This window comes from Acinetobacter legionensis (assembly GCF_057165765.1).
Window position 1 is genome coordinate 4094672 of the sequence record NZ_CM169896.1, and the last position, 115343, is coordinate 4210014.

Annotated in this window: 108 protein-coding genes, 2 tRNA genes, 5 pseudogenes and 1 riboswitch (2 of these 116 running past the window's edge); of the genes and pseudogenes, 38 read left to right on the forward strand and 77 right to left on the reverse strand. The window is 38.0% G+C overall.

The window, feature by feature from the left end; genetic code table 11:
- From AC2G3J_RS18740 to AC2G3J_RS18795, 12 genes are all read right to left on the reverse strand, one after another.
- Positions 1-492 carry the 5' portion of an FHA domain-containing protein gene (locus AC2G3J_RS18740; protein ID WP_419360878.1) on the reverse strand. The gene continues 231 nt to the left of window position 1, outside the view, so only the first 492 of its 723 coding nucleotides appear in the window; the start codon lies at positions 490-492; the stop codon falls past the left edge of the window.
- A gap of 186 nt (positions 493-678) precedes the next feature.
- Positions 679-2925 carry a type II secretion system secretin GspD gene (gspD, locus tag AC2G3J_RS18745; RefSeq protein ID WP_336952383.1) on the reverse strand — a complete coding sequence of 749 codons (2247 nt, stop codon included), beginning with the start codon at positions 2923-2925 and terminating at the stop codon, positions 679-681.
- Positions 2926-2966: 41 nt separating this feature from the next.
- Positions 2967-3812: a type II secretion system protein N gene (locus AC2G3J_RS18750; RefSeq protein WP_336952384.1), complete on the reverse strand. Its 846-nt coding sequence runs from the start codon at positions 3810-3812 to the stop codon at positions 2967-2969.
- Complete coding sequence (gene gspN / locus AC2G3J_RS18755) at positions 3812-4555, reverse strand: type II secretion system protein N (RefSeq protein ID WP_419819706.1); 744 nt, start codon at positions 4553-4555, stop codon at positions 3812-3814. The genes AC2G3J_RS18750 and gspN overlap by 1 nt, the downstream gene beginning before the upstream one ends.
- A gap of 163 nt (positions 4556-4718) precedes the next feature.
- Positions 4719-5045 (reverse strand): H-NS histone family protein, encoded by a 327-nt coding sequence (locus AC2G3J_RS18760; RefSeq protein ID WP_336952386.1) that lies wholly within the window; start codon positions 5043-5045, stop codon positions 4719-4721.
- Positions 5046-5270: 225 nt separating this feature from the next.
- A complete protein-coding gene (locus AC2G3J_RS18765) occupies positions 5271-5708 on the reverse strand; it encodes an acyl-CoA thioesterase (protein WP_483770425.1) in 438 nt (145 codons plus the stop codon).
- 9 nt (positions 5709-5717) lie between these two features.
- Positions 5718-6911, reverse strand: a complete 1194-nt coding sequence (locus tag AC2G3J_RS18770) for a YfgM family protein (protein WP_483770426.1) — start codon at positions 6909-6911, stop codon at positions 5718-5720.
- A 4-nt stretch (positions 6912-6915) separates the two neighbouring features.
- Positions 6916-7746, reverse strand: a complete 831-nt coding sequence (locus AC2G3J_RS18775; RefSeq protein WP_483770427.1) for a hypothetical protein — start codon at positions 7744-7746, stop codon at positions 6916-6918.
- Complete coding sequence (locus tag AC2G3J_RS18780; RefSeq protein WP_483770428.1) at positions 7743-8525, reverse strand: uroporphyrinogen-III synthase; 783 nt, start codon at positions 8523-8525, stop codon at positions 7743-7745. The genes AC2G3J_RS18775 and AC2G3J_RS18780 overlap by 4 nt, the downstream gene beginning before the upstream one ends.
- Before the next feature lie 13 nt (positions 8526-8538).
- Positions 8539-9462 carry a hydroxymethylbilane synthase gene (hemC, locus tag AC2G3J_RS18785; RefSeq protein ID WP_336952588.1) on the reverse strand — a complete coding sequence of 308 codons (924 nt, stop codon included), beginning with the start codon at positions 9460-9462 and terminating at the stop codon, positions 8539-8541.
- A 96-nt stretch (positions 9463-9558) separates the two neighbouring features.
- Positions 9559-10296, reverse strand: a complete 738-nt coding sequence (locus tag AC2G3J_RS18790) for a LytR/AlgR family response regulator transcription factor (protein WP_336952391.1) — start codon at positions 10294-10296, stop codon at positions 9559-9561.
- A gap of 49 nt (positions 10297-10345) precedes the next feature.
- A complete protein-coding gene (locus tag AC2G3J_RS18795) occupies positions 10346-11362 on the reverse strand; it encodes a sensor histidine kinase (RefSeq protein WP_483770429.1) in 1017 nt (338 codons plus the stop codon).
- A gap of 134 nt (positions 11363-11496) precedes the next feature.
- On the opposite strand from AC2G3J_RS18795, the gene argH reads away from it, so the two are divergent.
- Entirely contained in the window at positions 11497-12927 is a 1431-nt protein-coding gene (gene argH / locus AC2G3J_RS18800; RefSeq protein WP_419326977.1) for an argininosuccinate lyase, read from the forward strand.
- 11 nt (positions 12928-12938) lie between these two features.
- A complete protein-coding gene (locus AC2G3J_RS18805; RefSeq protein WP_004818487.1) occupies positions 12939-13208 on the forward strand; it encodes an oxidative damage protection protein in 270 nt (89 codons plus the stop codon).
- Between the two features lie 705 nt (positions 13209-13913).
- Here the strand turns inward: AC2G3J_RS18805 and AC2G3J_RS18810 are convergent.
- Positions 13914-14552 (reverse strand): sterol desaturase family protein, encoded by a 639-nt coding sequence (locus tag AC2G3J_RS18810; RefSeq protein WP_336952394.1) that lies wholly within the window; start codon positions 14550-14552, stop codon positions 13914-13916.
- Between the two features lie 219 nt (positions 14553-14771).
- Between AC2G3J_RS18810 and AC2G3J_RS18815 the strand changes: the two genes are divergently transcribed.
- On the forward strand, positions 14772-15779 hold the full coding sequence (locus AC2G3J_RS18815; protein ID WP_419326975.1) for an AraC family transcriptional regulator: 1008 nt from the start codon (positions 14772-14774) through the stop codon (positions 15777-15779).
- A gap of 274 nt (positions 15780-16053) precedes the next feature.
- Entirely contained in the window at positions 16054-16746 is a 693-nt protein-coding gene (aqpZ, locus tag AC2G3J_RS18820; RefSeq protein WP_004718527.1) for an aquaporin Z, read from the forward strand.
- A 108-nt stretch (positions 16747-16854) separates the two neighbouring features.
- Here aqpZ and AC2G3J_RS18825 read toward each other — a convergent pair whose 3' ends face one another.
- From AC2G3J_RS18825 to AC2G3J_RS18835, 3 genes are all read right to left on the reverse strand, one after another.
- Complete coding sequence (locus AC2G3J_RS18825; RefSeq protein ID WP_151802451.1) at positions 16855-17100, reverse strand: hypothetical protein; 246 nt, start codon at positions 17098-17100, stop codon at positions 16855-16857.
- A 79-nt stretch (positions 17101-17179) separates the two neighbouring features.
- The gene (locus AC2G3J_RS18830) at positions 17180-18202 is read right to left on the reverse strand and encodes a DNA/RNA non-specific endonuclease (protein ID WP_483771092.1); all 1023 of its coding nucleotides are present in this window, start codon (positions 18200-18202) and stop codon (positions 17180-17182) included.
- Positions 18203-18798: 596 nt separating this feature from the next.
- Positions 18799-20679, reverse strand: coding sequence for a potassium transporter Kup (locus AC2G3J_RS18835; RefSeq protein WP_004718533.1), 1881 nt, complete (start codon positions 20677-20679; stop codon positions 18799-18801).
- Between the two features lie 121 nt (positions 20680-20800).
- Here AC2G3J_RS18835 and AC2G3J_RS18840 point away from each other — a divergent pair.
- The 5 genes and pseudogenes from AC2G3J_RS18840 to AC2G3J_RS18860 all read left to right on the forward strand — a co-directional run bounded on the left by AC2G3J_RS18840 (position 20801) and on the right by AC2G3J_RS18860 (position 25350).
- Positions 20801-20891: transfer RNA gene (locus tag AC2G3J_RS18840), tRNA-Ser, on the forward strand.
- A 157-nt stretch (positions 20892-21048) separates the two neighbouring features.
- Positions 21049-22214 (forward strand): annotated as a pseudogene (locus AC2G3J_RS18845) (tyrosine-type recombinase/integrase).
- A gap of 218 nt (positions 22215-22432) precedes the next feature.
- On the forward strand, positions 22433-23410 hold the full coding sequence (locus AC2G3J_RS18850; protein ID WP_483770430.1) for an ABC-three component system protein: 978 nt from the start codon (positions 22433-22435) through the stop codon (positions 23408-23410).
- Positions 23403-23666, forward strand: a complete 264-nt coding sequence (locus tag AC2G3J_RS18855) for an ABC-three component system middle component 6 (protein ID WP_483770431.1) — start codon at positions 23403-23405, stop codon at positions 23664-23666. Before AC2G3J_RS18850 ends, AC2G3J_RS18855 begins: the two co-directional genes overlap by 8 nt.
- Positions 23653-25350, forward strand: coding sequence for a DUF2326 domain-containing protein (locus AC2G3J_RS18860; protein WP_483770432.1), 1698 nt, complete (start codon positions 23653-23655; stop codon positions 25348-25350). The genes AC2G3J_RS18855 and AC2G3J_RS18860 overlap by 14 nt, the downstream gene beginning before the upstream one ends.
- Before the next feature lie 86 nt (positions 25351-25436).
- Here the strand turns inward: AC2G3J_RS18860 and AC2G3J_RS18865 are convergent.
- The 9 genes and pseudogenes from AC2G3J_RS18865 to AC2G3J_RS18905 form a co-directional block, all read right to left on the reverse strand.
- Positions 25437-25582: pseudogene (locus tag AC2G3J_RS18865) on the reverse strand (Fic family protein); the annotation flags it as partial.
- Positions 25579-27090, reverse strand: coding sequence for a DUF6035 family protein (locus AC2G3J_RS18870; protein ID WP_483770433.1), 1512 nt, complete (start codon positions 27088-27090; stop codon positions 25579-25581). The gene AC2G3J_RS18870 and the pseudogene AC2G3J_RS18865, both read right to left, overlap by 4 nt.
- A 22-nt stretch (positions 27091-27112) precedes the next feature.
- Positions 27113-28645, reverse strand: a complete 1533-nt coding sequence (locus AC2G3J_RS18875; protein WP_483770434.1) for a hypothetical protein — start codon at positions 28643-28645, stop codon at positions 27113-27115.
- The gene (locus AC2G3J_RS18880; RefSeq protein WP_483770435.1) at positions 28642-29961 is read right to left on the reverse strand and encodes a restriction endonuclease subunit S; all 1320 of its coding nucleotides are present in this window, start codon (positions 29959-29961) and stop codon (positions 28642-28644) included. Before AC2G3J_RS18880 ends, AC2G3J_RS18875 begins: the two co-directional genes overlap by 4 nt.
- Positions 29954-32164, reverse strand: a complete 2211-nt coding sequence (locus AC2G3J_RS18885) for a type I restriction-modification system subunit M (RefSeq protein ID WP_483770436.1) — start codon at positions 32162-32164, stop codon at positions 29954-29956. Before AC2G3J_RS18885 ends, AC2G3J_RS18880 begins: the two co-directional genes overlap by 8 nt.
- Before the next feature lie 171 nt (positions 32165-32335).
- Positions 32336-33247 carry a GIY-YIG nuclease family protein gene (locus AC2G3J_RS18890; RefSeq protein WP_483770437.1) on the reverse strand — a complete coding sequence of 304 codons (912 nt, stop codon included), beginning with the start codon at positions 33245-33247 and terminating at the stop codon, positions 32336-32338.
- 75 nt (positions 33248-33322) lie between these two features.
- Positions 33323-34133: pseudogene (locus AC2G3J_RS18895) on the reverse strand (HNH endonuclease); the annotation flags it as partial.
- Positions 34134-34313: 180 nt separating this feature from the next.
- Positions 34314-34541 (reverse strand): helix-turn-helix transcriptional regulator, encoded by a 228-nt coding sequence (locus AC2G3J_RS18900; protein ID WP_270958282.1) that lies wholly within the window; start codon positions 34539-34541, stop codon positions 34314-34316.
- A gap of 227 nt (positions 34542-34768) precedes the next feature.
- Positions 34769-35567, reverse strand: a pseudogene (locus AC2G3J_RS18905) (recombination directionality factor); the annotation flags it as partial.
- Positions 35568-35890: 323 nt separating this feature from the next.
- Between AC2G3J_RS18905 and AC2G3J_RS18910 the strand changes: the two are divergent.
- The 4 genes from AC2G3J_RS18910 to AC2G3J_RS18925 all read left to right on the forward strand — a co-directional run bounded on the left by AC2G3J_RS18910 (position 35891) and on the right by AC2G3J_RS18925 (position 38411).
- Positions 35891-36553, forward strand: a complete 663-nt coding sequence (locus AC2G3J_RS18910; RefSeq protein WP_483770438.1) for a hypothetical protein — start codon at positions 35891-35893, stop codon at positions 36551-36553.
- 766 nt (positions 36554-37319) lie between these two features.
- The gene (locus AC2G3J_RS18915; RefSeq protein ID WP_419326966.1) at positions 37320-37574 is read left to right on the forward strand and encodes a hypothetical protein; all 255 of its coding nucleotides are present in this window, start codon (positions 37320-37322) and stop codon (positions 37572-37574) included.
- Between the two features lie 132 nt (positions 37575-37706).
- A complete protein-coding gene (locus tag AC2G3J_RS18920; protein ID WP_419326965.1) occupies positions 37707-37931 on the forward strand; it encodes a hypothetical protein in 225 nt (74 codons plus the stop codon).
- Between the two features lie 33 nt (positions 37932-37964).
- Entirely contained in the window at positions 37965-38411 is a 447-nt protein-coding gene (locus AC2G3J_RS18925; protein WP_483770439.1) for a YfjT/YkfB family phage-associated protein, read from the forward strand.
- Positions 38412-38735: 324 nt separating this feature from the next.
- Here AC2G3J_RS18925 and AC2G3J_RS18930 read toward each other — a convergent pair.
- The 3 genes and pseudogenes from AC2G3J_RS18930 to AC2G3J_RS18940 form a co-directional block, all read right to left on the reverse strand.
- A pseudogene (locus tag AC2G3J_RS18930) lies at positions 38736-38929 on the reverse strand (IS5/IS1182 family transposase); the annotation flags it as partial.
- Between the two features lie 122 nt (positions 38930-39051).
- On the reverse strand, positions 39052-39501 hold the full coding sequence (locus tag AC2G3J_RS18935; RefSeq protein ID WP_483770440.1) for a DUF4265 domain-containing protein: 450 nt from the start codon (positions 39499-39501) through the stop codon (positions 39052-39054).
- 541 nt (positions 39502-40042) lie between these two features.
- Entirely contained in the window at positions 40043-40363 is a 321-nt protein-coding gene (locus AC2G3J_RS18940) for a hypothetical protein (protein WP_483770441.1), read from the reverse strand.
- Between the two features lie 282 nt (positions 40364-40645).
- On the opposite strand from AC2G3J_RS18940, the gene AC2G3J_RS18945 reads away from it, so the two are divergent.
- Together AC2G3J_RS18945 and AC2G3J_RS18950 are read left to right on the forward strand one after the other, a co-directional pair.
- Complete coding sequence (locus AC2G3J_RS18945) at positions 40646-40873, forward strand: hypothetical protein (protein ID WP_004718547.1); 228 nt, start codon at positions 40646-40648, stop codon at positions 40871-40873.
- A 637-nt stretch (positions 40874-41510) separates the two neighbouring features.
- Positions 41511-41586: transfer RNA gene (locus AC2G3J_RS18950), tRNA-Thr, on the forward strand.
- Between the two features lie 102 nt (positions 41587-41688).
- Here the strand turns inward: AC2G3J_RS18950 and AC2G3J_RS18955 are convergent.
- The 3 genes from AC2G3J_RS18955 to AC2G3J_RS18965 form a co-directional block, all read right to left on the reverse strand.
- Entirely contained in the window at positions 41689-42507 is an 819-nt protein-coding gene (locus tag AC2G3J_RS18955; RefSeq protein WP_483770442.1) for an SAM-dependent methyltransferase, read from the reverse strand.
- Between the two features lie 60 nt (positions 42508-42567).
- On the reverse strand, positions 42568-43866 hold the full coding sequence (locus AC2G3J_RS18960) for an FAD-dependent oxidoreductase (protein WP_419819745.1): 1299 nt from the start codon (positions 43864-43866) through the stop codon (positions 42568-42570).
- An 812-nt stretch (positions 43867-44678) separates the two neighbouring features.
- Positions 44679-45554 carry a pirin family protein gene (locus AC2G3J_RS18965; protein ID WP_105713878.1) on the reverse strand — a complete coding sequence of 292 codons (876 nt, stop codon included), beginning with the start codon at positions 45552-45554 and terminating at the stop codon, positions 44679-44681.
- Between the two features lie 277 nt (positions 45555-45831).
- On the opposite strand from AC2G3J_RS18965, the gene ycaC reads away from it, so the two are divergent.
- Together ycaC and AC2G3J_RS18975 are read left to right on the forward strand one after the other, a co-directional pair.
- Positions 45832-46458 carry an isochorismate family cysteine hydrolase YcaC gene (gene ycaC / locus AC2G3J_RS18970; RefSeq protein ID WP_004818434.1) on the forward strand — a complete coding sequence of 209 codons (627 nt, stop codon included), beginning with the start codon at positions 45832-45834 and terminating at the stop codon, positions 46456-46458.
- Between the two features lie 118 nt (positions 46459-46576).
- Positions 46577-47500 (forward strand): LysR substrate-binding domain-containing protein, encoded by a 924-nt coding sequence (locus AC2G3J_RS18975; protein ID WP_483770443.1) that lies wholly within the window; start codon positions 46577-46579, stop codon positions 47498-47500.
- A 68-nt stretch (positions 47501-47568) separates the two neighbouring features.
- On the opposite strand, the gene ahpC is transcribed toward AC2G3J_RS18975, so the two are convergent.
- Complete coding sequence (ahpC, locus tag AC2G3J_RS18980) at positions 47569-48132, reverse strand: alkyl hydroperoxide reductase subunit C (RefSeq protein ID WP_004718560.1); 564 nt, start codon at positions 48130-48132, stop codon at positions 47569-47571.
- 220 nt (positions 48133-48352) lie between these two features.
- Between ahpC and AC2G3J_RS18985 the strand changes: the two genes are divergently transcribed.
- Positions 48353-48688 carry a hypothetical protein gene (locus tag AC2G3J_RS18985; protein WP_034611310.1) on the forward strand — a complete coding sequence of 112 codons (336 nt, stop codon included), beginning with the start codon at positions 48353-48355 and terminating at the stop codon, positions 48686-48688.
- A 33-nt stretch (positions 48689-48721) separates the two neighbouring features.
- Here AC2G3J_RS18985 and AC2G3J_RS18990 read toward each other — a convergent pair whose 3' ends face one another.
- Positions 48722-49357 carry a TetR/AcrR family transcriptional regulator gene (locus AC2G3J_RS18990; RefSeq protein WP_483770444.1) on the reverse strand — a complete coding sequence of 212 codons (636 nt, stop codon included), beginning with the start codon at positions 49355-49357 and terminating at the stop codon, positions 48722-48724.
- A 131-nt stretch (positions 49358-49488) separates the two neighbouring features.
- Between AC2G3J_RS18990 and AC2G3J_RS18995 the strand changes: the two genes are divergently transcribed.
- Positions 49489-49953, forward strand: coding sequence for a hotdog fold domain-containing protein (locus AC2G3J_RS18995; protein WP_483770445.1), 465 nt, complete (start codon positions 49489-49491; stop codon positions 49951-49953).
- Between the two features lie 84 nt (positions 49954-50037).
- On the opposite strand, the gene ssb is transcribed toward AC2G3J_RS18995, so the two are convergent.
- The 3 genes from ssb to AC2G3J_RS19010 all read right to left on the reverse strand — a co-directional run bounded on the left by ssb (position 50038) and on the right by AC2G3J_RS19010 (position 53284).
- Complete coding sequence (gene ssb, locus AC2G3J_RS19000) at positions 50038-50646, reverse strand: single-stranded DNA-binding protein (RefSeq protein ID WP_105713882.1); 609 nt, start codon at positions 50644-50646, stop codon at positions 50038-50040.
- 51 nt (positions 50647-50697) lie between these two features.
- On the reverse strand, positions 50698-52062 hold the full coding sequence (locus tag AC2G3J_RS19005) for an MFS transporter (RefSeq protein ID WP_483770446.1): 1365 nt from the start codon (positions 52060-52062) through the stop codon (positions 50698-50700).
- A gap of 139 nt (positions 52063-52201) precedes the next feature.
- Complete coding sequence (locus tag AC2G3J_RS19010) at positions 52202-53284, reverse strand: DUF475 domain-containing protein (RefSeq protein ID WP_171066888.1); 1083 nt, start codon at positions 53282-53284, stop codon at positions 52202-52204.
- A 234-nt stretch (positions 53285-53518) separates the two neighbouring features.
- Between AC2G3J_RS19010 and tenA the strand changes: the two genes are divergently transcribed.
- Complete coding sequence (tenA, locus tag AC2G3J_RS19015; RefSeq protein WP_483770447.1) at positions 53519-54187, forward strand: thiaminase II; 669 nt, start codon at positions 53519-53521, stop codon at positions 54185-54187.
- Between the two features lie 158 nt (positions 54188-54345).
- Here the strand turns inward: tenA and AC2G3J_RS19020 are convergent, their stop codons facing one another.
- The gene (locus tag AC2G3J_RS19020) at positions 54346-56175 is read right to left on the reverse strand and encodes a choice-of-anchor I family protein (RefSeq protein WP_483770448.1); all 1830 of its coding nucleotides are present in this window, start codon (positions 56173-56175) and stop codon (positions 54346-54348) included.
- Positions 56176-56376: 201 nt separating this feature from the next.
- Here AC2G3J_RS19020 and mdtD point away from each other — a divergent pair, with 201 nt between their 5' ends.
- The 3 genes from mdtD (at position 56377) to dinB (ending at position 59784) form a co-directional block, all read left to right on the forward strand.
- The gene (gene mdtD, locus AC2G3J_RS19025) at positions 56377-57768 is read left to right on the forward strand and encodes a multidrug transporter subunit MdtD (protein WP_419309660.1); all 1392 of its coding nucleotides are present in this window, start codon (positions 56377-56379) and stop codon (positions 57766-57768) included.
- Between the two features lie 79 nt (positions 57769-57847).
- Positions 57848-58606, forward strand: coding sequence for a glycoside hydrolase family 25 protein (locus tag AC2G3J_RS19030; protein WP_483770449.1), 759 nt, complete (start codon positions 57848-57850; stop codon positions 58604-58606).
- A 122-nt stretch (positions 58607-58728) separates the two neighbouring features.
- Complete coding sequence (gene dinB / locus AC2G3J_RS19035) at positions 58729-59784, forward strand: DNA polymerase IV (protein WP_419326953.1); 1056 nt, start codon at positions 58729-58731, stop codon at positions 59782-59784.
- A gap of 41 nt (positions 59785-59825) precedes the next feature.
- On the opposite strand, the gene AC2G3J_RS19040 is transcribed toward dinB, so the two are convergent.
- Both AC2G3J_RS19040 and AC2G3J_RS19045 read right to left on the reverse strand, forming a co-directional pair.
- A complete protein-coding gene (locus AC2G3J_RS19040; RefSeq protein ID WP_419326952.1) occupies positions 59826-60425 on the reverse strand; it encodes an alpha/beta fold hydrolase in 600 nt (199 codons plus the stop codon).
- A 26-nt stretch (positions 60426-60451) separates the two neighbouring features.
- Positions 60452-61093, reverse strand: coding sequence for a glutathione S-transferase family protein (locus AC2G3J_RS19045; RefSeq protein ID WP_419326951.1), 642 nt, complete (start codon positions 61091-61093; stop codon positions 60452-60454).
- Positions 61094-61228: 135 nt separating this feature from the next.
- Here AC2G3J_RS19045 and AC2G3J_RS19050 point away from each other — a divergent pair, with 135 nt between their 5' ends.
- Positions 61229-61675 carry a surface-adhesin E family protein gene (locus tag AC2G3J_RS19050; RefSeq protein ID WP_483770450.1) on the forward strand — a complete coding sequence of 149 codons (447 nt, stop codon included), beginning with the start codon at positions 61229-61231 and terminating at the stop codon, positions 61673-61675.
- An 82-nt stretch (positions 61676-61757) separates the two neighbouring features.
- Here the strand turns inward: AC2G3J_RS19050 and AC2G3J_RS19055 are convergent, their stop codons facing one another.
- The 6 genes from AC2G3J_RS19055 to AC2G3J_RS19080 all read right to left on the reverse strand — a co-directional run bounded on the left by AC2G3J_RS19055 (position 61758) and on the right by AC2G3J_RS19080 (position 65486).
- On the reverse strand, positions 61758-62156 hold the full coding sequence (locus AC2G3J_RS19055; RefSeq protein WP_336952428.1) for an OsmC family protein: 399 nt from the start codon (positions 62154-62156) through the stop codon (positions 61758-61760).
- Positions 62157-62303: 147 nt separating this feature from the next.
- Positions 62304-63251, reverse strand: coding sequence for a pirin family protein (locus AC2G3J_RS19060; RefSeq protein ID WP_419360839.1), 948 nt, complete (start codon positions 63249-63251; stop codon positions 62304-62306).
- A 264-nt stretch (positions 63252-63515) separates the two neighbouring features.
- On the reverse strand, positions 63516-63839 hold the full coding sequence (locus AC2G3J_RS19065) for a DUF2798 domain-containing protein (protein WP_483770451.1): 324 nt from the start codon (positions 63837-63839) through the stop codon (positions 63516-63518).
- Positions 63832-64134 (reverse strand): DUF3861 domain-containing protein, encoded by a 303-nt coding sequence (locus tag AC2G3J_RS19070; RefSeq protein WP_419326948.1) that lies wholly within the window; start codon positions 64132-64134, stop codon positions 63832-63834. The genes AC2G3J_RS19065 and AC2G3J_RS19070 overlap by 8 nt, the downstream gene beginning before the upstream one ends.
- Before the next feature lie 381 nt (positions 64135-64515).
- Positions 64516-64905, reverse strand: a complete 390-nt coding sequence (locus AC2G3J_RS19075; protein ID WP_336952434.1) for a Fur family transcriptional regulator — start codon at positions 64903-64905, stop codon at positions 64516-64518.
- 38 nt (positions 64906-64943) lie between these two features.
- Positions 64944-65486: a PadR family transcriptional regulator gene (locus tag AC2G3J_RS19080; RefSeq protein ID WP_483770452.1), complete on the reverse strand. Its 543-nt coding sequence runs from the start codon at positions 65484-65486 to the stop codon at positions 64944-64946.
- 360 nt (positions 65487-65846) lie between these two features.
- On the opposite strand from AC2G3J_RS19080, the gene AC2G3J_RS19085 reads away from it, so the two are divergent.
- Entirely contained in the window at positions 65847-66608 is a 762-nt protein-coding gene (locus AC2G3J_RS19085) for a putative porin (RefSeq protein ID WP_336952438.1), read from the forward strand.
- Positions 66609-66663: 55 nt separating this feature from the next.
- On the opposite strand, the gene recJ is transcribed toward AC2G3J_RS19085, so the two are convergent.
- The 10 genes from recJ to AC2G3J_RS19135 form a co-directional block, all read right to left on the reverse strand.
- On the reverse strand, positions 66664-68367 hold the full coding sequence (gene recJ, locus AC2G3J_RS19090; RefSeq protein ID WP_483770453.1) for a single-stranded-DNA-specific exonuclease RecJ: 1704 nt from the start codon (positions 68365-68367) through the stop codon (positions 66664-66666).
- On the reverse strand, positions 68368-69024 hold the full coding sequence (gene pdxH, locus AC2G3J_RS19095) for a pyridoxamine 5'-phosphate oxidase (RefSeq protein WP_336952442.1): 657 nt from the start codon (positions 69022-69024) through the stop codon (positions 68368-68370).
- A 32-nt stretch (positions 69025-69056) separates the two neighbouring features.
- Positions 69057-70388, reverse strand: coding sequence for a phosphoglucosamine mutase (gene glmM, locus AC2G3J_RS19100; RefSeq protein ID WP_336952444.1), 1332 nt, complete (start codon positions 70386-70388; stop codon positions 69057-69059).
- A gap of 118 nt (positions 70389-70506) precedes the next feature.
- Positions 70507-71973 (reverse strand): IMP dehydrogenase, encoded by a 1467-nt coding sequence (guaB, locus tag AC2G3J_RS19105; RefSeq protein WP_004718605.1) that lies wholly within the window; start codon positions 71971-71973, stop codon positions 70507-70509.
- Positions 71974-72462: 489 nt separating this feature from the next.
- The gene (locus AC2G3J_RS19110; RefSeq protein ID WP_336952445.1) at positions 72463-72828 is read right to left on the reverse strand and encodes a YkgJ family cysteine cluster protein; all 366 of its coding nucleotides are present in this window, start codon (positions 72826-72828) and stop codon (positions 72463-72465) included.
- Between the two features lie 89 nt (positions 72829-72917).
- Entirely contained in the window at positions 72918-73715 is a 798-nt protein-coding gene (locus AC2G3J_RS19115; RefSeq protein ID WP_004718609.1) for an oxygen-binding di-iron domain-containing protein, read from the reverse strand.
- Between the two features lie 213 nt (positions 73716-73928).
- Positions 73929-74507 (reverse strand): TMEM165/GDT1 family protein, encoded by a 579-nt coding sequence (locus tag AC2G3J_RS19120; protein ID WP_336952447.1) that lies wholly within the window; start codon positions 74505-74507, stop codon positions 73929-73931.
- 88 nt (positions 74508-74595) lie between these two features.
- Positions 74596-74753, reverse strand: a riboswitch (yybP-ykoY riboswitch).
- Between the two features lie 548 nt (positions 74754-75301).
- On the reverse strand, positions 75302-77281 hold the full coding sequence (locus AC2G3J_RS19125; RefSeq protein ID WP_483770454.1) for a 2-oxo acid dehydrogenase subunit E2: 1980 nt from the start codon (positions 77279-77281) through the stop codon (positions 75302-75304).
- Complete coding sequence (gene aceE, locus AC2G3J_RS19130; protein WP_004818397.1) at positions 77281-79989, reverse strand: pyruvate dehydrogenase (acetyl-transferring), homodimeric type; 2709 nt, start codon at positions 79987-79989, stop codon at positions 77281-77283. The genes AC2G3J_RS19125 and aceE overlap by 1 nt, the downstream gene beginning before the upstream one ends.
- Positions 79990-80276: 287 nt before the next feature.
- Positions 80277-80954 carry a M23 family metallopeptidase gene (locus AC2G3J_RS19135; protein ID WP_336952453.1) on the reverse strand — a complete coding sequence of 226 codons (678 nt, stop codon included), beginning with the start codon at positions 80952-80954 and terminating at the stop codon, positions 80277-80279.
- A gap of 105 nt (positions 80955-81059) precedes the next feature.
- On the opposite strand from AC2G3J_RS19135, the gene AC2G3J_RS19140 reads away from it, so the two are divergent.
- The gene (locus AC2G3J_RS19140; protein ID WP_336952455.1) at positions 81060-81509 is read left to right on the forward strand and encodes a DUF721 domain-containing protein; all 450 of its coding nucleotides are present in this window, start codon (positions 81060-81062) and stop codon (positions 81507-81509) included.
- Positions 81510-81606: 97 nt separating this feature from the next.
- On the opposite strand, the gene lpxC is transcribed toward AC2G3J_RS19140, so the two are convergent.
- From lpxC to gshB, 8 genes are all read right to left on the reverse strand, one after another.
- Positions 81607-82509 (reverse strand): UDP-3-O-acyl-N-acetylglucosamine deacetylase, encoded by a 903-nt coding sequence (gene lpxC, locus AC2G3J_RS19145; RefSeq protein ID WP_016539103.1) that lies wholly within the window; start codon positions 82507-82509, stop codon positions 81607-81609.
- A gap of 125 nt (positions 82510-82634) precedes the next feature.
- Complete coding sequence (gene ftsZ, locus AC2G3J_RS19150) at positions 82635-83828, reverse strand: cell division protein FtsZ (RefSeq protein ID WP_336952457.1); 1194 nt, start codon at positions 83826-83828, stop codon at positions 82635-82637.
- A 163-nt stretch (positions 83829-83991) separates the two neighbouring features.
- Entirely contained in the window at positions 83992-85254 is a 1263-nt protein-coding gene (gene ftsA, locus AC2G3J_RS19155; RefSeq protein ID WP_483770455.1) for a cell division protein FtsA, read from the reverse strand.
- Positions 85255-85317: 63 nt separating this feature from the next.
- Positions 85318-86172 (reverse strand): cell division protein FtsQ/DivIB, encoded by an 855-nt coding sequence (locus tag AC2G3J_RS19160; RefSeq protein ID WP_336952461.1) that lies wholly within the window; start codon positions 86170-86172, stop codon positions 85318-85320.
- Positions 86173-86176: 4 nt separating this feature from the next.
- Entirely contained in the window at positions 86177-87106 is a 930-nt protein-coding gene (locus tag AC2G3J_RS19165; protein WP_336952463.1) for a D-alanine--D-alanine ligase, read from the reverse strand.
- A gap of 81 nt (positions 87107-87187) precedes the next feature.
- Positions 87188-88636 (reverse strand): UDP-N-acetylmuramate--L-alanine ligase, encoded by a 1449-nt coding sequence (gene murC, locus AC2G3J_RS19170; RefSeq protein ID WP_336952465.1) that lies wholly within the window; start codon positions 88634-88636, stop codon positions 87188-87190.
- 13 nt (positions 88637-88649) lie between these two features.
- On the reverse strand, positions 88650-89747 hold the full coding sequence (murG, locus tag AC2G3J_RS19175) for an undecaprenyldiphospho-muramoylpentapeptide beta-N-acetylglucosaminyltransferase (RefSeq protein ID WP_419326942.1): 1098 nt from the start codon (positions 89745-89747) through the stop codon (positions 88650-88652).
- A 303-nt stretch (positions 89748-90050) separates the two neighbouring features.
- The gene (gene gshB, locus AC2G3J_RS19180; RefSeq protein WP_483770456.1) at positions 90051-90995 is read right to left on the reverse strand and encodes a glutathione synthase; all 945 of its coding nucleotides are present in this window, start codon (positions 90993-90995) and stop codon (positions 90051-90053) included.
- Between the two features lie 110 nt (positions 90996-91105).
- On the opposite strand from gshB, the gene AC2G3J_RS19185 reads away from it, so the two are divergent.
- Genes AC2G3J_RS19185 through AC2G3J_RS19195 form a run of 3 tightly spaced genes read left to right on the forward strand, consistent with a single transcriptional unit; the run spans position 91106 to position 92775 of the window.
- Positions 91106-91306 (forward strand): DUF3565 domain-containing protein, encoded by a 201-nt coding sequence (locus AC2G3J_RS19185; protein ID WP_336952596.1) that lies wholly within the window; start codon positions 91106-91108, stop codon positions 91304-91306.
- Between the two features lie 40 nt (positions 91307-91346).
- Positions 91347-92048: a class I SAM-dependent methyltransferase gene (locus AC2G3J_RS19190; protein ID WP_483770457.1), complete on the forward strand. Its 702-nt coding sequence runs from the start codon at positions 91347-91349 to the stop codon at positions 92046-92048.
- Positions 92049-92064: 16 nt separating this feature from the next.
- The gene (locus tag AC2G3J_RS19195) at positions 92065-92775 is read left to right on the forward strand and encodes a VanW family protein (RefSeq protein WP_483770458.1); all 711 of its coding nucleotides are present in this window, start codon (positions 92065-92067) and stop codon (positions 92773-92775) included.
- A 2-nt stretch (positions 92776-92777) separates the two neighbouring features.
- Here AC2G3J_RS19195 and AC2G3J_RS19200 read toward each other — a convergent pair whose 3' ends face one another.
- Together AC2G3J_RS19200 and pyrE are read right to left on the reverse strand one after the other, a co-directional pair.
- Positions 92778-93311 (reverse strand): hypothetical protein, encoded by a 534-nt coding sequence (locus AC2G3J_RS19200; RefSeq protein WP_336952475.1) that lies wholly within the window; start codon positions 93309-93311, stop codon positions 92778-92780.
- Positions 93312-93386: 75 nt separating this feature from the next.
- Positions 93387-94037, reverse strand: a complete 651-nt coding sequence (gene pyrE / locus AC2G3J_RS19205; protein WP_336952477.1) for an orotate phosphoribosyltransferase — start codon at positions 94035-94037, stop codon at positions 93387-93389.
- A 40-nt stretch (positions 94038-94077) separates the two neighbouring features.
- Between pyrE and AC2G3J_RS19210 the strand changes: the two genes are divergently transcribed.
- Both AC2G3J_RS19210 and AC2G3J_RS19215 read left to right on the forward strand, forming a co-directional pair.
- Positions 94078-94896 (forward strand): exodeoxyribonuclease III, encoded by an 819-nt coding sequence (locus AC2G3J_RS19210; protein ID WP_336952479.1) that lies wholly within the window; start codon positions 94078-94080, stop codon positions 94894-94896.
- A 512-nt stretch (positions 94897-95408) separates the two neighbouring features.
- Complete coding sequence (locus AC2G3J_RS19215) at positions 95409-95765, forward strand: Spx/MgsR family RNA polymerase-binding regulatory protein (protein ID WP_336952480.1); 357 nt, start codon at positions 95409-95411, stop codon at positions 95763-95765.
- A 65-nt stretch (positions 95766-95830) separates the two neighbouring features.
- On the opposite strand, the gene AC2G3J_RS19220 is transcribed toward AC2G3J_RS19215, so the two are convergent.
- A complete protein-coding gene (locus AC2G3J_RS19220; RefSeq protein WP_419819760.1) occupies positions 95831-96262 on the reverse strand; it encodes a DUF2147 domain-containing protein in 432 nt (143 codons plus the stop codon).
- A gap of 153 nt (positions 96263-96415) precedes the next feature.
- On the opposite strand from AC2G3J_RS19220, the gene AC2G3J_RS19225 reads away from it, so the two are divergent.
- The 3 genes from AC2G3J_RS19225 (at position 96416) to AC2G3J_RS19235 (ending at position 99637) form a co-directional block, all read left to right on the forward strand.
- Complete coding sequence (locus AC2G3J_RS19225) at positions 96416-97330, forward strand: alpha/beta hydrolase (RefSeq protein WP_336952484.1); 915 nt, start codon at positions 96416-96418, stop codon at positions 97328-97330.
- Between the two features lie 333 nt (positions 97331-97663).
- Positions 97664-98266, forward strand: coding sequence for a GGDEF domain-containing protein (locus AC2G3J_RS19230; protein WP_419326938.1), 603 nt, complete (start codon positions 97664-97666; stop codon positions 98264-98266).
- Positions 98267-98521: 255 nt separating this feature from the next.
- Positions 98522-99637, forward strand: coding sequence for a GGDEF domain-containing protein (locus tag AC2G3J_RS19235; protein WP_483770459.1), 1116 nt, complete (start codon positions 98522-98524; stop codon positions 99635-99637).
- 15 nt (positions 99638-99652) lie between these two features.
- On the opposite strand, the gene AC2G3J_RS19240 is transcribed toward AC2G3J_RS19235, so the two are convergent.
- From AC2G3J_RS19240 to AC2G3J_RS19255, 4 genes are all read right to left on the reverse strand, one after another.
- Entirely contained in the window at positions 99653-100333 is a 681-nt protein-coding gene (locus tag AC2G3J_RS19240; protein WP_419326936.1) for a glutathione S-transferase family protein, read from the reverse strand.
- A gap of 145 nt (positions 100334-100478) precedes the next feature.
- Complete coding sequence (locus AC2G3J_RS19245) at positions 100479-101246, reverse strand: transporter (RefSeq protein ID WP_336952491.1); 768 nt, start codon at positions 101244-101246, stop codon at positions 100479-100481.
- Between the two features lie 15 nt (positions 101247-101261).
- Entirely contained in the window at positions 101262-101804 is a 543-nt protein-coding gene (locus AC2G3J_RS19250) for an ankyrin repeat domain-containing protein (protein WP_105713903.1), read from the reverse strand.
- Between the two features lie 195 nt (positions 101805-101999).
- Positions 102000-102353 (reverse strand): HPF/RaiA family ribosome-associated protein, encoded by a 354-nt coding sequence (locus AC2G3J_RS19255; protein ID WP_004718651.1) that lies wholly within the window; start codon positions 102351-102353, stop codon positions 102000-102002.
- 503 nt (positions 102354-102856) lie between these two features.
- Here AC2G3J_RS19255 and AC2G3J_RS19260 point away from each other — a divergent pair.
- From AC2G3J_RS19260 to AC2G3J_RS19270, 3 genes are all read left to right on the forward strand, one after another.
- Positions 102857-103579, forward strand: coding sequence for an outer membrane protein OmpK (locus AC2G3J_RS19260; RefSeq protein WP_004718652.1), 723 nt, complete (start codon positions 102857-102859; stop codon positions 103577-103579).
- A 113-nt stretch (positions 103580-103692) separates the two neighbouring features.
- A complete protein-coding gene (locus AC2G3J_RS19265; protein WP_419326934.1) occupies positions 103693-104196 on the forward strand; it encodes a GNAT family N-acetyltransferase in 504 nt (167 codons plus the stop codon).
- A gap of 105 nt (positions 104197-104301) precedes the next feature.
- Positions 104302-105042, forward strand: a complete 741-nt coding sequence (locus AC2G3J_RS19270) for a hypothetical protein (protein ID WP_419326933.1) — start codon at positions 104302-104304, stop codon at positions 105040-105042.
- A gap of 62 nt (positions 105043-105104) precedes the next feature.
- On the opposite strand, the gene urtE is transcribed toward AC2G3J_RS19270, so the two are convergent.
- The 7 genes from urtE to AC2G3J_RS19305 form a co-directional block, all read right to left on the reverse strand.
- On the reverse strand, positions 105105-105803 hold the full coding sequence (gene urtE, locus AC2G3J_RS19275; RefSeq protein WP_056517139.1) for an urea ABC transporter ATP-binding subunit UrtE: 699 nt from the start codon (positions 105801-105803) through the stop codon (positions 105105-105107).
- 10 nt (positions 105804-105813) lie between these two features.
- Positions 105814-106650 carry an urea ABC transporter ATP-binding protein UrtD gene (urtD, locus tag AC2G3J_RS19280; RefSeq protein WP_004718659.1) on the reverse strand — a complete coding sequence of 279 codons (837 nt, stop codon included), beginning with the start codon at positions 106648-106650 and terminating at the stop codon, positions 105814-105816.
- The gene (gene urtC / locus AC2G3J_RS19285; RefSeq protein ID WP_004718664.1) at positions 106650-107720 is read right to left on the reverse strand and encodes an urea ABC transporter permease subunit UrtC; all 1071 of its coding nucleotides are present in this window, start codon (positions 107718-107720) and stop codon (positions 106650-106652) included. The genes urtD and urtC overlap by 1 nt, the downstream gene beginning before the upstream one ends.
- A 4-nt stretch (positions 107721-107724) precedes the next feature.
- Entirely contained in the window at positions 107725-109365 is a 1641-nt protein-coding gene (urtB, locus tag AC2G3J_RS19290; RefSeq protein WP_336952497.1) for an urea ABC transporter permease subunit UrtB, read from the reverse strand.
- A 101-nt stretch (positions 109366-109466) separates the two neighbouring features.
- Positions 109467-110756, reverse strand: a complete 1290-nt coding sequence (urtA, locus tag AC2G3J_RS19295; RefSeq protein ID WP_336952598.1) for an urea ABC transporter substrate-binding protein — start codon at positions 110754-110756, stop codon at positions 109467-109469.
- Positions 110757-111330: 574 nt separating this feature from the next.
- Positions 111331-113211 carry a DNA topoisomerase IV subunit B gene (gene parE / locus AC2G3J_RS19300; protein ID WP_004718669.1) on the reverse strand — a complete coding sequence of 627 codons (1881 nt, stop codon included), beginning with the start codon at positions 113209-113211 and terminating at the stop codon, positions 111331-111333.
- Between the two features lie 16 nt (positions 113212-113227).
- Complete coding sequence (locus AC2G3J_RS19305) at positions 113228-113812, reverse strand: YqiA/YcfP family alpha/beta fold hydrolase (protein ID WP_336952498.1); 585 nt, start codon at positions 113810-113812, stop codon at positions 113228-113230.
- A gap of 243 nt (positions 113813-114055) precedes the next feature.
- Between AC2G3J_RS19305 and AC2G3J_RS19310 the strand changes: the two genes are divergently transcribed.
- Positions 114056-115343, forward strand: the 5' portion of a protein-coding gene (locus tag AC2G3J_RS19310; protein ID WP_419360603.1) for a PGAP1-like alpha/beta domain-containing protein. It continues 44 nt past the right edge of the window; 1288 of the gene's 1332 nt are visible here — the first part of the coding sequence; it begins with the start codon at positions 114056-114058; its stop codon lies off the right edge, out of view.

Sequence of the window (115343 nt, forward strand, 5' to 3'; positions counted from 1 at the left end):
ACTGCTATCTCGTTCTGAAAGCTCAGGCATACCCTGTTCATTCATCTGATCTGCCACTGTACGTTCTACGGGGGTAGCTGGTTTGATTTCAGCAGTCGCCACAGCCTCTGCTGGTTGTTGAACTGGCGTTTCTAGTGAAGCTACAACGGGTTGAACTTCATCCTCATGCGCTGCATGTTCAGTTTGCAGAACAACAGGTTTTACCGGTGCAAGTACATTAAATTTAACACTGGCAAATTGAACAATATCACCATCCATCAACAGTTTATCTTGATCGATACGGATATCATTCACAAATGTACCATTAGATGACTTTAGATCTTGAACCCAAAGCGCATCTTCTTTTAATAAAAATGCAGCATGGCGACGTGAAATTTCCGCAGCTTGTAATAACAGGTCTGCATCTTGATGGCGACCAACCAGCATATCACGATCGATCGTGACTTCCTGCCCTTCTAACTCACCTGTAATTGCTTGTAATTTCCAAGTCATGATTATCTTCCCATTCTAATTCAAGTCTATCTTAGCATGACATTTCTACAGTACTAAATCAGCGCAAAACCAAGTTTTATTTTGTTCATGCCACAACAGAACACACCACAATACTTTAACAAACTATTTTAAATATCAAATAAAGCATGTGATTAGAAGCACTTGTTACGCGAAGCCCACAATGTGCTACTGCTTACGGATATCATTTGGCTCTTCTGCAACGGGTGTAGTCACAGCATTACCTTGTACTGCACTTGTCTTGGCTCCTGTAGGCACCTTTTGATACTGACTTGAAGGTTGTGCTGTCGGTTGCGGTTGTACCAGCTTAGGTTGCGAACTTGGTGTCGAGCTAAACGGCAATCGTTGCTGAAAAACATCATCAACATTGGCAGGGAGCTTAGCAAAATTACCATCTTTATCCATCGCCAATTGCAGGCTATACAGCTGATCATAACGTTGTTGAGATATACGGCGTATATCGGCACCCCCACCCACGATGGTTGGATGGATAAACACAAGTAAATTCCGCTTTATGTTCGACTTTGCATCCGATCTAAATAACCGGCCTAAGCCTGGGATATCACCTAACAATGGCACAGACTGACGACCAAGAACAGTATCATCAGAAATCAAGCCACCTAACACCACGGTTTGCCCATGATCTGCGGTTACAGTAGTTTTGATTGAACGCTTGCTGGTCACTAAATCTTGAGCTTGCCCTTTACTTGACTTAACGCCTGAGACTTCTTGTTCAACTTCTAAACGAATCGAACCGCCCTCACCAATATGCGGAATTACCTTTAACGTCACCCCCACATCCTTACGCTCAATTGAGGTATATGGATTGACGGTGCCACCTGTCCCAGTACTGACTGAGCCAGTAACAAATGGAACATTTTCACCGACGACAATATATGCTTCTTCATTGTCCATGGTAAGAATAGATGGTGTAGACAAGAGGTTGGATTTTGTACGCTCTTTTAAAGCCTGAATCATCGCACCATATAATCTGCGTGAACCGTCTGCACCTTCTTTATAATCCCCAACAATAAGTGAAGTTCCTGCACCGAGTGCACCTAAACTAGAAGCACCACCTGTTAAATAACCTGCAGCCAATTTTGATAAACTCGTACCCAAATTATCAAAATTAATTAAACCCACACCACTACTTAAATCACCCATTGCCCATTGCACACCAAGCTGATCTGCATCATTGCCTTGTATTTCAATAATCGTCGCTTCAATCAAAACTTGTTGACGACGTACATCAAGCTGTTGGATGGCAGCCTCTATTTCGCGCATCAGTTGTGGCTCAGCTTTAACCACCAGCGCATTTTGAGCGCCATCTGCAATAATGCTCACACCATTGGCATTAAAACTGGTGATGTTATTTTGATTATTGTTATTTGAGTTGCTGTTTAAATTAATTGCTGGTGTTGAAATACTACTTCCAGTGCTTGAGCCGGTATTCGATGATGAATTGTTATTATTGTTAAAACTGTTGCTATTGCTGTTGTTAGAACTACTATTAGAAGAATTATTTGAACTAGAATTGACTGCCTGACCAGTCACCAAACCTTGCAAAATCTCAGATAAATTCTTTGCACTAGCATATTTTAATTTAAAGACTTTAAGCCCACCTAAACGATCAGCAGACGGGACATCCAACATTTCAATCATGTTGCGGATACGTTTACGTGTACCTGTATCCCCTTTAATCAAAATACGGTTGGTTCGCGCATCAGCGATAATACGAACCCGAGCCCCAGCAAAATCTTTGGATGCACCTGTCGAACTCATTGCATCCAATTGCTTAATAATTTCTTCAGCTTGACTCTGTTGTAAAGGAACAGCTTCAATATCATTTTGCCCAGTACCATCCAAGTTCCGAACAATGGTTTCAAGTTGATAAATATTTGCTGCACGATCTGACACAATTAACGCATTGGTGCCCTGTATTGCTGCCAAATGCGCAAATTGTGGCATTAATGGACGTAATGCTGGGATCAAATCATTGGGGTTGGTATTTTCCAACCAAATCACACGTGTCACAACCTGATCTCCACGTGCATTATTCCGTGGATCATAAGGTACACCAGAATTTTTGACATTACTGTCTGGTACCAAACGAATGGTATTCCCCGATGGAATAGCCACTACACCATTGACATTCAGCACCCCTAAAAATAGGTCATAAACTTCATTTTTATTTAGAGGTTTATTTGAAATAACCGTGACATTGCCACGTACACGGGGATCGACCGCAAAATTTTTGCCCGTAATATCTGCAACTTCATTGATAAAAGCAGTGAGATCAGCATCGCGTAAGTTAATTTTCCACGTCTGTGCATGTGTTGCTGTACTAACTGCAACCAGCATTGGTGCCGCTGCAACTAAAGCCCAAAGTGGTCGATTGTGATTCAAAAAAGCCATAACTTATTATCTATCCTAATTTTATTTGTAGTCCTAGCCACTTACAAACTTTGCTGAATGGTCATCACCTGATCACCACGCTTAATTTCAATTTTTACTTTGCCATCCCGCTTTGCTTGTTCTAGCAGCTGAACATCACTCTGTCCTTGACCAACTGATTGTCCATTGAGCGAAAGAATGCGATCTCCAGATCTTAATCCCAGTTTATTTCGGAGCGCTGCGGGGGTTTGATCTGTTACTTCATAGCCTTGACCGCCACTTGCGTTAACCCCCATGTTCTTTAGGTATTCGTCCCGATTTTCATTCATCCTATCAATCGCTTGCCCCAAAGCATTTTGGCTTGAGTTTTGTGGTTGCGATGGTGCAGGAGTACTTGCTGGCGGGCTAGTATTTTGATCTGTTGATTGCCCTGGCATAGGCTGATACAAACTATCCAGCCCTGTAAAACGCAACTCTTTACTGTTATTTCCACTTTGACTTAAAACAATATGATCCCAATATACTTCGGATAACTGGTAACTAGTACCCTCGATTGTGTCACCGACCGCATAACGATCTGCTGTTTCTTTAACTTTAATTACTGCGGATGAAAAACGTGCTGGATAACTGACGACTACACCTTGTAAGACCATCGGAATACTGTCATCCGCTGTCGTACTAGATCCAACTTCCTCAAATAATGAAAAGCTTGAAATATTTGGAACTTGAACTTGTTGTGAGCCTAGATTCACTTGCTCGGGTTGCATGACTTGTGGTGGCGCAACCACCCACCAAAAAATCGAGGCCAGTTTCCAACACAATGCTAAAATTAAAAGAAATAAAACAACAGGTGCAAGATGCTCTGTTTTTTTCCAAGAAATATTTTCAAACTGTTCTTTTATATTCATCAGAAACCACCTTGAATGAGCGGTTGTCTTGAACTAATTACAAAACTATCCAAACCTGCCTTTCCATCGTAGGAAGGCACATTGAGCAACATCCGTTGTGTTAACTGCACATCTAACATCATAGTTGGATCTAAACTGATATTGGCCATTTTCTGACTACGTTGATCTTGTATATCAAAAATCAGTTTACCCGCCTCATCTTTAACTTGCGCTTTTAAAGATGGGATATTCATTTGATCTTGACGTTGTCCAAAAGTATACCGAAGCTCACCCCCTCCCCAATGCATTTGTCCGTCAACATCACTAAATCCAGTATCTTTTTTAAAACGCAGGCTTGTATCTGAAATTTGAATTGCATTTGCAGGCCACTGCCAATTTGCAATATTCTTTAAAGTTTCTGGTGCAATCTGACCTTGCATCTGATTAATTATTATTTTTTTACCAATACCATAGCCCACTACCCCATTCAGTTGGGTCTGCCCACTGTGTACTTCAATATTTGCACCCACACGTAATAATATCAGATCCCACGGGCGTGTCCTCCACGAAACGGAACCATGTAAATTACCTTTATGCCAATCTGCTTGTCCTTGCCAAATATTTCCACTCACATTTTGTAAGGTTTGATTGTTCTTATAAAATTTAGAAATCAGCCATGTTGCAGGGACTTGTAAAAGTACAAAAATTAAAAAAGCGACCACTCCAGTAATCCACCACGTGATCTGTTTTGATTTTTTATTCATTCATCTTTACCATCATTCATTTATTCTTCCATGCAAGATGATGCCCTCTTGTTTGTACATTATGCATAATTTTTGCATAACGCCAATTCACTCGTATAAAAAAACCAAGCAGATTTGCTTGGTTCTTTAAGTTTAAGGCCTTTGAATGACACTTAGATGAAGATTAGATCAAGAAATCTTCTAATTTTGCACCTTTTTCAATTTCTGCAACCAACCAGCGTGGCTGTTTACCACGTCCAGTCCAAGTTTCAGAAGTGTCTTTTTTATTGCGATAACGCGGCTCAACCGCTTTACGCGTTGTCTTTTTGCGCTTTTGTGCGCCGTATTCAATAAACTGCTCTAAAGTTAAACCAGCAGATTGCGCAATTTCAATAATTTTATTATAAGCGTCTTCAACGGCTTGATCTTTTTTAGTTTCAATTAAAGCTTCTGCTTCAGCTGTTAGCTTTCTTAACTCTTCTACCGATAAATTACTAATATCAGGCATCATTAACTCTCCACGTAAATTTCTTAATACTTATTTAAAATAACTTCATGGCAATAGTATTTTCATTTATTCCAATAAGCAATACATATATTCCTCAATAAACACATAAAACAACAAAAACATTATTATAATTACACCAAAAGGCTTATTTCTAACAGTAAAATAAACCTGATAAGAAAGAATATATTTTCTTATGTTTTAAATATAATGATGATAATTGAGAAATTTTTATGTTTTTGCAAAATCATTATGCACAGTCGCTTCTAAATCAATTATAACTTTTCGCAACTGTTGAGGAATTAGTGCTTTTTTCATTTCTACTTTATCGACAAAAACAATAACTGCCTCTCCGTCAGCAACAATCTGCTGTTGTTGCTCACTGAATAATAGATAATGCATGCGTATTGCACTATTTCTCATTTCTTCTACCCGCGCACCAATATGTAGCACATCGGGATAAAATACTGGTTTTAAATATTTACATTGACTTGAAGCAACAACAGTTAAAACATCTTGGTCAAATACATTCAAACGATCGAAATATTCGATACGTGCACTTTCAATATAGCGATAATACAGCACATTATTTACATGACCAAAAGCATCCATATCCCCCCATGCAACCTTTTGTTCATAAACGATAGGGAATTTTATCAGTGGATTCATTGTAGATTCTCAAATTTTAAATTGAATATAATTGCTGTCTTTTTCAAAAATTGAATTCAATTGTTGAATTAATTCATCATTTCCATTTAAAGTAGATTTGATTCGTAAATAATTCATTAGAATATCATTTGGATATAATAACAAAAGCTGATCAGCTTCGTATTCACGATGCGTCGCAATATATATATGCCATTTAGCAAAGCAAAAAACAGGAATGTTCATATACTTAGATTCAAGATTTATAATCTGTTGCTCTAAATACTCATAATCTGGATTTTGTCTCAACAACTGTTGTTGAAACCATAAATGAAAGACATCTTGGTCAAATTTTTCATTAAGTATTTGAATCACTAACTGCTGTTGTTGCTGAGCAAGTTCAGGTAATCGAGTAATAATTTTCAACCAAAGCACTTTTGTGTCATAAGGCATTTGATCAAGTTGTGACTCTATCTCTAAAAACTTTTGTTGTAATAGTTCAATATCTTCAAAACTTGCTTGGTCATAACAACCTAAAAGCTGTATTAACCATTGCTGTTTAGTTGCAGTTTCTAATTGCCCAAATTGAGTCGAATGTAAATATTGCCAAGGATATTGTATGGCAAACTGTCCCCATAATTTTTGCACACATAATTTATAACTTTCTGAAAGCTGATTTAGCCATGGCGAAAGTTCATGTCGATTTAAAAATTCTAGATGTGTTAAAGCTTGTTGACTGTCTTCTTGCGCTAAATAAATTTCGATACGTAAAATTTCTGCCAACTCAAAAGCGGACGGAGAGCTATTTTCTAAAGCTTTCAGGGCTTCACTATAGTGAAGTTGTTTGAATAATAGTCGAGATTGAACAATGGGCTTTAATAAACCAGATTGATCAAAAATAGTTTGTATAACTTGCTCCTGCTCATCCTCACCATCCAACAACCACAATACACCAAACTGTTCAAATGGATGCAATGTAGTAAAATTTAGTACTTGTTCTAATTTTCTCTTTTCTCTACGGATATAACGGTTGAGGAAATACCACACCACATGCATCAAAAAACTGATACCAACACCAACAAATGTCAAGAACCATAAATTGGTTTGTATTTGAATATTGTGCCATAACACATAAACATAACCCGCCCCTGCGGTATAACTCAACACACTTAAAACAGCTAGAATAATGAGACTAATAAAGGCATAGATCAGGAAAATATGTTTCATCCATCTACCCCAAGACAGCCAAGCTATTGAGTTTAGGGATCGGGGGTTGCGAGGTCTGCTTAATTTTTAATATTTTTTGCTTAAGCTTCTGACTAGCAGTGTCAGGTAAAATATCCAATTGTTGAATCGTTTGATTCAGCATCTCTTGGTATTCAGCAATTTGCCCTTTCACTAATAACTGCTGAGCAAGCAATAATCTCAATTGAACTTCTTTTAAAATAAATTTACGGTTTGCCAATACTGGAGAATTTGTTTCAACAATCTCAATTTGAAACCATTTTTCCCAAAAATATTGCGACTGATCTTGCTCTGGTTTCAATTGATTATTTCTTAGCTCGGATATTAATGCTTGATCAACTTGTTTAAGTAAAGTCTCTAGTTGATCTCGCTGGGCATTTCGTTCAATCACAAAATGTTGAATGCTTTGTATATCTTGCACAATGGTTTGATGTAAGCTTTGTTTTACCGCATCCGCCAACGCATACTGATCTAAGGACTGATTTAATTGAGTAAGATGCTCAAGCGCGTAAACAAACTGTTGTTGTTGCATCGCAAATTGCACCAAGTCTAACTGTTGTTTAACCACCACACTTGGATGAATACCAGAAATTGAAGTTTTTACAGAGGTGGTTTTATTTGCTACCTCTTGAGTGGGTTCATCTGTTTGTCGTTTTACCGCCACCAGTTGATCATTCAAACTGGCATTCTTTTGTTCACTTTTATGTAGCGTTTGTTGAATATCATTGAGCTGTTGTGAAACATGATAGAAGTTATAACTCAATTTAATGAGCCATCCTAAAGCGATCAACAATAAGACATAAATAAACTTCTTCATAACTTCCTTTGCAACTGCACTATGGTTTGTAGAATGGTTTCTGGCTCTAAATTTAAAATTTTAGTGCTGTTCAAACACGCCTGGGTTGCATTTTTATCATGTCTTAATAATTGATACAAACGCTCACCCAGAACCAAATAATGACAAGCACTCACGATCTCTTGATGATCACGGGTTAAAACAAGCCAATTGTTCCAACTGGCTTCACTGCTAATACAACTCCAATAGGGTGGTTCAAACTGGTCAACCCTAGCCACAAAATCTAAAAATCGCTGATGTGTTTCTGGAGGACATGCTCGGTCATATAAGACAAAGTTTAAAACATCAATATGACGGTCTTGACATTGTTGCATCATAAACTGCCGACCGCCTTCACCACGCCAAAAAGCTATTTTCTTTAGATCTTTTAAGGTATTGAATAGGGGCAAGTTCAACATTCCTTCAGATGTTTCCACCATAGGGACATGACTTTCTACACCGTAGTCTGAAAGTCGTTGCGCAGTTTTTTTGCCCACAGCAATCCACTGAATATGTTTGATCTGTAAAAGAGATAGGCCCGATTGCTGAAGATATTGCATACCCACTTGAACAGCAGTTGGACTGACTACAACAATAATTTGAGTTGATAAAAGTTGTAAATAAAGTTGTTGTAATATGTTGTTATAGGGACGTGGGGTCAATTCCAATAATGGAAGATCAACCACGTCAAAACCTGATTGGCGCAGACATTCATTTAATGGCTGAGCACGATCAATCGGGCGAGTATTAATAAACAACATTAAAGCCTAGAAACTAAGCTTGATAAAGTGCTTTGAGTATTTCCCCAGCACCTTGTTCAAGTAGGTTTTGTGCAAGTTGCACACCTAACTGCTCTGCTTGATCTGGTGTGCCACTGACTTGACTACATAACAATGTTTTGCCGTCCGCACTACCAACCCGACCTTCTAAGGACAACAATTGATCACTTAACGTAGCAAAGCCTGCGATAGGCACTTGGCAACCGCCTTCGAGATAAGCATTAAAAGCTCGTTCAGCACGTACACATGCATTGGTTTCACCATGCATTAAAGGCATGATTAAATCCAAAATTTCTTGATCATCTGAGCGACACTCTAAGCCCAGTGCACCTTGACCCACAGCAGGTAAACTAATCTCTGGTGCAAGTGTGTGACGAATACGATCTGAGAGCGCTAATCGTTTCAAACCAGCACTCGCAAGGATAATTGCATCATATTGACCCGCATCCAGCTTGGATAAGCGTGTTCCAACATTGCCGCGTAAATCAATCACATTTAAATCAGGACGCTGTTTTAAAAGCTGACATTTACGGCGTAAGCTCGATGTGCCAAGTGTTGCGCCTTGTGGTAAATCTTCAAACTTTTCATAATGATTGGAAACAAAAGCATCAAAAGGATCTTCACGCTCACAAATTACTGCAAGCACTAAACCTTCAGGTAATTGCATGGGTACATCTTTCATTGAATGAACGGCTAAATCTGCACGACCATCCATTAAAGCTGCTTCTAATTCTTTGACAAATAACCCTTTCCCCCCTATTTTGGCTAAAGGTGTATCCAAAATTTTGTCACCTTGGGTTACAAACGTCACCAACTCTACTTTTACATGTGCGTGTAATTGCTCTAAACGATCACGAATATGCTCAGCCTGCCACATTGCAAGTGGGCTCTGGCGCGTTGCTATTTTCAAGGTTTTCATCATTTCAGCTTTGCCAAACTTTTAAACACTCTAAACTTACCCTGCAATCTCAAAAATGCAAGCGAATTATCAAAATGATTTAATGTTCGTATCCAACTATAAATTCTGCATTCGTTCTCGTAGCAAAGGTAAGTGTCGACGGCTGACGGCCAAACGTTCTTCTAATTCACGGCATCGTGCTTGGTACTGGCCAGAGGACACCATCTCCAACCCGTCTAAATAATCTAGTGAAATTAGAGCATTACGATGAATACGAATAAATCGGTCTGCAAACTCTGTTTCTAAATCTTTAAGCGTTTCATCAATAAGTACACTGCCATTTTTGTGACGTACAGTGACATATTTTTGATCTGCTAAAAAATAGTAAATATTTTCAACAGGAATGAGCTCCAAACCCCGATAGGTTTTTGCAGCAATTTGCTGCCTTTGCACTTTTTCGTCCATGAGTTCTTTTTTTTCTAAGTTAGTTAATTGAGCTTGGGTCAGTTTAGTAACACCCTCCAAAACCGTTTCCAATTCGTCCTTGGCAATGGGTTTTAATAAATATCCTTGGGCTTGAGATTGAATGGCTTGCAAAGCATGTTCATCAAATGCCGTACAAAATACAATTGCGGGCATAGGATTAAAGTGTGCTAAATGCTGCGCACAGCTTAAACCATCCATTTCTGGCATCTGAATATCGAGCAACACAACATCTGGCTCAAACTGCTGAACCATTTCTAATGCCTGTTTACCATGTTGCGCTGTTGCAATAACTTGATGCCCAAGTTGCGACACCAATCGTGATAAGCGGTCCACTGCAAGCGGTTCATCATCACAAATCAGGATGTCCATTGCTCCTCCTTACCAAAATACATCATATTTATTTTAATGAATTTCCCAATCATCTATTTTTATACTGATATTGAATTACCATTGTAAATAATCCATTCCCTGCATAATTTCGAAAATAAACAGAATCGCCAAAATGTGCTTTTAAACGCTGTTTTACATTTTCTAAAGCAATTCCATGCCCTTCTCGCACTTTTATTCTATCTTGTAAAAATGGGTTGGTAATGACTATGTTGACTTGATTTTGCAATATTTCAACCAGTATCCCGATCTTGGCATCGATAATCTTTTTCTCTACCCCGTGAAAAATACTATTTTCAATTAAAGGCTGTAAGGTTAATAAGGGAATTTTGACCTGATCTAATAACAAAGGTTGTTGGATATTCCATTCTACATTTAAACGATCACCTAAACGAATCTGCTCTATTGCAATGTATTGTTGAGATAATTGTATTTCTTCTTTTAGGCTGACCAACTTTAACTCTTGAAAACTTGCTCTAAACAATTTAGATAAATCTATCAGCATTTGTTCAGCTTTATCAGGATCAATTGCAATTAAACTCACCACACTATTTAAACTATTGAATAAAAAATGGGGATGAATTCGGGCTTGCATGGCCTGAATACGCGCATTGAGTTCACTATTTTGCTGTAATACAGCTTGTTCGCGTATATACAGGTAACGTAAACAAAATGCGCCCAGCAATACCCCATAACTGACATGCAAAATAAGATTATGTGAAATGTCAGTTATGGAAATATTTTGTAAAGAAAAATGCGTTCCCCAATAATGAATAATATTTAAAACCAGCGTTGTGCACAGCACGATCACCTGTAAAAGTATAAAACTGAATATTGAAATAGATAAATAGGTATACTGCGATAGCCTTTTTTCAAATACATCCTGAAAAGCCGCAAAAGCCAATAATACCCAATTAATATATAAAATATATTCTAAAACATGCCAAAGGTTTAAATTGCCCCATGATTGTGCTTCTGCCAGGGCTAATAAAAAAGCCAACACATTACTAGAGATAAACAATTCGAATAAATACTTACGATGGCCCATTTTGCTAAAAAAATAAGACTGATAAAAACCACGCCCAGATTTTATTGACGAATGATTGCGCTTTACTTCGGCAAGTGAGGCTGAATTTGTTATACTGCGTTTAGTTCTACTGCTTTTTTTCCTACTGAGCCGATATGACCACATCTTCTAATTCCTCTAATCCGTCACAAGCCCAAACTTCAGGCATGTGGGGCGGTCGTTTCTCTGAAGCTACTGATGCTTTTGTTGCTGAATTTACTGCATCGGTTCAATTTGACCAACGTTTTTATAAACAAGATATTGCTGGATCTATCGCACATGCGACTATGTTAGCAAAAGTTGGTGTCCTTACAGAACAAGAACGTGATGACATTATCAATGGTTTAAACACAATTAAAACTGAAATTGAAGCAGGTCAATTTGAATGGCGCATTGATTTAGAAGATGTGCACATGAATATCGAATCTCGTTTAACTCAACGTATCGGGATTGCAGGTAAAAAATTGCATACTGGTCGTAGCCGTAATGACCAAGTTGCCACAGACATCCGTTTATATGTTCGTGACGAAATTGATGCGATTTTAACTTTACTGGAAAAATTACAAAAAGGCATCTTGGGCTTAGCAGCGAAGAATACTGACACCATCATGCCTGGCTTTACCCATTTACAGACTGCACAACCTGTGACTTTTGGTCATCATTTGATGGCGTGGTTTGAAATGTTGGTGCGTGACTCTGAGCGTTTAATTGACTGCCGTAAACGTGTCAACCGTATGCCTTTAGGTTCAGCTGCGCTTGCTGGAACAACGTATCCTATTGATCGTGCTTATACTGCGGAATTGTTAAACTTTGAAGCCGTTGCTGAAAATTCTTTAGATGCTGTATCTGATCGTGACTTTGCGATTGAATTCAATGCTGCTGCATCTTTAATCATGATGCATTTATCACGTATGTCAGAAGAAATGATTCTTTGGACTTCTGCACAATTTAAGTTTGTGAATATTCCTGACCGTTTCTGTACTGGCTCATCTATCATGCCACAAAAGAAAAACCCAGATGTTCCTGAACTGATTCGTGGTAAAACTGGCCGTGTCTATGGCGACTTAATGAGCCTGCTCACCCTCATGAAAGGTCAACCTTTGGCCTATAACAAAGATAACCAAGAAGACAAAGAGCCTTTGTTTGATGCCATTGATACAGTGCGTGGTTCATTGATGGCTTTTGCAGATATGATTCCTGCACTTGTACCGAATATTGAAATCATGCGTGAAGCGGCTTTACGAGGTTTCTCTACTGCAACAGACTTGGCTGATTACCTTGTAAAAAATGGCGTTGCTTTCCGTGATGCACATGAAATCGTAGGTAAAGCCGTGGCGCTAGGTGTGCAAGAATCGAAAGATCTTTCTGAGTTAAGCCTTGAGCAATTACAACAATTCTCAGATTTAATTCAAGCAGATGTGTTTGAAAAAGCATTAACCCTTGAAGCATCTGTCAATGCGCGTAATCATATTGGTGGTACTGCGCCGGCACAGGTTGCTACTGCAATTGAACGCGCTTATATCCGTTTAGAAAAACTTTATGCATAAGGAGTTTTGATATGACTCGACAAGTATTTTGCCGTAAATATCAAAAAGAGTTAGAAGGTTTAGACTTTGCACCCTTTCCAGGTCCAAAGGGTCAAGTGTTATTTGACACAGTTTCTAAACAAGCTTGGCAAGAATGGTTAAAACACCAAACCACGTTAATCAATGAAAAACGTTTAAACGTGTTTGAACCAGATGCAAAAAAGTTTTTAGAAGAACAGCGTGAAAAATTTTTGGATAATGATCAATCACTGGAAATGGCGGAAGGCTTAAAGCCTGAGTAATAACCAAAGCCTCACAAGGGAAAAATCCTAAAGTGATGTGCATCTTATGCCCATCTAAAAAATCCCCGTCAGGGGATTTTTTTATTGCTTCATCGTACAAGATGACGCGATCACATGAGCTTATAAATTTAATCGTATGTAACGTGGGCTCGACCTTATTACACCTTTAACTTATTGAAAAAAATAATCTTGGCGGAGTCTTGCTGAGCTTTCATCCAATTTCTGGATCAGCCTGCGGCTCGCCCTACTTTTGTTTCGATATGAGGAGCTAAGCTCCGCAAGGGTAACCATCTTGCGCAGCTACATCGCTGCTCACCGCAAAACTCGTCGACCACCAGCAACGCATTCAATGAACCGCAGAAACAACTCTTTATCAATGAAGTCCTGCCTCAGACAGTTGCGAATGACGTTTCAGAGTATCATATTTCATCAAGAGTTTTATATTGAACTCAGGTTATGTATTGTTGGTATATCTCCATGCATAAAAAAAGGAGTCTTGGAGACTCCTATAAACTTTAAATACTTCAGTGGGTACATGCTGTGCAATCAATATACAGAGATGTTATCGCGTAATATTGACCAAAGATACCGAAAATACTGACCAATCACGACAAATTATAATTTTTACAGCACACATCCCGTTCGTTTAACTCAATTTTTAAACTGATCAGAAAACACAATGTCGCTCACCAAACAACATCTAAACTAAGCCACAGAATCGTTCAGCTTATCTGTATTTTCTTCAACCAATAGTGGTTTTTTCTCTACCCATTTGGCTGGAAAATATTTTTCTATGCTGGATGATAACCAGTTTGCGATTGGCTGAGGCAATTTCACACCTAAAGGATTCTGTTCTTGCAAATCCGCAGAAGAAATCACCCGTGTCCCCATCAGGTAATCAAACCAAGGCTTGGTGACACACCAGTTCGCATCTTGATTCGAGTTCATGTGGTGATCATAATGCCAAGGAATTTTCTTCATCGCCCACTCAGGCTCTAAATGTGCACGGCGATGGATATAATAATAATTACATGCACTATAAATAGATGCCGCAACCATTCCTTTCGAAATTGGGTAGAAAATCAAACTTGCCGCACCAGCGACGACCGCCAAAGAAACGATTTCATTCTTGGTTCGCCAATTTGAAATCCCTTCTACATAGCCATCATCATGAAAATCCTGTTTACGAACTTCACGATGGTGTTCCCAATGTGATTTCATACTGCGTGGCACTGGACTAAAACGTGGTTTTCCTGGGCGATGTTGACCATGTAAAATATAGTTATGCGCAACCCATTCAAAACCATTTGCGACGACCAATCCAACTAAAAAACCTTTTAACATATTTAATCCCTCTTGCTTATTGTGAATATAAAACATGCTGGGAAATAGGTATTGACATCAAAAAGTGTTTTCATTGACAAATTACGACAAATTAAAATAGTATCGACAAATCCACTTGAATCCACTCAGCGGCGCTTGTTTGTCTTATTTAAACTCGATTAAAATAGTATGATGCTTAAACTACAGCTGACGTAGATCACACAATAACAAGATGTGTAAATGATGCAATTAAAGGACTATGCTGGCTCCGTATATGGGGGGCTTGGACAATTACTCTATACTTTTAGTGAAGCTAAAGGTCTAAAGATTTCATCCAAATTACAACAGGTTCAAAATGTTGAACGCTTTGAATATACCGTTTGGCGTGAGATTTTGGATGACATACAAGCGCAAGTACAAAGCCCAGCTTTGGGTCTAGACATCTCTAAACATGTACAACCTAAACATATTGGCATCATTGCCTATATTGCACAATCTTGTGACACGCTCGGGGAGGCACTTACCCGTTATCATGATTTTCATCGATTGATTTATGATGGAAGCCCACTCAAGGTTGAATATTATGATGAACAGCACATCTCAGTCCGCTGGGAAAATCTACCTACGCATTTAACCACTCAAATTACTGATGAAATTGCGATGGCTGTATTGATTCAGTTTTTAAGACAATTTATATCAGATGACATCAGTCTCTATCAGGTTAATTTTATTCATCATCAACCTAAAAATGGAATGGTGTATCAAGCGTTCTTTAAGTGTCCTGTGCTCTTTCAACAAGAAAAGGTCGAACTGATCTTTCCCATTAGCGCACTCGCGATTTCCTTTAAACGCAGTGATCAAACTCTGCAAAAACTACTGATGCAGCAAGCGCAAGCTTTACTTGCAAGCTTACCCAATGCCACCCAACTAGATGAGCGCTTACAACAAAGTATTTTATTGGGATTACAAAAAAATAATTATCAGATTGAAACCATTGCTAAACAACTGAATATGTCGATACGTCAGTTACAGCGTCATCTACAAAGTCAAAACACCACCTACCAACAACGTGTTCAGGATGTCCGTCAATTATTAGCCTTTCAGTATTTACAAGATCCACATTTAGGTCTACATGAAATCGCCCTCCTTCTCAGCTACTCAGAACAAAGTGCCTTCCAACGTGCTTTTAAACAATGGACAGGCTTAACACCACAACAATGGCGGATTCAGCACCGAGAATTTAAGTAATTGTGTATTAAATTTATAGCTAAAAACAGCATATTCCTCCATTCCCACGATTAGCCTCTTAAAGTTAAGATTCTGTAAAATATAATTTTTTAAAATAAAAATCAGAACATTAACCGATATTGATATGAATATTTTTTATTTGTGATTTTATTTTCATATTTTTAGACTATTATCTTTATACAGAAAATAAAAGTTGTACCCACTCCAAGGTTATCAACTATTTTAAAATAGCCACATAACCCATTCCGTTCAAAAAAATAATTTAGGAATCAATATGAATAAATATCTCGCAGAATTTATCGGAACCTTTTGGCTGGTGTTTGGAGGATGTGGTAGCGCAATATTTGCCGCTGCTTTTCCAGAACTGGGCATCGGTTTTGCTGGTGTCGCACTGGCATTCGGTTTAACCGTACTCACAGGCGCTTTTGCTTTAGGGCATATCTCAGGCGGGCATTTTAACCCTGCGGTAAGTGTGGGTTTATGGGTAGGTGGTCGTTTTAATGCTAAAGACTTAGCGCCTTATATTATTGCTCAAGTCATCGGTGGTATTTTGGCCGCATTTGTTTTGTATTTAATCGTACAAGGTCAGGCGGGATTCACGGGAACTGGCGGATTCGCCAGCAATGGTTTTGGTGATTTATCCCCTGGAAAATATTCTTTAGTCTCTGCTTTATTGATTGAAATCGTATTAACCGCCTTTTTCTTAATTGTTATTCTCGGTTCAACAGACAAACGTGCACCTGCTGGCTTTGCCCCGATTGCCATCGGTTTAGCCCTTACTTTGATTCACTTAATTAGTATCCCTGTCACCAATACTTCAGTCAATCCAGCCCGTAGTACCGCTGTGGCTTTATTTGCTGAAACAGCAGCACTGAGTCAATTATGGTTATTCTGGGTAGCACCAATTGTCGGTGCAATCATTGGGGCACTGATTTATAAGGTTGTGGGTAATGAGCCTCAATCCTAAATAAGTTTTCAATGTAAAAAAATCCTGCTTCGGCAGGTTTTTTACACTTATAAACCAATAAATTACAAAGTAGCTGATTCAAAAATGGCTTAAAAATAAATATGGTCTTTAAAGAAATGGATTCTCAATTTCACCTTCGCTTTGACGCGCGAGCTGTTCTGGTAGGTCACTTTGCTTCTCTAAACTTGCCACCACATCATTGAGATAGCTTTGTAAAAGCTTAGCCGCTTTTAAGCCTGCTTGATCTTTGGTGATCTGTAAGTTGCCATAAATACTGACACAGTCAGTTTGATTTTCTAAGGTTAAATCATGAATTGAATGTGATTCTGTGCCATTCTCAAACGGTTTAAACATTTTTAATTTTCTCAATTTTTTTCGATCTTATTCACAGTATAAATAGATTCTCAAAAGATACTGCACCATCTGCGCTGAATTATTTCAAAATTTGTAAAATATATTGCAACAACGCTTCAACCAATTGTTTCACCAAGGCATCTTTGGTTTCAGGATCTACTTTCGGCAATTGCATATCCGATGTAGCTGTTGAACCACTTTTGGGTTGGAACTGCTTTTGCAGTGCAGTGATTTTATCCTGACTGACCTCTTCTGCACATTGGCTTTCCGCATCCCAATGTGAGTACTCTATTTCTTTATTGGCCTTGACCTGCTTTGCGTTCAAAGGCAATTTATACGTATTGCGCTTTTGTTCTTCGGTCAGTTGTGGAAATAAATTCATTCCCAACTGCTCTTCTAAATAGCATACGCTGACCACTTTAACCTGAAGTGAATCATTATTTGGCGCATAGTACGCACCAATGATCCCATGTTTAGGCAAGTAAATCGCTTTGTAGATTGCGGTTGGAACAATCACCCCCTTTCCAATGGTTTTTAGTTTTTTTCCTGAAAAGACTGGGCCAGTAACCACATACACATCTTTCTTTTGCTTGGTCACAATTGCACGAGTTGCTTCTTCTAACTCACGCCAAACTTGTTGGTTATTTTTAGCAGCTTGCGGGACCATATTGGCTAAAGAAAAGCTGTCAAACTGTGATTCTTTATTGGGCATATCGGCATTGGGTGACATATGACCACGGTCATAGCCTGAACCACGATAATCCGATAATAATGCACGATGTGCAGCGTTTACACGTGGCTCTTCGTGGAAATTATCTTCACGTTTAATCTTTTGACTTAAGCGCTGTGGAGATAAATATTCTGCTGTCCATAACGGCGTTTTTGAAATCCCCGAATACATCACATTAAACCCATTAAAACATAAGGGATAACTGTTTTTCTTTAAACTTTCTTTGATTAGAACAGGTGGTTGCTCTCGATAGAACTGATTTAAACACACAGAGTTATTGGTACTACTTTGGGTAAACGGCAGTAACTGAAAAATTTTCTCTTGGCCAAACGCAATCGCAAAACTTCCAGTAGCAACAACACCCAAAACCATTTTAACTACTGAATTTTTCAACAAAGGCTTCCTAAACAAGGTTAAATAAACAATCCACTCAAAACTGATACAAATTAAGTTTTTGAATTTAAATAGCTTAACAAGTCAATAAACTGAAAGATATTGTGTCGACCTTCAACCGAGTAAAGCTTCTACGATTTATGCTTAACTAAACAACATTCCATGTAACAATTTATTGTTTATTTCATAAAAAATGCTAGAAAATCAAATATCTTCCAGATGCTTTATCGCACTTGTGATCATGATTATGTCATGTTGCGCAGTGTTGTTCGACAGCTTTGCGACACAATTTGTCGTATAGGATCGTTTTATGCGGATGTCTCATGATTTGCTGGGGAGAATTGAATGATAAAAGCATTCAAACTGAGCATTCTAAAGGGTTTGATACTGTGTCAGTGTAATATCAGCCCATCTACTTTTGCAGGATCAAGAACACAGAGGATAAGAATTCGTATTTTCAGGATTTAGAGAAAAATCCTTACTAAAGATGAAGTGAATCAATGTAATACATCAGCCCATAAAACCCATGGGCAAAAAAAAGCCAGAATGACTTCTGGCTTTTGATTGATATGAATTTAGATTTCGATCTGGCTGCCCATTTCCACCACACGGTTTGGCGGGATTTGATAGAAATCACTCACCGGACTGGTATTACGTTGCATTGAAATAAACAGTTTTTCACGCCATGGCGCCATTCCATCACCCACGGTATGAATCAAACGATCACGTGAGATGAAGAAGCTGATATGCATCATGTCAAATTCAACTTCAAGCTGCTTATAAGCCAACTCTAGCGCGTTTGGAATATCAGGTTGATCCTTAAAGCCATAGTAAACAAAAACCCGTTGGAAGCGCTTATCTAAGACTTCAACACGGATTCTTTCTTGGTCTGGCACATACGGAACATCACGGGTAATCACTGTCACCATAATATTGCGTTCATGCAGGACTTTATTGTGCTTGATATTGTGCAACATCGCATGTGGGACAATATTTGGGTTACCAGTTAAGAATACCGCTTGACCGGGTACAAACTGAGTTTCATCACTCAAGCTGACACTTTTAATAAACAGATCCAACGGCAAGGCATCTTTTTCCAAACGGTTAAAGACAATTTCTCGCCCGGTTTTCCACGTCATCAGAATAGTAAATACGATTGCACCGATCAGGATCGGAACCCATCCACCTGAAATGATTTTTAATGAAGTTGACCCAATAAAAATACTATCAATCACTAAAAATGGGATCGCGAATAATGCCACTTTCCACTTTGGCCAACGCCAAAAACCATAGGCCAAGATTGAAATCAAAATCGTATCGCATAGCATGGTCATGGTAACCGCTACACCATAAGCATTGGCAAGATTGGCACTGTTTTGGAAAATCACAATCAACAAAAGAATCGAGACATAGAGTATCCAGTTGATAAAGGGCAAATAAATCTGACCTTGTTCCACATCAGAAGTGTGATGCACGGTTAATCTTGGCAAATAGCGTAGCTGAATGGCTTGGTTTGCCATTGAAAACACACCAGTAATCACCGCTTGTGAGGCAATCACCGCTGCCGCTGTAGCTAAGGCAATCATGGGGTATAAGCCCCACTCAGGTACAAGCAAATAGAATGGGTTTTCAATCGCACTTGGATTACGCAGTAATAACGCACCTTGCCCTGCATAATTTAATAGCAGACAAGGCAGCACAATGATAAACCAGCCTAAACGAATCGGCAGTCGTCCAAAATGCCCCATATCTGCATAGAGTGCTTCACCACCCGTCACCGTCAAAATCACCGCACCCATGGTTAAAAAAGCCACAAAGGGTTGGTGAAAAATAAAGTTCAGTGCCCAATGTGGACTGAGCATGCTTAAAACATAAGGAGTTTGGCTAATACTATGAATACCGATTAGACCGATAGAGGCAAACCAAGTTAAGGTGATTGGACCAAAAAACTTCCCCATGGTTCCCGTACCATGTCTTTGTACAAGAAACAGTGCGGTAAGAATGCCGATTGCTAAAGGCATCAACCATTTATTAAACATGGGTGTGGCAATACTCAGCCCTTCAATGGCTGAAAGTACTGAAATTGCTGGGGTAATAATGCCATCACCAAAAAACAGCGATGCACCAATAAATCCCAAGGCAATTAAATAGATTTTGCGATTATCTGCGATACGATTAGAGCGTAAGTTCAGCGCCAGCAAGGACATGATACCACCCTCACCATTGTTATCTGCTCGCATGATAATGGTGACGTATTTAAAGCTGATGGTGAGCATCATGCACCAGAAAATCAGTGACAAGATCCCAAGCACGGTCGCTTCGGTGATGGCAATGTGTGCAGTCAGAAAACATTGGCGTAGGGCGTACAAGGGACTGGTTCCGATGTCTCCAAATACCACCCCTAATGCTGCGAGCGTGATCGCAGGTAACGCGGCTTTTTTTGCAGTACTTTGCATAGATTCGTCTTCAAAAATTTAGACACTATTTTTGCGCAATCATATCACTGTGAAATTTTTTTTGCTCTAAATCAATTGTTGCTTGGCAGAAATCTTTTTTTTGGTTATTATCCCACGCCTTGGTGAAGTGTCCGAGTGGCTTAAGGAGCACGCCTGGAAAGTGTGTATACGTTTATAGCGTATCGAGGGTTCGAATCCCTCTTTCACCGCCAAAATTATTCCAACCTCATCCATTGGAAGCTTAAATGCCTAAACTGTAGTGGTTTAGGCTTTTTTGTTGTCTTTCTAATAATCAGAATCTCGATATGGTTGAGATATAATTCATTACTGCAATTTTTATACCCTCCAAATTTCTACAAATACATTGCAATGCTTATAGATGCCAAGGTTAGAAGAATAAAAGTATTAGAAAAGAAAACTAAATACGCTGATGAAAAAGGCATGTATCTAGAGGTCACTCCTTCTGGAGGAATGCATTGGCGCATGAAGTTTCGTTTAAATGGAAAAGAGAATATCTTCAGGATTGGTACATACCCTGAAACGACACTCGCCCAAGCTCGCAGTGCCAAAGATGAAGCTCGATTGAAATTAAAAGATGGGATTAGTCCCAACGAAGCGAAGAAACAAAAAAATAATTACAAGCAGATGAAAATACGCTTTTTAAAACACTTGCTATGGAATGAATGGAAGATCGTAAAGCCGTCATAAAAGAAACGACTTATTTACGTGATTTATCGGTATTTGAAAAAGATTTATTTCCTATCCTTGGTAACATGCCTATTGAGCATATTAAGGGTAAAGACGTATTAGCTTGTGCCAAAAAAATTGAAGAGCGCGGTGCATTGGAAATGGCGAAACGCTCAATACCTTTAGCTGGGCGTATTTTCCGTTACGCGATTCGTAGAGGGTTAATTGAGAATGATCCAACCCCTCACCTTCAAGAAGCCCTCAAGCCACGTAAAGTGAAGCATATGGCCCGTTTAGATATTTCTGAGTTTCCTCCTTTCCTAGAACGAATGGATCGTTATCACGGTAACATTTTAGTTAAAACTGCCTTACAAGTAATGACTTTAACTTTTGTGAGAACGGCTGAGCTCATTAACATGGAGTGGAATGAGATTGATTTCGAGAATCGTTTATGGAGAATTCCTACTGATAAAATAAAAATGGCTCAACCTCACATTGTTCCATTATCTCGACAGGCAATTGAACTGATTGAAGGACTATGCCCACTGACGGGCAATAAACAATACGTTTTTTATAATCACAGTACCGCTAAGCCAATGAGTAGTAATGCTTTACTCTGTGTAATTCGAACAATGGGTTATAACGGCAAAATGACTGGACATGGTTTTCGTGGACTTGCATCAACGACATTACATGAACAAGGTTATATGCATGATGCAATTGAAATTCAGTTGGCGCATAAGGTTGGTAATGCGGTATCTCAGGCATAAAACCATGCACAGCATTTAGAGTACCGAACAAAGATGATGCAAGAATGGTCAGATTTTATTGATTGTTTGAGGAAATAAACTCTGTCTTTTCCTAAGCATAAGGTAGTTTAATCACAAAGTCGTAGGAACGTATATACTCTATTTAACTATTAATTAACCAAAATATAACTTAATTTAAGAAAAAATTAAAAATCCTTCTAAAATAAATAGAACATAAAGTCCATTCAAAAAATTGCTTCTATTACAATGTTCTTATACTTTATTATTTATTAACTGATACAAGAGCACATAGAAATATGGATGAAGCAACTAAGGACTATTTCTATAGTATTTTTTTCCGCTTAGAAATGTATAGACGCTCAGGAGAAGAGTTTCAGATTTTCTTCTCAGACTTGATGTTTTTAACAGCCCCCCTTTTTATAAAAGTAGCTCCTTTTGGAGGAGATGGTGGTAATGATGGATGTGTTGCCCACAAAGGACACTACTATCAAATTTATGCACCAAAACCTACGACTCCAGCTCACCAAACACATAAAACCGTTTTGCAAAAATCTGTTACTGATTTTGAAAAATTAAATACACATTGGAATGGTCAAACAGGGCTACCCAATATATCAGAATATTATTTTGTCTATAATGATAGGTTCCAAGGTATTCCACCTGATATCATTACCACTTTAGCCACCCTAAAGAGTACTTATAATTTAGACAGTTCTGAATGTATTCATTCAGCTATTATTGAAAATTACTTTGACATACTAACAGAAAAACAAAAACTTAAACTTTTAAATAGAGCGCCAATAAATGAAGTACCTTTTACAGTAGACCCCTCTGCTTTAGGTAAATTACTCCAACATTTATCTAACCAAAATATCAATAGTTTAGGTTTTTTAGAAATTGATGTGCCTATTTGGGATGAAAAAATTAAATTTAACGGAATTAGTCAAAATTTGGACTTGAAGCTAAAGACTAATAGCTTACAAGGTCACAGGGTAAGAGATTACCTGAAAGGTAGTAAAAGTACAGATTCCCAAGATATTGCACAGCAAATTAACAATATTTATAAAGAAAGTAAAATACACCTCCCTGACACTTTAGAGAATTCGGCAGATATGCGATACTTTTGGATAGTTGATAGACTAATTCCAACAGATATCTTCCAAACTGCTTCAATTCCAGTCTTACAAGCATTTAGAAATGCTTCTGAGATAGTTTTAGCTCATTACTTTGACACTTGTGACGTATATGACAATCCTAACCAGCTTCATGCCTAACAAACATATTCTGTTTAGCAACTCCTTATTAGCAGTTGCAGGATTACTACGTTCAAAGTTAGCAGTAAAATCATTGACCATAGATGAATTATGGTTAACTATAAAGCATGATAATTCAATAATTAAACCTGATTTTACAGAAGTCATTTTAGCGATCAATATTTTATATGCAATACAGCAACTTACATTAAATGACTATTCTGAACTTGTGCTAAAACCTATAACTTCTGCGGAGATTGCAAATGAAGTTGATTAGCTTATCTTGCAATCAACCAAGTTTTAAAACTTTAGTATTCAACGAGAATGGTATTTCTATAATCTTAGGCGATGGTGCTAAAGATCTTAATGGTACGAGTAATGGGGTTGGTAAGACTTTATCTTTGAAGCTCATCCACCATTGTCTGGGTGCAAATGCTGATCCTGCTTTTACTGCTGTTTTTCCAGAATGGATTTTTACTTTAAAGTTTAAGCATGAAAATGTTGTTTATGTCATTTCTAGAACGGGTGATGGAAAAAAAATATGGCTTGGTGATCAGTCTATTTCCTTGACAGATTACAGAAACTGGTTAAATGAACAAATCTTTTTTAACTTAAAAAGCAAAATATCTGATCTTGGATTCAGATCATTATTTAAACGTTTTTCAAGGGTGAAAAAGGCTGATTGCGACAGCCCATCTAAAACAGATAAAGAACAGGATTATCCAGCCCTCCTACGGACTATGTTTTTGATGGGAGCAAATCATGAATTAATTATAAACAAACATAATTCAAAAGCTGAATTAGATAAAGCCAACCAAAATATCAAACAGTACAAAGAAGATCCTGTACTTTTAGATTTTTTTCGGGCGGGGACTCAACCAAGAATAAGATTAGAATTCCTAGAACAGGAAATTCCAAGATTACGTAAAGATATTAATCTTTTTAAAGTAGCTGATGATTATCGTGATATTGAAATACAAGCTAATGAACTGACTGAACTCATCAAAAATACTGCCTTTGAACAAGAGTCTATAAAACAACAATTGACTGATATCAGCCAAATGATAATGGAACAGCCTGATATCAGTAAAGATGATCTACTAGAGCTTTATAAAGGCATTGAAATAGTCTTTAAACAAGAAGCTCTTATGCATTTCGACTCAGTAGAGAGATTCCACCAACAACTATCTGTTAATCGTAAAGTTCGCCTTGAAGAAGAAAAAAACCACTTACTTAATAAACTAGAACGTTTAGACTCAGAGAGATTTAATTTTGAAAGTGAGCGTGATCAAAAAATTCAATATTTACATGGAAAAAGAGCACTTGATGATTATGTTGCACTAACCCAAGAATTGTCCAATCTAAACAATGAATTTGAACGTCTCACTGAATATTATGGCGCTATTTCAACTCTTGAAAAAAAGAAGCTTGAAATTAAGCAAAAGCGACTTGAAGATGATAAAAGAGCTACTGCCTACGTAGAAGCTAATCCATTAGAGAGTTTTGATAAAAACTTTAAATTACTTGCAAATCACCTATACCCAAGAACTCCCGCAGGTATAACACTATCAGCAAACACTAGTGACCGTAATCAGATCAGATTTAATTTAGATATCAATATAGAAGGTGATAGCTCAGATGGAATAGGTGATGCAGTTATTTTATGCTTTGATTGGATTATTTTAACTTCTGGTCTAAACCATTCAATTGACATGTTATGGCATGATAATCGCCTCTTTGCAGATATTGATCCAAAGGTTAGGTCGAATTGGCTCAGCTATATAGCATCGGAAGCAGAAAAAAGAGGATTACAGTATATCATTTCAATTAATACTGAAAATTTTGAGGCAATGGAAGATTATCTATCTTCTGAACAATATAATAGTTTAAAATCTAAACAGATAGTTCAACTTAAAGGGGATACTCCAGAAAATAAACTTTTAGGCATTCAATTTGGTTGAGAAAAATTTAATCATTTTAAGCTTTAATGACATTACGTATTTCATGCACTTCTTTAGGTTAGTCAATCACAGATTTTATCAAAACATTGAATGGCGCGGATAGAATTAGCTTTACTAAGTTTCAACAACCCTAAGCTTCTGAAAAAACAGTCAAGCGCCCTATATTTTCACTAATCTGTACAATCAGATGAATGATTTTTGAAGTGATACTATAAGGCGGTTGGTATTTCATTTTTGGCTAACTCCACTAAATTGTGCATTAGAATAAGATGCACTACTTTCCCCCCAAGAAATCAACCGCCCTTCAAACTCTGGCACTAAAAACTCAATAAATTGATTTAAATCGTGCTTGTATATCTTAGTGCTTTCAGGCTGTTGGGTATATTTTTTATAGCGTTCTTGCCATTTACCCGAACTATCTCTCTCATTCAATAAGTTAGGTTTTTCAGTTACTTTCAAAGTAAGCATAAAATGCTTTATGTAAGCTGGATGATGTTCCATCAAGTTATGAGCCACACTAATCATATCGTTAATATTATTACCTACAGCATAGCCAAATTTTGCACTTAAAATTGAGTTAACCACTGTTTTATAGGGAGCATGTAAAAGATATTTAGGAGTACTAATTCCCATTAGCTCAAGCTCCTTACGAATAGAGAACCACTCATAGTTGAATTGATTGTCAGTAAGATAATAAGTTTTTATCCATAGTTTAGTAAACTCAACCAATAATTCAGATTTAGTTTTTGATGGAACTTGTGTTTCAAGATCAACCAGTTCTAGTGATTCGATATATTTTTGAACTTTTAGTTTATCTTTTTGATTCTTACTCTCTTGTAAATAACTATGTCGTAAGCCTAATTTTTGCTTTAACTTTCGATATTCAGCTTCATAATCAAAAAAGTATATTTGCTTTGTAGATTTGTTATGGACTAAATTTTGAAACTCAATGAATTCTTTATTCCATTTATTAACAATCTGATTATTCTGTATTTCAGGCTTTAAATAATGACACTCTAAAGTAAAAGCTTTTGAGTTAATTGATTGTACGACTGTAGAATCATTCACTACAAATGCATTGGCATTATTGTTGTAGTAAATATCTTGCATTGACTGCTTCTTCGCTTTTTCCGATGGTTCAAAATGATTAAAAATCCACAGTAAGCAAGCATTGTTATCTTGATAGAAAATCTTACGATCAATAATCACATTCAAAAAAGTTGTAGAAAGTTGTCCTTCAAAAACAACTAATTGCTTTTTATATAATGAAGATACATCTGGTCTACGCCATTGCTTTAAGTCAATACTTTTGCGAACTTGCTCAATATGAATATCACTAAAAGCCTCATCTGCCTGAAGGCTCTTGTAGATATTCTCTTTTAGCAATTTATGTTGCTGAGTTTCTTTCGCAATTTGATACTTTAAAGCTGTTTTTTCATCATCTAAAAGCTGTTTGATATACTTTACAGGACATTTAAAATTGGGATTATTTTCCAGCTCAGGAATATGTTTAAAAAAGAATGTTGCCGAAGTGTTGATCTGCATATGATCTGTACGTCTAGCAAGGATAATAGGACTTTGACACCATGCACAGGTGAAATAAGGATTATTGTTATCCCGTTTATATTGTTCACTTATTTTACTACGCCATAGGTTAAGTTCCATTTCCGACTGTTGAAAGAATACATCAACATCAATCCACATATTTTGATCTACATCAACTATATGCACTAACTTCATGTATTCTTCCTCTATTAAGAAACTAAGTTAATTTATAATAAGTTTTTAAAGCCATGACTAATGTATCTCGAAGGTCACTAGCTCTTTTAAATCTTATCTGATTCTTCGTTGTCAAATTAAACTTCACAGGTACTTCATCAAATGGTGGAGCTTCACTTTTGATAAGTATGAAATTCTCATCGGGTAATCCTTTCCCTTGGTTGAGTCCCATCAGATATCCAACTTCATGATATACATTACCATTCTGTAATGATAAATCGGCAATTAACAACCCACTACTCTCTATCAAAGAAAGTACCATCTGATTGATGTCATGTGAAAAGCCTTGCGAGTGTTGGTCAATTCTAATTTGTTTAAGTGTAATATCCATATTGTAATCCCTGTTAATTACATCAACCGCTTCACAAATCATCTTATAGTGTTCATCTTGAGCACCTGAAAAATCCATTGATACAAATATTTGCTTACTTCTAGTTTCTCGAATTTTTTTATAAATTTTTATTAGTGAAGATGAGTGAATTTGATCCAAATCAAAAATATGATTTTGTTTCATCCAGTTGATAAAGATTGATAATTTCATTTGTGAAAGTTGAATAAACACACAAGCCACGACAATATCTACGGATATATTCGTCAGTCTTTCATTGCCTAAAATCTGATTTACTTCTCTTAGAGATTGTCTAATTTTATTTATTTCTTCATCCGACTCTACAATCACATTTTGCGTCAGCGCTATATCAATAATTTTTTTAGAAAATGTTAATGGGAAATTGAGAAAATCTTGACCTAAATTCGGATAAACATCCTGTAAATTAGCTATCGATGCAATATCTAGTTTACGAACAGCATAAGTTGCCCAATCAAATTTTTCCTTTAATTCATCATCAGTAAAACTATCATTACTTACTTGTGTAATAATTGCTTTTAAGTTTTGTTCCATTGTCAGAGGAACAGCTTTGGCATTAATGTTATTAAAAATTACACGCTCAGCTTTTTTGTTTTCCCTTTGGGTTATACCATCTTGCTCATGAATAACTGAGCTTAATACGATACAAAATGGCGCATTTCTATCTGAAACTGATGAATTATTAAGATTCTCAACCGCAGATAATCTATGGTTCCCATCAATACGATTAAAAGGTCTTATTCCTTGAGAAATTAAAGTGTCATCAATTGACAGCTCAACAAGTTGTACTTCCGTCTTATTTCTTATATCTGTTGTGCTTTTAAAAGGAACAGATTTAAGTTTTAAATGCGCACTATCAACATTTGATATAAATGCTTTTTTCGTACCACTAAATAATTGCTGGAAAGGCGGAACCTCTCCTTCATTTTTAATATTTTGTTTAACTTCCAAGCTCAAAATAATTTCTGAGAAGAATAAGTATTCATCATTTTGAAGATAGTGTTGTAACTCTTTCTCACGTTCTTGAATATATGCGCGCTGATAGCTTTCATCAGATTGAGATAGACGAGCTAATTCTCCTAGTGGTGCAAAACCTCGAATACATAATTGACCACCTAATGAGTACTCTAAAATTCCCCGAATAATCATATTTCTTCTCCTAGAATAATTTTTTCAATTTCTTGCTTTGCATTTTCCAAAACTTGATTCGCTTCATCTTCTAACTTTTTAGCTTCATTGCGAATTTGTTGAATATGATAAATTATTTCTTCTTGGATACTAAGAGGTGGAATTGCTATTTTTAATTTTGCTAAATCATTTGGATAAACATGTGGTTGCCCTGCACCTTTTTGTAAATAATAAATTTCTTTCTGTTTTAACTTTAGTAGCTCAGCTAAATATAATGGTAAAACTAGATTATTTTTAATTTTTATTACACTGCAATCTGATGCAAATATAGGATAATTATGATACCAAACATAACCTGAATAAGCTCCTGATGCACTGACCGTAATGGTTTCACCTTGATAATTATATTGATTATGCGTGTAAGGGCTTGTTTTACCACCTGCGATCACAGGATAATTACCACTAACAACATCGGAAGAGGTAATGCTTTGACCTTTTTGAATAGATGCTATTTCAAATAATTTTCTATTGGAATATTTTCCATTTTCAATTTTAAACTTTTCTCTCAATATTGATATCGGATTCCATTCATCACCAAGCAGATCGGAAAAGTTTTTGATAAAAATTCTATTTGAGAATGAATAATTTTCTTCAGGTAATTTAATGTCCAATTTATCTAATAAATAAGCATCAATTGAGGATAGTTTTTCTTTAGCCTGTTGTCTCTTAAATTTCTCTAAATTTTGAGAAATATTCCATAGGTCAATGATTTTAAGTTGTAATTCTCTAATTGGAACAACAATAGGTATCGATGATAGCTGTTGATAATTGATATTTTTTTGTGCAGCTTGTGGAGCTAAGTCTTCAATATATTGACGAATTAGAGAAATATAGATATTGATATACTCTAATTCAAGAAAATCATTTTTTGAGGTTAAACCAATTAAACTATCTGGAAAACATGCTGGATAGTTCAGGATAGCTGTATACCCAATATTTGCAGCAATAGTCAAAACAACAACTGGCTCAGAAAACAATCGACTAGTCTTCAAACCTTTATCATTTAAAGTTTGAGAGTAAGAAATATCTGTACCAAATTTAGCCCGAACAACATCCCCAGTTTGAATAAAAGGGTACTTTCCATCATAAAAGCTAGGATCATTTCTAGGTCTATGACCAAAACGTCCACGCTGCATATTTATAACATCTTTAAGTTTGTAAACAGGTAATGATGTTTTATTAACTAGATCTAAATTACTTTTTTCATAATAGAATATCGGATCTAATCGATCCTCAATGTCTGAATAATTTAATTGAAATGAAAGCTTATTAAGCATTTTCAATCTCCAAAATAAATTTAGCTAATTCAATAGAGATCAAATCTAATTCATTAATTTGCGTTGGCTTGCCTGTTGCGTCATAACCAATATCTTCCGCAATCGCCATAAAGATTGGATAATCTGGTAATTCATTTTGCTTGATTTGCAAATATAAGTCTTCTAACTTTTCTTTAAGCTCATTAATTTTTTCACGATATTCAGCATCAACTTCCACTTTCCATGCTTTATATTCCTCGGTCTTTTTCAATTCCATTAATGTCATATCTTTATCATCATACGGATTGTCAAAACCTTCCATTTTCTTAATGATTAAGGCTTTTTCTTTATCCCAATCTTTCAACTGGTTTTCATAAGCATTCTGAGTTTTCAAATTATTTTGAATATTTAACTTACGCTGTCTTAAGTCTTCTGTATGTACCTCTAAATATTTCTTCAAAAACAGTACAGAACTCTTTACACCTGCGCCTGTAGCAGAGAATGCGGTCTGTGGCATAGAAATCACAGCTACAATACGATACCAATCTTCAATTTGATCTCGAACATACTGCAAACTACTGTTAGTTAAGATTCCATCAGGAATAACAACCGCCAAATAGCCACCTTCATTTAAGAAGTTATAAGCCTGCTCAATAAATAAAACTTCTGTACTTTGCGAATCACGATTTTTTACACCAGAATTTTTTATATCCAACCAACCTGGTTCATTGTTACCTAAATTATAAGTTTTTAAATATGCTTGCTCCGTCAGCTTGACTGCTGAACCAAAAGGAGGATTGGTAATTATGAAATCAAATGTTCCGTATTTAAAGCCCTTATTTTTTGTATTTTCTTCAATGGTTTTTTCATTCAATAGACCATCTGAGGAAATGACATTCGTATGACCATCATCATGAATAATCATGTTCATTTTTGCAGTACGGGCAATCTGTTCGTTAATCTCAATCCCATAAAGATTTTTTTCTGCAAAGTCATGCCAATATTCATGCCAAGCTCGATAATCATCTTTATCTGTTTCAAACTCAGGAAATTCATCGTTGGCATGATTACGTACTTTATCTAAAGCATGCAATAAAAAGCCACCACTACCACATGATGTATCAAGTACGCGTGAGGTATTTTTAATTGGCAATACATCAACAATAAACTTCACTATAGGACGCGGAGTGAAATACTGCCCAAACTCACCACGGAAGAATGAGCCCATGAATGTTTCAAAAGCACGACCTTTACTATCAAGATCTGTCTCACTTAAATTGATTTCTTGTAAGTAATTTACAATCGTGCGAATACGTTCATTGGATAAGCGGATATCATCTTTAAAGACTTCTTTATCAAAATCTTTGCCTTTTTGATAGATATGCTTAATACGGTCTGCGAGTGCTTGGTTTGTTTTTCTTACCGAATCTGCTTCATCTTTACCCGGAACAGTAATAACTTGAAAATCGTATACTTCACCTTTCTTTCTACGTTTCTTTTCTGCACCTGATAAATTATAACGTTCGTCCCAAATCTTACAGAAAATCAATTTATCTAACTCATCAAAAGCTTCTGATGGGTTTAATTGACCACCAGCCCACAACGCATCATGTGCTTGTTTAAAACGACGCGTTAGCTCATCTTCTGCAACTTGCTTAATATCTTTAAATTCTTGTGTAATTTTTTTTCCAGTTTTAGGGTCAAGATACTCATGCTTTCCACCACCTTTAACAAAGGTATAAGGTGCTACTGTATCTGAACCAAAATGAGGTAAATCAGTTAATGCCTCTTTAACATTTTTCTCTTTGTTGAAGCGGTAAAATTCACTTAATAAAGTTGAATAAACCCAAATGTATTTAACTGTACCAGAAAGCGCATTTGCATAACTAAAACATTGATTAATAGCTTGATTAAATTCTGCCTGTGTAACTTCTTGTTTTTTAGCTTCAACAATGATGATTGGCTTAGTATGTGAAGAATCTTCATAGACAATGATGTCAGCTTCACGTTTATCTGACCCAAGTGTTACAGTTACAAATTGTTTAATATTTTCAACTGGATAACCAAATTCTAAAACTAAACGAATAAATGCTTCTACTTGAACTTTTTCTTCTGGATTATTAAAATTTCTTGATTTACCTTGTTTAACATAAGTAATAGTTGAGCCATCTGCACTTAACTCAATTAATTTTGCTTGTAAACCTTGTTGAATCCAATTGCCCATATTTGTATTACTACTATCTAAAGATAAAAAATATGGAAGATTCTAGCAAATATTTACACCTTTCAAAATAAAAGAAAAAATTAGAGCGTATTAACAATTTTTCAAAAGCTATTATGTTAAATTTCTGTGGTAGAACTTAAGAAAATTGGATTGATAATCTGTACATTACATTTATTGTATAATCTGCTTTTTTTCCCAATCTTTATAACTTGTTTGGGGCTGACCTAAGAGCTTCCAAGTAGAAGGCCCAGAGGTTGGTCGGCCAAATAACATTGCTGCTGGGGTCGAAGTACTCGTAAAGGCGACATCTTGAGTAAATTCAATTTTATCATCGACCACTCGAATCATACCCTTATCTATCAAAGATGCACGTTGATTTATAATGAAATTGTGCTGAGATAAGGTTTGTTCTGTCTTACCCATGGAACCCTTTCTAACATAGAAAATTCCGTCTTTTATATAAGCTTGTGCATTTACCTTTTTATCACGGCTTAAAAGAAAAAATTCTGCATCCACGAGTTCCTCTACAATAACGAGTTGAGTATTGAGCTGACTTGAAATTGTTACTACTGGTGTAAGTAAGTTGACCCCTAACGCAGGTAAAACAAAACTTAAATTATCTAAAAAGGTATCCATATCAGAAATATCAGCATCTGATAATTTTCCCGCATAATTTTTCAATTCTTGTTTATTTTCAAATTGATATAATGTTTTTTCGTTAATAAACTTATAAACCTGATATTCTAAATATGCACAATGCGTTTTAGTTAATGTAGTATCCTTACATTGAACCAAAATGACAGTGTCCCAAAACTCCTTGTTATAGTCATGGTGTTGCATTCTCTGAATTCCATTGACTGTTTCCCCAACATAAACATCGTATTTTCCTTCAAGCTCTTGTGATTTACTTATAAGAAAATAAATACCTGAACCATGTGCATCTTCCTTCTCAAGTAATTGTTTTATGCTTGCTCTAGGTGCAGCATACACATAACCAGTCCAGTTCATTAGCTCTGCTCTAACGATACCATTATGCTGTCCATCTACATAGAAAAGACGAATTTGACGACCACGATTTTGCATTTTTCCCTTTCCAAACTAAAATATATCGTACTTAATTTTTATCAACCTTAAGATTATTACTGATATACAGCTTTTTTACATTAAACTCCACAACAAATACCCATTCGCTTTAGCCTGTCCATATGCCCAACTAGCAACACTATGTGATCTTTCAATATTTGTCAGAAAACCCAACTTTGATAACTGCTCAGTAATGAGGTTATCAAAGTTTTGATTGCGTTCCCGCCATTGAAAGAAGAATTCTTCTGACGCTAAAAAATCACTTTTATCTGAATTACACTTTTCATCTGCAAGTACAAAATTATGGCCTGTATCTGCTGGGTACATCGCCCAAGGTATGAAATGATCTACAGCCAACTTATTTTGCTTTATTGGCTTTTGACAGTAAAAACACTTGCATTCTTGCAGGTCGACTAGGAACTCTCCTACTTGACGAAGCTGATTACGGCTTGGTTCAAACATGAATGTTGCCAAATCAGGTAAACCATCCAGAACCAATAAATTACTTTTATTTAACCTGACAAAGTCAACCCATTTTTTTCTGGCATAGCTCCTCAATAATTTCACTAAATTGGTGCAAGCAATACATGACATTTGGCAAAAGTATGAGTTGTTTTCGTGAATCCTCTAAACTATATAAAAACTCAATATTTTGACCTTTCAAATTTTGTAGATAAGTTATAGGCATCCTCTTTACTGTATCGGCCACTTTCTTTTTTAATTTCAGCCAATTCACATGATCTCGTCGTGCCAAAGCAAGAGATTTGTAGTTCTGTTGGGCATTATGAATCAAACTAATAATTCCTGCCTGATTCCCATTATTTTGATGTAACTGAAATGGTTGATTTGCATTAAAATGAAAGGGAAGTGTCTGCTTCCAATATATCAGGCAAGTAACGTATAAACGATTGATATAATTCTCCCATCTCTATATGAAAAGTTGAAGCAATAAATTTGTCTGCATGTTGATTATAATAATCTATTGTTTTCATAACGGGTTTATTAGCAACTACTTGATTGCAGTCTACTAAAAAACAAAAAAATAAGGGAGCTTTCGCTCCCATGCTTAGCGATTTTGTATTTTTTCTTCAATCCATTGATGAATCTCTAAAGCCACCCACCCAATACGTGATTCACTTAAACGTACTGGTTTTGGAAAGCTTGAGTCATAGTACTTTGAATCTACATTGATCATTTCATAGATCTTTGCCCTACTAATACTTGTAAATTGAATTACTTCTTTAATATTGATAATTTGATTCATCTGAAAAGTCTGACCTGTGAACGCATTCATGATGTTTACTCCTAATCACTGATGCGAGCGGTGATTTGCTCAGATAATAGGTCAGTCCAATAAAATTTTACTGAGTCCAATCTCGTCCACCCCCATCTAATTCACAGCCCTTACATTCTGCTGTAAGCCTTTCTGAATATCTTGTACAAAGTCTTGCCCCTGCTGAAGTTTAGGCTTTGCCTTGGTTTTCGACCCAGACTGTACCTGTTCAGAATCAGTAAGCTCATCCGTAAAAAACTCTTCAACAAAATCCAAACCCTCCTCACTATTCACCTCAAACTGTGCATTGGCAAAACCCTGTCTTGCGACTTGATCAAGTGCAGTTTGATTAAACCCAGATGCTTTACTTTGTTGATCAATCTCTTTTGCCATCTGAATAGCTTGTTGCAGATTAACACCATCCCTTAAAGTTAAATCCACGTAGTACACAGGGGTTCGATAGCTTTGAGTTGTGGATTTCCCTCGAAGAGTCAATTGCAATGGTAAACATGACAGCAAGCCATTCGATGTTGCGTGGTAATAGCTCAATCTCGCAGCCAAAGTACGAATACTATTAAAACCTGTAGTTCTAAAGATGAAGGTGCCTAGTTCATCCGACTCATCTAAATTGACATGTAATCTGCCATAGGGCTTTCAGTTCACCCCTTGCGCCAATGGATATAAATCTAGTGATGGACATAAATGTTGTTCAATACCTTGGCTGGTTTGTCTTTGATAAGTCTCACCATTTTCAATACACACAGGTCGTCCTGTCTGATGATCAAATAAATTATATTCAGCTCTAAGATTGAGTTCAGGATCATTAAAGATCATACGTACTGGAATGGTGCGAAGTTTTTAATTAGGTGCTTTAGCTCGGAGCTGTTCATCAAGTGGATGTTTGATCCAGCCATCCTTACCTTGAATTTGACTGGAAATGGTACATTGATCGTCCTTTTTAGGTAGACGTTTACCATTCTTTTCGATGACCTTGCCGATGCTGATCAGTCCTAATACTGGCGATGTAATTGCTAAACCTTTAATCATGGTGGCTTCCTCTTTTGAGTCAAATTAATAAGTCATAAAAAATCCCATGCGCTCAGGCATAGGTTTTTGGTGGTTGGATATTTTGCTTAGGCTAGCCATATTTGGCTTCAAAAATTAACATTATCTTGAGAGAAATCTTGTATCCACTATTTTAGCTAGGATCATCCACCTCGTTCAAAAGCTATGAATAAAGAGTAGAAAACATCTTCTTAGGAGAGCTGGCTTCAGTATTTTTAATTCAAAAAAACGATCATTAATTACATTGAATTTTTAAAAATATGCTAGCCTTATATTTTTTCAAATTAAATAATTTTCATATGATTATGAACTTCATTACAATTATAGGTGTAATTTTCACCGTTTTAGCAGGCTGGATAACTTGGAAAGAATATACTAAAAAACGAGAACTAGAATCATTAGGAGTTCAAATTAGCGCTGAGGAATACTTAAAAAAATGTTATAAAAATAATGAATTTAGTACATGGATTAAAGATAATTTAGCGCAAAAATTCACAAGAATCTTAAAAATGAATCATATTATCAATAATAGGCTTATTGAGTTACACGAAAATAATTTAATTAATTATAATGACTTAATTAGATATTATAGATATGGCCACCCACAAATTCGCTTTATAATATCAGATCATATCTTTTTCATTCGTGATATACAGTTCTTACCTATTGTTAAAACTTCGTATACTACTGAAATATTTTTTTTAAAGTCAATGTACATTTTAGGTCTTATACCTCTTTGTATTTCATTTTATGAATTTTCTCAAATTGCTCTAGAAATTAAGAGTTTTAAATTTTTCGATATTTTTTACTTTTTTATGCTTTTTCTTCAAGGAGCAGTAATCATTTTTGTTTCATTTTATTTTAAACGCATTGTAGAAAATGCAAATTTATTCGTTACTAAACTTCACGAAGCAGAAGTACAGTACCAAAAACTTAAAAGCCCTAAACAAGTAAAAAAGCCCTCTTAAGAGGGTTTACTTTTATTCGTCAAAAAAATAATTGTTTTATAAGCATTCATTGAACTTCGGTTAAACTTAAGTAGGTTCAGTTATATGAAAAAATTAAGTAACCAACCATTGCTGTTAAAAGCATGAATAAAAGATCAATTTAAACAATTACCTGAAGAAGCATTTACTTCAAATATGCCAGATAAAAAATAATCACTTATTCTCATTTCATCAAAATGCCATATCTTGATTGGGCATTTGCAACAAATTTTATCTCCCACTTTTGATTTCACTTATTTTTTTCAATCTTGCTTGATTGACTAAACCCAACCTTAATTTTATCATTCAACTGCTGGCCTACATTGCCAGTCGGTTTTGACAGACCGCTCTACAAAAGGCGCACAACAACACGGTTCTAGTTTTGTGCGTTCTCTTAAGTCACATCTCAATGGTGAGGCTAGGAGGGGCACGCTTGCGTGCGCTGGTTTCCTTTTGTACCAGTCTGTCAACCCGTCTAGTCTTGCCTCCATTATTTGACAGTAATTTGGTAAGACTCTTTCTAAATCAAAAGGAGTCAACCATGACTAAGCATTTTTTACTTTTATTCTTTTCTCTAAAGCCATATTGGGAACCTCCCTGTTTCTGGCAAAAATCATAGATTTCATTTCAGCTTAAATTGATCTAAAGACTTATAGGTACTTTGGACTGCCTACACTTGTCTTTAATTTGATCACTTTGCTGAATTCAGCGATTTCAAAATAATCAAAACAATAAATGGGAGAGAATCATGAAAACTCTAACTTCAATTTTAATCATCAGTTGCTCACTACTGACACTGAGTTGCGCCAGCAAGTCAGAGCGAGAATTTATCAGCGGTTGCCAATCCACAGGTATGGAACGTAGTGCATGCAAATGTGCCTACAAAAAACTCGAAAGCAAATATGGAGAAGAAGGTTTAAAGAACAACCTATACACACTAAGCCAGACTGAATCATTTCAATACGACTTGATGCAAAGTGGCCTGCAATGCATGAGGGAGTAAGCCATGAGAGCTATTGCAGGAATAATTTGTGTGATTGTGATCATCTGTTTTCTCGGCCTACCGTTTATTGGCTTGATGATCTTTTTTGGACTGTTCTACCTACTTCTTAAATTTGCGCTTGGGGGAAAATAAATGAATACATCAATTAAGTCTTGGCTAATCAGAGCTTACTTTATTATCGGGTTGCTGTTTGCCATCTATCAAAACTTTTGGGGCCAACAAAGCTATAAATCATTTGCCTATCACTTAGGGCAAGGTGTTATTTGGCCAGCGGTCATGTTCCCATCCGTGGGTAAATTCATTGGTGGAGTACTTATTCTTTTAATCATCGGTGGCTTAGTCCTTCGGTCTAAATAAATTCCAATCTAAAAATATTTATAGGATTTTCTCATGAAAAAATTCACATTAATGGCATTCATACTATGCATGTATTCCACATCTCAAGCGGCGCCCAATATCTGGCAAGATAATTTTGTACAAGGCTTTAGTTTGTATTCCCTCCAAAATAGTCAAAATCAAAAATTGACCATTTCATGCAACAGTGGCGGTGTTTTAAACGTTGATCACTCAGTGGAACTCTCAACTGGAAGTAAAGCGTATGCAAGCTTTAACAAGCAATCATCTTTCAGCTTTATCATTGATGGAAAAGCACTTGAAGTACCCAATGAAACACGATCCAGACTGAATGGAAATGATTGGGATAAACTTATCGCTCATCTAGGAAAAGCCAAAAAAATTGATGTTTTTATTAACAATAAAAAAATGGCTTCGTTCATATCTACAAAAGCCAATAAAGCTTTTGCTAAAGAACTAGTTGAGACTTGTGCTTCGCTATAATTCTCAAATTTTTAATCGTTGCGCTCATTCTATTATTGCTTATATCCATGATCAAAAAAGAAATAGGCATACCTAGGCTTAAAAACCTAGGTAGCTCCACCTTAGAACGATACTGAGTCATCCATGGCAAAAACCTCAACATTATGAGTCATTACAACTGCTTATTTATTTCTGTATATGAATGGGTTGCTTATTTTCTTCATGATGTGTGAAACATTTTGTTCGTTCTAAATGAGTTTCAACGTGATCTAACTTTATAGAATATCAAAAGAATAATTACATGAAAAATCATCTGCAACTTATCTTCAATGTGATCATTATTATTGCCCTCAGTTTGTCGCCTAGTAATTTAACGCAGTGCATCTTAGTTCCCACTAAACTTCCTAAGTAGTAGCCTGATCATTTTTCTATATCATCCGGCCTAAATGCTTTACTTTATCGAGTAGCACATTACGTTTCATCGAACTTATTTCAGTATTTTTCCATGATTTTCCATTCTTCCTTTGTGGAATAATCGAAACAATATTAACAGCAATATAATGTATTTCAAAATCAATCTAAAATAGGAATAAATAATAAAATCTACCTAAGAATTTCAATAATTTAAAAATCTAATATCCAATTAATTTCTAATTTAAACCTACAACAATTCACTCCTATGTTTTTCTGACAAACAACTCTCTTGATAATCCATTATTTTAGAATTTCCTTCTAAAAAAATTTTTATTTTTTTATAATCTAAATTCTTATTAATGTTTAATGAATAATAACTACCACCAACAAACCCAACCCAGTTTATACTGTACCCCTCGATTTCTTTTAAAATTTTCTGCACAATTATAGGATCATAATTAAAGAAGACGATTCTTATAGTAGAGTTCTCTGATGTCTCTAATAAATCCTCAAAATATAGTTGTTCATCATCTAACTTTTCTACTAAAAGAATATCACCTAAAGCCAAATTAGGTGCATACAAAGGAATATTTTCAATAACATATTTATCCAAACCAATCTTACGACCAAATACAATCTCTTTAGATAAAATATTATCCACATTATAATAAGGAACTATAATTTTTTCTACATCCATCTAATCAGACTCAATTAATTTAAAAATCCATTAAAAATAAAACCGATAAAATAAACATTTTATTCTAGAATATTTATTCTATTAAAATTGAACACCATTTCAAATAATAATTATCAGCAACTTCATTCAGGAACCGACTTGTAAATTATACAAATCGGTTTCTATTTATCTAACACCTCAACTATAAGTTTTGAACAGTACCATGTTGAAAACATAGAACTTGTCATACCGATTGGCGCTACGGATATGCTGGTCGGTTTCTATTTGTATAGCGCCCAACTACTCATCGCAAACAGCTTTTGATAAAAACACTTCACTAAACCTCAGCACAGTAAAACTAATAATAGATCTATATAAAAACTCTTTGTTTCAACCTATAACATTGTTTAATGCTTTTCAGCTTATCTAAACTTGATCGCTTACTTGTACGCTAGCTTGAGCGGTAACTTGATCGCTTAGAATTGCATCGAGTCATATGTCCATAGCACAACCAAACCCGCTATTTAACCCTAACACTATCGGCGAAATAAAAAACAATCCTTTATCTCATTTCAGTTGGCATCACTACATCCGCAGACTGACACACCTCTTGCCACTTGAGTTTAAAATCATCAATCGCTTTTTGTCGGGTTAAAGGTATCTGATAAATCGGGACACCCTTTGCATCGTCAATCATGACTTTTAATAATAGCTGTTCTTTATTGGTCAATGCTTCAGGATTAAAATCAACATCATCCAACGATAAACCGTTTTGACGTAACTGCATTAACATTTCGGAGGTCTGTTCAAGTAACTGACATTCTTTAGGAGCTTCAGCATGTGCGACAGAAAAAAATAATAATAAAATACTGAATCGTTTCATTCTCAATTGTTCTAGTTTTTACTTAACTTAGTTATACGATATTTGAGCTATTTTTTGAAGCAAATAGATACATATCCACTCAACTAAAAAGACAATTGACTATTTCAATTCCAACTTTCTTGAATTAGTATCAAGTGAAAAGAACTTCTAGCACGATTCAAAGGAGGTGAAATACAAAATAAAAATCATATAGATGTAACGTTCTCTTAAGATAATCATGATGCGGTACTTATTAGCGATTCAAACAAGTTAAAAGCATAAAACTGCTATTCGGGAGTGACAATGAATAACAGCGCCAATTATGTAAGACAAGTCAAAAATGCTAAACGTGGTGGATACACCCCAACTATTGCCAAAGATGTAAATAAGCATAAAATTCAGAAAGCTATCCAATTGATTGAGCAATGGAGAAAACTCGCAAACGAATTGAAACCCCAAATGCAAATAGATATGGCAATCACCCTAGAAGAATGCGCACAAGATCTGGATCATATTTTAAGGAGAAAATAAGTCTATATTTCAAAACTGATAAAGATTTATTGATTTAACCCCAAATACTCAAGGCTTACCCCTCCGTAAGCCTTTTTAATCGGAAGCTTAAAGCGATTACTAATCGTTGCTCTAGTTATCTTTGTTAACCTGAGTTCAATATAAAGTTCTTGATGAAATATGATACGCGGAAACGTCATCCGCAACTGTCTGAGGCAGGACTCCATTTATAAAGTGTTGTTTCTACGATTCATTGAATAAGTTGCTGGTGGCCGACGAGTTTTGCGGTGAGCAGCGATGTAGCTGCGCAAGATGGTTACCCTTGCGGAGCTTAGCTCCTCATATCGAAACAAAAGTAGGGCGAGCCGCAGGCTGATCCAGAAATTAGATGAAAGCTCAGCAAGACTCCGCCAAGATCATTGTTTTTCAATAAGTCAAAGAGATAGCTAGCTCGAGTCCATGTTTTGTTATTTTTTCTGTCTACAAATTAAAAGTGGTAAAATCCGTTTCTCTCTAAAAATCTAAGCATTCATACCGCACTGCATTATCAACTTCAAACCAATATCCGATCGCTAAGACTATAAATATTAAAGATTATTCAATTGTTTATTTTTTGGCTTGCAATCTTATAAATATTCTGTAGAATTCTCGCCACGTTGCCGGCATAGCTCAGTTGGTAGAGCAACTGACTTGTAATCAGTAGGTCCACAGTTCGAATCCGTGTGCCGGCACCATTTTTACTTAGCCTCGCTTTTTTAGTGAGGCTTTGTTGTTTCTAGCTTAGGCATTTTCTTATAATTTTTTGCTCTGTTTGATCTCATTACAAATAATAAAAATTATGTTTTGACTGCGCTGAGCTGTATATATCGAACGATTCCCTCTTCAAATAACCTTTGACAAAGTTTTGCGGTCATTTGTATTTTGAGCTGATCTAACCCTCCTTGCTCTGTTTTCGCTCTTGTCTCAATATATTGACTAAAGCCAGCCAATACTGCTGTGGATATATCTTCAAGCGCGATTTGTTCAAGATCATGCTGTTGCAGTGCATGATTGATTTGAGTCGTGGTCATCAGTGATTTTAAATCAACATCAGCGGCTTTAAGTAACCATCTGTATTTCATTTTTTGTTTTGAATTTAAAACTGTGTCTGAAAGCATCAACGTATGAAAACCCAAACGACCTTTTGAATTTAAAATTGGAACAACTGAATTTAAAAATAAGTTTAAATCGCTGTGGTAAGCCGCATCAATACACAACACCACATCAAAAGGTGGCGTCAATAAAAGCGCATTTAAATTTAAAAAAGATTGGCAGTGAATCGCCCTAATCTGCGGGAGTTGTTTTTGAATTTTATCGACACACTGTTGTTGTAACTCAACCGCTTCTAAATCTTGAATTTGGTAGTGTTCTAACCAGTATTTTAAACTGGCACCTTGACCACAACCTAGGTCTAGTACCCGATCATGTTGTTTAAGCTGTACCGCTTGTGCAAGACGTTCAGCAAGTTGCTGACAGGCTTGAGGGTAAGAGGATGTAGCCTCATCCCAATACCCTAAGTTGGTCCAAGCACATTCAGCGTCATCTCCTAGCATTTTTGCATCGATTGCATATTTATGTTTTGGAAGTTTTTGCTGAATCGCTTGAAGCCATTTCATTTTAAATCATTCACTTATTCAGTTATGAATTCATTAAACTTTATATGAATTCACTGGGCTTTAATAGCCAAGTTGGGGAGCCACCTCAACTTTAGGTTTTAATCCTACAAATGGCAATGGTGCACCAAAAATTTCTGCGATATGCATTGCAGAAGTTACCGCAGATTCAAGAATTGGCAAACCATCACATGACCATGAACCACAATAGAATACTTTGCGGTTGGCGACTTTATGACGCGCTTGCAACTCGATGTTTAAAGCCACTGTTTCAGAATCCACCACAGCACGGGTTAAAGTCACTGTAGAAATAACTTTCTTCGGATCGATGCTGGTCACAGGACGCCAGGTTTGAAACACTGGAGATTTACCCACCAAACTTGGTTCAATCGAGTTCAGCCAAACTGTGAATTGTTGTTTGGTAAATTTGCGATCCATCATATAGCTCAATACAGCCCAATCTTTACGATTTGGCGGCATCACGGATGCATCGGTATGCATGACCAACTCGCCTTGCTCAAACTTAAATTTTTGCAATAAAGCGATATCGTCAGCAAATTGTTGTTTATTTAAAAAGTTTTCTAATTTATTGGTCGGTGTTGCAACCACTACACGGTCAAATTGAAATTGCTCACCTTGTGCATTTTCAACCAGAACAGCATTACCCTGTTCCTCAACTTTGGTGATTTCAGAACCGCTATGAATATCAATACCTTCAATCAATTTATCGACAAAAGCAGGCGTTCCACCATGTAAACGCAATAAAGCATCACCATCGGTTAATTGCTTTAAAAAGATTAAGAGCGGTTTTGCAGGCCATTCACCAATGGTTTTAGGGTCACAGGTGCAAATGGTATAAAGCACTGGCATTACTGCACCATGCCAAAATACTTCTTCAATGTCATGGTGATTGATAAAATCAGCAAGGGTAATGTCTTGGTTTTTAGATTTAAAAAACTGAGAGATTGCTGTTTTAAGCTGCAACATCCCTTTCACTAAACGCCAACCATACTGTTTAAGCCCTTTACGGTTATTGATAATGGGAAAATTACCAATACGGGTACGTGATGTGGTTAACCAAGTTTCAGTTTTATCTTCAAATAACCAGCTACACGCCATAAAGGTACGCACTGGAAAGGTTTTTATGCCGAGGTGTGTTGCAAGGCTCAGGGTGTTTTTCCATAAATGCTGATTCATCACGCGCAAAGGTGCATCAATTAAACCACCTTCAAACTCAATGCTATGACTATCCATACCACGACCAGGTAATGCTTCGAAGATGGTAATGTTATGACCTGCATCTTTAAGAATTCTTGCGGTGGCCAGGCCAGCCATACCACTACCAATCACTGCAATATCCAAAGTTATTATCCGTGCGTAACCATTTTTTTTATTATGAGCTATAGCCGATTGAATCGCGGTATTAAAAAGTTCCAGTTTTAACTTTTTTTGTTGGAAATTTTTTAGGAAAAATCTCCGTCCTCCGTGTTTATTCAATTTTAGTCGTTTTACGCCAGAACCTTCTGCTATACACTGCTTATACTTGATTGATATTTATATATATAAAAAAATACTGTTAAAAACATATAGATAATTTAACTTTTTATTAAAAAAACATTTACAAATACCAATTTATTAATTATTATTTACACCATAAAAATGATAAATAATTCACATTTACAATAAAAACAAATAATTATGACAACAGACAATAAAAGAAACTACAGCATAAAAGGATCTCTATAGTGTGGAATAGAGATCCTTTTTTTTACTTTGAATTTGCTTTTTAAGTAAATCAATTGCACAACGTGTAAAATAGTTGCATTCAAAAAAGCCAAGGTACAGTGGATACAAATTAACCAAATGAAATATATTGTGCTTTACTTCACACTTTTAATTAATTATGATGCAAGAACAACAAAACAACCCAATCAAAACAAGACATAATCATCTAAAGAAAAAACTACAGCGTAAGAGAGCTTCTGTTCAATAAGAGCAAAGCTCTTTTCTTTTTTTTAAATTTCTAATCTTTTGGTGCTAAAAATTTTAAATATAAAAAAAGCGGATTTTACAATCCGCTTTTGACTTCTCTCGATATTTCATACATGACTGAACTTATAGACTAAAGACATGAAAGGTATCCGTTATACACAAATACCGTTCATCAGTATCAACTAGGCTTCCGCTACAATTTCACCAAATTTGCCATTGTTGAAATCGTTAAACGCTTGCACGATTTCTTCTTTGCTATTCATTACAAATGGACCATAGCCTTGGATTGGCTCATTCAATGGTTTACCTGTAAGCACCAAAAACTTAGCATCTTGCACCGCTTCAAGTTGAATTGCTGCATCACCATCTTTTTCAAACATGACAATCGAGCTATCGAGCACCTTTTGTGTACCATTGAGCAGCATTTCACCTTCTAGTACAACCACCAAAGTATTGTGGTCAACTGGCACATGAATAATTTGCTCATGACCCGCTTTAAGCTGACCATCCCAAACATTGACAGGGCTAAAGGTTGAAGCAGCACCTTGTTGTTCAGCATATTTCCCAGCAACCACACGTAAGTGGCCTGCATCATCATCAAAATGAATCACAGGAATATCTTGCGCAGAAATTGCTTGATACTTAGGTTGGGTCATTTTATCTGCCGCAGGTAAATTCACCCAAAGCTGAACCATTTCAAAGATTCCACCTTTTTCAGTGAATTCATGTGAATGGAATTCTTCATGAACCAAGCCTGCGCCTGCAGTCATCCATTGCACATCACCTGTTTTAATGGTTCCACCACCACCATGTGAGTCTTTATGGGTAACTTCACCTTGGTAGGCAATGGTCACCGTTTCAAAGCCACGATGTGGATGTGAACCTACACCGTGCTGTTCATGGCTAGGTGCAAATGTATAAGGTGCTGCATAATCCAATAATAAAAAAGGACTAATCGCTTGACCTAAACGATCATAAGAAAACAAATTTTTTACAGGAAAGCCATCACCAACCCAATGCATATTTTGATTGCGGTATACACCAATAATTCTTTTCATCTCAATACTCCTATCTCTAGGCTTTAATATGAATCCATTTTAAGTTTTTTAAAGTGATCAATACAGCAATCTACCAATACGCTGAATCCCAAATATAGGATATTCAACAGCCAAGGCTCAGCGTAGTTTTTAATCAATAATCTTATTTATGAGATTATTAATCTCAGTTTATAGGCTTAATTATCATGATTAAGCCACGTAACATGAAATCCATGCAAAATAATTTGTTTTGTATTTAAGCACAATTTAAATTTTAGTGACTTCAAGGATATAAAAAATGGGAAAACCTTACGTTCGTTTAAACAAAGATGATGCTGCGGTATTGTTAGTCGATCATCAAACTGGATTACTTTCTTTAGTCCGTGACATTGACCCAGATAAGTTTAAAAATAATGTTCTGGCACTGGCTGCTGCAGCTCAATATTTTAACCTTCCAACCATTTTGACCACCAGTTTTGAAGATGGTCCCAATGGTCCACTGGTACCCGAGTTAAAAGCACTTTTTCCAGATGCACCATATATCGCTCGCCCTGGTCAAATCAATGCTTGGGACAATGAAGACTTTGTCAAAGCAGTAAAAGCAACAGGCAAAAAACAACTGATTATCGCAGGTGTTGTCACCGAGGTTTGTGTTGCATTTCCGGCACTTTCTGCCCTAGAAGAAGATTTTGAGGTCTTTGTCATCACCGATGCTTCTGGAACATTTAACCCGCTGACACGTGACTCAGCTTGGGATCGTATGAGCAATGCAGGCGCGCAATTAATGACTTGGTTTGGTGCCTCTTGTGAGCTGCATCGTGATTGGCGTAATGATATTGAAGGTTTAGGTACGCTATTTGGTAACCATATCCCTGACTATCGTAACCTGATCAATAGCTACACTCAAAATACTTCTCAGAAATAAGACAATGATTTAAGCGAGAAATGTAATCTTTTGCATTTCTTGCTTTTATTGGTACAAATTTTAAAATATTTTCCTATTAATGATACTATTTAATCATCAACACACTTGAGATGAAGCTGTGCACTCTTTTGATGACTACTATTATTTCTATCTGGTGGTAAAGCATGGTGGATTTAGTGCTGCCAGTGAAGCCAGTAATATCACCAAGTCTAAACTGAGCCGACGTATTCTGGATTTAGAAGCTAAATTTAATGTGACCTTGATTCAACGCTCAACCCGACATTTTAAAGTCACACCACTTGGACAAGAGTTTTTTGAGGAATGTGCAAAGATTATTGAACAAGCCGATAATGCTCAGAATGTCTTATTAAAACAAGAAATTGAATTACAGGGACTGATTAAAATTAGTTGCCCACCGGTGATGATGGAACATCAAATTCGACCAATTCTAAATCAGTTTTTAAAAAAATATCCCAAAGTTCGGGTTGAATTGGCACTCACCAGTCGACGTATCGATGTGCTGCATGATGATATTGATTTGGCCATTCGTACTAACTTTTCAAGCAATGAAGACTCCAGCATTATCGTTAGAGATGTGATTAAAACCACGCACTGTTTAGTGATTAGTCCTGAACTTTTAGGCGATCGTGAAATCCAACATGTTACAGAACTTTGTGAATTTCCAACCATTGTTTTAGGTACAGATAAACAGCACTATCATTGGCATTTACATCATATTCAGCAACGAGAAGAAATCGATATTCCATTACAGCCTCGAGTCAAAAGTAATGACTTAATGGGTGCGTATTATGCAGTACTCGATGGCTTAGGTATTGCCGATCTTCCCTATTTAACAGTAGAACGAGACATTTCTTCAGGGCGTTTAATCCATCTGTTACCAGAGTGGTGTTCCAATATTGGTGTTGTACAGTTGGTTTATGCATCTCGCAAAGGTCAACGCTTAGTCATGGAAAAATTGATTGAAGATTTAGTCGATGGTATTCGTGCCTACGCACCTAAACACGATGGTTATATTTTATAAAGCCAATCGAACCATAAAAAAACCAGAAGTTTAACTTCTGGTTTTTCAATTTTAACTCTATGCAATGATTAGATTTTACCGATCAGATCAATTGAAGGTGCAAGTGTTGCATCGCCTTCTTTCCATTTTGCTGGACATACTTCGCCTGGGTGTGCGTGTACATATTGTGCCGCTTTCACTTTACGCAGTAATTCTTGTGCATCACGTCCAATACCACCGGCATTGATTTCAATAATTTGAATTTTACCTTCAGGATCAATCACGAAAGTGCCACGATCTGCAAGGCCTTCAGCTTCAATCAACACTTCAAAGTTTTTTGCCAAAGCCCAAGTTGGATCACCCACCATTGGATATTGGATCTTTTTGATTTCATCTGAGTTGTCATGCCATGCTTTATGGGTAAAGTGTGTATCGGTAGACACTGAATAAATTTCTACGCCCATTTTTTGGAATTCAGCATAGTTATCTGCTAGATCGCCTAACTCTGTTGGGCAGACAAAAGTAAAGTCAGCAGGATAGAAAAATACCACAGACCATTTACCCAAGAAGTCTTTTTCAGACACTTCGATAAATTCACCATTTTTATATGCAGTTGCGTTAAATGCTTTAACTTCAGTATTGATCAAACTCATTTGGTCTTTCTCCAATAGATTTCAGGGATTGCTTATCTGTGGAATCACTATACGAAAAATTATTAAATCGGTAAAACTGGAGTTTTTAATAAAAATAATCGGTTTTATAGATTTATTTTTCCAATCTGTTGCCTTGGTTTGATTGAAAATATTATTTCAAACTTTGCTTGACCTTTCGCCTTTTACTCTATAGATTTTCTTTTTGAGTGGACTTTAAAAAATGACGTTCTCAATTCTTTTGGAGCAATTCCAAAACCTTCCTTTTGGTACAGATGCTTTTAAACAACTGAAAATAAACTGCGAATCTCAAATTGCTCATTCTGAGGCTGATTTTGAGAAAACGGCGATTTTTATGATTTATGGTTTTGCCAAAAACTATGTCTTACTTTATGAAGACCAAGCCATTACTGCTGAATTTGCGGCAAAAGCAAAAAACCAATTGCTAGGCTATATGCAGCAACTCGACACAGCAATCCAGACTCAAGATCGTGCAACAATTCTTAATCACTTAGATCAAGTCACAGCGCACTATATGCAAAGCTCACGAATTTTTTAATCACAGTATCCGTAATTCAACAAGCTTGGTTATTCAGCCTTGTTGTTGCTGATATACGCTTTCTAGACTGCACCAAGCCGCATGTGCCAATGCTGCTTGGTAAACTTTTGGCGTGGCTTTCACTTTACCTGACAACCATGCCCGACAATAACTTTCTGTCGATCCAACCATAAATGACAATAATAATTCATGGGGAATGTTCTTGATCACCCCATAATCGGGTTGTTGCTTCATCCAAGCCAATAAGTGTTGATTACGTAAATGATTCTGCTGTTTTAGCTGATCCCGCTGAATACTTTTAGAAATACTAAAATTGGCAGCATATAAAAATCTGGCAAAATCTGGATTATCCATGACCCAATCTATATAGCTTGCTGTCATCACTTGAATACCCTGCTGTAGACTTTGTGCAGACAATAATGCTTGATCACGGCGTTCCGCTTGGTCTTCTATGGCTAAAATATATAGGGCTGCCACTAAACCTTCTTTATTTTTAAAATGGTGGTAAATCGCCCCCACACTGGTTTGTGCACGTTCACGGATCATTTCTATTGTTGTTGTTTCAATCCCATGTTCTAAAAAACAAGCTAATGCTTCCGTTAAAATCACCCGTTTTAATTCTGCACGGCGCCCACTATAACGACGTTCCAACAAACTTTGATTATTCATCTACAGCCTTTGATTTTATTTAAGCATTTTCTATATGACATTTTACGCGATTCAAATCGTCTGTCGAGCCAACAACAGAATTTAATTCTGTATTAGAATAATATTCTGTAAACTAAATAAGGAATACAACAATGAGCCAAACCCTAAAACTGTGGAATAGATTTAAAAATAAGCCTGCTGGCAAATGGACATTTTCAAAATTATTGTGCTTAAAAGCACCTTATTTCAGCAGTATCTCACCTGTTTTTGAACGACTTGAAGCGAACTATGCTGAAATTAAAATCAAAAAACACCGTGCTGTACTCAATCATATTGGTACAGTCCATGCAATTGCCATGTGTAATATGGCTGAACTTGCTGGCGGAACCATGACTGATGTAACCGTGCCTTCCACGCACCGTTGGATTCCCAAAGGGATGACGGTTGAATATTTAAAGAAGGCTGAAACTGATTTAATTGCGATTGCCACGCCTGGTGAAAGCAATTTTCAGTGGAATCAAGGTAGTGATTATTTGGTCAATGTGGAGGTTAAAGACATGCACAATGATCTGGTATTTAAAGCTGTGATTACTATGTGGGTTTCAGCAAAAAAGTGATTGTCTCAAACCAAATCATGAGGTTCATAAAAAAACCCTTTGTTTTCACAAAGGGTTTTTGATCAAGCTTGACCGTTTTATCAATTAAAACGGTAAGTCATCATCTAAATCCGCAGGGGCAGCAGTAGGTGCTGATGGTGTAGCTGCAGGTTTAGGCGATTGAAAACCTTGATTTACGTTGTTTCCGCCATTGCCATAGCCACCTTGTGGATTGGCATTGCCGTAACCACCACCTTGATTACCTTGATTCGCATAACCGCCACCACCTTGGTTGTTGTTAAAACCACCTTGCTGGTTGTTATTGAAACGTGGTTGGTTATAACCACCATTGTCAGCAGCAGCGCCTTCACCTTGTTGACGGTTGTTGTCAAGCATCTGCATTTGTTCGCCACGAATTTCAGTGGTATAGCGCTCTTGACCATTTTGATCCGTCCACTGACGGGTACGTAAAGAACCTTCAATATAAACTTTTGAACCTTTACGTAAATACTGCTGTGCAATCTCACCTAAACGGTTGTGCAATACAATACGATGCCATTCCGTTTGTTCTTTTCTTTCACCGGAATTTTTGTCTGTCCAAGATTCACTTGTCGCAATTGAAAATTGAGTGAGAGAACCCCCATTTGGGAAAGTTTTAGTCTCAGGATCACGACCTAAAGTACCAACTAAAATAACTTTATTTACACCACGCATTAGATGTTATCTTCCTATTCGATTCTATGTTTTACTTTATAAGAGTTATGTTTAAATGGCTACCTCTTTCCCAAACAACTGCGTTAAATGTTGTCGCGCAGCATCATCAATTTGCTGTTTATCAACTTTTATATACGCAACTTGCTGGTCAGACATAACCACAACTTCCTCAATACCACGAATTGACAACAACTGAGAAGTCCAATTATCGGTTTGTTTATCCTCAGGCAATCGTAATACGATTGATGTTAAATATCGTGGTTGAGCTAGCCCAAAACTAATGAGCAACCAAAGTATAGCAATAGCTGATAAGACACTCCAACCCATTGTTGTATTATTGAGCAAAATTAATTGCCCACCAAGTGTCCCACCAAAAAAAGCCCCTAAAAATTGAGCACTTGCATTGACGCCCATCGCTGTTGCTTTGGATTGAATCGGCGCTGCTTTAGACAGCCATGATGGGAGTAATGCTTCCATGACATTAAAGGCAATAAAGAACAATCCAAGGCCTAACAACAAGACATATTTGGATTCATAACCAAAAATCAGAATGACTAATCCTGCTATAATTCCCGCAATTGCCGTTAGAAAAATGCTGCGCATTTTACGGTATTTTTCAGCTAGAATAATGCTCGGAAATGCAAAGAACAGACTGATGACCAACAAAGGCAAGTAAACAATGCCATGTTGCGCCAAAGGGATCCCAGCAAAATTGATCAATTGAGAAGGCACATAAACAAACATTGCGGTAAGCAATAAGTGCAACGCAAAAACTGAAACATGCAGACGATTCAGATCGCCCATTTTTAAGATTTGTTTGAGCTGATGCAGATAACCTTGTTTAAAGTTTTTATGATGACGGATGGTTTTAGGCACCATAAACAACATGAGAATTGCCAATAACCCCATAATTGTTGTTACCCAGAATAGCCCTGAAATCCCCACCAAACTGGTGAGCCAAGGTCCTAAACTAAAAGCCACAACAAAAGACAAACCGATACTCATGCCCATCACAGCCATGGCTTTGGTTCGATTCTCTTCACGGGTGACATCAGCCAGCAAAGCCATAACAACCGCAGATACAGCGCCAGCTCCAGCAATCGCACGGCCAATAATGACCCCATAAATGGTTTCAGACATTGCCGCAACAGCACCACCCAAAGCAAACAGCAGTAAGCCAAAAATAATCAAAGGTTTACGACTAAAACGATCTGCCCATAAGCTAAAAGGAATTTGCAGAAGTGCTTGGCTGAGGCCATAGACACCGACCGCTAAACCGATCAAAGCAGGTGTCGCATACTTATAGGACTGACCAACCACCGCAAACACAGGGATAATCATGAACAACCCCAACATGCGTAAAGCAAAAATACTACTTAATGCAAAGGTCGAGCGGCGTTCTAAAGGATTCATCATATCTACTGGCTTATCAAAACTGGCGAGCTAATTATCAAACACATCATCGCATATTGTGGCAACTTTGTGGAAACATTGAGCATAAAAAAGAGCACTGTTAAAGTGCTCTTGTATTGTAATCTCTTTTCTTAAAAAAGGATTAACTCTGTTGTTCAATTCGCTTGTTATATTGAATTGATGCAATGACTGCCCAAACAATAAATGCAACCCCAATCAAACCAGTGACTACTTCAGGTACATGTAAACCTGTACCACTTGCAATCATGATAAATGCCAAAGCGCCAATAGCATAATGCGCACCATGCTCAAGGTAGATATAGGCATCAAGTGTACCTTTATCGACCAAGTAGATTGTCATTGAACGAACAAACATCGCACCAATAGCTAAACCGAGCATAATAATGACAACATCAGAGGTAATCGCAAATGCACCGATTACGCCGTCAAAACTAAACGATGCATCTAATACTTCTAGGTAAATAAAGCCACCAATACCAGCTTTGATGACACCTGTAGGTGCACCATTGGCATCATGACCCACAGCATTGCCGTCTTCATCTACTTCTGGCTCGCCACCTAGTAAATGACTGAGTACTTGTACACCGATATAAATCACGATGCCCCAAATACCTGCCATTGTGACCACAAGGCGTTTCGCTTCATCTACATTTGCAGCCATAATCAGCAATGCAACTAAAGCAAGGAATACCGACATTGCGGGTACATTGGCTAAGTTGGCTAAACGCTTTTCAATCCATTTAAACCAATGGGTATCTTTACCTTCATCCAAGAAAAAGTTTAAAAATACCAACAACAAGAATGAACCACCAAAAGCGGCGATTTCAGCATGATGTGCCAATAATTTTTCTGAGTATTGAATTGGATCATTTAATGCCATTTTCACAACATCAAACATGCCCATATCCGCTGTGACTGCAACAATCACAACCGGAAATACCAGTCGCATACCAAACACAGCAATCAAAATACCAACGGTTAAAAAGATCATTTTCCAGAAATGATCCCAATTACGCAGTACAGATGCATTTACAACAGCATTGTCAAAAGACAGAGACACTTCCATAACAGCAAGAATTGCCGTAATGGTCAGTGCAGAGAGCATGGCTTGCACGCCTGCATTTGGACCATGGGTAAAGCCCCAATATGCAGAGATTGCCAAACACACGATCGTAAAAAATATTGAGAAACCAAAATGTTTCATCATGGGAATTCGACCTACGGAGAATAGTTTTTGAATCAGAAAACTGAAATAAAAATCGCGTTTTTAATGTGCACATTATGACGACTTTTTCACATTTATCCAAAGTTCTTTGTCATATTTTTATGCAAATACAATCGAATTTTCTGCATTCAAATACCTAAAGCAATTTAGAGTTGTTATAGTCTTGCAAACTGAAATCATTTTATAACTTGAATCATTGCATAGGAAAATGACATGTCTTTTTCTCAAGACGTTTGGCAACGTAATCTTGCTTTATATAACAAAACTTTAGCGCTTCCATTTAACCAAGAACTTGCGACAGGCTCATTAAACAAGGAAGCTTTTTGTCATTATGTGATTCAGGATGCGCATTATCTGGTGGCATATGGTCGTGCATTGGCTGTCTGTGGTGCAAAAGCATTTGATGCTGACGATATCATCCAATTTACCCAAGGTGCGAAAGAAGCGATTGTTGTAGAACGTAGCCTACACGATGGATTTATGAAAGATTTTGGGATTAGCAAAGCTGACTTTGAGAATACCCCACTTACCCTTGCCTGCCATCACTACACGGCTTTTTTAACTGCGACGGCTTGGTCTGAAAGCTATCCTGTGGTTTTGGCTTCGTTACTGCCTTGCTTCTGGATTTATGCAGAAGTTGGTAAAGATATCGTGAGTAAATCTATTGCCAATAATCCATATCAAGCATGGATCGATACTTATTCAGGTGAAGAGTTTAACCAAGCAGTTAAAAATGTTTTAGCAACGATTGACCGTATTGCAGAACATTGCGATGCAGATACCCTTGAGAAAATGCATAAAGCCTATACCAAAGGTGCTGAATTAGAATGGCTGTTCTGGGATAGCGCTTATCATCAAAGACAATGGTTAGGCTTAGATTAGTAATACAATTTTATTGAAAATTGATGATGTTATATAAAGATGAATAATTCATCTACTTTATGTGCCTCATCTACAACTATCCCTTATAAAACTGAGGGATAGCCTCAATAAAAAGAGTGCCAAAGCACTCTTCACTCGCAACAGAATACACTAAAATGCTATTTTAAGTTAATCTGATAAATTGCTGTACTGCCACTGACTTCATTGCCCACTATCAACATAGGCTTTGCATTTGGTGAATCTTTGGCAGAGACAAACGTCAGCCCTTCAGGACCTAAATCACTTTTCTCAATCAGAATCTGTTTGCCATCCTTGTTTAAGATTGGCTGACCTTTGGCATCTTTATAAACCTGATCCTGTTTAAAGGTACGATTATTAAAATACTGTATAAACACAGGCTTTTGTGGATTACTAATATCATAAACCATAATCCCACTTTGGCGCTCTAAGCCGATAAAGGCAAAGGTTTTTTTGCCAATCGTACCCAGCGCTAAACCTTCAGGCTCAGGCCCTTTATTGTCACTTCGGTCATCAAAAGCCACCGCTTCATGATCACTATTAAAATAATTTGGAAATAGCTCAGCAACTTTACGCTCAAACTCACTGCCTGAATCCCAAACTAACTTGCCTTGTGCATCCCATATACTGAAAGAACGCGCGCCATAGCTATAAAGTTTGCTATAGGTCAATAATCCATTGGCATCCAATTTTGGTGAGCCATCCGTGTTGGTTTGATAACCCATATTCCAAGCAATATTTAAACGTCCTAATTGTGTATCATCACGGCACATGCTTGGATCAGTCGCTGTTGCACCACAATAGGCAAAAACCGTTGCATCTAGTTTGGCACCTTTTACACCTGTTGCAAGATTGACTAAGTGTGCTGGATAATCACCTTTGTTATTGAAACCTTTGACATTAAACAGGTGTTTCATTCGAATTGCTTCAACAAAACCTTGGCTTTGATCTCCTGCATAGTACGCTTTTGAGTCTTTTAGCCATTCACGTGAATCACCTTCATTGGCGGTGACTAAATAACTCGCCCCATTGGCTTGATAATGGGCAATTGAATCAGGTTGATACATCCCCACCAAACCTGGCCAAGTTTGGATGTTAATTTTTCCATCTTTATCACTGACATCTAGTGCATTGTGAGCAAGCCCATGATCTTTATAACCTAATGGAAAAATATCAGTCACTTTTTTAGCAACGATATCAATTTTGGCAATGGCATTATTTTCTTGTAATGTCACCCAAGCGGTTTTCCCATCATTGCTGATGGTGATGTATTCAGGCTCTAGATCTTGAGCCACCGTCGCTTTAGGACCAAAAATGCGTACACCCGATTTAATCAAATCGGCTTTTTTATCATTAAACGCTTTAAAATCGGCAAGGCTAGCGGTTGGTCGTTGAATATTGCTAATATCAATAATGCTGATTGAACCTTCAGGATCGATACTATAGTCATCATTCGGTTCCGCCTCATTTGCCACCAAAACAGTTTTACCATCTGGACTAAATGTCAGCATATCAGGTAAAGCACCAACTTCGATTTGACTAATCAATTTCAAATCTTTGGCATTAAAAAAAGCCACAATACCTTTATCTGTTTTTTGTTTGGCTTGAACAGCAAGTGCCACAATGCCATTTCTAATCGCAACTGAATTTACTTCAGAATCAGCTAAAGCTTCACGAGCCGAAAGCTCACCAATATGCACAGGCGTTTCTGGTTTAGACACATCTAACACATCAACCAAACCCTTTTTGGCATTGACCACAAATACCCGTTTTGTTGTTGCATCATATGCGGGAATCTCTGCTGCACTTTCAGCAAAAATACCCGTTTCATAACGCCCCAGTAAGCTTAAATTAATGCTTTCAGGTGTGCTTTCTTCAACCGTTGGCGCTGTTGTTTTATGATCATCATTACATGCCACTAAACCCACAGAAAGCATTGCTAAACACAATGCTGAAACTTTTATGTTCATAAACAGCCCATTTTTTGTTTAATTTGGCTTAATGTATTCATCACGGGTGTAAGTTCCATGACAAGCAGATTACAGTTTTATGGCAATTTCTTGAACATTCAATTGGGTATTGCGCCTGATTCAATATAAAGCAACGATTTCATACAGATTTAGTCAGATGATTGTTTTAAAATATTCACAAAATGGGATTATTTAAGTTCTATGACGACTACGCCATCGCACAGTAAACTCCAACCTAAATTCTATTTATTGGTTTTTTTAGTTTCGATCGGCTTTTTCATGCAAGGCTTAGATACCACGATTATCAATACCGCTTTGCCTGCGATGGCAGAAAGCCTGCAAGAAAATCCATTAAAAATGCATGGCATCGTGATTAGCTATGTCTTGGCAGTTGCTGCATGTATTCCTTTAAGTGGTTGGTTGGCAGATCGCTTTGGGGTACGAAATATCTTTTTTGCAGCGATCGTGATTTTTACCGCTGCCTCATTGGGCTGTGCACTGTCCAATGACTTCAATCTGCTTATTGTATTTCGAGTTATTCAAGGTATCGGTGGCGCATTACTGGTTCCAGTCGGGCGACTCGCCATGTTAAAAATCATCCCTCGTGAGCAGTTTCTTTCTGCAATGAGTTTGATGAGCTTAGCAGGCTTACTCGGTCCATTAATGGGCCCGATCTTAGGCGGTTGGTTGGTCGAATATGCGTCTTGGCACTGGATTTTTCTGATTAATTTACCCATCGGTATTTTAGGCACTTTTGTCACCTTTAAAGCCATGCCCAATGTGACTGAAGCATCGGTAAAATCCTTTGATTTCAGTGGCTTTATCCTATTGGCAATCGCAATGGTGGGAATGGCTTTAGGGATTGAAAATATTGCTAGCAATGAAATCTCCAGAAGCCTGAGCTTAGGCTTACTTTTCGCAGGGATAATCTCAGCATTGGTCTATGCCTATCATGCCCATACCCATAAAAATGCATTGTTTCGTAGTCGACTGTTTAAAAATAAAATCTATACCATCGGTGTACTCGGTAATTTCTTTGCGCGCTTTGGTGGAAATGCGGTTCCTTTTATTTTGCCACTGATGCTTCAAGTCGCCTTTAAAATGGAACCTTTTATGACTGGGGTAATGATGACCCCAATTGTACTTGGTTCATTATTTTCTAAACCCATCATTCGCCCGATTCTACAACGTACTGGTTATCGTCCATTTCTACTGGTTAATACCTTATTGATCGGTGCATGTATTGCCAGTTTTGCGTTACATACAGCAGATACTCCGACATGGTTAGGTGTGGTGCATTTCTTTATTTTTGGTGTACTCAACTCATTACAGTTTGTGACCATGAATACCCTTACGCTTAAAGATCTCCCACAACAGGACGCCAGTAGTGGGAATAGCTTTTTGTCGATGATTATGATGTTATCAATGAGTATTGGGATTGCTTTGGCAGGTACTTTACTCAATGCATTTACAGGCTATTTTAGTGAAGCGCATATAACACAAGCATTTCACTATACTCTGATTTGCTTAGGTGCGATTAACATCATTACGGCGTTGATATTCTTTCAAATTCCCAAAGATGCGCAAATTTAAGTGTTGCAATTTTTATTCAGCCATCGTTTTTTAGAACCAAAGCACGTTAAACTGATCCATCTGGATATTTAAAAAAACCATGTCAAAATACGCTGCGAAAAAACACAAACAGCAAAAAATCACTCGCAATAGCTCAGTTTTAGCGATCGCACTTTTCTGTTGCGTCATATTCGGGACTTTGTTTTTTGTTCATAATAATACTGCCTTGGCTGAAGCCTATCCGATTAAAGGTTTCGATGTATCACATCATCAAGGTGATATTGATTGGAAAAAAATCTCTCCGCAGCACTATCAGTTTGTCTATCTCAAAGCCACTGAAGGTGGCGATTATCAAGATGATAAATTTCAGCAGTATTGGTTAGAAGCACGTGAACGTGGTATGCGCGTGGGAGCTTACCACTTCTTTCGTTTATGTCGTGATGGTGACATTCAAGCACAAAATTTTATCAAAACAGTGCCAAATAAAAGCAATGCCTTGCCCCCTGTAATGGACTTGGAATATGACAGCAGTTGCATAAACACCTATACCAAAGAACAATTAATCAAACAGATCAAAAGTATGCATGATCAATTGCAAAAGCATTATGGTAAACAACCGATTTTTTATACCTCTAAAATCTTTTACAACATGGTTTTAACAGGTGAGTTTAAAGATACACCGATTTGGATTCGTGAATATAAAGATAAGCCTGATTTAAAAGACCAACGTGCATGGACATTTTGGCAACAGAGCAACCAAGGTAAAATTCAAGGCATCGAAAAAAATGTCGATTTAAATGTGTTTTATGGTGATGCAGAACAGTGGCAGCAATTTTTACAGAAAAATAAGTTGAATTAAGTGCAATCAAAATCTTTCATGACATAAGCTGTCGCATATTCTTTACAAAATTCAAATTCATCAATAGAAACAAATCAAGATCGGTTAGAATAATTACACAGCGTTTCAACACTGTGTAATTCATGAGAAAAATCATCCATATTGACATGGATGCATTCTATGCATCTGTAGAGCTACTCGACCGTCCTGAATTAAAGCACTTGCCTGTAGTGATTTCATCACATCATCCTCGGGCTGTGATTGCTGCTGCATCCTACCCAGCGCGTCAGTTTGGGTTACGTTCTGCCATGTCGATGTCACAGGCAAAAAAACGTTGTCCTCAGGTCTATGTGATTGAACCGAATTTTGAAAAATATCGTGATGTTTCTGTAAAAATTCATGAAATTTTTCAAAAATACACTGCGCTTATCGAACCTTTATCTTTAGATGAAGCTTATTTAGATGTCACTGAAAATTTACAAAATATTCCCAGTGCAACTGAAGTGGCGGAACGAATTCGAGCCGATATTTTTCAACAAACAGGGCTTACGGCTTCAGCAGGTGTGGCACCGAATAAATTTCTTGCCAAAATTGCCTCGGATTGGAATAAACCCAATGGCATTTGCATCATTAAACCGACCCAAGTTCAACATTTTATCCATGATTTACCCCTGAAAAAAATTCCCGGTGTTGGTAAGGTCACTCAGGAAAAACTGAAAAGCTTAAACTTAGAGACTTTGGGTGATTTGCAAAAAATTGAAGAAAATATACTGATCCATCATTTTGGCAAATATGGCAGACAGTTATTTTTATATGCCCAAGGTATTGATGATCGTCCAGTACAAGCCGAACGACAACGTCAGCAAATTTCTAAAGAAACCACATTTGATGATGATCTCAGCCTTGAACAGTGTTCAATCTATTGGGACAATTTAATTGAACGTGTTTGGCTCAGTTTAGAAAAAAAACACATGCAGGCTCGTGGTGTCACCGTGAAGTTAAAACTCAAGAATTTTCAAGTTTTACAGCACAGTAAAAGTTTTAAAACCGCACTTCAATCACAGCAAGAAATGGTTCAAGTCATTCAAATATTATTAAGCGAAATGCAAATTCCTGAGCATTTTCAATTCCGTTTAATCGGAGTCGGTTTGTATCAACTGACAGATCAGCAAGATGAAGCACAATTATCATTATGGTAAACACAAATGAAAAAGACATGTGCCGCATCAGCTTAAATCTTTTACTTTATATCAGAAATAAAATCTTGAATTAATCTAGCCACTTGATGGGCGTGTACATTGGCCAAATCATGTTGACCTTGTTCAATGACATGCAATCTAGAATGCTGGATTTTTTCATGTAAATATTTACCCACACCCACAGGGCTAATGGGATCTGCATCCCCCCACAGCAACAGGACTGGGCACTCTATTTTATACAATAAATCATCTAGATGGGATTGATGCTCGACAAACCAATTGGGTACTGCAAATGTTTGCTGGTAATCCCCCCGCCAATTGGCAACCTGAAAAGGACTTAAATCAATTCCACCAGAGCTTGCAACCAAAACCAAAGCGTTGATCAATTCAGGTTTTTGTAATGCAGCTTGAACTGCAAAAACACCTCCCATAGATTGAGCAATTACAATGCTGGGTTGTTGAATTTGGTGGAGAATATAACTCTGCAAATCGTCAAAACTATGAATATGCGGATGCTCTGGATGCCCAGCAAAACTTGGATAGGCCATCACTGTTTTTTGATGATCGGCTGAAAGCTGCTGTATAACAGGTTGCCAAAACACTGTGCTTCCCGATGCACCTGGTAAAAAAATTAAATGCATTCTCCCATCACCTTGATATACAAAATTTAATCATCACTCTTTAGTTTAGCGCGTTGAAAAGCAGGACGCTGCTGAATTCGTTCAGCATAGGCAGCCAGTCGAGGGGTTTTATTTTTAGTTCGTTGTTGCATGGCAATCACGGGGAAACTCATTTGAATGTCGGCAAAAGAAAACTCACCTGCGGCATAATCATGTTGACTAAAATAATCTTCCAAAAAGGCTGCATGTTCTTTTAAACGAGGATTGCTAAAGCCACCACGTACACCTTCTGAAATTTTCTTTGCAATAGGACGAATTAAAAAAGGAACATGTTTTGGCATATTGGTCATCACCAATGTCATAACAAGATAAGGCATTAAAGAACCTTCGGCATAATGCATCCAGTAGTTATATTGCATTAAGTCTTTAGGATTTTGAGGCCTAAACTGATTTTTTGTATCATAGGTCGCCTGAAGATAATCTAAAATCACAGCAGACTCTGCAATGGTCAGGTCACCATCGGTCAATACAGGTGACTTTCCAAGCGGATGAACTGCTTTTAACTCAGGGGGTGCAGCAAAAGTAGGTAAGCGTTTATAGTACTTAATCTGATATTCAAGCCCTAGCTCCTCTAAAGCCCAAATAATACGGAGTGAACGAGATTGATCAAGGTGATGTAATGTAATCATTGTATTGCCTCAGTTTTTATTCTTCGACTATAAATTGATCTCAACTTTTCAACAATTCTATTACTGTATTTAAATCATTTTTTTATCAACTTTGTTTATACTCTAGATTCAATATTGGTTATTCTGAGAATAAAAATGAAGTCACTTACCCCATTAATTTTCTTCTTTATTTGTTCAAATCTATATGCATATCAACCCAAGCTTATGTTACTGGGAGCTCTTGAGAATAAGGGAGAGTCCTTTATTGATGTAAATGCACATCAAAAAATTCGTGATTCGTTTAAGCAAGCTGTTATCTATGAAAAATATGCCCATCCTATAAAAGATGAGCAAGGTGTAACATATCAATCTGTTATTAAACAACTTATTGTGGATTGCACAGGAAAAACTATCGCCATTCGGGGCGCTGATTACTTTATAGGAAAAACCTCAAACAGCACATTAGTGAAAAAATTTGATGACATTACGTTGAGCCATGATGGTGAAACGGGGGCAGCTTTTTATTCCTTTGACGACTTAGAGTTTAAAGCGTTGAATCAAGATAAATTCTATAACAAGATTTATGTAAACACCTGTAAATAATCAATAAAAAATTGCATAATCTTACTGATAGAAAAAAAAGATATTTTGTTTTTATACAAAATATCTTTTACATAGCCGTTTTTTAGATAATCGTGGTATTGATTTCCACACTACGCAATAAAGTCTTGGTCACTGGGGTTTTTTGGCAAATGTCTAACACTTTTTGATGCACCGCTTCAGACAACGGAGTCGCAAAAGACAAGCGACGCTCGACCCATTCTTTCCCCTCTTTATTGGCATTAAAATCAGCTTCAACTGTAAACTCACCCAAATCAAGCCCTTTGTGTTGAGCATACATACGCAAAGTAATCATGGTACAAGAAATTAAACCTGAACAAATAAAATCATAAGGCGCTAAGCCCTTGTCTTGCCCACCGAATGATTCTGGTTTGTCGGTAATCAGTTGATGTTTTCCACTCACCACCTCACCTGACCATGGTTCTGGATAGGTTTTTACCTTTGCATTTGCAATAATTGCCATTTTATTTTCCTTTAATCTTTAAATTTTTAGTGAATGCCAGTTTAAATAAAATTTGTAAACGCAACACTTGCGCTAAAGGCTGGTCAAATACACCTTTAACGCAAATTATTTAGTTTGAATCCATATTACAATGCACAATGCAGCACATCACTTCGATGCTCGCATCTTGTCTGGGAATGCTGGTGCTTCTAAACGTGGACCATCATAATCAGGGATCGTTCCAAAACGGGCATCCTGATTTGCCCATTGTTCTGTTGCTGTTTTTAGTTCTTCCTGTGTTCTGCCCACAAGATTCCACCACAGTAAAATAGGCGACTCAAAAGGTTCACCACCTATCAACAGTAAACGCGAGCCTTTTGGTAGTTCAACCTCAATCTGAGAAATTCCAGGTTCAATGACTACCATATTGTCACTATTTAAATCATGACCATTGACGGTTGCTTCACCTTCTAATGCCATAAATCCATATTCAAAATGAGGATTCAGTGGAATACGTGTCTTGGTTGATTCTTTTGCAAAAAAATCGATCCCCACTAATTCTGTATGCACTTTGACAGGAGATTTGATATTCATGAATTCACCGACTAAAACTGTAAATTCAATATGATCCTGCTCGACAACTGGTAATTCTGGATAATGATCAAACTGCGGTGCCATATTGATCTTATCATCAGGCAAGGCAATCCAAAGCTGTGCAGCATGCATTCTGGTTTCAGTATCTGGAGCAACTTCTGTATGGGAAATTCCATAACCCGCAGTCATCAGATTCACTTGTTTAGGACGAATCAATTGTTTAGAGCCGATGCTGTCTGTATGCATCATCGTCCCTTCGATCATCCAAGTGAAAGTCTGTAATCCAATATGTGGATGCGGTCCGACATCCAATCCATCTCCCTGAGGAAATACCACTGGGCCAGCGTGATCTAAAAAGCACCATGCGCCAATCATGCGTTTTTGACGGCTTGGTAATGCACGTTTAATGACGGTGCCTTTGCCTATTTCTGCTGAACGAATTGGAAAATCTTGAATAAACTGATTCACGTATTTTTCACAATCGTCAGAGTTAGAAATCTCGGTATAGTTGGTATTGGTCATGTTGTTATCCTAAATTTGTCCATCAGCTCAGGACGTTATTTCAACTTCTACAATTTCATTTTATTTAGCTTATCGGTTTTATATACATCGGCCTATAGCTATCTTAATACGCTGAATACTATCAATAGGACAATAATAGTTTGGTTTTTGTTATGCATTTTCTGATCACAAAATTTGGAAACAATACTTTACCAAATTGAATATTCACGTTGGAATGTTTATAGACTCGTAGTCGCACCATGACATGTTCAAGTCTTGATCGAATTAAGCAGAAGGTGGTGGATTAAGATCCACAAATAATCCTGTGAAACGGCGAATCAGAGGTAAAAAAATTAATACTGTGGGAAAGGCAATCATCCATGAAAATAGCCAGACGCTAAACCATTTTGTAAAAAATCCATCAAACCAACCTACATTCTTCCATAAGTTAATCATGGAAATGGTGGCACTCATTAAAGCTGAAAGTATGAATGGCATAATCCACGCGGCATATTTTGCTGGTAATTTAGGAATTCCAGCAAAAATCATGGCAGGTTTATGTTGATGGCCTCTATTCTCGATCTTGGTTTCTGGTTTTAAATCACGCATTTTTCTTGACGTTCTGCTTTAAGTTTTTCATAAATTGTTTAACTGCTGGTTCAAAGTCTTGAAATAGCACATGATCGCGATGGGTAATTATAACTTCTAAAAAGAGTTTTAGTCCTACAGCAAACGCTTTGGTGGTTTCTTCATCAAAAAACTCAGCAGCTTTTAAGCGCTCTACAATTTGGAAAATATCATCGTGATTACCCACATTAAATTCGATATTTTCATCATAAGTTGATGGATGACCTTGCGCATCTGCAAGATGTTGAACAGTCACATGATATTGATGTTGTTTCATAAGATTTCTCTAACTTGTTAAATATTCGCCGTTGTTTAATGAAGGGTCTGTTGACAATTCGTCTACGTTTGCGACTAGGTGTGTTTTTTAGACGATACTAGGCGCGAGATACGTAATTTAGTCATTCTAAATGATGAGAAACGTCGTTTCGCAAGGTAACGACGTAGCGGCAAAAAACACGCTAGTCCCCCGCTGCGCCTTGCGTTGCAAACAAAGCAGTGCTTTGTTCTTGCTCAGGGTTGTGGCTAAAATTATCTCAGCCTTCGTTATAAAACTCGAAAATAGTCTTGCTATTCTCTTCGTTTCATGCTTTACGACGTATACGTCTCATGCTCAATTTTAACCTACAACGCAAGCCATTTATGAAATGGCAACAGACCCTCATGTGGTACTAAATTTAATATCCAAAACATCAATATCAAACGCTTGAAAAACCTGCTCCACTGAGGCGATTAAAGACGCTTTATTGATCTGGGTCAGGTCGGCACATTGGATATTGAGTGACTCCACTTCGGATAAATAAGGTAAAGCATACTTAACTTCATCTCTACCGTGCAGATTTTGAGTAATCAAACCGACTTTCTCTAGATCGCTCACCACTCGATATATAGTGGATAAACTGATCTGCTTATTTTGTACATATAACTGCTGATAAATCTGCTTTGCTGTCAGTTGTGCTTTTTGATCCAACAGTGCTTTGAATACAATCACTCTTGCTTGGGTCACTTTTAAATTTGCCTGACGCAGTTTTTGTTGTATCTCACTACTCATGTCTCACCTAAACCTTCTATTGCCCTGTTATTGCATTGTTATAAACGCCCAATTTCTATTGCGGCTTGATCAATTTTTTCAGCGACTTGTCTAACTTGCTCGGCATCAAAATCTTTACCCTTGAGCTTTAAGCGCAATGATGTTTTTAAGTTTTCCATCGCACGATGAATATCCAAATATTGGTCATTTTCATGAATTTCGCGTCGAGTTTCCAAACGCTCTAATAAGTGTTTGATATGCGCGTGCTGCTCTTTTAAATGTAATTTTCCAGCATCTGTAATGTGATATTGCTTACGATCACCTTCTGTATTTTCAGCATGTAGAAAGCCAATTTCTTCAAGATAGGTCAGAGTTGGATAGATCGTGCCCGAACTTGGAGTATAGCCGCCACCGACTAGATCACTGATGGCTTTAATAATTTCATAACCATGTTTTGGCTGTTGCTGTATCAAATGTAAAACCAAAAGCTTCATTTTACCTGATTCAAACAACCGACCTCGTCGTCCACCATAACCTCGTTCGGTATGCTGTTCACGATGCTCAAAGTCATTTTGTGAATGAATATGTCGTTCTAATTTCATCTTTATTTTTCTCAAATTGATCAATTTATAATTATTAAGATATGTCTTAATAAGTCTTAATACAACATTATATTACAGAATAAATTTTAATATTTTGATAAATAAGCAATTAAATTATTTTAAATCGATTTATCTTAAAAATTTAAGATATAAAAAAACAGGTAAAGTCTTTCAATAGCATCTATTGGCTATTTTCATTGTTGTTCCGGATTGCTTAAAGCTTTAGCCAATTTCTCGTTTTTATGCTTTTTGACAGTAAACTTTTAATTTTCAGATCTTTAGTCTTGACATGGCGTTTAATTTACATACAATGCGATTTGTAACAAAAAATTAATATTTTTATAACAAAAGGGTCACACAATGTTTAAGAAAACTTTATTTGCTGCATTACTTGCTACTTCTTTTGGGTCTGCACATGCATACCAAGCTGAAATTGGTGGTTCACTCGGCATTGTTGATCCAGATAAAGGGGATACATCTACTGCTTTTGCTATTGATGGAACATATTATTTTAACCCTGTTCAAGTTAAAAACAACCCATTAAACGAAGCGGCCTTTCTAGATCGCGCAAGCAACGTAAGTGCTGGGATTAGCTATATCGATTATGATGCCTACGATGTAACAGCATATGGTGTTGGTATTGAATATTTTGTTCCAAATACCGATTTTTATGCAAGTGCTGCTATTGGGCGCTCAACAGCTAAGGCCGATCATGTAGATGATTTAGATACGACAACTTACTCTGCTGAAGTCGGTTACTTGCCAATCCCAGGTCTTTTGGTTGCTGTTGGTTTAGCAGGCTATGATAATGATTTTAATGATGATATAGATCCAACTATCCGCGCTAAATATGTCACTCAAGTGGGTCGCTATGATATGAATTTTGAAGGCGATGCAAAATTTGGTGATATCGATGATTACAGCGTAGGTACAGATTTATATCTAGATAAAACCTTCAGTGTCGGATTGGCTTATTCAGGTAGCCGTGCTGATGGTAATGATGAAGACAGCTTTACAATTCGTGCAAAAAAATTCTTTACTCAACAAATCAGCTTAGAAGGTTCTGTTGATTTTGAAGATGATGATAATGTTTACGGTCTTCGCGCTGCTTACCGCTTCTAATTATTGATAAACTTTAAAAAACCGCTCTTGTATAAGCGGTTTTTTATCTCTAAATTTACTGCTCTAAATGCAGCATTCTTAACTGTAAACTCACATTGCCATTAAATTGATTTTTATCCAATTCATAAACAATACGTACCCTATCTTGCATGGGATCAAAATTGAATTTATCACGTACATTAAAGGCAATCGCATCAATCGGTTGGCCATTTTCCAAAGCTAAACGCAATTTCAGATGCACTTCTTTTAACCAACGATAATCGATGACTTTAAAACGCCCTTCAAATACCGGTGCAGGAAACTTTTGCCCCCACGGTCCTAATTGCGCCAAAGTCTCTACAGTTTGCAGTTGAAATGCCTGAGCAGGTAATTCACCATCCGTCCACAACACCGCTTGGAATAGTGCATCATCTGATTGAGCAACCAACTCAGTAAAACGTTGTTTAAATTCTTCAAAATGTTGCTTTTGAATGGTCAAACCCGCTGCTGCTGCATGCCCACCAAAATGACTAATCAAATCAGGATATTGCTCGGCAACCTTTTCAATACTGTCTCGAATATGAATACCATCAATTGAACGTGCGGAACCTTTGATATGAATCCCATCTTTATCTGCCGCAAATACAATACTGGGACGATGAAATTGCTCTTTTAAACGTCCTGCTACAATACCAATCACACCTTGATGCCAATGCTCTTCAAACATAACCAGCGCTGCGGGTAAATGGTCTTGATCAAGCTGTAGATTTTCCAACTCTGCCAAAGCCTCTTGTTTGATCTCCGATTCAACTTGACGGCGTTCTAAGTTTAAATCATTGAGTTGGCGTGCCAAAGTGTGAGCTGATTGAATATCGGTTGCCAAAAGACATTCAATACCTATGTCCATGGTTTCCATACGCCCTGCGGCATTAAGACGCGGGCCTAACACAAAACCTAAATCAGATGCTTCTAACTCAGCAGGATCACGCGCGGCAATATCTAATAAGGCACTGATTCCAGCACGACATTGATTTTGCTGAATTCTTTTAACACCAGCATCCACTAAGATACGATTATTATGATCTAGACTAGCAACATCAGCATAGGTACCTAAAGCAACTAAATCCAAATATTGTGGCATTTTTGCGGCAGATTTACCCAATTTTGCCCGATAGCTACTTAACTTTGCTAATAGGTAAAATGCGACTCCGACACCTGCTAAAGCCTTGCTCGGAAATTCGCAGCCTAACTGATTGGGATTGACAACCGCTTCAGCCTGAGGGGGCTCTTTTGTGGTCAAATGATGATCAGTAATGATCACCTGCATCCCATGTGATTGTGCTTGTGCTACACCGGCATGACTGGAAATTCCATTGTCGACTGTAATTAATAGATCAGGCTGATATCTTTCAAAAGCCAAATCAGCAATTTTAGGGGTTAAGCCATAACCATACTTAAAACGATCTGGAACGAGGTATTCAACATTGGCGGCCATTTCTCGTAAAGCCAAGATCATCAGTGCGGTACTGGTTGCACCATCGGCATCATAATCACCCACAATCACTATTTTTTTGTGTTGGTCTAAGGCCTGATCAATAATTTGAATGGCTTGTTCTAGACCTTTCATTTCTGGTGCAAGTAAATATTTAAGTTTCAAATCTAATTCTTGTTCAGATTGCACACCTCGACGGGCCAAAATTTCAGCAATAAAGGGTAACACGCCCTGAAAATTTTCAGGGCGTGTAATCAAAGGTCGTTGTTTAATTTGTAATTTTTGCATTTATGGCATCAAACGTTGTATTGTCCAAGATCCAGCGACTTTTTCATAAGTGAGGCGATCATGTAAGCGATTTGGGCGACCTTGCCAGAATTCATAATACGTCGGCTCTAAACGATAGCCTCCCCAAAATTCTGGTTTAGCCAATTCATTTTTTTCAGCCACTTGCTCATACAACGCTTGAAAACGCTGTTGTAAACGTTCCCGACTTTCAATCACGCCACTTTGTGGCGTGCTGATATGCGCTGCAATTTGGCTATCACGAGGACGTTTATGATAATAATCAGTAGACTCTTGTTCAGATATTTTCTGAACTTGACCACCCACACGGACTTGTCGCTCAAGCTCAGGCCAATAGAATAGCAATTCTGCATAAGGATTTTCAGCTAAATCTAAGCCTTTTTGACTGTCATAATTGGTATAAAAATCATAACCAGCCTCCGTAGCACCACGTAATAACACGGTACGTACATGTGGTCGCCCTTGTGCATTTGCGGTTGCCAACGACATTGCATAAGGTTCATGTAGTTTTGCTTCTAAAGCCAAATTAAACCAATTGAGAAACTGCTCATGAGGATGAGCATCGACCTGCTCCTCATGTAGTTCACCTTTTTGATAAGTCAGACGAAGCTCACTTAAGTCTTTAATTACATCACGCATGAAGCAAAACCTTCTACAGACGATACAATATTTTAAGCTGCATTTTGACGAACAGCATCTGCTAAATGATTTGCCAAATCAGTTACTTCTTGCAGATTATCACCTTCCACCATAACACGAATGATCGGCTCCGTCCCTGACTTACGAATTAAAATTCGTCCACGTCCTTTAAGTGCAGCTTCTACTTTATCAAACTCTGCAACCAATGCCGGTACTGCAAAGGGGTCAAACATTTGTTCAAGTCGTACATTGACTAAAACATTAGGTAAAGTTTTAAAATCTGCTACCAATTCATCTAAAGATTTATTCTGCTCAACCAATACAGTTAAGACTTGGAGGGCTGCAATGATTGCATCACCAGTTGTACTCTTATCTAAAGTCAGAATATGACCAGATGGCTCACCACCAATCACCCAGTTATTTTCTTCTAAATTTTGTAATACATAGCGATCACCAACTTTAGCACGTACAAAAGGAACTTTGGCTTTTTCAAGTGCTAACTCTAATGCCATATTACTCATGACTGTACCCACGATACCTGCTGGTTTTTGCGACGCTTGTGTCGCTAAAATATACAGGATATGGTCGCCATCAACCAAGTTACCAAAACGATCGACCAAAACCACCCGATCAGCATCACCATCAAAAGCAATGCCTAAATCAGCTTGATGCTCAATCACTGCTTTTTGTAAATTTTCAGGATGTGTCGAACCGCAATCCTTATTGATATTTAAACCATCTGGCTCATTAAAAAGTGCAATAACTTTCGCACCTAATTCACGAAATACTGCTGGGCCTACGCTATAGGCTGCACCATTGGCACAATCCACCACAATTTTTAAATGACGCAAGTTGAAATGATAGGGGAATGTCGATTTACAAAATTCGATATAACGACCATTGGCATCTTTAACACGGACACTCTTACCTAGGTTTGCTGTGTCTTCAATAACAATATCATTCTCAAGCTCTCGATTAATCGCATCTTGAATGGTATCTGGAAGCTTTTTCCCTTCATCTGAGAAGAATTTAATGCCATTATCAAAATAAGGGTTATGCGAAGCAGAAATCACGATACCTAAATTTGCATGCAATGCACGGGTTAAATGAGCAATTGCAGGGGTCGGTAGTGGCCCAAGCAAGTGTACATAAACACCAGCTGCATTGAGGCCCGCCTGTAAAGCTGCTTCAAGAATATAACCAGACAAACGCGTATCTTTACCTAACACCACAATCGGCTTTGATTTAGGGCTAATTTGCTTTAATACTTTTCCTGCTGCAAATCCGAGTTTAAGTGCAAATTCTGGGGTAATTGGGAGTTCACCAAATTTTCCACGAATCCCGTCTGTTCCAAAATAACTCATTTTTTACCCACTTATTATGTGTTGTATAACAATCAATTTTTAACTTTTACTACTTTACACCAAAATAAAAAAGCCGTCATAAACTGACGGCTTTTTCCAATCAAAATATTACAAAAGATTAACCTACACGATAGTTCGGCGCTTCTTTAGTAATCGTTACATCATGCACATGTGACTCTTGCATACCTGCGGCAGTAATTTTCACAAATTTTGCATTTTGGCGTAAGTCTTCAATCGTAGCAGAACCCGTATAGCCCATAGATGAACGTAAACCACCCATCATTTGATGTACGATATTGCCCATTGGACCTTTGTACGGTACGCGACCTTCAATACCTTCAGGTACCAACTTCTCAGCGCCCGCTTTTGAGTCTTGGAAATAACGATCTGCAGAACCCGTCGCACCCGCCATTGCACCCAAAGAACCCATACCACGGTATGCTTTGTAATAGCGACCTTGGAAAAATTCAACTTCACCTGGCGCTTCTTCAGTACCTGCCATGAGTGAACCCACCATAATCGTACTTGCACCAGCACCAATCGCTTTCGCCATATCCCCAGAAAAACGGATACCGCCATCAGCAATTAATGGAATTTGATCTTTCAATGCATTAGCAACACTATCAATTGCAGAGATTTGTGGCATACCAATACCAGCAACAATACGTGTAGTACAGATTGAACCAGGACCAATACCCACTTTAACGGCATCTGCACCAGCATCAAGTAACGCCAAAGCAGCATCACCCGTTGCAATATTACCGCCAATGACTTGAACTTGAGGGAAGTTTGCTTTTACCCAACGGACACGCTCAATTACACCCGCAGAATGACCATGTGCAGTATCTACAACAATTGCATCGACCCCGGCTTCAACCAAAGCTTCAACACGGCTTGGAGTTTCAGCACCCGTACCCACCGCTGCACCAACACGTAAACGACCTAACTCATCTTTACAGCTGTTTGGATAAGATTCCGCTTTACGGAAATCTGTAACAGTAATTAAGCCTTTTAATGCATTGCTTTCATCAACCACCAATACTTTTTCAATACGGTGTTTTTGCAATAATGCTTGAATATTTTCTTTAGATTCATTTTCACGAACAGTCACAAGACGATCTTGTCCTGTCATGATATTGCTTACTGGTTGTTCCAAGTTCGTTACAAAACGAGTATCTCGGCCAGTCACAATTCCAACCACTTTGCCATCTTTAACGACAGGTACACCACTGATATTGTTGGCTTGCGTAATTGCCATCAAATCACGAATTGTGGTTTCAGGTGTCACGGTAATCGGATCTTTCACCATTCCCGCTTCGAATTTTTTTACACGGCGAACTTCTGCAGCTTGTGCAGAAATATCCATGTTTTTATGTAAAATACCAATACCACCGTTTTGCGCCATTGCAATCGCCATACGTGACTCAGTCACAGTATCCATTGCTGCTGAAACCATAGGGATGTTCAGTTGAATGCCGCGTGTGAGGCGTGTCTTTAGAGAGACATCTTTTGGGAGGATAGTAGAATAGGCAGGGAGTAATAAGACATCATCGAAGGTTAGCGCTTCTTGAACGATGGTCAACATAACAGTCTCGCTGGTAATTTCCGTGAGCTATTATATACAAATTTCCGTTCAATTTTCATTTTTTATTACGTGGATTTCTTTTATTCTCAGTCTCACTTTATTTTTCAGTATCTTATTGAAATAAAAATAGGCTTTGAATATAAGATTTTAGTGGATTTAACACTGCAACAAAGTGTCGACTTACAGTCTCTGCTTTTAAAGTAACAGCTAGGCTTTCATCAAAAACCCTACTGAACATATGATTATATTGAGTAGCGCAGTCAAGATAGCTTAAATCCAAAAAGCTTGCCCCATTTGATGATGCTTTTTCAACAGGATGGACTATATATTTGTCCATATTCAAGCGCAGCTGTGTGGGAGGAGCTCGACAGTATTTAACAGCGCAACAGCTGACTTTTACACTGGTTGATTATTCAGATTAATCCACTCTTTACCACGTAGAATACTGAATATAAACATTCTTCTATCCTAAATTTTTCCACTTAAGTTTTAACATACCTGATCAAAGTCTTCATCATTGCTGGGGGTAGCAACCTCGATTTCGATCAGCGGAATCAAACCATAGCCTTGTCTTGCTTTTGCACATTGAGAATCACCAGCATGTACCTGTTTGCATGAAGAACTCCGTTGTTCATACATACTACAGCTGACTTGCTGTCCAATCTCACCTTTTAATGCCACACAACGCGGTTGCTTTTGATTGGTGCCCTGCATACAAGAATACACTGCTGTCAAAGGTTCGACATAATCTGCTGGCATGGCTTCTCCTTCTGCCCAATAAAATGAGACTCGGAAAAAGGCGCAACACGCCCCGCAACTTAAGCACGCATCCTGTGCTGATATTTGTGACAACATTTTTTTAAGATTCTCGTTATCAATTTAAAATTTTGGCAAGAAAATCCTAAAAAAAGTCGCACTCAAACTCAATATATTTTTTGAATTTTTTATTGCGGACAGGTAAACACGGACTCATCCATCAAATCGACACCACATTGTAAATTTTCGATCCAGTCTAAAAACTGATGAATCATCTCTTTACCAATAAACGGCTTACCATGTTGTGGCACAATCATTTCAATATCCATTTGACGTACCATTTTCACCCATAAACGGATCACCCGATTGGTACACATATAGCGCTGATGAAAACCATGCATGGTTGGAATGTGCATTGCAAAATCTTCAATTGGTTTCGATGCATCATCAACAATCGATGCCCCCATATCACCTGAGAATAAAATTTTTGAAATTGGATCGTAAAACTGGAAATTTCCAACGGAATGTAGGAAATGCGCAGGAACTACGATAATGCGTGTTTCTCCCAATGGAATAGAGCCTCCTTGGTCAGGCAATTCGATCAGACGCTCTAACCAGCCCCCTTTCATACGATCACTCATAAATGCGGAATTTAAATGAGGTAAAAAGCGTGCCCATAATTTAGATGCGACCACTTTGGCATCGGTATAGACCAACCAACGTGGCATAGAAGTAATGATGTCGGGATCTTGGTGAGATGCCATGACATAGTCTAGATTTTGTAATCGGGTGTATTTATTAAGCTCCATGGTCAGTGGCACATAGGTCAAATCACCGCCCGGATCTAATACTGCTGCACGTTCATTATTTAAAATAAGAAACTGATTGGCTTGTACACCTTCACCTTTCACCAAACTGGTAAAACTTATACATTTATGAGTGCCATTATCAAACAAAACTTGCGATGTGGTGCGATCTAAAGCCATACCAGAAACCCCAAAACCTTTTTTAAAATAAATCTTTAGTTATCCCATACAACATATAAGGTTTTCTTCAAAGTTACAATAAATCTACAACCTAAGTTTAAAGATTATTTGTGTCATCATTCTCAAAATAGTAAAAAACCCAACATTAAGTTGGGTTTTCAGCTTTAAAAATAGATGACTTTATTGATGTTCAATCAGCTTGGAGAATTGAGCTTAAAAAAAGTAATGCTGAACTAAAGCCGCGACACCAATAATAAAGAAGATTGCAGCTCCAATTTTATGAATCAACGCAATAGGTAATTTATCCGCCAATTTATTGCCAATAAATACAGCAGGTGCATTGACCAACATAATCCCCAATGTGGTCCCTAGGGTTACCCAACCGATGCTGTCAAAGCGTGCAGCAAGTGCCACTGTGGCGATTTGAGTTTTATCGCCAATTTCTGCAAGGAAGAATAATACAAAGGTTGCACCAAAGACCCCATATTTTTGCCATTTATTAATACTTTCAGATTCATCATCCAATTCATCTGGAATCAGCATCCACCCAGCCATACCAATAAAGCCAAGTGATACAATCCAAAGTAAAACTGTCGGGCTAAGGACCGTGGTAATCCACTGACCAAGCACAGCCGATACACCATGATTGACAATAGTTGCCAATAAAATTGCAATTAAAATCGGAATAGGTTTACGAAAACGTGCAGCAAGAAGTAATGCGAGTAGTTGTGTTTTATCGCCCATTTCGGATAAAGCGACAACCACTAAAGAGATGAGGAAGGCATTTAACATTTCAAAGTCTCTGGCTAGCAATATTTACCGATGACTTATCCCTCCTGCTAGCCAATATGAATAGTTGCCTATTCAACGCGGAGTGATAAATCAAAGGTCTTGCCAACAAAAGATAGCTGAGTAAACACCTTCAGCTAAATTGGTTCTTTGCTATGATGACCATACTCTGTTGAGTAATTATGTTGATCATCACCCATTTATCATCTCGCAGATGACAAACAGCGGCTACTCCCCAATGAAGTACAGCTATTCTACAACGCTTTATCGATCATTTTCAATTTTTAAAAATTAAAAAATTTAAAGCTTAGATAAACTTCAAAAAATATCGTACCGAAGCATTTTTAATACCCGCATAGAATAAATTCAATTTCGTTCCTCACTAATTTTGAACCCTAGATGGTTATCCTATTGTGGGGCGACATGAATGTCGCCGTTGGCCGGGGTTACAGGACGTATCCCTCACCCAACATGAGCAAAAACAAAGCATAGCTTTGTTTGCAGCGCAAGGTTTGACATCCCCCTACCAAAAGTGAAGCATCGCCTACGCAATAGTATTTAAACTTTGAATGTAAGGTGTGGCATTGCACGCTTTTTTATAATCAGATAATTTGTTTTTCATATAATTGATTTAATAAAAAATATTAATTAAGAGAAATTATATTCTTGTGCCTGAGTTTTTTGACAGATTGACGATATTGAATCATAACTTTAAAGCAGGTTCGAAAATTATTGATAAAACAAAATTAGATGCATAAAAAACCTCGCCTAAAGCGAGGTCTTCTATGATTTAAAACTTAAAGCAAGATGTTACGAATATCTGATAACAACTTGGTCAATTTATTGGTAAATCGCGCAGCATCTGCACCATTAATCACACGATGGTCATAAGACAATGACAATGGCAACATCAGTTTTGGATCAAAGCCTGAGCCATTCCATACTGGTTGCATCGTTGCAGGTGAAATACCCAAAATCGCAACTTGAGGCCAGTTCACCAATGGTGTAAATGCAGTACCGCCAATTGAACCTAGGCTGGTAATGGTAAAGTTTGCACCTTGTAAGTCCTTCGGAGAAAGTTTCTTATCACGTGCTTTCTTACTCAGCTCTCCCAATTCAATAGCAATTTGCTTAATCGATTTTTGATCAGGATTACGCAATACTGGAACAGTTAAACCATCTGGTGTCGCCACAGCGATGCCCATATGAATTTCTTTGCGCAACAGCACAGACTTTTGATCATCTGCCAAGTGACCCGCGAAATAAGGCTCTTCTTTGAGTAGGAACGCCACCGCTTTTGCAATAAAGGCAAGGATCGTTAAGCTAATACCATCTTGCTTAAATTTCCCTTTTAGCTCACCGCGCCAAGCTTCTAGCTCAGTAATATCGGCTAAATCAAATTGTGTCACTTGTGGAATAAAATTGTTTAATGACAATTGCGGTACAGACACTTGCTGTAAACGCGTCATTAGCGCAATTTCACTACCACCAAATGCACTGAAATCTGGTAATGCAGGCAAACCTGAAACGACTGGCGCAGCAGATGTTTGAGCTGCTGCTTGTGGAGCAGTCAATTTGGCTTTAACAAAAGCAAAAACATCATCCTTCATCACACGTTCATGAGGGCCAGAGGCCTCGACTTGTGATAAAACCACACCCAGTTCACGCGCAAGCTTACGCACAGCAGGACCAGCGTAAACTTTAGCATTTTCAGCTTGTTGCGCTTTAGATAACTTTTCAGTACCCGCTTGAGCAACTGCTACTTCAGCTTTTGGCGCTGATGTTGCCGTTTTTGCGACTGGTGTTGATGCAGTTTGTACTGCTTGAGCAGCTGGCTTTTCTTGTGGTGCTGGTGCAGTTTGACCTTGTGCTTCAATCGTCACCAAAGCAGTGCCCTGACTCACAGACTGATTCAATTCCACATGGATCGCCGTCACCGTACCTGCAACCGTACTTGGCACTTCTACAGAGGCTTTATCTGACTCCGCAACGCAAAGGCTTTGGTCTTTTTCAACTTGATCGCCTACGCTCACCAAGATTTCAGAAATTGTTGCCTTATCTACACCAAGATCAGGAACAGCAACTTCAACTTTACCCGATTGGGCTGGCGCTGATGCTTCTGGTGCAGCAGTTTGAGTCGGTGTTGCTGATGTTTGTTGAGGTGCTTCAGCAGGCGCTGCCGATGAAGTCGTTGCAACGCCTGCAGTTTTCACTGTAATCAGCACCACACCTTCTTTAACATTATCGCCTTCTTTGACCACAACACTTTCAACCGTGCCGGCAACGGTACTTGGAACTTCAACCGTTGCTTTATCCGATTCCACTACAACGATACTGTCATCTACCGCAATTTCGTCGCCCACTTTAACCAGAACTTCGCCGACCAAAGCTTTTTCAACACCAATATCTGGCACTTGAACTTCAACTGTTTGAGATGAAGCTGTCGCAGATGCAGCAGGCGCCACAGATTCAACTTTAGTTTCTACAGCAGGTTCAGTTTTTGCAGCTTCTTGAGCAGGCTGTGCGGGTGTTTCTGTCTCTGTTGCATCCGCAGATTCAACTTCGATCAATACAGCACCTTCTGAAACTTCATCACCTTCCGTAACGGCAATACTTTTAACCACACCTGCTGAAGTGCTTGGCACTTCAACAGAGGCTTTGTCTGACTCAAGTAGAACGATACTGTCATCAACAGCGATGGTATCCCCTACTTTCACCAAGATTTCTGCAACAGTGGCCTTATCAACGCCAATATCAGGAGTTTTAACTTGCATCATTATTTCTCCTCTGTCACTTCAGTATAAGCAGCAACTTCTTGTACAGATGGATGCGCTTGCGGTAACCATGCAACTGGACGATCAACATCAAGTTCAAATGAAGAGATTGCATCTTTGACTAATCGTGGATCAACTTCACCTTCATCTGCAAGTTTTTTCAATGTTGCAACCACAATATGTGCTGCATCTACACCAAAGTAACTACGTAAATTACTGCGTGTATCTGAACGGCCATAACCATCTGTACCTAAAGTTACGTATGGACGGCTATCTGGAAGGTAAGCGCGGATCTGTTCGCTATACGCACGCATATGATCTGTTGCTGAAACAACAATACCATCCGTGTCACGTAATTGCTGAGAAACCCAAGACTCTTTACCGTCTTCAAGTGGATGCAGGCGATTGTATTCTTCAACAGCCATACCATCACGTGCCAACTCATTAAAGCTTGTTACACTCCATACATTGGAATGGATTTGGTATTCATCACGTAAAATTTGCCCAGCTTTAATCACTTCACGCAGAATCACGCCTGAACCCAATAACTGAACTGTGGCTTTTTCATCTTTATTGAACAAGTACATACCACGTTTGATGCCTTCTTCAGCACCTTCAGGCAATGCCGGTTGATCATAATTTTCATTCATGAGAGTCAAGTAGTAGAACACACGTTCCTGATTCACATACATACGTTGTAAACCATCATGCACAATCACGGCTAACTCATAACCAAAGCAAGGATCATAAGCTACACAGTTTGGAATCGTACCTGCCAAGATATGAGAATGACCATCTTGGTGTTGTAAACCTTCACCATTTAATGTTGTACGACCAGCTGTTGCACCACACAAGAAGCCTTGTGCCTGAGAGTCACCTGCTGCCCATGCAATATCCCCAATACGTTGGAAACCAAACATTGAGTAATACATATACATCGGAATCATTGGTAAGTTATTGGTTGAATAACTGGTACCCAATGCTGACCAAGCGCTCATTGCACCTGCTTCATTGATCCCTTCTTGCAACATGTGACCATCTTTTGCTTCACGATAGTTCATGAGCTGTTCTTGGTCTTCTGGGGTATAGTTTTGTCCATGCGCAGCATAGATACCCAACTGACGGAACATACCTTCTAAACCGAAAGTACGTGCTTCATCAGGCACGATAGGCACAACACGATCTTTAATGGCTTTTTCTTTTAACAAAGCTGCAATCAAGCGCACCATAACCATCGTAGTTGATTGCTCTTTACCACCACTGCCTTTAAGTACACCATCAAATACTGAAATCTCAGGAATCGCCAATACTTCGCTGTCTTTACGACGTGCAGGCAAATAACCACCTAAAGCTTCACGACGTGCTTTCATATATTTCAATTCAGGTGAGTTTTCACCTGGACGATAAAATGGAAGCTCTTCGAGTTGCTCATCAGAGAATGGTAAATTAAAACGGTCACGTACATATTTCAATGAATCGTGTTGCATTTTCTTGATTTGGTGGGTTTTGTTGACAGCTTCAATTTCGTCAGACAAACCATAACCTTTGACAGTTTTCGCCAAGATTACAGTCGGTTGACCATTGCTGGTCATTGCTGCGGCATACGCAGCATATACTTTGTATGGGTCATGACCACCGCGATTCAGATTATCAATATCTTCATCGCTTAAGCCTTTTACCAACTCCGCGGCTTCTGGGTATTTACCAAAGAATTTTTCACGGGTATAAGCACCACCTTTTACTTGGTAGCGTTGGTATTCACCATCTAGCGTTTCATCCATACGGGCTTTCAAAGCACCTGATGTATCTTTGTCAAGCAAAGGATCCCAATGACGACCCCATACGACTTTAATCACACGCCAACCTGCACCACGGAATAGTGACTCCAGCTCTTGGATAATTTTACCATTACCACGAACTGGACCATCTAGACGCTGTAAGTTACAGTTCACTACCCAGATTAAATTGTCTAATTTTTCACGACCTGCAAGCGATATTGCACCTAAGCTTTCTGGTTCATCCATTTCACCATCGCCAAGATACGCCCAAACCTTACGGTTCTCTTCTTTAATCAAACCACGATTCATCAAGTATTTTTGAATATGTGCTTGATAAATTGACATGATTGGACCAAGGCCCATCGATACGGTTGGAAACTGCCAATAATCAGGCATTAAGTAAGGATGCGGGTAACTTGAAAGTCCCTGACCACCCACTTCACGACGGAAATTACTCAACTGATCTTCGGTCAAACGACCTTCTAAAAATGAACGTGCGTAAATACCTGGTGCACAATGACCTTGGTAATAGATCATATCGCCACCAAAGCTATCGCTATTGGCACGGAAGAAATGATTAAAACCGACATCATATAGGGTCGCTGAAGACGCGAAACTTGCCAAGTGACCACCTAAGTCATCACCTGTTTTATTGGCACGTAAAACCATTGCCAAAGCATTCCAACGAATTAATGCTCTAATACGACGCTCCATATCTTGGTCGCCTGGCATCGCTGGAGATTCTTCTACTGGAATGGTATTTAAATAAGGGGTATTTAGACGCTGAATAGGTACATGCTTCGAAATTGCTTGTTGATATAATTTTTCTAATAAAAACGCAGCACGATCAGTGCCCATATGCTGGAGCACTGAATCAAAGGCATCTTGCCATTCTTGTGTTTCCTGAGCGTCGCTATCACCATAATACGCCATTTCCCACTTACTCCTTGAATAGTTTTCTATATATTATATGTATCATGTTTTGGGCATGTTAAGTTATCGTTACAGCCAAATGCAGATTGTGAGGATTATTTAGCAACTAAATAGTTGTTGACTAATTGACACTTAAAATAACAAAAAACCGCCAATAAAGGCGGTTTTTTATACAAAATATTTTTTATTTGATGATAGTCTGAATACAGTATTTAATTCATCGCGACTACGAATTCAACCATGCATACAGAGCATCAGTCATACCTTCAACAATGAAAGGGTTAAGGTTATGGTAACATTGCTAAGTAAGAAGATGGATTTTTACGTTGACCATCTTTCACTACTTCATAATGTAAATGTGGACCAGTACAACGACCAGTACAACCCACGTTGGCAATATGTTCACCTGCCTTAACTTGATCACCTACACGTGCAATTAGACGTGAAGCGTGTGCATAACGCGTGATATAGCCATTGCCATGGTTGATTTCTACATATTGACCATAACCCGTACCCCAACCAGACTTGGTGACAATACCAGGACCTGTTGCATAAATTGGTGTACCACTTGGCGCTGAAAGATCTAAACCAGAATGATGTTCGGCACGACCACCCATTGTGCGACCACCGAAGTCAGAGCTTACGCGCTTCATATCCGGCAGAGGATGAGTGACTAACCAAGAATATGGAGAGTTTGCAGTATAACGAGAAGCAGAGTTTGAGCTAGAACCGTATTTTTTAGCGATACTTGCATTGTTTAACTCGATTGGTACATCTTTGCTACGCAAAGTAATATTCATCTTTGCTGAAGCAGGAAGATCTAAATCATCTGGATTGTAAGAGCCTTGTGATAAAGTCTTTGATAATTGTTCTAAACGATCTGGTGATTGAACCAAGTCTGCAAATGCAGCAGTTGCAGCGGAAGCTGCTAAAGTAAAAGCCAATAAAATACGTCGCGTATGCATAAAAACCTCTTTAACTGTTCTTAGTCAAGTTTCTTGAGTGATCTCATCCTTGATATCTATCAAAATGAACGTTTAAGATAGGACATAAATATGTAGGAACCATGTATGTCTGAACCAAAAAACGTCTTTCAACCAACAAGACAACACTTAAAAACAGGAAACTTATCGTTTCTTACAAAGCAAGTTGCCGAATGGCAAAAACTTACTAAATTAATTCAACCGCTACTCCCTCAACCTGAGGATTGGCGAGTTGTCTGTTATCAATACGGTATTTTGACCATCACCGGTGAAAATCAAGCCATGATTAGTCAACTCGGTTATCTTCAAAAACAGTATATTTCTCAATTATCACAAATCAACGAACTTCGTGATTTACAAAAACTGCAAGTTCGTTTACGTATTCAAAACAGCAATACTGAAACACCCCTACAATCCCATAAAACTGTAAGAAGCATACAACCTGCAACATCTGAAATGTTACAAAATGCCGCTAGTTTTGTGAGCGACCCTAAGCTTAGCCAAGCTTTACTACGTTTGGCAAGCAATAAAAAGTAAACTGATTAGATTAAATTAAGGTTAAAACTGATCAAAATATGATAAATATCACACTTTTCATTGTTACATTATAACACAATGCCTAAAAGACAAAGACTTATGTCACGTTGACAAAATGAATTGGGCACAGCTTCTCGTCATCAAATGTTACAATTTCATAGCTGCTTGGATCGCTTTTAACATTGCGTAAAAGCTGATTGTTAAGTGCATGACCCGATTTATAGCCATCGAATTTGGCAATGATTTGATGCCCAAGTAGGTACAAATCACCCACAGCATCCAAAATTTTATGGCGAACAAACTCATCGGCAAAACGTAGACCTTCTTCATTGACTACGCCAGTATCATCTAAACCGACAGCATTATCTAAACTTGCACCTAGCGCCAGATTATTGGCTTTTAAATAATCTAAATCTTTCATGAAACCAAAAGTACGTGCACCACTCACTTCATAAACAAAAGTTTCTGTAGAAAAATCAATGGTTGCTGACTGATATTCTTTTGCAAAGGCTGGGTGATCAAAGTCAATGGTAAAATTAATTTGAAAACCATCGTGTGGGGTAAAAATCGCGCGTTTATCTTCAATCAATGCTTCAACAGGTTTGAGAATCCGAATAAATTTTTTCGGTGCATCCTGTTCGACTAATTCACCCTGCATAAGTAAATATATGAATGGGCCTGCACTACCGTCCATAATCGGTATTTCAGAAGCAGATACTTCTATAATCAGGTTATCTATACCTAAACCTGCAATTGCACTGGTCACATGTTCAATGGTTCCAACTTTAGTTTCATGGCTGACCAAATTAGAACACATGAATGCTTCTTGAATTAGCATTGCATCTGCTGGAAGATCTACAGGTGGATTTAAATCGATACGGCGAAATACAATACCCCCGTCCGCCACATGTGGCAAAAAGTTAATCATGACTTTTTGTCCGCTATGTAGTCCGATGCCACTCGCTTTAACGACTCGCTTCAGGGTACGTTGTTTCAACATGCTAATTCGGTCTTCATTCTCAAATCCGCTATACGTTAGCACATTTAGCCATTGATAAAAAACAAAAAAGGTAATGAATCTCACTACCTTTTTCGTTAATCTTAATTATTTTTAATAATTATCAATTATTTACGCTGTTGATTTTTCAAATAATCTTGAATACTCATTGGCGTAGAACGACCACTTGAACTTGGTGCTGCAACAGGTGCACCGTCTTCTTGACGTTTATTAATCGCCGGAACATCATCTTCATCAACAACAGTGCTGTGGCTGGCTTGTTGGCTATATGACTGCGCAACGTTACTGATATGGGTTCTACGTTTTGCTTCAGTGGCATCACTGGCATTACGTGTTAAACCTGTTGCAATCACAGTGACACGAATTTCATCGCGCGCATCTGGATCAAATACAGTACCAAAGAACACTTCACCTTCTTCAAGGTCAACAATCTGGTTCACAACATCTGTAATCACTTCGGTTTCACGTAAAGTCACATCAGCGCCGCCAGTGATGTTAATCAACACTCCTTTAGCATTCATGATATTTACATTATCCAATAACGGACTACGGATCGCCAAACGTGCAGCTTCTTCAGCACGGTCTGGACCGCTACTCTTGCCTTCACCCATCATCGCATAACCACGTGTACTCATCGCAGTTTTCAAGTCAGCAAAGTCAAGGTTAATGTGACCCGGACGAACAACTAGATCAAAAATACTACGTACTGCATTCAGCAATACGTCATCTGCTTTACGGTAAGCATCTTGCATAGAGATGTCACCATAAACGCTGAGTAAACGTTGGTTCGGTATAATAATTAAAGAATCAACATGTTGTTCTAATGCTTCAATGCCTTTTTCAGCCGAACGTTGACGACGACGACCTTCAAAGTTAAATGGCGTTGTCACCACACCCACAGTAAGAATGCCCATTTCTTGAGCAATCTCAGCAACAACTGGTGCAGCACCTGTACCTGTACCACCGCCCATTCCAGCAGTCACAAACACCATATCCGCACCTTCAAGATGTTGACGGATTTGCTCACGACTTTCTTCAGCGGCAATTTGACCTACATCTGGATTGGCACCAGCACCCAAACCACGTGTGCTTTGCTCACCAAGTTGCATTTTGAAAGGAGCATTCATTCGATCAAGGGCTTGCTTGTCTGTATTTGCACAAACAAATTTCACACCTTTAATGTCAGATTGCACCATGTGTTGTACAGCATTACCACCGCCGCCACCAACACCAAACACAGTAAAACGGGCTTGACCGTTGTTATCGGTTTGTCCATCGTCTAAAAATTCAAATGAGGCCATGACCTTTAGATTTCCTAATATAATTTGGCAGTCACTTAAGCCCGTATACTGCCTTGATCTTCAATAATAAAAATTGTTTTTAGGATGCTGTTCATTGCAGAGCTTGTCAAGTATTGGACAGAACACTTACAACTTCCTAACAATATTCCCCAAAAAACCACACCTAAAAAATACCTTTTAATTTGTTATTTAAGGCATTCCAACCACTCACAATCCGATCAAAGAATGGTCTTCCACCTTGAACTTCAGGCTCTTCAATCGCCTCTTGCATGTCACTTTGACTAAACAATAGTAGCCCTGCTGCCGTAGCATACATTGAACGACGTAAAGATGGTAAATTCTGATCATCGGTCACCACTTGTAATGGTGGATTGCCTAAGTGTGCAGAGATACCCAACATACGACGAGCCAATGTCACCATGCCTTCAATCTGACAAACATCACCTGTCAGTACTACACCATGATACAAACTTTGTAGTGCACTACGTTGTTCTAATTCGTATCGGACTTTACTTAAGATATCTTCATAACGTGCGATAATAATTTCAGTCAACTCAATACGACTAATGGTTTGTGGGCCATCAATTGCCTCAAACTGAATCATATGATCTGGTTTGACTTGATGAATATCGACACAACCATGCAGTAATTTAATCCGTTCAGCTTCTTCAGTTGTGGTTTGCAGCACAGTTGCAATATCACGTGTGACATTTTCACCACCACATTGAATGGTATGAGCTAATGCCAAATGCCCTTCAATATAGACCGCAATATTGGTCGTTCCAGCACCGATATCGAGCAAACAAACGCCATATTCCTTTTCATCTTTAAGCAAACTGCCTTCTGCAGTTGCTAAACAAGACACCACCATTTTTTCAACCGAAATATTGGCACCTTTCATTGCACGATCCAAGTTCTGCATGGTACTGATTGGCATCATCATCAATTGATAATGGGCTGTCATACTATTGGCAGATAAATTGATTGGGTTCTGCACCCACTCACTCGAATCATCCAGCTCAAAACCTAAAGGTACTGCACTTGCTAAGTAATGATCGGCTGTCATATGGCTGGCTTTAGCAAGCTCTAATGCACGCACCATTTCAGTTGTAGTAATGGTATGTTCTGAATTTGAAATCGGCGTACGACCAATCGCATAATGGCTTTGTAATTCGGTGCTTGGAATTGAAACCCAAGCTGAATGAATACGACACTCAGCCATATCTTCAGCTTCTTGAACGGCTTGTTTAATTGCATTTGTGACTTTATCAAGGCTCACAATTTTGCCTTTATTCATTCCTTTATTGCGTGCGCTTGCCATGCCAATAACCTGAATATTATCAGGGGCATGTACTTTACCAATCAGTACTGAAACTTTATGTGTCCCAATGTCAATTGCAACAACTGAGGGAACAGCTTCATTCATCACTTTGCTACCATTATCTTCATTGTTTATGTTTGGCTATATGCCTCTTTTTCAAGCCACGTATTATGGCTGTGCAACCATCCCACCTGCAACGCTTATGTCATTACTGGTTACAACAAACTGACCATTCACAATCTTTGGCGAAATAGAATTTCTCCATTGAATTGCCAAACCATTTCGATAGCGCAAATCAATTGCGGATATATTCGACCAAGCTGGTTGCAAATCTGTTTGAGCCAAGTGACTTAAACGTTGTAGCTTACTCATGGTCTGATCTTGATCTACAATCACCCGTAGCCCTGAATCAAACTGCATAAACCAAGTCATACGTTCAGTAAGATAAAGCTCTTTTAACCGTAAATTGACTGGGTGAAATAATTGATTAATTTCATTATAGCGACGCATCATGACTTTGGATTGGCTGAGTGGCCCATGAAGCAATGGCAGGTTTGAATAATTCTTCGCCACCGCTTCTGAGTAGACATCTCCAGCATCACTGAGTAATCGCCCGGTTCCCCAACGTGCGATTGCATGACGTGGCATAATTCGCACGCGAATACCATTTGGCCATGCTCGAGAAACCACGACACGATCCACCCATGATACTTCAAGTGCTTTATCTCGAATCTGTTCTAAATCCGAGGTGAAATAATTATTCTTAACAACAGGTGACAAATGTTGTGTAATCGCTTGTGACTCTACCGATGAGGTAGTACCTACCACTTGAAGGGTGGCTACCCGAGCATCAGTAATCACTTTATACAGACCATAGATTCCTGCAAATAACACAGCCATAGCAATAACCATAAGCAACCAGCTCCCCACGTTGAGAAGCTTTTCCTGACGTGTTGGCGGCCTATCGTGTATTGATGTAATTGCCGCACGTTTGCGACGCATCGAAGCAGGAAGTTGAGCCATAAACTTAGTGTGCTTGTTCCGTGAGTGTTTGCGCTAAAATCGCAACACACAGTTCATCAAAACTATAACCTACAGCTTTTGCAGCTTTAGGAACAAGCGAATGACTGGTCATACCTGGTACAGTATTTACTTCTAATAACCAGAAATTACCTTGTTCATCTAACATCGCATCAATCCGCCCCCAACCACTAGCACCAACTGCTTGGAAAGCGCGCAAACACAATTCCTGTAAGTTCTTTTCTTCTGACTCACTTAAACCACATGGAATACCATATTCCACGTCATTACGGTTATATTTTGCTTCATAGTCATAAAATGCAACATCAGCAGGTGGTTGCAAACGAATGACTGGCAGTGGCAAACCATTAAGGAAAGAAATAGTATATTCCCGCCCCGTGATCCATTTTTCCGCCATCACAACTGCATCATGTATTGTGGCTTTTTCAATTGCAGCAGTAAGATCTTCAGCTTTTTCAACCTTACTCATACCTACACTAGAACCTTCATGTACAGGCTTAATGATTAGCGGTAAACCAAGGCTTTCAATCACTTCATTTAAATCAGAATCTTTAGAAATAATACGATAGGGTGCCGTCGGTAAATCTGAACCTTGCCAAATTTGTTTGGTTTTAACTTTGTCCATCCCAATAGCGGAGCCCTGAACACCTGTACCTGTATACGGTACATTCATCCATTCTAATACGCCTTGGATTTGACCATCTTCACCACCACGACCATGCAACACAATAAATGCACGATCATAACCTACAAGTTCCGTCACACTACGCTCTTGTGGATCAAAGCCTTCCGCATTCACCCCCGAACGTAATAATGCTTCTAAAACAGCTTTACCACTATCTAATGACACCATACGCTCAGCAGATTTCCCACCAAGCAACACCGCTACTTTGCCGAATTTAGAAGCATTTGACACGTTTAAATCCTTAAACTTATAAGTTAGTCAATTTAATTTCTAGGCTTTATTTAAATCCAAGTTTAAACAAAACCAAATCAATTATTTTAAATACAGTTGATTTTGAGCCAATTCTACAGAAATTGCTCCCACGTTACCCGCACCTTGTGTTAATAACAAGTCATTCGCTTGTAACACTTTTTGTATCGCGTTCTGTAAATTACCTTCCACTGGATCAATCAAAATCGGTTCAACTTCCCCACGCAAACGAATACTCCTCGCTAAAGAACGACTATCTGCACCAACAATCGGTTTCTCACCTGCAGGATATACTTCTAACAATAATAATTGATCGACTTGTGACAACACATCTACAAAATCATCAAAACAGTCACGAGTACGACTATAACGGTGTGGCTGAAACATCATTACTAAACGGCGATCTGGATGGCTGGCACGTGCAGCTTTAATGGTTGCTTCAACTTCTTTCGGGTGATGACCATAATCATCAACCAGTTTTACAGTACCTTCATCCAATTCAAACTCACCTTGAACTTGGAAACGACGACCTACACCACTAAAGCTTTCTAAGGCACGTGCAATCGCAGCATCAGACACACCTTCATCCGTTGCAATACCAATCGCAGCCAATGCGTTTAGAATATTATGTAACCCCGGAAGATTGATAGTTAAACGTAATGGCTCACGACCTTTACGTAATACGGTAAAGCTTGACTGCATACCGACTTGTTCAACATCAATTGCTCGAATGTCATTGTCTTCATTAAAACCATAGGTCAATACTGGACGACCAATACGTGGCATGATTTCACGAATATTGGCATCATCACCACAGACTACAGCCAAGCCATAGAACGGCATTTTCTGTAAGAACTTAATAAAGGTGTCTTTGAGTACATCAAAACTACCCCCGTAGGTATCCATATGATCTGCATCAATATTGGTGACAATGGCCGCCATAGGCTCTAGATGTAAGAATGACGCATCTGATTCGTCTGCTTCAGCGACAATAAAACGACTGGCACCCAAAGCTGCGTTAACACCCGTACGATTTAACAGACCACCGATCACATAAGTTGGATCCATGTTTTCTTCTGCCAGCATGCAGGTCACTAAACTGGTTGTCGTGGTTTTACCATGGGTTCCTGCAACAGCGATACCATGACGGTAACGCATCAATTCACCCAACATTTCTGCACGACGAACTACCGGTATACGGTTTTCAATTGCTGCTTTTACTTCTAAATTTTCAGGGTCGATTGCAGTAGAGACAACCAGTACATTTGCACCTTTAATATTGTCTGCAGTATGTCCAATAAAAACTTTAATTCCATTTTCTTCAAGTTGAGCCGTCGTTTTTGATGCCTTAATGTCAGAACCAGAAACCTTATAGCCTTGGTTTTTCAATACTTCTGCAATACCACACATTCCAGCACCACCGACACCCACAAAATGGATATGTTTAATACGGCGCATCTCTGGAATTTTAATTAGGTTTTTTGCTTTATCAGCAGGGCTTGTTGGAGACATAATCAACTCTAACTTACAAATCTTGAATTAAACCAACCACACGTTGTGTTGCATCTGGTTGAGCTTGTTGACGAGCTTTTACCGCCATTTCCATTAATAATTGGCGGTTCATCAACGGTGTTAATAAATCCTTTAATGAATCTGGAGTCATGCTCTGCTGCGGACAGATTTTCGCAGCACCTGTTTTCTCCAAAAATCTTGCATTGGCAGTTTGGTGATCATCTACCGCACTTGGTAATGGCACAAATACAGCCGCCACACCAGCAGTCGCCACTTCAGTGACCGTCAATGCACCTGCACGACAAATAATTAAATCTGCGTTGCTATAGGCCAATGCCATATCTTCAATAAATGGCTGAACTTCAACCTGTATATTTTCAGGTGCATCCGCATATAAAGCCTGTGTGATCTCTTGCTTGTTTTGCCCACATTGATGAAACACTTTTAATGGAACATCAAATTTTTTTAAGGCTTGAGGGACACACTCATTCAAGGCTTGCGCACCCAAAGAACCACCAACAATTAAAATATGTAAGGGTTCAGTCGCATTTTCGCGTTCTTTATAACGAAAAGAAGGATTATAAATTGCGGTAATTTCTGCCCGTACAGGATTACCTGTCGTCACAATTTTTTCACTTTTCGGAAAAGTATCTGGAAAAGCCTCGCAGACCTTTTTAGCAATTCTTGAAAGTTGAGTATTGGTAAAGCCTGCCACTGCATTTTGTTCGTGAATAATTACAGGAATACCCAACAAACGCGCAGCCAAACCGCCTGGCCCCGCAACATAACCGCCAAAACCAGCCACTGCATCAACATTGAGCTGTTTCATATAGCGCATCGCGCTCAAAGTTGCTTTTAAAATCTTAAATGGTGCAGCTAATTTACGTACAATTCCATTGCCACGTACACCTTGAATATCAATTTGATAGATTGGAATATCATGTTGTTTTAAAAGTCGATTTTCCATACCTGTCGGAGTCGCCAACCAAGACACTTGGCTGCCTTGCTGTTGCAATTCTTTTGCAACTGCCAGTGCAGGGAATACATGTCCACCTGTACCTGCCGCCATCATCATGATGTGTTTAGGTGTGCTTTGCTGGGGTTCGGTCACGGTCTAATTCTTCAATGCAAAAATAAATATTAACGAATGTCTTAAACAACCAATTGTAATCACAATCCGCTATGGGGAAAAGTTTATTTACTTTTTTTCACCAAGCCTTTCATTGTTTTTTTCTACTGATTTGAAAGTTTAAACTACTTTTATCATTAATCTGTTAAAAAAAGTGGAATTAAACGTTATTTTTTTATATTTCTCGATGATTTATCATTTTTATAGCCAATCGACAGCAAAAAATAGAGCCATGCACGACTCTATTTTTTAGTTGAGATTTAGAATGCAGTATCCCAGCTTAAATTAAGCTGAGTGACCTGCTTCTAGCACATCAAACAAATCATCTGCAATTGAAGTACCAAATTGATCATCAATTTCGCGAATACAGGTTGGACTGGTGACATTGATTTCAGTGACATAATTTCCAATCACATCTAATCCGACAAAAACCAAGCCTTTTGCTTTTAAGAATGGTCCAACTTTGGCTGCGATGGCTTTGTCATTTTCAGTCAATGGACGAGCTTCACCCAAACCGCCCGCTGCCAAATTCCCTCGCACCTCACCATTTTGAGGAATACGAGCCAAGCAATAAGGTACCGGCTCACCATTAATCATCAAAATACGTTTATCACCATCCACAATTTCAGGGATATAACGTTGTGCCATAATCGGTTGTGTGCCATTTTCAGTTAAAATTTCAATGGTTGAGCCAATATTGACGCCATCTTGATATAAACGGAAGATCCCCATTCCGCCCATACCATCTAGTGGCTTAACAATAACGTCACCATGTTCTTTTAGGAATTCACGAATCAAACTTTGTTGTGAGGTCACTAAAGTGGGTACTTGTAGCTCTGGGAATTGGGTCGCAAATAGTTTTTCATTACAATCACGCAAACTTTGTGGTTTGTTAATAATCCACACCCCTTCACGCTCTGCCTGTTCCAAAATATAAGTGGTATAAACAAAGTTCATGTCAAAAGGCGGATCTTTACGCATCAATACCACATCATAAGCTGCAAGTGACTCTTTGGCTTTTTCACCTAACTCATAATAGTGATCGTAATCTTGAAAAACCTGAAGCGGTGTAATCAAACCAAATGCTTTGCCCTTATCAATATACAAATCTTGTTGTAATGCATAGCCTAACTCATGCCCTCGACGTGCAGCCGCCCATAACATTGCCATTGTTGAGTCTTTTTTCAGGTTTACACTTTCGATGGGATCCATCACAACAAGTACGCGCATATTGATGCTCTTATAAAATTTTGGATTGAATGCAGTATAGCGGAGAATGTAGTGTACTTTTTCGAAATTTCGCTAAACTCTTAGCAATTATTGTGAATATGATGATCGAAATGCAACAAGCCATTGTGGAATTTCATTTGGGTGAGGAGCAACATTATGTGGCTGAACTTGCATGTGGGCATCAACAACATGTGCGTCATCTTCCTCCTTGGCAGAATCGTCCGTGGGTGTTGACTGAACAAGGACGACAGGAAAAAATAGGCATGTTTTTAGCGTGTAAAACGTGTGATCTTCAAAAAAATAGTTTATAAGTTGAATTAGTTTCTATTCGTCAATAAAAAGAGTTATTCAATGTCGAATCAACCTGACTCAGAGATTAAAAATTACTATAACAAACTTGCGCACGACTACGATAACAATCGTTTTAACAACAGTTACGGGCAATATTTAGACCAACAAGAGCGGGTTTTTCTCAAGCGTATTCTAAGTAACACAGCACCTACATATTGTATGGATATTGGTTGTGGTACAGGTCGTTTACTCGATTATGCAGATTACGGTGTAGATTTCAGCCCTGAAATGCTGAAAGTCGCAACAGAAAAATATCCACATAAAATCTTGCTTGAAGGGACTCTGACTGAAATTCCAATCGAAAATTACCAGCTTGAGGTGATTTATAGCTTCCATGTGATCATGCATCAAGACCATGCAACCACAGAACAGTTTCTGAATGAGGCGCATCAAAAATTAAGACCCAATGGCAAGCTTATTTTTGATTTCCCCTCCGCCAAACGTCGACAAGCTGTAAAGCATCAACAACAAAGTTGGCATGCTGCTCATCAAATGACATTGGCAGATATTGAAAAGCTGATTGGCACTCAATGGAAGCTGGTTGAAAGCCAGGGCTTTTTATTTTTTCCTATCCATCGTATTCCAACAATTTTACGCCCACTGTTTAGAAACCTAGACAGCTTGATGTGCAATTCATTTTTAAAAGAATATGCCTCATACTTAGTTGTCGTTTTAGAAAAACAGCCGTCAGTAAACGATTAAAATAAGCAGGTGGAATATGCGGCAATATTTACCCAAATCATGGAAGTTGCTTTATCAGTTACTACGCAGGTATTGTCGTGAACATCTTTTCTCAAAACTACAATTTGCCTTAAAACATCAAGGACTGTGGCAATCAGACCAACAAATTTCAACCCAACAAAGCATCAATATAAATCGTTATTTTGAAAATAAAACCTATAACATTGATCTCGCGATTCAGAGCATAAACGGCTTGGTTATTGAGCCAAATCAAATCTTTTCATTTTGGCATTTGGTAAAAGCCCCGACTTTTAATAATGGCTACAAAACAGGACGTAATCTGGTCAATGGAAAAATTGCAGAAGATCTGGGTGGTGGAATCTGCCAAATTTCTTGTTTGCTCTATATCAATGCGCTAAAAGCGGGTTTAACTATCACGGAACGACATTCACATTCGATTGATATTTATCAGGAACATGAGCGCTTTACCCCTTTAGGTAGTGATGCAACTGTGGTGTATGGCTATAAGGACTTACAGTTTCAAAATTGTTTAGATCAGCCACTACAAATTCAAGTTTTCAGACAGCATGACCAACTTGTCGCCAACTTGGTTGCTCAGCAGTATTTAAAGGAATATGCACTCAAATTTATTGTTGAAACGACTAAAACCCATCGGATTGTCAGTACTTTACAAGACCAAAAAGAGATTGAGCAAAGTATCTACTTGCTTAATTCTCATACTGATTAAGCTTATTTTTCTTGAAATTGTTGCTGGCTATTTTCTATCAAGTATTGATGCGCAGTACGTGGATCACGCGGTAAGGCGAGTTTGACACGACAGCCCAACTCGATATCATCTTTTTCAAACACAATGATTTCAGCATCTAGCTCGATCGGGCGACCAATTTCAAAATCGGTTTGGTCTAAACTTTCTCCCAACAAGTCTGCATACTTCTTTTCTAAGTGCCCAATGGTTAAATCTTGAATCATGACTTTAATTGAGTATTGCTGTCTCGAACATTCAGGTTCACGTTGAATACGTGATTTTTTGATATAACTGCTCTCAGATGCTCTTAACATCAACTCATTGATTAATTTTTTCTGGGCGTGCACATTGATATTTAAAACCAGCTCAAACTGTCCTAAACCTTTCCATTGAAATGGATATTGCCGAAAAAACATATCCCGCTCAAATTGGTAACGTTGCCAACGTCGTTGGTCGATATGTTTGACCAGCATAATGCCAAGTACAGCAACCACGACGATTATCAATAGAATGAACATTTAAAATGGCACCTAATCCTTTATAGTCCATAAAAATAAGGAGCTTATGCTCCTTATCTTATCCTTTTTTTTTACTTATATACCATATTTCACACGGTAAGCTTCCATTTTTGCTAAAGCATCTTGCTCACCTTTAGCATCAAGATAATCCATTAAGTCTTTCATGGTAATTAAAGCATGTACTGGAATCTCAAGTTCTTGTTGAACTTCTTGGATGGCAGACAGTTGACCTTGCCCTTTTTCTTGACGATCTAGCGCAACCAATACGCCTGCAATTGTCGCACCTGCATTTTTAAGAATTGTGACAACTTCACGAATTGCAGTACCCGCTGTAATCACGTCATCAATAATCCAGACTTTTTTACCTTCTACTGAAGCACCGACCAACACGCCACCTTCGCCATGGTCTTTGGCTTCTTTGCGGTTAAACCCCCAAGGCACACTTACATCATGTACTTGTGACAAAGCCACAGCTGTTGCTGCAACAAAAGGAATTCCTTTATATGCAGGTCCAAAGATCACTTCAACGTTGTTACATTGTGTTAATTTATCTGCATAACCTTGAGCTAAAAGCGATAATGCTTCACCATCGTTGAGTAAACCTGCATTAAAAAAATAAGGGCTTACACGGCCTGATTTTAAAGTAAACTCACCAAATTTAAGCACACCACGTGATAATGCGAGTTCGATAAAAGCTTGCGGGTTAAACTGAGCTGGCGTTGACATGAGGTGCTCCAAAATTCATACATTGAGGTTATGACTGCGAATGATACCAAAGAGTAGCTATCCAAGTGATCAAAAAATTTTAAGAGTTGTCTCAATTAACGTAAATGGCTTACGTTCATCCGTCACAAAAGGCTTACTTGAATGGATGGAAAAGTCAGATGCAGACGTGATTTGTATCCAAGAAAGTCGTATTACGCATGAACAGTGGACAGATAAATTTAAACCTGACGGTTGGTTTACCCATCTGTTTCCTGCGGAAAAATCAGGCTATGCAGGTACTGCGATTTACAGTCGCTTGCCATTTAAATCGATCCAAAATGGTCTGGGTTTTGAACTCGCCGATAGCCAAGGTCGTTTTATTAGTGCAGAATTTGATGTCGGTTTAGCCAAACCTGTGCACATCTGCTCACTATATTTACCTTCAGGTTCATCAGGTGATGAAGCACAAGCCCGTAAAGATCACTTCTTAGAAGAATATCGAAAAATTTTAAAACAATGGCGTGATGAAGATAAGTCGATCATTGTATGTGGCGATTATAATATTGTGCATAAACGAATCGATATTAAAAACTGGTCAGGCAACCAAAAATCTTCAGGTTGCTTACCGCATGAGCGTGCTTGGCTAGATCATATTTATGATGAACTCGGCTATGTCGATACATTTCGTGAAGTGCGTAAAGAAGCTGAAGTATATTCTTGGTGGTCTAATCGTGGACAAGCGCGTGCTAAAAATGTCGGTTGGCGAATTGATTATCAAGCATGCTCACCTGACTGGAAAGATCGTACAGTCAATGCTTGGGTCTACAAAGATGAATGGTATAGCGACCATGCCCCTGTGATTATTGATTATCAAATTTAAATAGAAAATTGCTCAGTTTTTAAATAAGAATTGAGCAATTTTGTGAACAACTGTTCACTGATTATAGGGTAATAACTTACAAATTTTGTCGTGTTATCTTATATTTTCTTCATATCAACAAGCGCATTATACACGCACGGCACAGGGACATTGTCAGGATGACAGCAAAAGGATAGGACGCCGTAGGAAGAAAAGGAAATAAGTATTTTGAATATTTATTTTCCAAGGATGTGACATTGGACGTTGTAATGAGACCCGCATAATCAGGATGATTAGATGCGGGTTTTCTCTTTTTTAATTTCCTTTAGTCTCAATTTTTTTTATTTTTTAGACTTAAATCATTTAATCAGCCAGTCTACTTGCTCGCTTAAATAAAATATTAAGCACAAATTGTTAAATTCTGATGACAACAATCATACCTTTTAAATATTTTTATCTATTCTTATACTGTTTATATTGGCAATTTTGCTACTCTTTCTGTTAAATCAAACAATTGAATATTAGGTTAAGACATGTTGAAAATTTATGGAATCAAAAATTGTAACTCCATGAAAAAAGCTTTTGATTTACTGACTGAACTTGGCTTGAGTTACGAGTTTCATGATTATAAAAAACAAGGTATAGATGCAGAAACCGTTAAACAATGGCTCGATCATATTGGGCAAGATCTTGTGCTCAATAAAAAAGGCACAACGTGGAAAAAACTCAGTGAACAAGAACAACAACTGGCTTTGTCAAGTGAACAAGCACTCATCCAAGCGCTTACCACACATACCAGTCTAATCAAACGCCCTATGATTAATCAAAATGGCCAATATGTGGTTGGTTTTGATGAGGATAAAATTAAGGCTTTAAAACTTACAGCATAAAAATAATCGAGCAATAAAAAGCCTGATCAATAGATCAGGCTTTTTATTGTGGTGAATCAATATACTTAGTTTGCACGTACCCAAGTTTGATTGCGGCCTAAAGCAGAAATACCCATATAACCACGTAACTTTAACTGATTACCAGCAAGCTCACCTTTGAGTTTATAGGTTTTGCCATTTTTAGGATCTAGAATCGTACCATTATCATAGCTTTTTCCACCGACATTTTTTAAACCAGTGACAATCGTTACACCTTTCAATGATTTATTGTGGTATGGACCCTCACATTTAGTACAAGAGTTTTCTTCACCTGGCGTTAAAACACTTTGAATTGCAGCCGTCAATGTTCCATTTTTTTGTTCAGTGAACTTTACAATTGCTTTTGGCTGCTTAGTTGTATCATCAATTGTTTTCCAAACAGTTCCATTCAGTGGATCTGCAGCATTTGCAAGAACTGTTGCTGATAATAAGCCTAATGCAAGTACAATTTTTTTCATTGTTTTGTTTTCCCTAGTCTAATTGACACTTTATAGTATTAAAAATTTACACCAATTTAGCAATTCTTGAATGTGACTATATAGTGTACCCTTGTAACAAGTGTTGGTGAATCAACAAAAATAAAGTCACAAATTTAACAATATGGAAGGAACATGAAGATTAACTCAGCTCTGAAACAATACATTACAGAATCTATTCTTAAATCTAGCTTCAAATTTCCAAGTCGTTTCAATCTTCCGCCCACAACTGCACGTTTCGGAATAGAACAACTTTCACGCGTTTTTCCGCAGCGTAAAGATGTGCAGATCCGTTCTTTACGCATTGCAGGGATTCGGGCAGAAGAAATTAAACCTCAAGCGCATACAACCCAAATGATTTTTCATATCCATGGTGGAGCGTTTTTTGTAGGCTCAATTAAAACCCATCGAGCTTTTTTATCTGAAGTTGCTGCACGCACTCAGATGCAAGTTTTACATGTAGATTATCCGCTCGCACCGGAAAGTAAGTTTCCTGAAGCAGGTGATGCGATTTATGATATTTATCAACAACTTTTAGATCAAGGTGTGCAACCTAAGGACATCATTGTTTCAGGTGATTCTTGCGGTGCAAATTTGGCTTTAGCACTTGCATTACGAATTAAGGAAGAAAATAAACAACAACTTCCTAGCGCTTTAATTCTTATGTCCCCCTTCTTAGACCTAACTTTAACAGGTGAGTCTTTACGTTATAATCAGAAGCATGATGCTTTGCTTTCTATCGAAGCACTTGAGTCTGGTATTGACTTTTACGTACCGAAAAACTTGGACCGCTCCCTACCTCCTCTTTCGCCTATTTTCGGAGATTTTGAAGGACTGCCGCCAACTTTAGTGCAAATCGGCTCTAAAGAAATTCTTTTATCTGATGCTCAACGTTTTGAAAAAAAAGCCAAAGCTGCTGGGGTGAAAGTCAATTACAAGTTGTACACGGGAATGTGGCATAATTTCCAAATGTTTAGTCCATGGTTTGATGAGGCAAAACAATCTTTAGCAGATATTGCTGAATTCGCTCATAAAATAGACTGCGACTAACCTCGATATTTACTCAATGATGAACAACAGATCATTTAACAAACCAAACTGTTGTTCATTTTTAAAGATAAAATAATCAATTTAAACAAATCGTATATTTATTCAAATAATCGCATATCCGTCATTCGAACTATATGTATTGTCTGATCATTTTTATCGGGTTTTACAAATTCTAATATATTCTTAAACTATACTACAAAGTTAATCACATTTTTCAAAATTATGTATATATCCTTCAAGTATTTACTTAAACTTTAATTTGAGTTCAAGCCAATAAATTGCTACATTTAAGGCATCATACAATAAAAATCCAAGTACGGAATGGATTCGATTATGCGTAATAAAATTTATTCAGAAAAACGACGTAAAATTCATTCATTGTTCAATCAAGTATTGAAACACTCATTTATTGCCAAATTAATACATAAAAACCAATTGATTAATAATCTAGAAATTGATCCATATACGGGTATTTATAACCAATTTGCAATTAACACTTATTTAAAAGAGTTACATCCACAAAGCGAATCTAATTTTGGTATCGTTTTGCTCAGTGTTGATAATTTGTGTGAAATCAAAAATAAATACAACATTAAAATTGCTCATAAGGCTTTAGCAGCAATTGCCCAAGAGTTATTACAAAACATCCGTGAGACAGACCTTGTTGGTCGTTATAGTGAATCCGAATTTATTTTAATTCTCAGTGATGTGAATCAAGATCAAGCACACCATATCGCAGATCGGCTATCTCTTTTAATTAATAATTATGATTTAAAGATCAATAGCAAAATCATTTCACTTCAAACAAGTTATGGCGTATCAGTTTCTAAACAAGATACAATGAGTAATACGGTATTACAACAAGCAGATCAAGCATTATATATTGCGAAAATAAATCGTAAGCCTGGTTATGCTGACACAGGACTCTTATCTTAAAACACCTAAATAATTAAAAATTATTTACAGCATTATTTACTTCAAGTTCATAATAAACTACCAGATTATTAACAAATAAATGATAACAATTCTTTGTTTTAATAAATTTTAACCCCTATAATTTAAAAAATTATTAATCAGCACTTAATGACTAGTCACTTAAAAATCATGGAATAATTATGAATGGAGGAATCGAATATAAGACTTAATCTTTACTGGCAAAAGCTGAAACAACAATTAGATTCAAATATCATTATGAATTGGAGCAGTTTACATAAATGTATCTTGATTCTGTTCCTGACCGTTGCCCTTCATTTATCTTGGATTGCTTGGAAAATTTTTATTTTGCTGAGTCCAGAAACATGGCAATGGGTCAATATCTCCTTGATTCGTTCACAACTTGTTGTCAATGCAGGTTCAACCCTACTGCTTATTTCCCTTATCGCATTTTGTTATTTCTTTCAAAATAAAAAATGGGCAAATACTATCTTGCCCCATGTTGTCATTAGTATTTTTATCATTTTAATGCTTGCAGATGGTTTTTTGGTGGGTATCTATAGTCCAGCCACTGTTTTTGCATTCGTTTGCATCTCTGGTGTGGGTTTAATTTTATTCAATAGAAAAATTATATATCTTCAAATTACAACTGCCCTGTTGTTCTATATTTCAATGATGTTCAGTACATATTGGCGCATAATTCCTTATGCACCAATTTTTAATGAACATATGTTGGAAAATAAACGACATGATAATTCGTTCTGGGTGGGGACTATGCTGTACTTTATTATTCCTATTTTAATTGTATGTTTAATTTTATGTGAAATTTTACTGTCTCAGTGGCGACATAGAGAGTCATTAATCAAGAAACTCAGTGAAACAGATCCACTGACCAATTTATATAATCGTCGTTTTTTTAATGAAAAGCTTAATGAAATCCAAAATAAGCAAACTCATTATGCCATTATCTTGATTGATATTGATCATTTTAAAGAAATCAATGACTTATATGGGCATCATTTTGGTGATGAAGCATTGTGTAAAGTTGCCAAATTATTATCTTCTCACATTCGTCATTCTGATATTGTGGCACGTTATGGTGGTGAAGAATTTATTATCGCCTTACCTGAAACATCATTAAGCATTGCACAAGCACTTGCTGAACGTTGTCGAGTAGCGATTCAAAATCAAGTACTTGAATCCCTTGATCATCATTATGTACAACTTACTGCCAGCTTTGGTATTGCTACCTCGATTGACGATGAAAATATCAGTAAAATTATTCATCTCGCAGACAAAGCGCTATATCGAGCAAAACAGTCTGGTCGCAATCAAGTCCAGTTCTATCATGATCAAATCAATGAAATTGCTTAATTGGTATTTAATACATTAAACTTGGCTACGATATTGCTCTTCACAAGCAACAAACCGGAATTCTGCATGCGCTTCTGCTATCCATTGTTGTACTGCAGGAACGGCTAATATTTTGTCAATATAACGCTGACTGTTTGCTGATACTGCAATGCCATAACCCATAAACCGCATCACAACTGGCGCATAAAAAGCATCGACAATAGTAAACTCATCAGCACATAAAAAACTGTCAGGGTGTGGTCGCTCCGACCATAATTGTTCAATCCGTTTTACATCTTGCTGTAGTTTTAAATTTTCCTGCCAAAGCTGTACACCAATATGCTTTAAATCAGCATCTAAATTCATATCACAACAACTACGCAAAGCCATAAAACTACTGTGCATTTCAGCAGACATCGATCTTGCGCGTGCACGTTGTTTTACATCTTGAGGCCACAATTGTTTTTCAGGAAACTTTTCTGCTAAATATTCACAAATCGCCAAAGAATCCCAAACTAAAAAGCCATCGTCTACTAAAGCTGGGACTTTGCCAGTTGGGTTTATTTTTAAAATACTTTGTTTAAATTGGCTGTCGAGGTCAAAGTGATCAAAAGGAATCAAGTGCTCTGTAAATGGGATGTTGAAATGCTGAATCACTAACCAAGTACGCATTGACCATGTCGAATAATTTTTATCACCAATAAACAATTCTAACATTTTAATACTCCTGTGTTTATTGCTTATTTTGAACTCAGCATACAGAAGATAAAGCCTTTCTAAAAGCATTTAGAAAAATGTGCGGTTTTAAAACAAGTCAAGGAGTAGATTTACTACTCCTTGACAATGTGCCAGACTGAATTGATTAGAATAAGAATGCCACACCTAAACCAGCTTTATAACTACGGTCTCGTCCTTCCAAATCTACACCCACACTTCCATCAAGTTGAGTACGCTCATTGACCGCATAGATTAAACCAGAACCTAGACCATACTTATAGTCTTGGCTTTCTGTTTTTGAATAAACAAACTCAGAGAATCCTGAAAGATTTCCTGCAATTTTATAACCGACAGTAGGTACAGCAGTCACTGACCAATGCCCATCTTGCACAGCGTAGTTCATGGTGATCCCAGTATTGACCAAATCGTTATACTGATAATCTAATGATGTTCCGATGCTATAAATATCATCTTCTTCACTAAAACCATCATTACCCGTTGCGATCAAGGCTTGAGCCAAAATCGCCATTGATAATTTATCATCTTTTAAATCGATGGCTTTTTTAATCCCAATAGAAACATCACCTAAACCAGAGTCATCCTCTTTAATACCTTTATATTTGGTTTGCATCCAAGCTGGGCCTTGCCATCCTAACTGTAATTCCATACTCGAGGTTAAACCTGTACGAAAAAGCATATCGCCATTGAGGGTTACAGTTTTTGCTTTTGCGCCATCTACTTTAGTTTCCGTGTAGGTCACACTTGGTAGCCCTTGCTCCCAAGCCAATTGTCCCACAGGCGTGATCCCTGTTCCAAAACCTGTTCCAGGACGATCAAAAGAAAATTCTGCTGCCATTGCGCTTATACTTAGACTCGAAGCAAGGGCTAATGTGATTCTATTTAAAATTGCCATATCAAGACTCAAAATTTACGATAATTCTTTGGACATTTTCGCACCGCGACTACGTAGTAACTCTAAAGATTCTTTCTCTTCAGGTAAAGCCTGAGACCAATCTATTTGATCAAATTCACAATCAAAGAACAAATCACTGATCGAAGATAAAATGGTCTTCCCTTCTTCATCTTTGGTGTTCGGGTCAACCTTATGATCTAAAAGCTTATGAATTGCAGGTACACAGGCTGCGCTTGCTGCATCCCACAGTGGACCATAGCACTCTTCAGTGTCCCACAAATAAAAGTTTGCTTTGGCACTAATTAAAGCATCCAAAATATCTAAATGCGGTTGTAAGTCTTGTGCTTTTTGTTCTGCCGTTAAAGGATGACCTGCTTCATAGGCATCACAAATTTTTTCCCACCATTTAAACAATCCATCTGACCAAATCGAAACAGCTGGCCCTTTTTCAGGTTCCATAAAGTTAGGATCAAATCCATCTGCAAGCAAACGTTTGACTTGAGCAAGGTCTAAATCTTCTAAAGCCTGTATAAAGACTTGTTGTTGTGCTGATAACATGTTGATCTCACTATTCTATTCCTATACAACATTATGACGAATATTTTTAAAATAGCTTTGAAAAATTTTAATCGTATCGCTTTTATTTTATAAATGGCATTTATTGTTCATTTATGACAAAGAAGATAATCAAGGACTGTTTTAAAACCATAAAATTGAAGACCATAAAAAAGCCCCGAAGGGCTTTTTATCAGATCATGCTTCATCTGCATCAGCAAGTTCTAGTTTTCCACCACGTGGATTTTCAATTTTTTCTAATACGTGCTCTAGGCTACGCTTTACCCGATCTATCGCACCGTGTAATGAAAGATCAATGTTTTTCGCTCGATGTTTTACCACGACTGGCTTCAAACCTGCTGCTTTGACTTCAATCATACACTGGATATCATCCGCCCCACCTTTGTCACCGTTCTCATCACTGATATGAACTGAAAACTGGGTAATACGTTCGCTATGACGTTGGAATTCTTGATTTAGCTCATCGCGTACGTAAGTAATTAAACGATCACTATTTCTAATATTTTTATCTGTACGGATTTCTATATTCATAAAAAACATCCTCTTTCTAATCAAAAAACGAGTGCAAAACTTATATTTTCGGCACACTTTGCGCCTGCTGTATAAGACAGCTTTTCACCTACAATAAATTGGAACCGTAACTCCTCTATTGCAAAGATGAACACTTTTAACGATCTGCAGATAGGTGTTCTTATACATTCAATATCAGGCCATATTGGAAAATATGCAAGTAGATTTTTAACTTTTTTATGAAAAGAATATGAAAAATGACATCTTGTTACGTTACTTTATAATTAAATGATTTAATTGATTTTTTAATGACTAATTCTGACTAAAAACATCAACTATGTTTAATTCTTAAACTTTTAATGGATATAAATTTTAAATCTTTGCTTTAAATATGCGACTCACGTTTTAAAACATTTCACCTCTTGATGTTTACATATTTATTTTCATTCCATCTAATTTTCGCTTTATTTTTATTTAAGAATCTGTATTCTTGAAGCGCTTTTCTTGGGGGAAAGGAAGAATTCATGAAACTTACACAAATTGCGGCTATCTGCGCAATCGCTTCAACTGCAACTTTGGCTCAAGCTGCGCCTGTTTGGCAAGATTTTAGTATTACTGGTCTTTATGGTGAAAACTATGAACTAACACCAGATGAGAAACAATCTACTATCACTTTTGAGTATGCTGCCAAACTTAAATACGGTGATTTCTTTGCCTTTGCTGACCGTACCAACAGTGATGGTCAGTCGGATACTTATTTTGAGGTTTCTCCACGTCTTAGCTTAGGTGCTGTTTCTGGGAAAAAACTTGAATTAGGCCCAATTAAAGACGTATTAATTGCAACCACTTGGGAAGGTGGTAAAGACATGAACAACTACCTATACGGTGTTGGTGTTGATTTAGCTATTCCTTATTTTCAATATGCGCAATTAAATTTCTACCGTGCCAATAATGAAATCCAAGAAGATGACTATCAATTGACATTTACCTATGGAATTCCATTTAAAATTGCATCTGAAGAATTCCTTGTGGACGGTTTCCTTGATTGGTCAACTGCAGAAAAAGATCAAGTTGCACACTCAAGCGAGTTGAACTGGACGACACAATGGAAATGGAATGCGGGTAAACACATTTCTCCAGATACCCGTCTATATCTTGGTGTTGAACACTCTGTATGGCACAACAAATACGGTGTTCCAGGCAAAGACGAAAATAATGTCAGCGCTTTAATCAAGTATCATTTCTAAGACTGAGCTAAATCCATTGATCAGAAAGCAAAACTTCGGTTTTGCTTTTTTTATTGCCCTTAAAAATAAATCTTTTTAGAATACCCCTATCAATTTTCCATTGACCTGTATCCATGAATTTTCAGATCCGCCCTGCTCAAGCTTCTGACCTAACTGAGATTATGCGTATTTATAATCATGAAATTGCAACAGGTTTAGCAACATGGAACAGCCAATTAAAGACTTTCGCAGATTACCAGCAGTGGTTTCTAGAATTACAACAACAGCAATTTCCACTTTTTGTTGCTGAAGAAACAGCGACTCATGCCATTGCAGGCTATGCCGATTATGCAAGCTTTAGAGCAATCAACGGTTATCTATATACAGTTGAGCACTCTGTTTATATCGACCCAGAATTTACTCGACAAGGGCTCGGCAAACGCTTAATGCTGAAATTGATTGAACATGCTCAACAGCACAATATCCACGTTATGGTTGCTGCAATTGACCACGAAAATACTGGTTCGATTTATCTACACCAACAACTCGGATTTAAACAAACAGGTTATATGCCACGAGTCGGACAAAAATTTGGGCAGTGGCGTGATTTGGTGTTGATGCAATTAAATTTTGATTAAAATAGAGCAGTATTTATACAGCATCCGTCGTAAATTTTTTTGTCGTTTTTTCAAAATTTGTTGTATAACCATAAACAATATTGCTGAACTTCAGAGCGAATATCGATGAATAAAATTATAATCAGTCTATTGGCACCATTTGCATTGATACTTAATACAGCAAGCCATGCTGCTGACTACGATGAACAAAATATAAAACAGGGTTGTGCCAAACTCAGTCAATATCGTAAATTGGGACAAAAATTTTACGACCAGAAAAACTATAAAAAAGCGCTTGATCAGTTTCAAAGACAAGCATCTTGGAGTGCTTTTTGTCAGTCTGTGGGTGAAGAAGAAGCTGATATTCGGGTTTCAGATAATGACATCGACATTGCCAATAATAATGTGGGTTTAACGTATAGCAAACTCAATCAACCCTTATGGGCAAGAGCGTGGTTTCAAATTAAACCCACAAAAACCAGTCAATTTAATTTAAAAAAGTTAGTAACACCAAAACCAAACAATGACTTAACAGGAGAATATGCCAGTTATGCAGGTTTTGGCGAATGGAACAATATCACCATTAAAAAACGTGATCAGAAATATCTCATTCAGTTCACTGGTCTATGGATGGGTGCTCGAAGTCTCATCTATGGTCCAAATATTGGCGAATTTGAAACAGAAATGCCACTTCATGCCAAGAAAGCAAGCTATCGTTTTGAAAATTGTCAAATTGACATCAATTTCACTTATAACGCCTCTTTAGGCAATTTTATTAAAGTGAAAGAATTAAATGAACAAGCCGATTGTGGCTTTGGGATGAATGTTTCATCAACAGGCTATTATCAGAAAGTTGAGCCTCAATAATATAGGGTTTAACCACACCTCCCTTGACTCAGGGAGGTAAACAAAATGTTTTCACGATTCTGTTAAATTGCCACTAAATCACGAATCCCCTTTTCAGGCATTTCTTCACCAATGCCTTGTGCAACCACTTGACCACGTGCCATCACGGTATAGTTATCGGCCAGCTCCTCGGCAAAATCATAGAATTGCTCTACAAGTACAATCGCCATTTCGCCACCATCTGCCAATTTTCGAATCACTCGACCAATATCTTTAATAATCGAAGGCTGAATTCCTTCGGTCGGCTCATCTAAAATCAAAACTTTCGGCTCCGATGCTAAAGCACGTGCAATGGCTAATTGCTGTTGCTGCCCACCCGATAAATCACCGCCACGGCGATGTTTCATTTCGTCTAAGACAGGAAAAATTTCATATAAATGCTCAGGGACTTTACGGGTTTTTGCACCAGAAAATTTTGCCATGCCAATCAAAATATTTTCCTCTACTGTGAGTGTAGAAAAAATATCTCGCCCTTGAGGAACATAGGCCAAACCCGCGCGTACACGCTGTTCAGGGCTCATTTTAGCAATGTCTTTGCCATCCAATAAGATTTGCCCAGACTTAATCGGTAAAATTCCCATCAAACATTTTAATAAGGTGGTTTTACCCACACCATTGCGTCCTAAAACCACAGAACACTCACCAATCGGCGCAGTTAAAGTCACATCACGGAGAATGTGACTGCCCCCATAAAATTGATTGACGTCTTTTATTTCTAGCATATTGCTCCCCTTAACGTCCTAAATACTTTTCAATCACATCTTCATTGGCTTGTACTTCCGCCAAAGTTCCTTCGGCTAGAATGGCACCTTGTGCCAGAACCGTAACTTTCTCACTAATGGTGTCGATAAAGCTCATATCGTGCTCGACTACAACCAAGGTATGATTCTTTTTTAATTCCAAACATAACTCTGCTGTCCGTTCAGTTTCAGCATCGGTCATTCCCGCTACAGGCTCATCCAACAAGATCAGTTTAGGTCGTTGCATCAACAGCATGCCAATTTCAAGCCACTGCTTTTGTCCATGTGATAACAATCCCGCAGGCTTTTGAATAAACTCTTGTAAACGAATCTGTTGCAAAGATTCATCCAAAGCCAACTGTGCATCGGGACTTAACTTGCTAAAAAAACTTTTTTTCACAGTTTTGTCTTTTGGTGCAGCAAGGAGCAGATTTTCCATCACGGTAAAATTTTCAAATACAGTTGGTTTCTGAAACTTACGACCAATACCCGCTTCTGCAATTTGCTCTGTACTCATTTTGGCAAGATCATAGTTTTGACCAAAAAAGGCAGAACCTTCGGTAGGGCGTGTTTTACCGGTGATGACATCCATCAATGTGGTTTTCCCCGCACCATTTGGTCCAATAATGCAGCGCAACTCCCCTTCTTCAATGTAAAGAGACAAATCATTTAAAGCCCGGAAAGAATCAAACCATACACTGACTTTTTCTAAGTAAAGTGCAATACCATGGCTGAAATCAGCACCTTCAGCTTTAGGACGACCATAGCCCTCACCGATTTGACCACCATGTTGCGAATTTAAGCCCAAATCTGACAATAGCTCTGACATTAGTGATCCTCCTTTTTAAAGCGCTCAAGCAATCCAATCACCCCTTTAGGGAGGAAGATGGTTACAACGATAAATAATGCACCAAGGATCAATAACCATATTTCAGGATATGCAACGGTAAAATAGGTTTTAACTCCATTGATCAGACCTGCACCTAGAATTGGACCAATCAATGTGCCACGACCACCTGCTGCAACCCAAACCGCCATTTCAATCGAATTCACAGGATTCATTTCGCTTGGATTAATGATGCCTGCTTGTGGGACATACAATGCACCAGCAATTCCGGCAATCACCGCTGAAAGGACCCATGCCGACAGTTTGTACCACAGGGTACGATAGCCTAAATATTGCAACCGGTTTTCGCTATCACGGATTGCCCCCAACACTCGACCATAAGGCTTATTCATTAAACTACGTAAGCCGATAAAACTCAGTAACAACACTAAGGCAGTAAGGAAACACAATGTTGCTCGCATAGAAGCAGAGGTAATATCCATCCCAAGAATGGTTTTAAATCCAGTAAAGCCATTGTTCCCACCAAAACCTGTTTCATTGCGGAAAAACAACAGTGCTGCAGCAAAAGTCATAGCTTGGGTGATAATCGAAAAGTACACACCTTTAATTTTGGAACGGAAGGCAAAGAATCCAAAGATAAAGGCAATCACACCAGGTACCAAAATCACCAAAGCCAAAGCCCATAAGAAGTGCTGGGTTCCGACCCAATACCAAGGTAACTCAGTCCAACTGAGAAAACGCATAAAGTCAGGCAATTGCTCGCCTGCTGACTCTCGCATCAGGTACATACCAAAAGCATAACCACCCAAAGCAAAATATAATCCATGGCCTAAACTCAGGATGCCGGCATAGCCCCAGACCAGATCCAAAGCTAGTGCAACCAAGGCCAGACACATGATTTTGCCAATCAAAGTCACCCAATATGCTGAGAGGTGTAATGCTGAATCTTGTGGCAACACATGAAACCACGGCAGAATCAGCATCACAGCGAAACATACAGCTATGGCGATTGCACTATAGGGTTTATCTGAAAGTAATGATGTGATTTTCATAGGCTTACTCCACAAAACGACCTTTGATAGCGAATAAACCTTGTGGGCGTTTTTGAATAAACAGAATCACAAGAACCAAGAGAATAATTTTGGCGAGCACTGCGCCCATACCAATTTCGAGTATTGTTCCACTCACACCTAAACCTAATGCGGCAAGCACTGCGCCCCAAACTTGACCAACACCACCCACTACAACCACAAGGAAAGCATCAATAATATAGTTTTGCCCTAGGTCAGGTCCGACATTACCGACTTGTGCCAAGGCACAGCCTGCCAGCCCTGCAAGTCCTGAACCCAGTCCAAAGGCCATCATATCAATTCGTGCAGAACGAATACCTACAGCACGTGCCATCTGACGGTTTTGCGTGACTGCACGGACGAATAAACCGAATCGGGTTTTATTGAGTAGATAAACCAGTAAAAGTAATACAGTGATGGTGAAGACGATAATGGCAATACGGTTATAGGGCAGCATCAAACTAGGTGTAAGTGAAATTCCACCTGAAAGCCATGAAATATTTGATACTTCAACATTCTGTGCACCAAAGATCATCCGTACCAATTGCATCAAAATAAGGCTGACACCAAAGGTCGCCAACAAGGTTTCTAACTGACGGCCGTATAAGGGACGAATCACGGTTCGTTCTATCAGCATACCAATTAAAGCACTGACTAAAAATGCTGCTGGAATTGCTGCAATCAGGTACCAGTCGACATAAGCACCCAAATGGATTTTAAAGAAACTTTGCACCACATAAGTGGTATAAGCACCGATCATGATCAACTCGCCATGCGCCATATTGATCACCCCCAGTAAGCCATATGTAATCGCCAGTCCTAATGCTGCAAGCAAAAGAATACTTGCAGTACTTAAGCCTGAAAAAACATGTCCTGTCCATTCACTTGCTTGAATTCGGGTTTTAATACTACTTTGCGCACTGACCAATGCAGCCTTTAATTCTGGATTTAAGTGTGGCTGTGTTAGCGCTTGTTCGATGATCGCCAAAACATCAGGGCGACTAGAATCTTTTAGCGTTTTGACCGCTTGAATTTTGGTGAGTGTATCTGGACTATTAAAATCAATTCGTGCTTTTAACTGGGCTAAACGAGCCTTCACTTTATTATTTTTTTCATTGAGATAAAGTTGGTTGATAGCTTTGATATCCAACTCATCTAAATTGTTCTCCAAGATATCAATCGCAGCCAATCGCTGTGATGCATCTTGGGACTGTAACTTGATCTTCGCCTGACCAAAGTTCAAGGCTTTGTGCAAGGTGTTGACCAACGTCACTTGATTTAAATCACCTGGCCAATCAGTAATTGCCTGTTCATCTGGATAACTGAACAGCTTGTCTCCAGCTTTCATAATGTAGGTATTGCCTGAACTGTCGGTATAAAGCTCGTCGTTTTCGACATAAGCCACCAACTTATCAAGCTCGTCAATACTTGCCGGCCATTGATTCAACATCGCTCTTCGGTTTGAGAAATCTGCACGTACAAATTTTTGAATGGCATCATCATGACTTACCACTGCCTGAGCAGATGACGATTGCGCGCTATGCTCAGATTCAGCAAAAATCTGTTGAATAAGAAATAATTGAGAAATCGTAAAAAAAAGTGCTGCGAGTTTCAGTCTAAGTGACATGTGCAACTCCCCCTATTTGTGTTTAAATACAATGACCTTTAAAGTTTAGTCATCAGTTAAGCCCACTACGCATGTAGCAGGCTTTTGGGGTCGTAAAGTCTTTATTTAGGAATGTACGGGCTCCATGGTTCCGCTTTGATCGGTTGAGGGCTCTTGTAAACCACATCAAATTGCCCATCACCACGAATTTGACCGATCATTACAGGCTTATGTAAGTGATGATTAGTAGCATCCATACTTAAGGTATAGCCTGACGGTGCTTTAAAGCTTTGACCTGCCATTGCTTCACGGACTTTATCTACATCCGTTGTTCCCGCTTTTTCAACGGCTTGTTTCCACATATTGATACCCACGTAGGTGGCTTCCATTGGATCATTGGTCACCAATTTACTGGCATTGGGAAGCTTATATTCAACTGCGTATTGCTTCATCTTATTGACGAATTCGGTATTCACTGGATTCTTCACAGACATGAAGTAATTCCAAGATGCCAAATGCCCGACCAATGGTTTGGTGTCAATCCCGCGTAATTCTTCTTCACCGACTGAAAAGGCCATCACAGGAATATCCGAAGCTTTTATGCCTTGGTTACCTAATTCACGATAGAACGGTACGTTAGAATCGCCATTGATGGTGGAAATAACTGCGGTCTTTTTACCCGCAGCGAATTTCTTAATATTGCCGACAATGGTTTGATAATTACTGTGTCCAAACGGCGTGTATTCTTCCATGATGTCTGCATCGGCAACGCCTTTAGACTTTAAAAATGCACGTAAAATTTTGTTGGTGGTTCGTGGATAGACGTAGTCGGTACCTAATAAGACAAAACGTTGTGCCTTACCTCCCTCTTCGCCCATTAAGTATTCAACAGCAGGAATCGCTTGTTGATTGGGTGCTGCACCTGTATAGAAAATATTCTTAGACTGTTCTTGACCTTCGTATTGCACTGGATAGAACAACAGACCATTGAGCTCCTCTACAACTGGTAACACTGATTTACGTGAAACTGAAGTCCAACAGCCAAAAATGACAGCGACTTTGTCCTGAGTAATCAACTGGCGGGCTTTTTCAGCAAATAATGGCCAGTCTGATGCAGGATCGACGACAACAGGCTCAAGCTTTTTCCCCATCACCCCACCTTTGGCATTAATTTCATTGATTGCCATAAGTGCCGTATCTTTAAGCGACGTTTCAGAGATAGCCATTGTTCCAGACAATGAATGCAAGATGCCCACTTTAATTGTGTCACCGCTTGTTGCAGTTGCCGATTTATTTTCTGTTGCGGGTTTCGCTTCCGTTTTATCTGCTGGTTTTGAGCAAGCTGTCAGCGCAATGCTCCCCATCATTGCCACAGCGAGAAGTGTTTTTGAAAACATTTTTTGTTGGAACATCATCTTTTTCTCTCCAAACCTTTTGGTGCATTTTTGAATGCGCGATTTTGCTTTTACCTGACAGGCTTAATTCAATTTTTATGCCAAGTGGAGAATTTGTGCTTTTATCGTTGAATATATTTCATGATAAAAAATAATAAAATCAAAATATTAGTCACTCTTATTTTTATATAAATCGGACGTGCATTGATAAGCATTAAATGCCTTTCAACGACTCAATAGTGCGAGTGTTGATCAGGTGAAAGTGCGAGATTAAAAGTCATACTGGTCAAATTAAGTGCGATTTTTTTTATTTAAAATGAGCAATGAGGGTGCAAAAAATTGACCCAAAATTAAATTTTTAAGCTTTCTTAATGAATTTTGCTTTACAGCACCAAACGATTTTGACGGAATAATCCAATCCCTGAGATGGATGGAGCAGAGGTAAAAGAATAGGAGAAAAAATAGAAAGGCTATACAGAAATATTTTGTTTTACGAAGAATATAATTCTGTTTACATCAATGCGATATTTAAGAGGTATCAAAAAAATGATGCACTGAGGCATCATTTTTCAAATATGAATGAGTTCGATAATCAAACACTCAAATCAGCTAAGTTTCCTTTTTGCTCTAACCAGTCTTTACGATCACCTGACCTTTTTTTGGCAAGTAATTTATCCAGTAAACCTGTTGTGTGATGCGTGTCGTCCAAATCCAATTGCACCAAACGGCGTGTATTCGGATCTAAGGTGGTTTCACGCAATTGACTGGCGTTCATTTCACCCAAACCTTTAAATCGAGTAATTTGCGGGTTTTTAGATTTAACTCTCTTTAAGATAGCTTCTAACTCTTCGTTATCAAGCGCGTAGTAAACATCTTTGGCATCATCGATACGGAACAATGGTGGCATTGCAACATAAAGGTGTCCAGCATCGACCATTGCAGGGAAATGCTTCACGAAGAGTGCACACAGCAAGGTCGCGATATGTAAACCATCTGAATCGGCATCGGCAAGGATACAAATTTTGCCATAACGTAATTCGGAAAGATCATCACTGCCCGGATCTACACCGATTGCAATCGCAATATTATGCACTTCTTGAGAGGCCAACACCTCGTCAGAAGACACTTCCCAAGTATTTAAAATTTTCCCACGAATCGGCATGATCGCTTGGAAGTTTTTATCGCGGGCTTGTTTTGCAGAACCACCGGCAGAGTCACCTTCGACGATAAACAATTCCGATTCTTCAAGGGTATGACCGACGCAATCTGATAGTTTTCCGGGCAAGGTAGGACCAGCAACAATCTTTTTACGTTCAACTTTTTTCGCTGCTTTTAAACGGCGACCCGCTTTCGCAATCACAATCTCAGCCAATTGCATGGCCACTTCAGAGTTTTGATTTAGCCACAGCGCAAAAGCATCTTTGGCAATATTTAAAACAATGTTGGATGCTTCTCGGCTTGAAAGACGTTCTTTGGTTTGTCCTGAGAATTGTGGCTCTTGGAATTTAAGCGACAGAATATAATTAACCCCATCCCACACATCTTCAGCAGACAATTTCAGATTACGTGGCAACAAGTTACGTAACTCACAAAACTCACGCATCGCATCGGTAACACCTGAGCGTAACCCGTTTACATGGGTTCCTCCTTGTGCCGTTGGGATCAAATTCACATAACTTTCCTGAATTTGTTCACCACCCTCAGCATTCCAGCAAATTGCAAACTCAGCGCTGGCGCGTTCAGCTTCACCCGTTGCGACAAAGGCAGGATCTGGAATGATTTCACGATCTTGTAATTCATCCATCAAATAGTCGACGAGACCATTTTCAAACTGCCATTCAATTTTTTCGTCATTAATCTGATCAATATAATTAATTTGTAGACCAGCAGCCAATACAGCTTTGGCTTTGAGATTATGTTTTAACGCTTTTAAAGCAAATTTAGGTGAGTCAAAATATTTTGCTTCTGGCCAAAAATGTACTGTTGTCCCCGTAGCACGTTTTGGCGCTTTGCCTTCTAAAACCTCTAAAGGCGCAACAGGTTCACCATGTTCAAACGCCATTTTATAAAGATTGCCGTGGCGTTGAACTTCAACCTCAACACGATCAGACAAGGCATTGACCACTGAAATCCCTACACCATGCAAACCGCCCGAAAACTGATAGTTATCAGTGCTAAATTTACCGCCAGCATGTAATTTCGTTAGGATAATTTCAATCCCGCTTTGTCCATATTCAGGGTGAATATCGACGGGCATACCACGCCCATTGTCTTCGACCGACAACGAACCATCTTTATATACTGTAACAGTAATTTTATTGGCATGTCCTGCAAGTGCCTCATCGACAGCATTATCAATTACTTCTTGCGCCAAATGGTTTGGACGAGTGGTATCGGTATACATACCTGGACGGCGACGTACAGGATCTAGACCAGATAATACTTCAAGTGATTGGGCCGTATATTGAGACACGTTGAGTTTTTTCCTTTTATTTTACGGAGTATGATAAAAATTCCAGAATCATGGGTATTTTATCTGCAAAATCTTCCATCGCATGATTACCATGCATTTCTGTCATGATTAATGATGTGTGTGGAGCTGCACTATAATACCGTTCAGCGTCACGATAATCTAAAACTTCATCACCTTGTTGCAATAAGACCAGTATTTTGTCTGCATCTTGTACAAATGGCACGGCAATCGCTTCCAAGTAGTCAAGTTGTAAACGATCTAAAGTCCATTTTTCATTGATCTTATAGGGAATCTGTTCAATTCCAAATAAGTTACTGAACAATTGCCATGGTCGCATAGCTGGATTAATTAAAACAGCAGGCACACCATATTTTGCGACCAATTGTGTCGCATAAAATCCACCAAAGCTACTCCCCACCAGTACAACATCAGGCAATTTTTCAATGAGCGCTGAAATTTGATCTAAAACCAGTTGCGGATGTTGGTTTAAATCAGGCAAATGCACACTATGCGATGAATAGCATCGACAATAATCATCTAATTGTTGCCCTTTTATTGATAAAGGACTACTTTTAAAACCATGTAAATAAATAATATTCATTGAAAATAGTTTGCTTTTTTACCACCAATGTTTTAGTTTTTAATGTGATTTGAATCACATTATTGTTTTAATTTGTATATGTCGTGATATTGTCCGACAAAAAACTAAAACATAATCGCAATTATCGGTATTTTAAATAGCGTTCAGGATGAACAAGATAAGATGATTGCCTAGGGATTTATACATTGATCTACAGCAAAAATAAAGTCTTTGTTCCAGATCAATATGGATGAGGAAATAACAATGCCAAGCTTAACCCCTTTACACGAAACCTATTGTAAGTGGGATCGCTCGCCTCCAAGTCAGGCCGACGTATTAGAAGGTTTAGCGCAGTTAGTGAGTACGCCACTCAGTGGCATGGTTCAAGACTTCATCCAGTCGATTCAACGCGAAATGTTGCTGAGTATTTTTGGCTTAAGTAAACAAAAAGCCAAACGATTTCAGTCACGTCCAATTGTCGATAAATTCTATCAATTTGGTTATCACGCGTTGCAAAATTATGGTAGCCATCTGCTTGCTCCAGTTTTACGTAAAACCATTGAACGTTTTCCAAATTTGCATGATAAGCCTTTGACCTCCCATATGACTTTTTTAGTCAGTGCTTTAAATGGGGTATTGGGCGATTATTTGTTAGCGAGCCATAATCCTCTGGCACTCTCACCTGTACTCTATGATCATTATGGTGCATTACAGCAAGGTGATTTGGCTGGACGTGTAGTGATTTTCTCACATGGTTTATGTATGAATTATCAAGATTGGACCAACCGTAACAATGGCGGTATTGGTGAGAAACTATTGGCCCAGCGTGATCACAACACCATGTTGTATTTTCACTACAATACTGGGCGCAGAATTTCAGCCAATGGACGTTCATTAGCAAATCTTTTAGAAGACTTAGTGAAACGTAACCCTCGCATTACCAGTATTGATTTAATTGGGCACAGTATGGGTGGCTTGGTATCTCGCAGTGCGCTGTTCTATGGCAAACAAAACATGCACCAGTGGTTCCATATGGTAGAGAATCTAGTTTGTATTGGTTCTCCGCATCATGGTGCGTTATTAGAACGTTTCGGATTTGCCATGCAAGAGAAAGTGGGTAATTTTCCTATTGTTAAAATGATCAGTCATATCGTCAATATCCGCAGTAATGGCATCTTAGACTTGCGCTATGGAAGTGTTCGAGATGATGACTGGGAGCATAACAATGCTCGTATTGGTTTGATGGATGACAACCGTAAACCCGCTCCGCTACCCTCTCATATCAATACCTTTTTAATTGCAGGTACCTTAGAATTTGAAAACCGCAAAAACCGCACCTTAAAAGTGATTGGCGACTATCTGGTCAGTGTTAAAAGTGCCTTGGGTGAACATCCGAACCCACGTTTCCAGTTAAAATTACCTGAATCGCATAAAGCTGTGTTTTATGGCTTAAACCATCTTGAGATTCAATATCATCCTTTGGTTTCGGAACAAATTGCCAAATGGTTTTATCCGCACCATGATGAGCTGGCGGAAGAACAAATTCGCAAAT

Excerpts from the sequence above, each read along its gene's own strand:
- AC2G3J_RS19070 (WP_419326948.1), bottom strand. The coding sequence starts at position 64,134 with ATGAAACAACATCAATATCATGTGACTGTTCAACATCTTGCAGATGCG.
- guaB (WP_004718605.1), bottom strand. The coding sequence starts at position 71,973 with ATGTTGACCATCGTTCAAGAAGCGCTAACCTTCGATGATGTCTTATTA.
- ahpC (WP_004718560.1), bottom strand. The coding sequence starts at position 48,132 with ATGAGTTTGATCAATACTGAAGTTAAAGCATTTAACGCAACTGCATAT.
- AC2G3J_RS18815 (WP_419326975.1), top strand. The coding sequence starts at position 14,772 with ATGATGCAATTAAAGGACTATGCTGGCTCCGTATATGGGGGGCTTGGA.
- AC2G3J_RS18900 (WP_270958282.1), bottom strand. The coding sequence starts at position 34,541 with ATGAATGCGTTCACAGGTCAGACTTTTCAGATGAATCAAATTATCAAT.
- recJ (WP_483770453.1), bottom strand. The coding sequence starts at position 68,367 with ATGCAAAAATTACAAATTAAACAACGACCTTTGATTACACGCCCTGAA.
- AC2G3J_RS18885 (WP_483770436.1), bottom strand. The coding sequence starts at position 32,164 with ATGGGCAATTGGATTCAACAAGGTTTACAAGCAAAATTAATTGAGTTA.
- AC2G3J_RS19125 (WP_483770454.1), bottom strand. The coding sequence starts at position 77,281 with ATGATGCAAGTTAAAACTCCTGATATTGGCGTTGATAAGGCCACTGTT.
- urtE (WP_056517139.1), bottom strand. The coding sequence starts at position 105,803 with ATGCTAGAAATAAAAGACGTCAATCAATTTTATGGGGGCAGTCACATT.
- ftsA (WP_483770455.1), bottom strand. The coding sequence starts at position 85,254 with ATGAATGAAGCTGTTCCCTCAGTTGTTGCAATTGACATTGGGACACAT.
- AC2G3J_RS18920 (WP_419326965.1), top strand. The coding sequence starts at position 37,707 with ATGAATACATCAATTAAGTCTTGGCTAATCAGAGCTTACTTTATTATC.
- AC2G3J_RS18995 (WP_483770445.1), top strand. The coding sequence starts at position 49,489 with ATGAGCCAAACCCTAAAACTGTGGAATAGATTTAAAAATAAGCCTGCT.
- AC2G3J_RS19270 (WP_419326933.1), top strand. The coding sequence starts at position 104,302 with ATGAATAAAATTATAATCAGTCTATTGGCACCATTTGCATTGATACTT.
- AC2G3J_RS19080 (WP_483770452.1), bottom strand. The coding sequence starts at position 65,486 with ATGAAATTAGAACGACATATTCATTCACAAAATGACTTTGAGCATCGT.
- AC2G3J_RS18945 (WP_004718547.1), top strand. The coding sequence starts at position 40,646 with ATGAATAACAGCGCCAATTATGTAAGACAAGTCAAAAATGCTAAACGT.
- urtB (WP_336952497.1), bottom strand. The coding sequence starts at position 109,365 with ATGTCACTTAGACTGAAACTCGCAGCACTTTTTTTTACGATTTCTCAA.
- AC2G3J_RS19265 (WP_419326934.1), top strand. The coding sequence starts at position 103,693 with ATGAATTTTCAGATCCGCCCTGCTCAAGCTTCTGACCTAACTGAGATT.
- AC2G3J_RS18810 (WP_336952394.1), bottom strand. The coding sequence starts at position 14,552 with ATGTTAAAAGGTTTTTTAGTTGGATTGGTCGTCGCAAATGGTTTTGAA.
- AC2G3J_RS19045 (WP_419326951.1), bottom strand. The coding sequence starts at position 61,093 with ATGATTACATTACATCACCTTGATCAATCTCGTTCACTCCGTATTATT.
- AC2G3J_RS19115 (WP_004718609.1), bottom strand. The coding sequence starts at position 73,715 with ATGGCTTTAGATCGCACCACATCGCAAGTTTTGTTTGATAATGGCACT.
- dinB (WP_419326953.1), top strand. The coding sequence starts at position 58,729 with ATGAGAAAAATCATCCATATTGACATGGATGCATTCTATGCATCTGTA.
- AC2G3J_RS19120 (WP_336952447.1), bottom strand. The coding sequence starts at position 74,507 with ATGTTAAATGCCTTCCTCATCTCTTTAGTGGTTGTCGCTTTATCCGAA.
- AC2G3J_RS18955 (WP_483770442.1), bottom strand. The coding sequence starts at position 42,507 with ATGAAATGGCTTCAAGCGATTCAGCAAAAACTTCCAAAACATAAATAT.
- AC2G3J_RS19140 (WP_336952455.1), top strand. The coding sequence starts at position 81,060 with ATGTCTGAACCAAAAAACGTCTTTCAACCAACAAGACAACACTTAAAA.
- hemC (WP_336952588.1), bottom strand. The coding sequence starts at position 9,462 with ATGAAAACCTTGAAAATAGCAACGCGCCAGAGCCCACTTGCAATGTGG.
- argH (WP_419326977.1), top strand. The coding sequence starts at position 11,497 with ATGACCACATCTTCTAATTCCTCTAATCCGTCACAAGCCCAAACTTCA.
- gshB (WP_483770456.1), bottom strand. The coding sequence starts at position 90,995 with ATGCGCGTACTTGTTGTGATGGATCCCATCGAAAGTGTAAACCTGAAA.
- tenA (WP_483770447.1), top strand. The coding sequence starts at position 53,519 with ATGTCTTTTTCTCAAGACGTTTGGCAACGTAATCTTGCTTTATATAAC.
- AC2G3J_RS19060 (WP_419360839.1), bottom strand. The coding sequence starts at position 63,251 with ATGACCAATACCAACTATACCGAGATTTCTAACTCTGACGATTGTGAA.
- urtC (WP_004718664.1), bottom strand. The coding sequence starts at position 107,720 with ATGAAAATCACATCATTACTTTCAGATAAACCCTATAGTGCAATCGCC.
- AC2G3J_RS18765 (WP_483770425.1), bottom strand. The coding sequence starts at position 5,708 with ATGAATCCACTGATAAAATTCCCTATCGTTTATGAACAAAAGGTTGCA.
- AC2G3J_RS19135 (WP_336952453.1), bottom strand. The coding sequence starts at position 80,954 with ATGCATACGCGACGTATTTTATTGGCTTTTACTTTAGCAGCTTCCGCT.
- AC2G3J_RS19230 (WP_419326938.1), top strand. The coding sequence starts at position 97,664 with ATGCGTAATAAAATTTATTCAGAAAAACGACGTAAAATTCATTCATTG.
- AC2G3J_RS19195 (WP_483770458.1), top strand. The coding sequence starts at position 92,065 with ATGCGGCAATATTTACCCAAATCATGGAAGTTGCTTTATCAGTTACTA.
- AC2G3J_RS19005 (WP_483770446.1), bottom strand. The coding sequence starts at position 52,062 with ATGATGAATCCTTTAGAACGCCGCTCGACCTTTGCATTAAGTAGTATT.
- urtD (WP_004718659.1), bottom strand. The coding sequence starts at position 106,650 with ATGTCAGAGCTATTGTCAGATTTGGGCTTAAATTCGCAACATGGTGGT.
- AC2G3J_RS18935 (WP_483770440.1), bottom strand. The coding sequence starts at position 39,501 with ATGGATGTAGAAAAAATTATAGTTCCTTATTATAATGTGGATAATATT.
- AC2G3J_RS19200 (WP_336952475.1), bottom strand. The coding sequence starts at position 93,311 with ATGTTCATTCTATTGATAATCGTCGTGGTTGCTGTACTTGGCATTATG.
- AC2G3J_RS19055 (WP_336952428.1), bottom strand. The coding sequence starts at position 62,156 with ATGGCAATTATTGCAAATGCAAAGGTAAAAACCTATCCAGAACCATGG.
- lpxC (WP_016539103.1), bottom strand. The coding sequence starts at position 82,509 with ATGTTGAAACAACGTACCCTGAAGCGAGTCGTTAAAGCGAGTGGCATC.
- AC2G3J_RS19250 (WP_105713903.1), bottom strand. The coding sequence starts at position 101,804 with ATGTTATCAGCACAACAACAAGTCTTTATACAGGCTTTAGAAGATTTA.
- AC2G3J_RS18870 (WP_483770433.1), bottom strand. The coding sequence starts at position 27,090 with ATGAAGTTAGTGCATATAGTTGATGTAGATCAAAATATGTGGATTGAT.
- AC2G3J_RS18850 (WP_483770430.1), top strand. The coding sequence starts at position 22,433 with ATGGATGAAGCAACTAAGGACTATTTCTATAGTATTTTTTTCCGCTTA.
- AC2G3J_RS19020 (WP_483770448.1), bottom strand. The coding sequence starts at position 56,175 with ATGAACATAAAAGTTTCAGCATTGTGTTTAGCAATGCTTTCTGTGGGT.
- AC2G3J_RS19255 (WP_004718651.1), bottom strand. The coding sequence starts at position 102,353 with ATGAATATAGAAATCCGTACAGATAAAAATATTAGAAATAGTGATCGT.
- AC2G3J_RS18835 (WP_004718533.1), bottom strand. The coding sequence starts at position 20,679 with ATGCAAAGTACTGCAAAAAAAGCCGCGTTACCTGCGATCACGCTCGCA.
- aceE (WP_004818397.1), bottom strand. The coding sequence starts at position 79,989 with ATGGCGTATTATGGTGATAGCGACGCTCAGGAAACACAAGAATGGCAA.
- AC2G3J_RS18770 (WP_483770426.1), bottom strand. The coding sequence starts at position 6,911 with ATGAAACATATTTTCCTGATCTATGCCTTTATTAGTCTCATTATTCTA.
- AC2G3J_RS19215 (WP_336952480.1), top strand. The coding sequence starts at position 95,409 with ATGTTGAAAATTTATGGAATCAAAAATTGTAACTCCATGAAAAAAGCT.
- pdxH (WP_336952442.1), bottom strand. The coding sequence starts at position 69,024 with ATGCGTGATGTAATTAAAGACTTAAGTGAGCTTCGTCTGACTTATCAA.
- AC2G3J_RS18775 (WP_483770427.1), bottom strand. The coding sequence starts at position 7,746 with ATGAAGAAGTTTATTTATGTCTTATTGTTGATCGCTTTAGGATGGCTC.
- AC2G3J_RS19040 (WP_419326952.1), bottom strand. The coding sequence starts at position 60,425 with ATGCATTTAATTTTTTTACCAGGTGCATCGGGAAGCACAGTGTTTTGG.
- AC2G3J_RS19260 (WP_004718652.1), top strand. The coding sequence starts at position 102,857 with ATGAAACTTACACAAATTGCGGCTATCTGCGCAATCGCTTCAACTGCA.
- AC2G3J_RS19050 (WP_483770450.1), top strand. The coding sequence starts at position 61,229 with ATGAAGTCACTTACCCCATTAATTTTCTTCTTTATTTGTTCAAATCTA.
- AC2G3J_RS18985 (WP_034611310.1), top strand. The coding sequence starts at position 48,353 with ATGACGTTCTCAATTCTTTTGGAGCAATTCCAAAACCTTCCTTTTGGT.
- AC2G3J_RS18990 (WP_483770444.1), bottom strand. The coding sequence starts at position 49,357 with ATGAATAATCAAAGTTTGTTGGAACGTCGTTATAGTGGGCGCCGTGCA.
- glmM (WP_336952444.1), bottom strand. The coding sequence starts at position 70,388 with ATGAGTTATTTTGGAACAGACGGGATTCGTGGAAAATTTGGTGAACTC.
- AC2G3J_RS18805 (WP_004818487.1), top strand. The coding sequence starts at position 12,939 with ATGACTCGACAAGTATTTTGCCGTAAATATCAAAAAGAGTTAGAAGGT.
- AC2G3J_RS18760 (WP_336952386.1), bottom strand. The coding sequence starts at position 5,045 with ATGATGCCTGATATTAGTAATTTATCGGTAGAAGAGTTAAGAAAGCTA.
- AC2G3J_RS18855 (WP_483770431.1), top strand. The coding sequence starts at position 23,403 with ATGCCTAACAAACATATTCTGTTTAGCAACTCCTTATTAGCAGTTGCA.
- AC2G3J_RS18825 (WP_151802451.1), bottom strand. The coding sequence starts at position 17,100 with ATGTTTAAACCGTTTGAGAATGGCACAGAATCACATTCAATTCATGAT.
- AC2G3J_RS18790 (WP_336952391.1), bottom strand. The coding sequence starts at position 10,296 with ATGGACATCCTGATTTGTGATGATGAACCGCTTGCAGTGGACCGCTTA.
- AC2G3J_RS19235 (WP_483770459.1), top strand. The coding sequence starts at position 98,522 with ATGAATTGGAGCAGTTTACATAAATGTATCTTGATTCTGTTCCTGACC.
- urtA (WP_336952598.1), bottom strand. The coding sequence starts at position 110,756 with ATGTTCCAACAAAAAATGTTTTCAAAAACACTTCTCGCTGTGGCAATG.
- AC2G3J_RS19240 (WP_419326936.1), bottom strand. The coding sequence starts at position 100,333 with ATGTTAGAATTGTTTATTGGTGATAAAAATTATTCGACATGGTCAATG.
- AC2G3J_RS18910 (WP_483770438.1), top strand. The coding sequence starts at position 35,891 with ATGAACTTCATTACAATTATAGGTGTAATTTTCACCGTTTTAGCAGGC.
- AC2G3J_RS19160 (WP_336952461.1), bottom strand. The coding sequence starts at position 86,172 with ATGGCTCAACTTCCTGCTTCGATGCGTCGCAAACGTGCGGCAATTACA.
- AC2G3J_RS19065 (WP_483770451.1), bottom strand. The coding sequence starts at position 63,839 with ATGCGTGATTTAAAACCAGAAACCAAGATCGAGAATAGAGGCCATCAA.
- murC (WP_336952465.1), bottom strand. The coding sequence starts at position 88,636 with ATGTCTCCAACAAGCCCTGCTGATAAAGCAAAAAACCTAATTAAAATT.
- AC2G3J_RS18890 (WP_483770437.1), bottom strand. The coding sequence starts at position 33,247 with ATGCAAAATCGTGGTCGTCAAATTCGTCTTTTCTATGTAGATGGACAG.
- AC2G3J_RS19225 (WP_336952484.1), top strand. The coding sequence starts at position 96,416 with ATGAAGATTAACTCAGCTCTGAAACAATACATTACAGAATCTATTCTT.
- AC2G3J_RS18875 (WP_483770434.1), bottom strand. The coding sequence starts at position 28,645 with ATGATTATTCGGGGAATTTTAGAGTACTCATTAGGTGGTCAATTATGT.
- AC2G3J_RS19085 (WP_336952438.1), top strand. The coding sequence starts at position 65,847 with ATGTTTAAGAAAACTTTATTTGCTGCATTACTTGCTACTTCTTTTGGG.
- AC2G3J_RS18925 (WP_483770439.1), top strand. The coding sequence starts at position 37,965 with ATGAAAAAATTCACATTAATGGCATTCATACTATGCATGTATTCCACA.
- ycaC (WP_004818434.1), top strand. The coding sequence starts at position 45,832 with ATGGGAAAACCTTACGTTCGTTTAAACAAAGATGATGCTGCGGTATTG.
- AC2G3J_RS18940 (WP_483770441.1), bottom strand. The coding sequence starts at position 40,363 with ATGAAACGATTCAGTATTTTATTATTATTTTTTTCTGTCGCACATGCT.
- AC2G3J_RS18965 (WP_105713878.1), bottom strand. The coding sequence starts at position 45,554 with ATGAAAAGAATTATTGGTGTATACCGCAATCAAAATATGCATTGGGTT.
- AC2G3J_RS18830 (WP_483771092.1), bottom strand. The coding sequence starts at position 18,202 with ATGGTTTTGGGTGTTGTTGCTACTGGAAGTTTTGCGATTGCGTTTGGC.
- ftsZ (WP_336952457.1), bottom strand. The coding sequence starts at position 83,828 with ATGGCCTCATTTGAATTTTTAGACGATGGACAAACCGATAACAACGGT.
- mdtD (WP_419309660.1), top strand. The coding sequence starts at position 56,377 with ATGACGACTACGCCATCGCACAGTAAACTCCAACCTAAATTCTATTTA.
- ssb (WP_105713882.1), bottom strand. The coding sequence starts at position 50,646 with ATGCGTGGTGTAAATAAAGTTATTTTAGTTGGTACTTTAGGTCGTGAT.
- AC2G3J_RS19030 (WP_483770449.1), top strand. The coding sequence starts at position 57,848 with ATGTCAAAATACGCTGCGAAAAAACACAAACAGCAAAAAATCACTCGC.
- AC2G3J_RS18780 (WP_483770428.1), bottom strand. The coding sequence starts at position 8,525 with ATGTTGTTTATTAATACTCGCCCGATTGATCGTGCTCAGCCATTAAAT.
- AC2G3J_RS19210 (WP_336952479.1), top strand. The coding sequence starts at position 94,078 with ATGATACCAAAGAGTAGCTATCCAAGTGATCAAAAAATTTTAAGAGTT.
- AC2G3J_RS19185 (WP_336952596.1), top strand. The coding sequence starts at position 91,106 with ATGCAACAAGCCATTGTGGAATTTCATTTGGGTGAGGAGCAACATTAT.
- AC2G3J_RS19245 (WP_336952491.1), bottom strand. The coding sequence starts at position 101,246 with ATGGCAATTTTAAATAGAATCACATTAGCCCTTGCTTCGAGTCTAAGT.
- AC2G3J_RS18750 (WP_336952384.1), bottom strand. The coding sequence starts at position 3,812 with ATGAATATAAAAGAACAGTTTGAAAATATTTCTTGGAAAAAAACAGAG.
- AC2G3J_RS19190 (WP_483770457.1), top strand. The coding sequence starts at position 91,347 with ATGTCGAATCAACCTGACTCAGAGATTAAAAATTACTATAACAAACTT.
- gspD (WP_336952383.1), bottom strand. The coding sequence starts at position 2,925 with ATGGCTTTTTTGAATCACAATCGACCACTTTGGGCTTTAGTTGCAGCG.
- AC2G3J_RS18915 (WP_419326966.1), top strand. The coding sequence starts at position 37,320 with ATGAAAACTCTAACTTCAATTTTAATCATCAGTTGCTCACTACTGACA.
- AC2G3J_RS19305 (WP_336952498.1), bottom strand. The coding sequence starts at position 113,812 with ATGAATATTATTTATTTACATGGTTTTAAAAGTAGTCCTTTATCAATA.
- AC2G3J_RS19010 (WP_171066888.1), bottom strand. The coding sequence starts at position 53,284 with ATGAAACATTTTGGTTTCTCAATATTTTTTACGATCGTGTGTTTGGCA.
- AC2G3J_RS19110 (WP_336952445.1), bottom strand. The coding sequence starts at position 72,828 with ATGTTGTCACAAATATCAGCACAGGATGCGTGCTTAAGTTGCGGGGCG.
- aqpZ (WP_004718527.1), top strand. The coding sequence starts at position 16,054 with ATGAATAAATATCTCGCAGAATTTATCGGAACCTTTTGGCTGGTGTTT.
- AC2G3J_RS18860 (WP_483770432.1), top strand. The coding sequence starts at position 23,653 with ATGAAGTTGATTAGCTTATCTTGCAATCAACCAAGTTTTAAAACTTTA.
- AC2G3J_RS18880 (WP_483770435.1), bottom strand. The coding sequence starts at position 29,961 with ATGCTTAATAAGCTTTCATTTCAATTAAATTATTCAGACATTGAGGAT.
- gspN (WP_419819706.1), bottom strand. The coding sequence starts at position 4,555 with ATGAATAAAAAATCAAAACAGATCACGTGGTGGATTACTGGAGTGGTC.
- pyrE (WP_336952477.1), bottom strand. The coding sequence starts at position 94,037 with ATGTCAACGCCAGCTCAGTTTAACCCGCAAGCTTTTATCGAACTCGCA.
- AC2G3J_RS18795 (WP_483770429.1), bottom strand. The coding sequence starts at position 11,362 with ATGGGCCATCGTAAGTATTTATTCGAATTGTTTATCTCTAGTAATGTG.
- AC2G3J_RS19220 (WP_419819760.1), bottom strand. The coding sequence starts at position 96,262 with ATGAAAAAAATTGTACTTGCATTAGGCTTATTATCAGCAACAGTTCTT.
- AC2G3J_RS19075 (WP_336952434.1), bottom strand. The coding sequence starts at position 64,905 with ATGAGTAGTGAGATACAACAAAAACTGCGTCAGGCAAATTTAAAAGTG.